94 protein-coding genes and 1 tRNA gene (1 of these 95 cut by a window edge) are annotated in these 104,259 nt (G+C 54.9%); 42 read left to right on the top strand and 53 right to left on the bottom strand.

Features of this window, described 5'->3' with window-relative positions; translation table 11 throughout:
• Positions 1-164 precede the first annotated feature (164 nt).
• The 5 genes from RDV48_18010 to RDV48_17990 all read left to right on the top strand — a co-directional run bounded on the left by RDV48_18010 (position 165) and on the right by RDV48_17990 (position 6,291).
• On the top strand, positions 165-947 hold the full coding sequence (locus tag RDV48_18010) for a hypothetical protein (protein ID MDQ7824702.1): 783 nt from the start codon (positions 165-167) through the stop codon (positions 945-947).
• A 105-nt stretch (positions 948-1,052) separates the two neighbouring features.
• The gene (locus RDV48_18005; protein ID MDQ7824701.1) at positions 1,053-2,744 is read left to right on the top strand and encodes a beta-propeller fold lactonase family protein; all 1,692 of its coding nucleotides are present in this window, start codon (positions 1,053-1,055) and stop codon (positions 2,742-2,744) included.
• A 50-nt stretch (positions 2,745-2,794) separates the two neighbouring features.
• Entirely contained in the window at positions 2,795-4,375 is a 1,581-nt protein-coding gene (locus tag RDV48_18000) for a hypothetical protein (GenBank protein ID MDQ7824700.1), read from the top strand.
• Complete coding sequence (locus RDV48_17995; GenBank protein MDQ7824699.1) at positions 4,362-5,732, top strand: cytosine permease; 1,371 nt, start codon at positions 4,362-4,364, stop codon at positions 5,730-5,732. Before RDV48_18000 ends, RDV48_17995 begins: the two co-directional genes overlap by 14 nt.
• Positions 5,725-6,291: an ATP-dependent Clp protease proteolytic subunit gene (locus tag RDV48_17990; protein ID MDQ7824698.1), complete on the top strand. Its 567-nt coding sequence runs from the start codon at positions 5,725-5,727 to the stop codon at positions 6,289-6,291. The genes RDV48_17995 and RDV48_17990 overlap by 8 nt, the downstream gene beginning before the upstream one ends.
• Here the strand turns inward: RDV48_17990 and RDV48_17985 are convergent.
• Both RDV48_17985 and RDV48_17980 read right to left on the bottom strand, forming a co-directional pair.
• Positions 6,288-6,797: a prepilin-type N-terminal cleavage/methylation domain-containing protein gene (locus RDV48_17985; protein ID MDQ7824697.1), complete on the bottom strand. Its 510-nt coding sequence runs from the start codon at positions 6,795-6,797 to the stop codon at positions 6,288-6,290. The genes RDV48_17990 and RDV48_17985 overlap by 4 nt on opposite strands.
• Before the next feature lie 254 nt (positions 6,798-7,051).
• Complete coding sequence (locus tag RDV48_17980; protein MDQ7824696.1) at positions 7,052-11,797, bottom strand: MG2 domain-containing protein; 4,746 nt, start codon at positions 11,795-11,797, stop codon at positions 7,052-7,054.
• Between the two features lie 281 nt (positions 11,798-12,078).
• On the opposite strand from RDV48_17980, the gene RDV48_17975 reads away from it, so the two are divergent.
• The 3 genes from RDV48_17975 to RDV48_17965 all read left to right on the top strand — a co-directional run bounded on the left by RDV48_17975 (position 12,079) and on the right by RDV48_17965 (position 16,904).
• Positions 12,079-12,399, top strand: coding sequence for a hypothetical protein (locus RDV48_17975; protein MDQ7824695.1), 321 nt, complete (start codon positions 12,079-12,081; stop codon positions 12,397-12,399).
• A gap of 6 nt (positions 12,400-12,405) precedes the next feature.
• The gene (locus RDV48_17970) at positions 12,406-15,003 is read left to right on the top strand and encodes a phospholipase D-like domain-containing protein (GenBank protein MDQ7824694.1); all 2,598 of its coding nucleotides are present in this window, start codon (positions 12,406-12,408) and stop codon (positions 15,001-15,003) included.
• Positions 15,004-15,155: 152 nt separating this feature from the next.
• A complete protein-coding gene (locus RDV48_17965) occupies positions 15,156-16,904 on the top strand; it encodes an NFACT family protein (protein ID MDQ7824693.1) in 1,749 nt (582 codons plus the stop codon).
• Here RDV48_17965 and RDV48_17960 read toward each other — a convergent pair.
• From RDV48_17960 to RDV48_17935, 6 genes are all read right to left on the bottom strand, one after another.
• Positions 16,873-17,658 carry an SDR family NAD(P)-dependent oxidoreductase gene (locus RDV48_17960; protein MDQ7824692.1) on the bottom strand — a complete coding sequence of 262 codons (786 nt, stop codon included), beginning with the start codon at positions 17,656-17,658 and terminating at the stop codon, positions 16,873-16,875. The genes RDV48_17965 and RDV48_17960 overlap by 32 nt on opposite strands.
• Positions 17,659-17,662: 4 nt before the next feature.
• The gene (locus RDV48_17955; protein MDQ7824691.1) at positions 17,663-18,043 is read right to left on the bottom strand and encodes a VOC family protein; all 381 of its coding nucleotides are present in this window, start codon (positions 18,041-18,043) and stop codon (positions 17,663-17,665) included.
• Positions 18,024-19,334 (bottom strand): pitrilysin family protein, encoded by a 1,311-nt coding sequence (locus RDV48_17950; protein ID MDQ7824690.1) that lies wholly within the window; start codon positions 19,332-19,334, stop codon positions 18,024-18,026. Before RDV48_17950 ends, RDV48_17955 begins: the two co-directional genes overlap by 20 nt.
• Positions 19,327-20,370, bottom strand: coding sequence for a radical SAM protein (locus tag RDV48_17945; protein MDQ7824689.1), 1,044 nt, complete (start codon positions 20,368-20,370; stop codon positions 19,327-19,329). The genes RDV48_17950 and RDV48_17945 overlap by 8 nt, the downstream gene beginning before the upstream one ends.
• Positions 20,367-21,584: an MFS transporter gene (locus RDV48_17940; GenBank protein ID MDQ7824688.1), complete on the bottom strand. Its 1,218-nt coding sequence runs from the start codon at positions 21,582-21,584 to the stop codon at positions 20,367-20,369. Before RDV48_17940 ends, RDV48_17945 begins: the two co-directional genes overlap by 4 nt.
• A gap of 744 nt (positions 21,585-22,328) precedes the next feature.
• Complete coding sequence (locus RDV48_17935) at positions 22,329-23,627, bottom strand: VWA domain-containing protein (GenBank protein ID MDQ7824687.1); 1,299 nt, start codon at positions 23,625-23,627, stop codon at positions 22,329-22,331.
• 172 nt (positions 23,628-23,799) lie between these two features.
• On the opposite strand from RDV48_17935, the gene RDV48_17930 reads away from it, so the two are divergent.
• Genes RDV48_17930 through RDV48_17910 form a run of 5 tightly spaced genes read left to right on the top strand, consistent with a single transcriptional unit; the run spans position 23,800 to position 27,900 of the window.
• Positions 23,800-23,994: a hypothetical protein gene (locus RDV48_17930; protein ID MDQ7824686.1), complete on the top strand. Its 195-nt coding sequence runs from the start codon at positions 23,800-23,802 to the stop codon at positions 23,992-23,994.
• Positions 23,995-24,012: 18 nt separating this feature from the next.
• Positions 24,013-24,231 carry a hypothetical protein gene (locus RDV48_17925; protein ID MDQ7824685.1) on the top strand — a complete coding sequence of 73 codons (219 nt, stop codon included), beginning with the start codon at positions 24,013-24,015 and terminating at the stop codon, positions 24,229-24,231.
• 31 nt (positions 24,232-24,262) lie between these two features.
• A complete protein-coding gene (gene hemC, locus RDV48_17920; protein MDQ7824684.1) occupies positions 24,263-25,189 on the top strand; it encodes a hydroxymethylbilane synthase in 927 nt (308 codons plus the stop codon).
• 11 nt (positions 25,190-25,200) lie between these two features.
• Positions 25,201-26,046: a uroporphyrinogen-III synthase gene (locus RDV48_17915; protein MDQ7824683.1), complete on the top strand. Its 846-nt coding sequence runs from the start codon at positions 25,201-25,203 to the stop codon at positions 26,044-26,046.
• Positions 26,047-26,073: 27 nt separating this feature from the next.
• On the top strand, positions 26,074-27,900 hold the full coding sequence (locus RDV48_17910; GenBank protein ID MDQ7824682.1) for an ABC transporter ATP-binding protein: 1,827 nt from the start codon (positions 26,074-26,076) through the stop codon (positions 27,898-27,900).
• On the opposite strand, the gene RDV48_17905 is transcribed toward RDV48_17910, so the two are convergent.
• The 3 genes from RDV48_17905 to RDV48_17895 are packed head-to-tail and all read right to left on the bottom strand — an operon-like array spanning position 27,883 to position 30,555.
• Positions 27,883-28,383 (bottom strand): ferritin family protein, encoded by a 501-nt coding sequence (locus RDV48_17905; protein ID MDQ7824681.1) that lies wholly within the window; start codon positions 28,381-28,383, stop codon positions 27,883-27,885. The two genes, RDV48_17910 and RDV48_17905, sit on opposite strands and share 18 nt — an antisense overlap.
• Before the next feature lie 52 nt (positions 28,384-28,435).
• The gene (locus RDV48_17900; protein MDQ7824680.1) at positions 28,436-29,200 is read right to left on the bottom strand and encodes a hypothetical protein; all 765 of its coding nucleotides are present in this window, start codon (positions 29,198-29,200) and stop codon (positions 28,436-28,438) included.
• A gap of 26 nt (positions 29,201-29,226) precedes the next feature.
• Positions 29,227-30,555, bottom strand: a complete 1,329-nt coding sequence (locus tag RDV48_17895; GenBank protein ID MDQ7824679.1) for a hybrid sensor histidine kinase/response regulator — start codon at positions 30,553-30,555, stop codon at positions 29,227-29,229.
• Positions 30,556-30,820: 265 nt separating this feature from the next.
• On the opposite strand from RDV48_17895, the gene RDV48_17890 reads away from it, so the two are divergent.
• Both RDV48_17890 and RDV48_17885 read left to right on the top strand, forming a co-directional pair.
• Positions 30,821-31,639 (top strand): hypothetical protein, encoded by an 819-nt coding sequence (locus tag RDV48_17890; GenBank protein ID MDQ7824678.1) that lies wholly within the window; start codon positions 30,821-30,823, stop codon positions 31,637-31,639.
• A gap of 93 nt (positions 31,640-31,732) precedes the next feature.
• A complete protein-coding gene (locus RDV48_17885; protein MDQ7824677.1) occupies positions 31,733-31,963 on the top strand; it encodes a hypothetical protein in 231 nt (76 codons plus the stop codon).
• Between the two features lie 12 nt (positions 31,964-31,975).
• Here the strand turns inward: RDV48_17885 and RDV48_17880 are convergent, their stop codons facing one another.
• From RDV48_17880 to RDV48_17860, 5 genes are read right to left on the bottom strand one after another with little or no spacing between them, the layout of a single operon-like run.
• Positions 31,976-32,485 carry a prepilin-type N-terminal cleavage/methylation domain-containing protein gene (locus tag RDV48_17880; GenBank protein MDQ7824676.1) on the bottom strand — a complete coding sequence of 170 codons (510 nt, stop codon included), beginning with the start codon at positions 32,483-32,485 and terminating at the stop codon, positions 31,976-31,978.
• Positions 32,475-33,062 carry a hypothetical protein gene (locus RDV48_17875; protein MDQ7824675.1) on the bottom strand — a complete coding sequence of 196 codons (588 nt, stop codon included), beginning with the start codon at positions 33,060-33,062 and terminating at the stop codon, positions 32,475-32,477. Before RDV48_17875 ends, RDV48_17880 begins: the two co-directional genes overlap by 11 nt.
• A gap of 14 nt (positions 33,063-33,076) precedes the next feature.
• Positions 33,077-34,504: a hypothetical protein gene (locus tag RDV48_17870; protein ID MDQ7824674.1), complete on the bottom strand. Its 1,428-nt coding sequence runs from the start codon at positions 34,502-34,504 to the stop codon at positions 33,077-33,079.
• Between the two features lie 20 nt (positions 34,505-34,524).
• Positions 34,525-35,157: a prepilin-type N-terminal cleavage/methylation domain-containing protein gene (locus RDV48_17865; protein ID MDQ7824673.1), complete on the bottom strand. Its 633-nt coding sequence runs from the start codon at positions 35,155-35,157 to the stop codon at positions 34,525-34,527.
• 8 nt (positions 35,158-35,165) lie between these two features.
• The gene (locus RDV48_17860; GenBank protein ID MDQ7824672.1) at positions 35,166-35,546 is read right to left on the bottom strand and encodes a prepilin-type N-terminal cleavage/methylation domain-containing protein; all 381 of its coding nucleotides are present in this window, start codon (positions 35,544-35,546) and stop codon (positions 35,166-35,168) included.
• Between the two features lie 302 nt (positions 35,547-35,848).
• Between RDV48_17860 and RDV48_17855 the strand changes: the two genes are divergently transcribed.
• Positions 35,849-37,027: an ATP-binding protein gene (locus RDV48_17855; protein MDQ7824671.1), complete on the top strand. Its 1,179-nt coding sequence runs from the start codon at positions 35,849-35,851 to the stop codon at positions 37,025-37,027.
• Here the strand turns inward: RDV48_17855 and RDV48_17850 are convergent.
• From RDV48_17850 to RDV48_17835, 4 genes are read right to left on the bottom strand one after another with little or no spacing between them, the layout of a single operon-like run.
• Complete coding sequence (locus RDV48_17850) at positions 36,999-38,138, bottom strand: hypothetical protein (GenBank protein MDQ7824670.1); 1,140 nt, start codon at positions 38,136-38,138, stop codon at positions 36,999-37,001. The two genes, RDV48_17855 and RDV48_17850, sit on opposite strands and share 29 nt — an antisense overlap.
• A gap of 1 nt (position 38,139) precedes the next feature.
• On the bottom strand, positions 38,140-38,337 hold the full coding sequence (thiS, locus tag RDV48_17845; GenBank protein ID MDQ7824669.1) for a sulfur carrier protein ThiS: 198 nt from the start codon (positions 38,335-38,337) through the stop codon (positions 38,140-38,142).
• A gap of 13 nt (positions 38,338-38,350) precedes the next feature.
• Positions 38,351-40,513, bottom strand: coding sequence for an aldehyde ferredoxin oxidoreductase C-terminal domain-containing protein (locus tag RDV48_17840; protein ID MDQ7824668.1), 2,163 nt, complete (start codon positions 40,511-40,513; stop codon positions 38,351-38,353).
• A 36-nt stretch (positions 40,514-40,549) separates the two neighbouring features.
• Positions 40,550-40,951, bottom strand: a complete 402-nt coding sequence (locus RDV48_17835) for a 4Fe-4S binding protein (GenBank protein ID MDQ7824667.1) — start codon at positions 40,949-40,951, stop codon at positions 40,550-40,552.
• A 192-nt stretch (positions 40,952-41,143) separates the two neighbouring features.
• Between RDV48_17835 and RDV48_17830 the strand changes: the two genes are divergently transcribed.
• Genes RDV48_17830 through RDV48_17815 form a run of 4 tightly spaced genes read left to right on the top strand, consistent with a single transcriptional unit; the run spans position 41,144 to position 51,077 of the window.
• Positions 41,144-42,685: a glycosyltransferase family 39 protein gene (locus tag RDV48_17830; protein ID MDQ7824666.1), complete on the top strand. Its 1,542-nt coding sequence runs from the start codon at positions 41,144-41,146 to the stop codon at positions 42,683-42,685.
• Positions 42,686-42,690: 5 nt separating this feature from the next.
• Positions 42,691-44,943 (top strand): DNA polymerase domain-containing protein, encoded by a 2,253-nt coding sequence (locus tag RDV48_17825; protein MDQ7824665.1) that lies wholly within the window; start codon positions 42,691-42,693, stop codon positions 44,941-44,943.
• Positions 44,940-50,534, top strand: a complete 5,595-nt coding sequence (locus RDV48_17820) for a tetratricopeptide repeat protein (GenBank protein ID MDQ7824664.1) — start codon at positions 44,940-44,942, stop codon at positions 50,532-50,534. The genes RDV48_17825 and RDV48_17820 overlap by 4 nt, the downstream gene beginning before the upstream one ends.
• Before the next feature lie 45 nt (positions 50,535-50,579).
• A complete protein-coding gene (locus RDV48_17815; protein ID MDQ7824663.1) occupies positions 50,580-51,077 on the top strand; it encodes a hypothetical protein in 498 nt (165 codons plus the stop codon).
• Here RDV48_17815 and RDV48_17810 read toward each other — a convergent pair.
• Complete coding sequence (locus RDV48_17810) at positions 51,052-52,695, bottom strand: glycosyltransferase family 39 protein (protein ID MDQ7824662.1); 1,644 nt, start codon at positions 52,693-52,695, stop codon at positions 51,052-51,054. The two genes, RDV48_17815 and RDV48_17810, sit on opposite strands and share 26 nt — an antisense overlap.
• Before the next feature lie 202 nt (positions 52,696-52,897).
• Between RDV48_17810 and RDV48_17805 the strand changes: the two genes are divergently transcribed.
• Together RDV48_17805 and RDV48_17800 are read left to right on the top strand one after the other, a co-directional pair.
• Entirely contained in the window at positions 52,898-53,509 is a 612-nt protein-coding gene (locus tag RDV48_17805; protein ID MDQ7824661.1) for a GerMN domain-containing protein, read from the top strand.
• Positions 53,510-53,528: 19 nt separating this feature from the next.
• The gene (locus RDV48_17800; protein MDQ7824660.1) at positions 53,529-54,440 is read left to right on the top strand and encodes an aldo/keto reductase; all 912 of its coding nucleotides are present in this window, start codon (positions 53,529-53,531) and stop codon (positions 54,438-54,440) included.
• Here RDV48_17800 and RDV48_17795 read toward each other — a convergent pair.
• Together RDV48_17795 and RDV48_17790 are read right to left on the bottom strand one after the other, a co-directional pair.
• Positions 54,415-55,590 (bottom strand): pyridoxal phosphate-dependent aminotransferase, encoded by a 1,176-nt coding sequence (locus tag RDV48_17795; GenBank protein MDQ7824659.1) that lies wholly within the window; start codon positions 55,588-55,590, stop codon positions 54,415-54,417. The two genes, RDV48_17800 and RDV48_17795, sit on opposite strands and share 26 nt — an antisense overlap.
• A 30-nt stretch (positions 55,591-55,620) precedes the next feature.
• Positions 55,621-56,028, bottom strand: a complete 408-nt coding sequence (locus RDV48_17790; GenBank protein MDQ7824658.1) for a hypothetical protein — start codon at positions 56,026-56,028, stop codon at positions 55,621-55,623.
• Between the two features lie 195 nt (positions 56,029-56,223).
• Here RDV48_17790 and RDV48_17785 point away from each other — a divergent pair, with 195 nt between their 5' ends.
• Together RDV48_17785 and RDV48_17780 are read left to right on the top strand one after the other, a co-directional pair.
• Positions 56,224-57,564, top strand: coding sequence for a lactate racemase domain-containing protein (locus RDV48_17785; GenBank protein ID MDQ7824657.1), 1,341 nt, complete (start codon positions 56,224-56,226; stop codon positions 57,562-57,564).
• A 236-nt stretch (positions 57,565-57,800) separates the two neighbouring features.
• On the top strand, positions 57,801-58,409 hold the full coding sequence (locus RDV48_17780; GenBank protein ID MDQ7824656.1) for a hypothetical protein: 609 nt from the start codon (positions 57,801-57,803) through the stop codon (positions 58,407-58,409).
• Positions 58,410-58,425: 16 nt separating this feature from the next.
• Here RDV48_17780 and RDV48_17775 read toward each other — a convergent pair whose 3' ends face one another.
• From RDV48_17775 to RDV48_17685, 19 genes are all read right to left on the bottom strand, one after another.
• On the bottom strand, positions 58,426-58,686 hold the full coding sequence (locus tag RDV48_17775; GenBank protein MDQ7824655.1) for a hypothetical protein: 261 nt from the start codon (positions 58,684-58,686) through the stop codon (positions 58,426-58,428).
• Positions 58,673-59,284, bottom strand: coding sequence for a sigma-70 family RNA polymerase sigma factor (locus RDV48_17770; protein ID MDQ7824654.1), 612 nt, complete (start codon positions 59,282-59,284; stop codon positions 58,673-58,675). The genes RDV48_17775 and RDV48_17770 overlap by 14 nt, the downstream gene beginning before the upstream one ends.
• Positions 59,281-60,294, bottom strand: a complete 1,014-nt coding sequence (locus RDV48_17765; protein MDQ7824653.1) for a tetratricopeptide repeat protein — start codon at positions 60,292-60,294, stop codon at positions 59,281-59,283. Before RDV48_17765 ends, RDV48_17770 begins: the two co-directional genes overlap by 4 nt.
• 16 nt (positions 60,295-60,310) lie before the next feature.
• Positions 60,311-60,673, bottom strand: a complete 363-nt coding sequence (locus RDV48_17760; GenBank protein MDQ7824652.1) for an NADH-quinone oxidoreductase subunit C — start codon at positions 60,671-60,673, stop codon at positions 60,311-60,313.
• Positions 60,674-60,712: 39 nt separating this feature from the next.
• Positions 60,713-61,537 (bottom strand): PHP domain-containing protein, encoded by an 825-nt coding sequence (locus RDV48_17755; GenBank protein ID MDQ7824651.1) that lies wholly within the window; start codon positions 61,535-61,537, stop codon positions 60,713-60,715.
• A gap of 89 nt (positions 61,538-61,626) precedes the next feature.
• The gene (locus RDV48_17750) at positions 61,627-61,887 is read right to left on the bottom strand and encodes a stage V sporulation protein S (protein ID MDQ7824650.1); all 261 of its coding nucleotides are present in this window, start codon (positions 61,885-61,887) and stop codon (positions 61,627-61,629) included.
• A 221-nt stretch (positions 61,888-62,108) separates the two neighbouring features.
• The gene (locus tag RDV48_17745) at positions 62,109-63,815 is read right to left on the bottom strand and encodes an HNH endonuclease signature motif containing protein (GenBank protein MDQ7824649.1); all 1,707 of its coding nucleotides are present in this window, start codon (positions 63,813-63,815) and stop codon (positions 62,109-62,111) included.
• Positions 63,815-64,528, bottom strand: a complete 714-nt coding sequence (locus tag RDV48_17740; protein ID MDQ7824648.1) for a hypothetical protein — start codon at positions 64,526-64,528, stop codon at positions 63,815-63,817. Before RDV48_17740 ends, RDV48_17745 begins: the two co-directional genes overlap by 1 nt.
• A 580-nt stretch (positions 64,529-65,108) precedes the next feature.
• Positions 65,109-65,564, bottom strand: coding sequence for a hypothetical protein (locus tag RDV48_17735; GenBank protein MDQ7824647.1), 456 nt, complete (start codon positions 65,562-65,564; stop codon positions 65,109-65,111).
• A 315-nt stretch (positions 65,565-65,879) separates the two neighbouring features.
• Positions 65,880-67,421: a ribonuclease Y gene (gene rny / locus RDV48_17730; GenBank protein ID MDQ7824646.1), complete on the bottom strand. Its 1,542-nt coding sequence runs from the start codon at positions 67,419-67,421 to the stop codon at positions 65,880-65,882.
• Positions 67,422-67,589: 168 nt separating this feature from the next.
• Positions 67,590-68,582 (bottom strand): recombinase RecA, encoded by a 993-nt coding sequence (gene recA, locus RDV48_17725; protein ID MDQ7824645.1) that lies wholly within the window; start codon positions 68,580-68,582, stop codon positions 67,590-67,592.
• Positions 68,575-69,177, bottom strand: a complete 603-nt coding sequence (gene thpR / locus RDV48_17720; GenBank protein ID MDQ7824644.1) for an RNA 2',3'-cyclic phosphodiesterase — start codon at positions 69,175-69,177, stop codon at positions 68,575-68,577. The genes recA and thpR overlap by 8 nt, the downstream gene beginning before the upstream one ends.
• A 47-nt stretch (positions 69,178-69,224) precedes the next feature.
• On the bottom strand, positions 69,225-69,584 hold the full coding sequence (locus RDV48_17715) for a hypothetical protein (GenBank protein MDQ7824643.1): 360 nt from the start codon (positions 69,582-69,584) through the stop codon (positions 69,225-69,227).
• A gap of 6 nt (positions 69,585-69,590) precedes the next feature.
• Entirely contained in the window at positions 69,591-70,082 is a 492-nt protein-coding gene (locus RDV48_17710; GenBank protein MDQ7824642.1) for a nicotinamide-nucleotide amidohydrolase family protein, read from the bottom strand.
• 94 nt (positions 70,083-70,176) lie between these two features.
• Entirely contained in the window at positions 70,177-70,416 is a 240-nt protein-coding gene (locus RDV48_17705) for an acyl carrier protein (protein ID MDQ7824641.1), read from the bottom strand.
• A gap of 181 nt (positions 70,417-70,597) precedes the next feature.
• Entirely contained in the window at positions 70,598-71,545 is a 948-nt protein-coding gene (fabD, locus tag RDV48_17700) for an ACP S-malonyltransferase (protein MDQ7824640.1), read from the bottom strand.
• A gap of 11 nt (positions 71,546-71,556) precedes the next feature.
• The gene (locus tag RDV48_17695) at positions 71,557-72,552 is read right to left on the bottom strand and encodes a beta-ketoacyl-ACP synthase III (protein MDQ7824639.1); all 996 of its coding nucleotides are present in this window, start codon (positions 72,550-72,552) and stop codon (positions 71,557-71,559) included.
• A gap of 130 nt (positions 72,553-72,682) precedes the next feature.
• Positions 72,683-72,874 carry a 50S ribosomal protein L32 gene (gene rpmF, locus RDV48_17690; protein ID MDQ7824638.1) on the bottom strand — a complete coding sequence of 64 codons (192 nt, stop codon included), beginning with the start codon at positions 72,872-72,874 and terminating at the stop codon, positions 72,683-72,685.
• 63 nt (positions 72,875-72,937) lie between these two features.
• Positions 72,938-73,489, bottom strand: coding sequence for a DUF177 domain-containing protein (locus RDV48_17685; protein MDQ7824637.1), 552 nt, complete (start codon positions 73,487-73,489; stop codon positions 72,938-72,940).
• A 181-nt stretch (positions 73,490-73,670) separates the two neighbouring features.
• Here RDV48_17685 and RDV48_17680 point away from each other — a divergent pair.
• Positions 73,671-73,757, top strand: a tRNA-Ser gene (locus RDV48_17680).
• A gap of 139 nt (positions 73,758-73,896) precedes the next feature.
• Here the strand turns inward: RDV48_17680 and RDV48_17675 are convergent.
• Genes RDV48_17675 through RDV48_17665 form a run of 3 tightly spaced genes read right to left on the bottom strand, consistent with a single transcriptional unit; the run spans position 73,897 to position 76,844 of the window.
• Complete coding sequence (locus RDV48_17675) at positions 73,897-74,172, bottom strand: hypothetical protein (protein ID MDQ7824636.1); 276 nt, start codon at positions 74,170-74,172, stop codon at positions 73,897-73,899.
• Between the two features lie 51 nt (positions 74,173-74,223).
• Positions 74,224-74,727 carry a recombinase family protein gene (locus RDV48_17670; GenBank protein MDQ7824635.1) on the bottom strand — a complete coding sequence of 168 codons (504 nt, stop codon included), beginning with the start codon at positions 74,725-74,727 and terminating at the stop codon, positions 74,224-74,226.
• 50 nt (positions 74,728-74,777) lie between these two features.
• A complete protein-coding gene (locus RDV48_17665) occupies positions 74,778-76,844 on the bottom strand; it encodes a hypothetical protein (protein ID MDQ7824634.1) in 2,067 nt (688 codons plus the stop codon).
• Between the two features lie 223 nt (positions 76,845-77,067).
• Between RDV48_17665 and RDV48_17660 the strand changes: the two genes are divergently transcribed.
• The gene (locus RDV48_17660) at positions 77,068-78,222 is read left to right on the top strand and encodes a hypothetical protein (GenBank protein ID MDQ7824633.1); all 1,155 of its coding nucleotides are present in this window, start codon (positions 77,068-77,070) and stop codon (positions 78,220-78,222) included.
• A gap of 8 nt (positions 78,223-78,230) precedes the next feature.
• On the opposite strand, the gene RDV48_17655 is transcribed toward RDV48_17660, so the two are convergent.
• Together RDV48_17655 and RDV48_17650 are read right to left on the bottom strand one after the other, a co-directional pair.
• Positions 78,231-79,529, bottom strand: a complete 1,299-nt coding sequence (locus RDV48_17655; protein MDQ7824632.1) for a GAF domain-containing protein — start codon at positions 79,527-79,529, stop codon at positions 78,231-78,233.
• Between the two features lie 40 nt (positions 79,530-79,569).
• The gene (locus RDV48_17650; protein MDQ7824631.1) at positions 79,570-81,870 is read right to left on the bottom strand and encodes a tetratricopeptide repeat protein; all 2,301 of its coding nucleotides are present in this window, start codon (positions 81,868-81,870) and stop codon (positions 79,570-79,572) included.
• Between the two features lie 310 nt (positions 81,871-82,180).
• Here RDV48_17650 and RDV48_17645 point away from each other — a divergent pair, with 310 nt between their 5' ends.
• Positions 82,181-82,600 (top strand): hypothetical protein, encoded by a 420-nt coding sequence (locus RDV48_17645; GenBank protein ID MDQ7824630.1) that lies wholly within the window; start codon positions 82,181-82,183, stop codon positions 82,598-82,600.
• A 4-nt stretch (positions 82,601-82,604) separates the two neighbouring features.
• On the opposite strand, the gene RDV48_17640 is transcribed toward RDV48_17645, so the two are convergent.
• Positions 82,605-83,255: a tetratricopeptide repeat protein gene (locus RDV48_17640; GenBank protein MDQ7824629.1), complete on the bottom strand. Its 651-nt coding sequence runs from the start codon at positions 83,253-83,255 to the stop codon at positions 82,605-82,607.
• 44 nt (positions 83,256-83,299) lie between these two features.
• Positions 83,300-84,538, bottom strand: a complete 1,239-nt coding sequence (locus RDV48_17635; GenBank protein MDQ7824628.1) for a serine/threonine-protein kinase — start codon at positions 84,536-84,538, stop codon at positions 83,300-83,302.
• A 317-nt stretch (positions 84,539-84,855) separates the two neighbouring features.
• Here RDV48_17635 and RDV48_17630 point away from each other — a divergent pair, with 317 nt between their 5' ends.
• From RDV48_17630 to RDV48_17615, 4 genes are all read left to right on the top strand, one after another.
• Positions 84,856-86,214 (top strand): hypothetical protein, encoded by a 1,359-nt coding sequence (locus RDV48_17630; GenBank protein ID MDQ7824627.1) that lies wholly within the window; start codon positions 84,856-84,858, stop codon positions 86,212-86,214.
• 4 nt (positions 86,215-86,218) lie between these two features.
• A complete protein-coding gene (locus RDV48_17625) occupies positions 86,219-86,941 on the top strand; it encodes an MTAP family purine nucleoside phosphorylase (GenBank protein ID MDQ7824626.1) in 723 nt (240 codons plus the stop codon).
• A gap of 96 nt (positions 86,942-87,037) precedes the next feature.
• Positions 87,038-87,520, top strand: a complete 483-nt coding sequence (locus RDV48_17620) for a hypothetical protein (protein MDQ7824625.1) — start codon at positions 87,038-87,040, stop codon at positions 87,518-87,520.
• Between the two features lie 121 nt (positions 87,521-87,641).
• The gene (locus RDV48_17615) at positions 87,642-88,805 is read left to right on the top strand and encodes a protein kinase (GenBank protein ID MDQ7824624.1); all 1,164 of its coding nucleotides are present in this window, start codon (positions 87,642-87,644) and stop codon (positions 88,803-88,805) included.
• On the opposite strand, the gene RDV48_17610 is transcribed toward RDV48_17615, so the two are convergent.
• Together RDV48_17610 and RDV48_17605 are read right to left on the bottom strand one after the other, a co-directional pair.
• On the bottom strand, positions 88,800-89,069 hold the full coding sequence (locus RDV48_17610; protein ID MDQ7824623.1) for a hypothetical protein: 270 nt from the start codon (positions 89,067-89,069) through the stop codon (positions 88,800-88,802). The genes RDV48_17615 and RDV48_17610 overlap by 6 nt on opposite strands.
• 65 nt (positions 89,070-89,134) lie before the next feature.
• Positions 89,135-90,709 (bottom strand): tetratricopeptide repeat protein, encoded by a 1,575-nt coding sequence (locus tag RDV48_17605; GenBank protein ID MDQ7824622.1) that lies wholly within the window; start codon positions 90,707-90,709, stop codon positions 89,135-89,137.
• 196 nt (positions 90,710-90,905) lie between these two features.
• On the opposite strand from RDV48_17605, the gene plsX reads away from it, so the two are divergent.
• The 8 genes from plsX to RDV48_17565 all read left to right on the top strand — a co-directional run bounded on the left by plsX (position 90,906) and on the right by RDV48_17565 (position 98,276).
• A complete protein-coding gene (plsX, locus tag RDV48_17600) occupies positions 90,906-91,937 on the top strand; it encodes a phosphate acyltransferase PlsX (GenBank protein MDQ7824621.1) in 1,032 nt (343 codons plus the stop codon).
• Positions 91,938-91,939: 2 nt separating this feature from the next.
• Positions 91,940-94,402: an ATP-dependent DNA helicase RecG gene (recG, locus tag RDV48_17595; GenBank protein MDQ7824620.1), complete on the top strand. Its 2,463-nt coding sequence runs from the start codon at positions 91,940-91,942 to the stop codon at positions 94,400-94,402.
• Positions 94,403-94,417: 15 nt separating this feature from the next.
• Positions 94,418-94,960, top strand: a complete 543-nt coding sequence (gene rsmD, locus RDV48_17590; GenBank protein MDQ7824619.1) for a 16S rRNA (guanine(966)-N(2))-methyltransferase RsmD — start codon at positions 94,418-94,420, stop codon at positions 94,958-94,960.
• A 12-nt stretch (positions 94,961-94,972) separates the two neighbouring features.
• Entirely contained in the window at positions 94,973-95,491 is a 519-nt protein-coding gene (coaD, locus tag RDV48_17585; protein MDQ7824618.1) for a pantetheine-phosphate adenylyltransferase, read from the top strand.
• A 90-nt stretch (positions 95,492-95,581) separates the two neighbouring features.
• Positions 95,582-96,184, top strand: a complete 603-nt coding sequence (locus RDV48_17580; protein ID MDQ7824617.1) for a hypothetical protein — start codon at positions 95,582-95,584, stop codon at positions 96,182-96,184.
• Between the two features lie 114 nt (positions 96,185-96,298).
• Positions 96,299-97,390 (top strand): peptidoglycan DD-metalloendopeptidase family protein, encoded by a 1,092-nt coding sequence (locus RDV48_17575; GenBank protein ID MDQ7824616.1) that lies wholly within the window; start codon positions 96,299-96,301, stop codon positions 97,388-97,390.
• 17 nt (positions 97,391-97,407) lie between these two features.
• Entirely contained in the window at positions 97,408-97,827 is a 420-nt protein-coding gene (locus RDV48_17570) for a hypothetical protein (GenBank protein MDQ7824615.1), read from the top strand.
• A gap of 89 nt (positions 97,828-97,916) precedes the next feature.
• Positions 97,917-98,276: an STAS domain-containing protein gene (locus RDV48_17565; protein ID MDQ7824614.1), complete on the top strand. Its 360-nt coding sequence runs from the start codon at positions 97,917-97,919 to the stop codon at positions 98,274-98,276.
• Here the strand turns inward: RDV48_17565 and RDV48_17560 are convergent.
• Both RDV48_17560 and RDV48_17555 read right to left on the bottom strand, forming a co-directional pair.
• Entirely contained in the window at positions 98,273-98,827 is a 555-nt protein-coding gene (locus tag RDV48_17560) for a tetratricopeptide repeat protein (protein MDQ7824613.1), read from the bottom strand. The genes RDV48_17565 and RDV48_17560 overlap by 4 nt on opposite strands.
• An 18-nt stretch (positions 98,828-98,845) precedes the next feature.
• A complete protein-coding gene (locus RDV48_17555) occupies positions 98,846-99,544 on the bottom strand; it encodes a hypothetical protein (protein ID MDQ7824612.1) in 699 nt (232 codons plus the stop codon).
• 142 nt (positions 99,545-99,686) lie between these two features.
• Here RDV48_17555 and RDV48_17550 point away from each other — a divergent pair, with 142 nt between their 5' ends.
• From RDV48_17550 to RDV48_17540, 3 genes are all read left to right on the top strand, one after another.
• A complete protein-coding gene (locus tag RDV48_17550) occupies positions 99,687-101,309 on the top strand; it encodes a YkgJ family cysteine cluster protein (protein ID MDQ7824611.1) in 1,623 nt (540 codons plus the stop codon).
• 146 nt (positions 101,310-101,455) lie between these two features.
• Positions 101,456-102,550: an HD domain-containing phosphohydrolase gene (locus tag RDV48_17545; GenBank protein MDQ7824610.1), complete on the top strand. Its 1,095-nt coding sequence runs from the start codon at positions 101,456-101,458 to the stop codon at positions 102,548-102,550.
• A gap of 19 nt (positions 102,551-102,569) precedes the next feature.
• Positions 102,570-104,259, top strand: the 5' portion of a protein-coding gene (locus tag RDV48_17540; GenBank protein ID MDQ7824609.1) for a hypothetical protein. Its footprint extends 209 nt past the window's final position; 1,690 of the gene's 1,899 nt are visible here — the first part of the coding sequence; the start codon lies at positions 102,570-102,572; the stop codon falls past the right edge of the window.

Genomic DNA, 104,259 nt, shown 5'->3' with positions numbered 1-104,259 from the left:
AAAGTAGGCGCTTGGAGCAAAGCTGACAGATTGCATTTCATTGTGCAGGGGTCTCGGGCAGGGTGCGCTCATTTAACAATAATGTAACATTAGGGAGGGGTCCGTTAACACCAATCTGTGGTAAAATATCTTCAATCAAACTCTATACGACAGGGGGGTCTCTTATGACAATCGACAGAATTCCAGGAAGCTCAGGACAGCCCGCATATCCTGCGAAAACACAGGCAGAGAAGAAAACCGAGCCTCAGGCACCTCAGGTCTCAGACCAGGTGACCATCGGGGGAAGAGAAGAGCAGTTTCCCAAGATCATGGTAGGGGCGCCGACAGCGCGGCTTGCTCCTTATATCGATGAGCCCAACGTCCATCCCGCACCGATTGCCCTTGAGATTGCCAACGGCGTGGGAATAGGCATTGACGGGGAGTCCATCATCGTGGGCCCCGGCAAGGAGGGCACCATCGAGGTGACAGGGCACCTTGAAGACGGGACCTATCCCCAGAGGGACTACAAGGTGACCCGCGAAGGGAATGTCACCAAGATTGACGGGTACTATGACTGGCAGGACTACACCATCGAGGGCAAGGGAAACACCATGCACATCGCCGGCGAGACGCCCCGCGAGAGCTTCGACGTGAGCGAAAAGGGAAACACCATAGACATCAAGGGCCAGTGGCCTGTCCAGAATTACGCCATCACCAAAAAGGGAAGCGATGTTTCGGTGAAAGGCTACGATGACGTCTACAGCGCAAAGATAAGCACCCAGGGAAACGTGACCACCATCAAGGGAGGCTTCGAGGAGCGCGACTTCACGGTGACCCGCGAGAACAACAGCCTCAAGGTTGACGGTAAGATGGCCTACCAGGATTTCACCATCACCTGGGATGACAAGCAGATTGTGGTCACGGGGTGCTACCCGCACCAGAAGCAGGTAATCAAGTTCAAGGCCTGATCATTGAGGGCACCAGCAGTCCATAAAACCCGGAGGAAGCTTTCCTCCGGGTTTTCTATTGCCCCGGCCCTGCCGGGATAAGATCCCATAAGCCATGGAGCTATTATGCGCGCCACCATTGCAATTCTTTTCTGGGGAGCACTGGCTCTCGCATCCCTCTGTTCATGCGGCGGCATGAAAGAGGCAAGCCTCTGGCCCCCTGCGGCGGAGACAGTGAAACTGAAGGGCGGGGCCTCCCCGGGGCTCCTGGTATCCATCACGCCTTTTGACCAGGGGCGCTTCCTTCTTTCCGACTACGGTGACATCTTTCTCCTTGACACCGGGGCGGGCACGCTGGAAAAACTGAAATTCACTGTCCTCAGGAGCGGGGAGACCTGCAATCCCACCGGGCTTTTCTACTCGGAAAAAACCACGAAGCTTTACGTGGCCAACTACCATGGCAACAATATCCTGATATGCCGCGTCGATGGGGACAGGAAAACCGTCACTGCAGAGAATGAGGCACGGTCGGACCGCACGGTGTCCCCCGAGAATGTCTTCGTGAGCGATGACGGCGCACGACTCGTCTCGGCGAACTATGACGGAAGCTCGGTGTGCTGCTTTGACCTGTCGGTAAAGCCGTCCAGGGAGCTCTGGAGCAGTGAGATCCCCCTTGCGCACGGGGTCTGCATCGCCGGAGAAAAAGTCTACGCCACGAGCCTCGGGAAAAAGCGCCTCTATGAGCTCGATCTCACCAGCGGGAAAATACTGAGATCGTCAGGGAAAAGGGGATGGGATGCCGGCACCGGCGACTTGCTGTGGCCCACCCATGTCCTCCCTCTCTCAGGGAAGGAGCTCCTGGTCTGCGATGCCCATACGGGAGCCCTCTCACGGTGGGAGAAAAACTCTCTCAGGGCCAGGTCAGCCTCAGGGCACAACGGCGCCACGTACCGCTTCTTCAACATGCCTTACAGCGCCACGCTCTCGGGAGAACAGCTGCTCGTCGTCTCCACGTTCCAGAAAAGAGTAGTGGTCCTTGACCGCGCTTCATTCCAGGCCACGAAACAGTTCATCCTCAACGGCGGCGGCTGGGAATCCATGAGGGAGCGCAGACCGGCTCAGCCCCTTGAAAGGGAATGGAATGACTACCTCAGAGTGACGGGCCCTGCCCTTGAGCTGCTGGGAAACCGCTACCTGATGAGCTACGGCCTCCTTCATCCCCATGAGGGGAAGAAAAAAATTTCCACCGTCATGATGCCCCCGGGGGAAACGCTTTTCAACCGCGGAGGCGCCCTGTATTTCATGGATTTCATTGAATACAGAAAGGGCACCGTGCTCTTCTCGCCGCAGGCCCAGGTGGCTTACTATATCAGCAAGGGAGCACACCGCTACCTTTTCCCCTTTACCACAGGCCTTGATTCCTGGCAGCTTGAAGGCGCGCTCTGCACCTCCGGAGGACCCTATGCCATGCAGAGCCTGGAGGAGCGCGTGAGCCGGACCGCGGAGAGCCTGGAGCTCGCAAGGCTCCCCGGCGGCACCCTTCCTCCCGCGGTGCTTTTTGGAAAGCTCTTCCCTTCCGATTCTCCGAAGAAAGCCCTTCCCGCCTTGGAAAAGGTATTCAGAAGCTCCGCCGGGAGGGCTTTCTGGGAGGAGTACAGGAAAGTCCCCCCGGGAGAAGGGAAAGAAAGGGAAGTGAAGGATAAGGGGGTCCGTTTTTTTGACAGGGCCCTGAAGGAGGATTCGGTCTTCCTTGATGAAATATTCCTGGTCCACATGCTCACGGGCCTCTCGCCGGGAGTGAAGCAGCTGGACCTCTGAAAAAATCCGCCGGGCACCGGCCCCCTCAAAAACCAGAAGGAGTAGACGCCATGAGAATGATACCGCCTCGCTTCGCAGCAATGCTCATTATGTTTACCGCCCTTGCAGTATCGGCTCCCGCCAGGGCTTCCGATTTTGACGTGCAGGCCTACGTGGAAAAATACCGCCTTGCCGATTCTTCTCTGAATGGCGGCGCGGGGTACGCCCTGCTGAAGGACTCGGGCAATCTTGCGTGGGGAGAGAGCTATGTGCTCAACGACTATTATATGCTCTGGTCCGTCACGAAAGATCCCTGCTGGATCGACAAAATGATGCAGCACATCGATATGATGCTCTCTACCATGGCGCACAGGGAAGAACTGAAAGCAGCAAGGACTTTCAGTGACAAAGAAATTGAGGATCTTGCAAAAGCAATTGCAGGCCGTGCCTCACTGGTGAGCCTCGAAAACAAGGATGCCAACGGATACCTTGTATGGCCCGCCGAATACCCGGGATGGGCTTCGCCCGATTACTCGACGGCGGCGGCAAGGCTCATTGAGTCAAAGAGCCAGCAGTGTACCGTCACCATCGATCCCCCCCTCATCAAGGACCTGGGCAGGGCGAAGCAGGTGACAGGCCATGATTACCACCTTGTCTTCTATGAAGGCCCTTTTTATGCCATCGGCGATTATACGGCCGACACCATGCTGGTGAAATGGAAGGAGTACCGCCCGGGTGAGGCCATCAACGATATCCCCGGCTTCTCCCTCAAGGTGGAGTGGACCCCCAAGGCACAGGACGAGTTTGTGGTGAGAACCATCGCCCAGAGGCCCCTGCAGTTCGTCGTCCATGACGGCGCAATCATATACCCCATGGCCCGTTTCATAGAAGCCGTGAAAAGCTCGCCGGAGCTCCAGGGGCGCTTCGGCTCCAAGGCCGAAAGCTACCTGAAGGTCATTACCGGGACGGTGCCCAGGAAATGGGAGCCCTCGTGGACCGAGTTCCCCGAGACCTCCTCGGGAAGCTACCGGTTCCTGGAGAGCCCCGCAGAGCTTTACCCGGGGTCTCTGCTGCCCCTCAACCAGAACAACGCAATGGGCAGGGCGCTCCTCGTGCTTTCATCGCCTTCCCTGGGCGCAAGCGCCCTCCTGGCCGACAAGGCGAAAAAAATCGCCCGTTATTTCAAGAACTACCTTCTCACCCAGGGCACAGGGTGGTACTGGAATTACGGGGGCGTCAATTTCGCCGCCCATGAGAACCACCCTGAAGATGCAGGCCATGCCATCACCGACGTGGGCTTTGCGATAGAAGCTTACCACCGTGGCGTAGAATTTACCCGGGAAGATATGGTCCGCTTTGCGAAAACCCTTCTGGACACCATGTGGAACGGATCCCTCGACAGTCCCCAGTTCGGGGGTTACATCAACAACAAGGGCGGCGACGGATGGAACAATCCTTACTTCGGGAGGCACTGGATAGAGCTTTGCGAGTTTGATCCCGCAGTCTGGGACGCCTGCTCGGCCTGGTTCAAAACCCGGGGAGAGCCCGTCTCTTACATCCCCTCTCTTCTCTACGCCCAGGATATCTACAGGAGAACCTGGAAAAAAACCGCCGCTTCCTCTCCGGCAAGAGGCCACAATGGGGGAAAATAGCGGAATTACCAGAGAATACGGTGCCACGGAGGCCGTGCCCCCGGAGGGGAGACCCCTTGGATTTCTTGACATGGTGACCACATGGATAGGCGCCAATGCGAACAACGGCACCTGGTATGTAGGGGGCGTGGTGGCAGGGGCCGCTTTTTCAGGGGCCTTCCTGGTGACGGTCGTGGCGAACCCCATTGCCTATCTGGTGATGGCCCTCATCGGCTTCATGGGATTCCGCTGTGGCATTTCCACCATGGCCCTCACGAGGCTCACCTTCGGTGCCAGGGGAAGCGCCATCCCCTCGATCTTAAACAGCGCCCAGTTCATAGGGTGGACCGCCGTGAATACCTTTATCGCGGCAATCTCAATAAGCTTCCTGCTCAAGGATATTTTCCTGTGGCCCTCATACGGAGAACCCGGCGGGCAGCGCACGATGCTTCTGGGCATCGCCCTCATGAGCATTCTCCATTTCATATCGGTCCTCACAGGCCACCGCTCGGTGAAAATCTGCGAGCGCATCGGCGTTGCCCTGATTCTCGTGCTGGGCCTCTGGGAGACTCTCGCGGTCTTCCGGCACGTCTCCTTTGAGGAAATCATGAGATGGCGGCCACCGGCGGAAAAAGTCATGCCCCTTGGCAAGGCAATGGACGCGATGGCAGCCTTCAGCCTTGGCTGGGTGCCTGCCATCGCCGAGTTTACGCGGTACAGCAGAACGAAGGCCGCCGCCACCATCGCGCCGATGATAGGGGCCAACGTGGCACTCTTCTGGTTCGCCTTTGTGGGGATCATCGGAGCCATCTCAACGGCCATCACCTCCGGCGTCTATGATCCCAACAACTCAGACCCGAGCACTATCGTGAGCCGCCTTGGACTTGGAGTCATTGCATTCCTCGTGATTATAATCACAAGCACCACTGCCAATGCCGTAAACCTCATGGCTGCCGGCATATCCCTCACCAACATTGCAGGCAGGATGATGCCCCTGAGGGCCATCTGGGCTGTGACCATCATATCTGCAGCCGTGACAGTGATTCCTCTTTACCTTACCAGCTTTCTTTCAGCTTTCATCATATTCCTCGATTACATCGGCCTCCTCTTCGGCCCTCTTTTTGCCGTAATGATCGTGGACTATTTCATCATAAGAGAGGGCCACCGCGGCAAGGCTACCGCTCTTGAGGCCACAGCCACCCACGAGGACCTGGCGATTCCCTGCTGGGCTGCCGGCCTGGCCATATACTTTCTGATCCGCACCATCCCGGCGGTGAGCTCTTTCACCGGTGCCATATACCCCACCATGGCCCTTACCGGTATCTTGTATTTCCTCGTGGGGAAGACCAGGAAAAAGAGAGGAACATTTCATGAATAATGAAAAAAGCGGGAAGCTCCTTGCCGAGGAGCTCATGGGGCGCTTGATAAAGGAGCGCATCATTCTCATTGAGGGCACCATTGACGATGACTATGCCGGACGCGTAATCGATCAGCTCGAAGAGCTTGAGGCCGTCGATGAGAAGAAAGGCATTGATATGTATCTCAACTCTCCCGGAGGCTCAGCCCAGGCGGCCCTGGCAATCTGCGACGCAATAAAGCGTATCGCGCCTCCAGTCACCACAATCTGCCTGGAAAAGGCCTGCTGCGGTGCAGCGATTATCCTCGCATGCGGCGCCAGGCGTTTTGCGCTCCCCCACTCTCAGATCCTCCTTTATCAGCCTCTCTTTATACAGGGGGTAAGTGACGGCGCCATGGAATCGGCAGGAAAGCAGATAGTCTCCGCCAAGGAGAAGATAATCAGCATCCTGGCAAAGGCGACAGGAAAGGAGCCATCCCTTCTCAGAAAGGAAATCAACACCGACCGTATATTGACAGCCCGGGAGGCGGTGGAGCTGGGGGTTATAGACAGGGTGCTGCCTGGAGCTCCCTCACTCTAAAGCTCCTTCCAGGGCGAGCAGTTGTTGTCCCTCACCTGGATTTTAACCTGCCCCGCGTTGGTGAGGGTAGCCGAGTACTCGGCAAGCGTCGCTTCGCTCTTTACAATGAACTGCACACCGCTTATGATGGCGCCCGACGAGGAAAGCCTCATGTCGGTAGGGGTAAAATAGGCATTGTTGACCATGTCGTAATTGCTCGTGACCCTCACACCGCTGGGAAACACTATACGGCGGTTATACTTGGTTGCCAGGTTCTTTGCCTCCAGGGTTCCTGCCCCGTTGTCGCTTGCAAGGTTGGTGCCGTAAAGCTCGATGGAGGTGCAGTACTTCTTTGACGTCTCCTTCGCTTCGGCAAGAAAGGCCTCGAACTTGAGGGCTTCGGACTTTGCGATAAGCCTGGACTTGTAGCCGATATACTGGGGAACAGCAATGGCCATGATGATGCCGGCGACGGCAATGGCCACAATCAACTCCACAAGGGTGAAGCCCCTCCTGGCAGTCTTCATAAAACCCACCTCCTCACCATTCTTCCCTCATTATATCAGAAATCGCGGTCCAAGGAAAGGAACAGGGAGAGATTCACCAGCGAGGGCACTCCTTCAGGAATTTCAGACTCTTCACCGGCCTTTGATAAAACCTTCACGGGTTTTCCTGGAACATGGCCTTTGCCAGGCCTTCCCCAACGAATTAGAAGTCTGGAAAAAAAGAGTGCCCCTCGAAGAGACACTCTTTTCAACTCCTCACCCCGAAAAGGGTTTTCCTAGTTCACCCTGATGGTGACAGGGGCGCACCGGGCGTTCACCTCGGGATTGTAATAGAGGTACGTAAGACTTGTCGGCGTTTTCACCTTGAGTGGGTAACGCGCGGTAAGCCTGAAGGAGCCGTCAAATGACTTTCCCTTCTCCACCCCGTTGAGATAGAGCACCACCCTGTCACTGGCCATCTCAAACTTCTGCACCTTTTTCGCTGCCACCATACGCTCTATATCCTCAGTCATCACGTCGAACCCCGGCGGCGTCCCTACTTCCACCATCACCATGGGCGCATAGGAATTCCTGAGGTTCTTCACCTTGACCTTGCAGGCGATGGAGTCCTGGGTCTTCACCTCGGTCCTGTCATAGGCCACCTGGATGTCCAGCTCCTTGTTCCTGGCCTTTTCAGCGGCAGTCCAGGGGAGATAATAGGTTCCCGCCACGCGGTAGGCGCACTCACCCTTCCCCTTCACCTCGATCTTCACATCATTCCTGCCGTTTTTCACATACTTCTTCAGGTCAAACTGCTGGAAAAGCTCCAGGTTCTTGTCATTGATCGTAAAGGAGTCGGCTTTCTCACCGTTTACGATGATGTCCGCCGTAAGCTCCGCCGGTTCCGGGGGAGCTGAAACCTGCGAAAGCAGTAAGGCCCGCATGGCAAAGATGGTGGCCTGCGTCGAGTACCAGAGACCGTTCTGATCCTTTGACTTCACGAGATAGGAGAGGCCCTTGCCTATCGTTTCCGGGTACTTCTTTGTCTTCTGCATGGCGTAGACGACCAGGGCCGTCGTTTCCACCGACGCCGGTAATCCCTGGGAATAAAGGGAGTCTGTCTTCCAGTAGACACCCTCTTTTTCCTCAGTCTTCATCCCGTTCAGGCGGTCAAGAAGTTTTGCCCCGTCGCCATCATTGATGTTGTATGCGATGAAGGCATTCGCCATGAGGGCGAGTATATAAGGATTGGATACTTGGCCTGCTTGCTTCTTGAGGTAGCTGATGGAATCGGCAATCTCCCCCTTGCATCCCGCCTCGGCAAGGGCCCAGGTGAGGTAGGCCGTCGTGGGCATGTTGTTTGACTGGATAGTGCCCCACTGCTCGGCATGGGCAAAGCTCTGGTCAGGCGTCCATGACCCGTCGGGCTGCTTCTGGGAGAGAAGCCACCTCTTGGCCCTGTCTATGGCGCCCTTATCAACCTGGGCGACCTTGGCCATGTCAGAGAACTCCATGATGCCGTATGCGGTGAGGACCTTGGTGGCGGGGGGAGCACCCCACACCTGGAAGCCGCCGCCCTGGATCTCGTATCCCAGGAGGCGCTGATAGCCCTGGTTGATATACTCGAGGGCCTTTTTCTCCACCTGGGGCGTTGACTGCCCCGACTTCTTGAGATAATCAAGCACAAGGACGTTGGGATAGGTGATCGATGAGGTCTGCTCAAAGCAGCCGCCGGGCATCCTGAAGATGGTATCCATGCCCTCGATGATCTGCGACACGGGCCTGGGGTACACCACGAGCTGGATGTCGCTTCCGTTGGCGATGGCGCTTCCCGGAATCTCAATGGAGGTGCTGCTCCCCGGGCTCTTGATGAGGTCGCCCTTGTAAAGCAGGTATTTCTTGCCGTCGGGCTCCACTTCTATCTCGCGGCTTATGGCGTCAGAAAGCTCGCTTCCCCTTGCAGTGATGTTGAGCTTGTGAATGCCCACTTCCTTCACCCTGATGGTGAAGCGCGTGGCAACGACATCCTCCTTCTCTACCGTCCTCTTCTGGGTAAGCTCCTTATCGAGCACCTCGAACCAGTCGCCCTTCTCCAGCGTCACCGCTATCTGCTGGGACTTGGGAAGGTAATTAAAGATACGCACGGGAATGGAGACCTCGTCCCCCTGGGTGAGCTTCACCGGGAGGTCCAGGTCCACGAAGAAATCCTGGAAGACCTTGATCCCTCCCGTGGTGCTCCCAAGCTTTCCTTTCAGGGAGTTTGCCAGGGCCGAGAGGCGCCACGTGGTGATCGAGTCCGCCAGAGGCACCGTGAGAAGGGCTATCCCTTTGTCATCGGTGATGAGCTCCGGCACCGACATGAGGGTTTCGGGGAAGTATTCCCTCACCCTCACCGGCTCCTGGGCGCTCTCAAGCGATGCCTGCTTTGCCTCAGGAGGCGGTGCCGCAGAAGGCATGGCCATGTCGGCCCTGTTCGCCTGCATCTTCATCATGGCTCCCTGAGGCGCTGCTCCCCCCGCCATCATCTCCCTTTCCTCCATCATGGGCTTTCCCGGCATAGCGACCACCTGGGGAAGCTGGGGGCCCCTCGCGAGGAATAATGCCTTGAGGTCCAGATCATCGGGGGTCCCCTCTTTCCCGTCGGCGCCCACGCATACTATGTTGGGAAGGGTACCGCTCCAGCCCGGGGGGCCATATGCCTGTGGAGGAGCCGCCGGCCTTGCGATGAGGCCATCCCTGGGAGGTCCGCCCACTTCCTCCCTGTCAATGAATTTCCCCGGAAAAGGCCTGCCGGGATGGATCATTGCCGGGCCGCCGCCCACATTGATGACCACGGGGCCGCCGCCGGCGGGGGAGGCAGCTTGAGGGCCGCCGGGCTTCTCAGGGGCCTTGATGAGGTAATCGCGCCCCCAGGGGTCCTTGGTGTCTGCGGCGGCGAGCATATTTGCCGCCACGAGCTCGGAAGGCTGCGAGGGGTATTTCTGTTTCGCCCCGTAGAACTTTTCGCAGGCCCCCTCGATCTTCTCGAGATCGGCAAGAATCTTCTGCTGCTTCTGGGCAAAGCTGTCGAGGACCACCTGGTACTGGGGGAGCTGGGGAGCCTGGGCGAGGACCACTTTAGAGCAGGTCTCGCTCTGGGGCTCTGCGGCATTGAGGATGAAGTCCCGCATGGTGAGGCCGCCAAGCACATAGGGGGCCTTCATGATATCGGCCGGCACGAGAAAATAGATTGTCTCCATGCCGGGACGGCGCTCGAACATGGCAAAGACGCTCTCATCAACAAGATCGACGCCCAGCGCAGAGGGCACAGGGTTCCCCTTCTTGTCGGTCACCTTGAATTCCAGCTTTGCCTCGCCGCCCGGCTGGTAGGTCTCCTTGTCAAGCTTCACGGCCACATTGAGGTCAGAAGGGGCAAAGTAAAGGCTCCTCGAGTCCTGGACCACGCCTGTGTAAGGCGAGACGAAATAGGCGTTGAGGGCCACCATTCCTGAGACCTCTGCAGGCACCTCGAGGGTGCCGTCACCCTGCCCGTCCCTGGTAAAGACCGACTGGGTATAGAGGGTGTGGCCGTTCCTCAAAAAGTCAAGGTACACCGCGCCTTCCTTCCTTGAGGAGAGCACCTTCACTTTCACAGGATCGCCGGCATTATAGAGGGTTTTATCGGTGCGCAGAAGGACTGTTTCCTCCTTGTCTCCCGCGCTGAAGCTCACCGTCTTTTCCGATTCGTTTCCCTGCCTGTCGCGGGCCTGGAGCCGAAGCAGCACCGATTCGTTCTTTTTGGGGGTGACGGTGAGGGTCCCGTAGCCCCCCGCGTCAGTGACCACCTCACGGGTGTTTCCTTCGGGGAGCTTCACTTGAACCTTGCATTCCGAAGGGCTCCCGTCGGGATAGCTTGCCACGAGGTACAGGATATTCTCGAGGCCGGGGATCATACGCCCCCCCTCAGGCATCACCTGCACGCTGATGGGATATTTCGCCACCGGGTACTGGTGATAGACTGCCTCCTTGTGCTCCGCCGTGTCTCTCACGTTAGCTTCGAAGGCGAGGAATGCCTTGTTGGCATGGAAAGCGATACCGTTGAAGTCACGGGGCACTTTGAAGGAAAACTTGTAGACGCCGTCCTTGTCGGTCTTTCCTTTCAGCACGGCCACCTTCCTGAGGCGATCGTCACTGGCCAGGATGTTGATGAGGACCTCGGCTTCCGCCACGGGCTTCCCGAAAAAATAGCGGGCGCTCACATGGCCATCGAGGGTCTCCCCGGGGGTATAGAACTTTTTCTTGGCCACAAGCTCGGCCTTGAACTTGGGGAGCACATATTTCTTCACCATGACTTTCTTCTCGACGGGAGCTCCCCCTTCGGCCGAGGCCCTTATCACGTATTCACCGAGATTTATCTCCCGCGCAAGGGAAAAATCAAGGCCTACAATTCCATAAGGCGAGGTCTCCTGGTCCAGTTTCACCACCTTGTTGCCCTTGGGGTCAAGAACCTCGAGGATCATCTTTTTCTTCGCCAGGGGCTCGAGAGTCGGCAGCTCAAGGGCAAGGGCCTTGATGTGGATCACCTGCCCTGGCTGGTAGAGGGGCTTGTCCGTTGAGAGGCTGATTTTCGGCTCCTTGTCGCTGACGGTGACGGGAAGCTTCTCGCTGCGCTCCCCTTCCCCCGCCTTGACTGTCACCGTAAGCTCCATGGCCCCCCGGGCATCGGCAGGCACCGTGTAGGTCATCGCGATAGTGCCGAGATCGTTGGTCTTGTCAGAAAAAAGACGGTGGCGCTGGCCCAGTTCAGAGCCCGCAAGCACTGCCTCCACGCGGGCATCCTTCACCGGTGTCATGCCCCGGGCGTCAAAGACAATGACGCGAAGGGAGGCCGGCGTGCCGCAGAGAAGGGTATTCTGCCCTATGATTCGCGTTTCAAGAAACTGGGAGGGAACGCTCCCCGACGTGGCAATACCGCCGCCTGTCCTGCCGCAGGAGCTTATTATCAAGGCTGCCATCAAGACTATTACCAGAAGTCCCCCGGTGATCCATATCCTGTTCTTCATTATTCATCCCACCTTATCATTTATTTGCTTCACTGCCTTTTACGCTCTCAGAGCACCACCGATCCCGCGTCACCTCCCCCTGATATTTTCAGCATTATCCATGGAATATCATTTTTTACCGTCCTGCTCTTTTGTCGAAAATTAACCGCTCTTATTTCCCTCCCCCATGAAGTTTTCTTTATGGCTCCATGGAGAGATGTTAACATATTGTTAATATAATTCCCTCACACAGGCCGGCGCCGCCATGCTATAATGAAATAAAAGTACGCTAAGGAGCATCCATGCCCTGGGATTATAACACGGACCTCATTGTCGCCATTCTTGAAGAGGCGGGATTTGACGCCATCGTCGCCCAGACGGTGAATGGCATCAGGGACGACGGCGAGACAAACCACCAGGTTTATATCAACTCGAAAGGGAGAATACGCTACCAGTACTCAGAGATACTGAAGCATGAGACAAAAAAAACCACCATCCTTGCGAGAAAATTTGATTATGACCTGGAGAACCGCAACATTATCAACATTATGGGGGAATTAAAGAGCACCGAAGAGCTGGTGGACTTTTTAAAAGCCATACCTTCGATAGTAAAGAAAGGATGAGGGAAAATGACGATTGACGGCATGAATTTCCAGGTCCCGCAGAACATTTCAACGGGGTTCCAGTCTCCCGTGCCGGCCGATCTGGCGGCGACGAAGAAGAAAAAGCCCAAGGAAGAGACGCCGAAGGACAGCGCCGAGATAAGCGGCACCCCTGAAAGCAAGCCCCAGGACATCAAGGATACGGGCCCCACGCCGGAAATCATCGTGATGCGGGAAAAAGGCCTGGAGACCCTCATCGAAACCATCAATGACGCCAAGAAGTCCATTGATGTCCATATCTATATCATCACGGCCAACACGCCGAAGCTCATGGACGCCTTCAAGGACGCCCTCAAGCGCGGAGTGAAGGTGCGTCTCATGGTGGAGGACGACCCCTTCTACTGGGCTGAGTTCAAGTCCAACCCCAGCGAGAAGGCCGTCAAAGAGCTCGTGGAAGCCGGCGCCGAGTACAAGCCCGACAACCCTGTCTTCTCAAAGAACAGGGTCACCCATGAGAAGAGCATGGTCTTTGACGGCAAGAAAGCCCTTATCCTCACCGGCAACCTTGGAAGCACCACCTTTGACAAGAACCTTGACCTTGGCGCCATCGTCATCAATAATCCCAAGGTCGTTGACCAGGTCCAGACAATCTTCAATTCTGACTGGGAGAGGGTCCCCCTCCCCGAGATGGAGGACGTGAACCTCGTGATAAGCCCCGACAACGCGAGAGAGAAGCTCGAAGGCCTCATCGGCGGCGCCAAGAAGTCGATCCACGTGCTCCAGCAGGGCTTCTCGGACAAGGACATCATCGCCCTCCTGGGCAAGAAGCTCAAGGAAGGCGTCGAGACGGAGCTTACCCTTACCGACCCGGGCGTTGCCCAGTACAACATGCAGTCAGGAGCGTACCTGGCGCTCCGCGGCGCCAAGGTGAAATTCCTCACCTCGCCTTACATTCATGCGAAGGCCATCGCCGTTGACTCCGATGAAAAAGGTGAAGGCAACAAGACTTACGTGGGATCACAGAACTTCAGCTTCTCCGCCATCAGCAAGAACAGGGAGCTCGGTTACATTTTCTCCGACAAGGGAGGCCAGCTCGACGCCATCATAGACCGTTACGGCGCCAAGGGATTCGACATCCCCTCGAAGATGATTGTCTCCGACAACGGCGTCATCGGCCAATCTATGAACGCCGCCATAAGGACCGCCGAGGAATCCATCACCGTCGAGACAAACCTCTTCTCCGACAAGCAGGTGCGCACGGGCCTCTGCAAGGCTGCGGAAAACGGCGTGAAAGTGCGGGTCATGATGCCGCAGAATCCCTTCCCGTGGGATCCCAACTGCAAGTTCAACATTGAGAGCGCCGAGGAGCTCAAGAAGGCCGGCGTGGAGGTCCAGTGGAGCGACGATACTTACAAGTCGATGCAGGGCACCTGCATGGTCGTTGACGGGAAAGAAGCCATCATGTTCCCCGACAACATCTCGGGGTCAGCTTTCAGGAACAACGTGAACTACGGCGTGATAGATATCAACGAGAAGGAAGTGGCCGACATCCAGGCTCAGCTTGACGCCGATTGGGGAGGAAAAGGGAAGAAGAAGACCGATACCGCCGAGGCGGGCGCCGCAACACCCACCTCTGAGCTTGTTTCAAGCCCCGGCAACGCCCGCTCGCAGCTTACCAACCTTCTCAAGAGCGCCACATCCGGCATCCTCATCGAGACCAAGGAGGTCTCCGACGCCGAAGTGGCAAAGATACTGAAGGAAAAGGCAGGCCAGGGCATCCCGGTGAAGATCATCCTGCCTGAAAGGAAGAAGCTTTCAGATTACGAGAAAAAGATCATGGCAGAGCTCCAGGCCAAGGGCGTGAAGATCGAGCAGCTCGGCATGGAATCCACGAGCAACAACTACATCGAGGTGGACAAGGAAAAGGCTTACGTGGGAGGGCACAACCTGTCCAAGAACTCCATGGACCAGACAAGGGGCTTCGGCACCATTGCGAGCCACCCGGAGATGCTCACCATCGCCCGCAAGGGCTTCGGCGAGCACTGGCTCATGGCAGCGCTTGATCAGGCCAAGGATACCATCAACGTGGAGAAGAAATTCATGAGTGACGGCGACAGGACCCTCAACAGCCTCCTCAAGAGCATGGCCAAGAAAGGCGTCCACGTGGTGATTACGACAGGGAACTACGAAGGTGGCGTCATGAAGCTCGAGCTCGACTCCCTCAACAAGTCGCTCCGCAGCGTGGCGGCCCTTGACCCCGAGAAGGACAAGGAGGCCATTGCCAAGTTCTTCAACCAGTACTATGACCAGGACAAAGCCATCGCCCAGCAGACCAGGCTGAAGAATGCCCTCGCATCCCTCAAGCCCGGCGAGGAGCTCATCGAGGGAAAACAGAAGGATCCCGATACCATCATCAAGAACACCGTCACTGTCGATGGCAAGGAAGTGGAATTCGGCGATTCAAAGGACAGCGGTGAAAAAGCCGTCATGATGGACGGCCTGGCAGGCTTCGGAATGCTCGCCGGCGGCTTTGATGTCGGAGGCGGCCTCTTCGAGGAAAAGCCCGAGGAGTTCTCCGATGCCGAGGACCAGTTCCTCTATCACCAGGTCGTCGATACCGAGTAACCGCCGCTTTACAAAGCTTCAAAACGCCTGCCGCAGAGTCTGCGGCAGGCGTTTTTTGTTCAGACCGCCCTGTCCCCCGAAAGAGGGGATGGACGCTGCCTCTAAAGGAGTATGGGCACGGGACCTGGAAAAGATCGTTCCCGGAGGATACTATGGACGGGCTTACCCTCTCGATTGTGGCATCAGAGTTAAAGAGATGCCTTATTCCCTCAAGAATGGGAAAAATTCTTGAGCGGGAGGGCGGGGATCTTCTCGTCCCTCTCTGGGCAGGCGAAGAGTATTGGCTCCTCATCTCCCCCCGCTCACCAGGGAGAGTCCATCTCGTTCACGGGAAAGGCGGTCCCGCCGCGGCTCCCTCATCCTTCACGATGCTCCTCAGGAAACACCTGGAAGGACTCGCGGTCATGGACATCACCCAGCCCCACCTGGAGCGCATCCTCATGTTCCATCTCGAGGGGAAAGGAAGAAGCTCCGGCGGGGCCGCAAAACTTGTGGTGGAGCTTCACACCAGAGAAGGGAACGTGCTGCTCCTCTCCGGTGATGACAGGATAAGAGGCTCCCTTCATCGCCTCCCGGAAAAGCGCCGCCTCGATGCCTCAATGTACGGGCCTCCCGAAAAGCCTCCCCATAAAATAATTCCCGGGGACATCACTTCCCTTTCAGAGCTCCAGGCTGCCCTGGCAGGCTCCCATGAAAGAGATTCCCTTGCAAAAGCTTTTGAAAGGGTCTTCATGGGGATAACGCCGGCTCTCGCGCGGGAGATGGCGTCGCCTGAAGGGATTGAAGGAGCCGTGCCTCCTGCCTCACTCGGGGAAAGGGAGTGGAATCTCCTCTACCAGCACTGGCAGTCCCTGTGGCAGCGGATAGCAGAGAGGCAGATTGCGCCGGGAATAGCCTTCGACAGCGGAGGAAAAGCAGCAGGCTGGGGGCTCTGGCAGTACAGGGAATTTCTCGCTTTCACCTTTAAAGGCTTTGCCACCATCAACGACCTTTTCCATGAGTATTACCAGGCATCGCCGCCCGATGCGCCCCAGGTGCCCTTCAAGGCATCGCTTTCACAGGTTATTGAAAGCCGCCTGAAAAAGCTCCGGAAGCGCGGGCTGGTCCTTGCAGAAGACCGCTCCCGCCACGAGGGGGCCGAGTCTTTACGTGAGAAGGGAGAGCTCATACTCCTCAATATACAGGCCGTCAAGAAGGGTGACATGGTTCTTGCGGCGGAAAACCCCGCAGGCGGCGGGCCGGTGATCGTCGATCTTGACTGCCGGCTCTCGCCGTCGGAAAATGCCGGAGCCTACTTTGAAAAGTACAAGAAGGGCAAGCGGGCTCTCCCCCGCATTGACGGGCGCCTGAGGGAGACAGAAGAGGAGCTTGAGTACCTTGAGAACCTGAAAGAGGCCCTGTCCATGGCGGAAAGCACGGAAGACCTTGCGGGAATCGAGAGGGAGCTCAGGGGGGAAGCCCCTCCCCACAGAGCAGAAAGCCCTCCTCAGCCATCGGGAGGGCCGAGACGGTTTGTCTACAGGGACCATGAGATACTCGTGGGGAGAAACCCGCGCCAGAATGACGAGCTCTCCCTGAAGATGGCAAAAGCCACCGATATCTGGCTCCATGCCCGCGGGATGCCAGGCGCCCATGTGGTCATCAGGTGCCGCGGCGGGGAGCGCCTGGACGATGACGTGCTCCTCAGGGGTGCCGCCCTTGCCGCGTGGTTTTCCCGGGGCAAAGGCTCGTCAAAAGTGCCCGTGTCCTACACGCAGGCAAAGAACGTGAGAAAGACAAGGCACATGCATCCCGGCATGGTGACCATCAGCGGGGAGAGGACCCTGATGGCAAATCCCCGCGACGAGGCCTTTCTTGAGTGGATGGAGCCTAGTGGACCTCAAAGCCGCAGTCCACATTGATGGACTGCCCCGTGACTGCCCCCGCCCCGTCTGAAACAAGAAAGGCTATCACCTCGGCAACCTCGCCGGGATCGATGATCCGCCTCTGCGGAATGGAATTCACCACGCTCTTGATAATATTCTCGGGAGCGGTGTTGAAGCGCTTCGCCAGGATGGCCACGGTGCCCTTCTGAAACATGTCGGTATCCATGGCCCCGGGGCAGACGGCATTCACCCTGATGCCATGGGAGGCAAGCTCCTTGGCCAGGGCCTGGGTGAGCACTATGAGCGAGGCCTTTGAGGCCGAATAGACGCTCCCGAGGGATGCCCCCGTCTTTCCGGAGACGCTTGAAATATTCACGATGGAGCCCTTGGTTTTCCGGGCCACCATGGCCCGGGCTGCTGCCTGGGTGACAAAAAAGGCTCCGCGGATGTTCACGGAAAAGACATGGTCAAACTGCTCCGGCGTGGTCTCAAGAAAATCGCTTATAAGGGAGACGGCGGCGCAGTTCACAAGGATATCAAGACTTCCCATCGCCTCGAGGGCACGGTCCATTGCCTGAGAGACTCTCGCTGCTTCGCTTATGTCCACGGACTCTGCAAAGACTTCTCCACCGGCTGCTTTCAGCTCGCCCGAGAGGCTTTCCAGCCTCCCGGGATCAAGGGACCATATCACCAGACGGGCACCGCAGGATGAGAGCTTTGATGCCACCGCCCTTCCAAGGCCTCTTCCTGCACCGGTCACCAGGGCCACTTTCCCTTCCAGGGTCTTCATGGGCTCACTCCTTCCGTTCCATCACCTCGATGAATTCACCGTCAGTAGCCGAGAAAAAGACGAAGCGATCATTGTCGTGCTCCATCGGGGCCGCCGTGAGGAGCCTCAGCTTATTCTTTACGGCATCCTTGACAAACTCGTCGATATCGTCGCAATGAAAGGCGATGTGCTTGAGGCCGAAGGTGGAAGGGGGCGCCTCCTTATTGTCGGGCTCAAGAAGCTCGATGACAAGGTCGCCCTTGCGGAGCTTCACGATCTTCATGTGCTTTTCCCTTATGTCCTCGATCTCCCCTGGAACAAAGCCCATTATATTGCGGTAAAACAGGATACTCTCGTTAATGTTCCTTACCACGATGCCGATATGGTCAAGACCTTTCAAGTGCATTTCTCGAACCTCCCTTTCTGATGGTGATTTTATCAAGAGCCTCCCGGCTTGAGGCTGCGCTTACCAGCATGCGATCGTCAATGAGCAATGATGCGGCGCAGTCGGCAAGGTCAGAGCCCTCAATGGAAAAAATGGCATCCTTCACCTCCCGGAGCCTCATGGGGCCCGCCGCGGCACCGAGGCGCCTGTTGAGAAAGAGGGCGTACTCATAGGTATCCTCAAGGCGGAGCACAAGGCTCCCCCACATGCGGGCCTGCGCCGCTTTAAGCTCCTCGCCGGAAAAGGCTCCCCTTTTCACCTTTTCTATCACCCCTCCAATGACCTCCAGGGCCTCTCCCGCATCTTCAGGCTTCACATCAAGCGAGATCCTGAAGGTGCCGGTCCTTCGGTAAAATCTGAGCTGCGTGCTCACGAGGTACGTGAGGCGGCGCTCTTCCCTTAGGGCCCGGTAGAGGAGCGACGTGAAGCCCGTTCCAAGGAGCGTATTGAGAAGGCCTGCCACGACCCACTGTTCATCGCTTTCCATGGCAAGGAGCCACCCCGCCACAAGGTTCACCTGCGAGATCCCCGGGCATTCGAAGCGGGAGAAGGGGGCTCTCCTCACCATGTGCACCTTTTCATCCCTGCGCTCCCTGGCTTCCCCGCAGGGTAGCGCTTCCACCAGGCCCTCGAGCCCTCTCTTTAATGAGCTCTCCTCATAGGAGCCTGCTCCCGAGATAAAAGCATTTTCGCTGCAATACACCCTTTTCCGGTAAGCGGCGCACTGCCCCGCGGTGAAACGGCCGAGGCTCTCCCTGGAGCCAAGGGGATAACGGCTTATCCTTGAGGGTGCCATGAGGCTCCCTTCGGCCATGAGGCCATGGGAAAGCCTGAATGTTGAGCTCTCGCGGTCAATCTCCGAGAACACTATGGAGCGCTCTGAGGCCACCTTCCCGTCATCAAACTCTGCCGGGGCCAGGACCTTCCCGAGGAGGGTAAAGGCGTCGTCGAGAGCCCACGAGGGCACCTTTGCCCAGTAACTCACCGTGTCCCTCGTGGAGAAGGCCGATATCTTTCCCCCCTGGGCCTCGAGTACGCCTGAGAGCGCGGTGAGCGACGGGTACTCCGGCGTGCCCTGGAGGGTGAGATGCTCCAGAAAGTGCGCCATGCCCCACTCATCATCCTCCTCGAAGGCTACGCCGTCGTGGAAGGACACTATCAGGGAGAAGGTATTGCACTGCGGGAGGCGGGCGAAAAGGGCAGGCACGGGCTCCCTCTGGAAGGTGACGGTCCCTTCTGCCACCTCATACATGCTTCGGGCTCCCCCCGCCGCAGGAGGCCTCCTTTTCGACGCGGTACAGGCAGTAGGGGTTGTCAAAGGCATTTCCCGTCGAGGAAAATGCCGTCACCTTGCACCCGCCGCGGCAGTCAAGCTTCTTGTCGCACTCGCTGCAGTATCCTGCGAGATCATCAGGATTGAAATAGCGGTTGAGCTTGAAGAGGGACCGGTCTTCCCAGAGCTCCCCGAGGGGCCTGGTGCGGATGTTGCCCTCCCTGAACTCTCCCGGCAGCGAGAGACACCCCTTGAGGGTGCCGTCTGATTCAATGCCCAGAACCCAGCGGCCGGCATGGCAGCCTTTCCATGGCTTGTCCACGATGTCGCGGCACGAGTAATAGCCGAGGTTGTCGCCTGCACAGACAAGCATATCCCTCCCGATGCGGGCTTTCTCTACAAAGGCAGCCACGCGGGGAAGCTCAGAGGGCTCGAGGACCGATTCGCCATGCTCCTTCATCCTCCCCGACAGAAAAGTCACCTGGATCTGCCAGAAATCCATGGGCACGCCCCTGAAGACCCGCTCCATCTCGTCAAGGGCATCAAAGTTATACCGGGAGACATGGGTGACGACACCCACGGCAATACCTTTCTCCTTGGCACGCCTTGCGCCCCTGAGGGCCCTCTCGTACGAGCCTGGATGCTGCCTGATGTGATCATGTATCTCGGCGGTGCCGTCGATGGAAAGGCCTATCCTCCTCAGAGGGGTGGCCAGGATCTTCTCTATATTCTCTTCCAGATAGTATCCATTGGTAATCATGTAAGGATCGATGCCTTTTTCTCTGAGGCGGTGGGCAAATTTATCCCAGTGGGGGTGCATGAGAGGCTCGCCTCCCGAGAGGGTAAGGACCTCGCATCCAAGCCCGGCAAGGTCGTCAATAAGCTTAAGGCTCTCTTCCAGTGTGAGCTCATTCTCGCGGGGAGCGCCGGCAGGGGTGCCGCAGTGAAGGCACTGAAAGTTGCAGCGCTTGGTGAGCTCCCATCCGACTATCTTGGGCTTAAAAGGAAAACTCATTGGGGTGTCTTGTGCTCCTTTCTTCTTGTGGCCATCAGAATCCACCACACCACGAGCGTGCCCGCGATGATAAGGAGGCTTCCTGCCGTGGTGATATGAACGTATTTCACATAGTCGAGGCACAATCCTGCCAGGAACATCCCCGTTCCCGCCACAACGTAAAAAAGGGAGCTGATGCTTCCGAATATTTTTCCCCTCAGCTCCTTGGGCGGGAGCTCCATGAGAAGGGTATTGAAAAGGACGCTCGAGATGCCGTCGCCTATCCCCCCGATAGTGATGGAGAGGAGAGATATGGCCTTCTCTCCGGTAAGGAATGTCCCTCCCATGCCGCAGGCCATCAGGATGGTGGCGCCGCAGAAGAGATTATCGGTGCGAATCGCGGTATTCTTTCTCAGGTAAGTGACCAGCAGTGATCCCAGGAAAGTCCCGCCTCCCCAGAAAGCGATAAGATAGCCGTAAAAGCTCCCCTGACCCATGGGAACGCTTGCGGCAAATACTGGCATGATAGTGTTGTAAGACCCGCTTCCTAGGCCGTCAAGGACACGCAGCAGCGTGAAGGTGAGAAGAACCGTGGAACCCGCAAGAAAGCGGAAGGTGTCCCGGAGCTCGTCAGCTACCGAAGTCTTCACCTGCTCCTTTGCTTCCCCGGTCCTTCTCGCTCCATGGCTGATGAGGAGCAGTGTTGCTACGGAGAAAAAAAATGTCGCCGAGTCAATGACAAAGACAGCCTTATAACCCCAGAACCCGATGAGGACTCCTCCAATGGCGGGTCCGAAGACCGTGATGACGGAGTAGGACATCCTGCTGAGGGAATTGCTCGCCAGGATATCATCCTTTTTGACAATATCGGGCACCAAGGCGCCGCTTGCGGCGAGGTAAATCTTGTCGAGGGAGGAGAGGATAAAGCCGATGATGAAAAAGGCCGCCAGGTTGTCTGTCACCACGAAGGCGAGGACCGTCACAGCCCTCACGGCATCACAGAGGATCATGATGATTCTCTTGTCGTAGCGGTCAGCGAGGATGCCGCCGAGGGACCCGAAAAAGAGGGCCGGCAGGATGCGGATCAGGAAGAAGGTTCCCAGAATCTTTCCTGAGCCCGTCAGGTGGTAGATATAGGCATTGAGTCCCACGAAGTTGATCCAGGTGCCAAGGCTTGAGACTGACTGGCCGGACCAGAGGAGGGCGAAGTTTCGGTTTTTCAGCAGGATATTCATGGCGGGAAAGCTTTCAGCGTAGTCAGAAAATTACCCACAGAGCGCGAGAAAAAAGACCAACCGGGGGGTTGGTCTTTTTTGGGCTTTGGAAAAAAATCCTTCTAGCAGCCGCCGCCATCATCGGGAGGAATAATGTACATGGCGTGGATATCCTCTATGGTAATCATCTCGTTTTCATTCCAGAACATTCCGATACCCTCCTTTTTATAATTTTATAGTAATGATAATAATGCACCTACCAGCCGCCGTCGCTGGGAATCACATAGGTGGCGTGGATCTCTTCTCTTGTGAGCTCGTCATCTTCTCTCCAGAACATCCCGTGTATCCTCCTTCTTGGTAAATATTTTGGTAAATATTGCTGAATTTATTGATGCTGCTTATATTCCGCCGTCATCGGGGGGAAGAACATACATCGCGTGAATGTCGCATCTCTCAACTGTCTCGTTTTCGTTCCAGAACATCCTGTGTGCCCTCCTTTTATCGTTTTCTTATCTCTATCATAGCTCCCGGCGGGCACCACTATCAAGCACATTTTGTAACAAAATCGTTAACAGATTACCAGGTTCCCTTCCAGGACGAAAGACATTATATATCACAAAAATTGTTCTGTCAACACTATATTACCATTATTTTCTCCACTCACAGAAAGGAAATGAGCAGGCGTTACGGCACTCCGCCTGCTCATAATTTATCATACCCTCTTATACGCATTTTTTTTTGCGTATACGGGCTTATACTCATACCCTATTTTCCGTACTTTACCCCCTGAGTCGTGAGCTCCTGCTGTACCTTATTGGTAAGAACCGTGTCCAGGTTGTTCTCCATTTTTTCCTCGCGCATGTGTGAATAAGGGAGAGCGCCGCCCCCTGAGGCGCTGCCGGGCCCCAGGGATCCTGCCGGTGCTATGGGCTTTGCCATGCCCTTTGCCACGGCATCCTTCACTCCCTCTCTCCAGCTCGTGTCATCGCCGCTCCCCTTCACCGAGTAGTAGTCCTTGCCGGACTTGAGGCGGTAATAAGTGGCGCCGGTATCATCGACATACTGCTGGCGGTACGTGAGGTAATCGAAAGTGCCGCCCGTGGCCTGGGCAATGATCCTGAACTCGGACTCGCCATCCTCTTCTATGCCGCTGCAGCCGAGGGTATATATCTTGATCCCCCTGTCCTTTGCCGAAGAGGCCTCACTCTGGTAATCAAGGCCGTCGGAGTACTCGGTGTGGGGGCCTGCATCGCCTATCAGGAACAACAGCTTCCTGGTGGACTGGTTCTTGTCCCAGGGCATGTCGTTTATGGCGGTATGAAGAGCTTCTGCCACGCTCTCCTTGGTGTCGCCGCCGCCGTCGGCATTGATGGTGTTCACATAGCTCTGGAACTTCTGGATGTCAGAGGTGAACTCAAACTTCTTCACCACGTAGTCATCGCCCCTGTCCCGGAAAGCCACAAGGCCGAAGCGCACATCGGGAACGGGCTGGCCGCTCTTTATCTTGGCCATCATGTCCTTGATCTTGTCCTGGACCACCTTGATCTCATCGGCCATGCTCCCCGTGCTGTCTACGACAAAGACCACATCAATGGCAGGCCTTGACGCCGTGGGCACCACGACTATGGTATGGGAATGAAGTTTCTCGTAGAAAAGGTAGCCGAACACAAGGAGGGCAAGCATCGCGGGGACGAGAAAGGCCTTGCGGTAACGGTGGGTCACAAGGTGGGCTGACTGGGTGATAATGGCGGAGACGGGCGCCTGCTCTTTCCGGGGGGCCTGGAGGGGCTCACCATGGACAGCGCACACGGTGGCTCCTGCCGGGTGGACCCCCTTGCACTGGGGGCACTCAACCGCTATCCTGGTACCGCAGGACTCGCAGTAGACTGAGCTGCGGGGATTCTCCGTATGGCATTTTCCGCAGCGGTTGACAGCCCGCTGCACGCCAAGGGTCCCCTCGGCGTCGATATACTCGAGCTGGTTGCCACATCCCGCGCAGTGGAGCTTCCCGTCGATTTTGCTTCCGTCATGGCACACCGGGCAATTTTTGGGCTTGAATCCCATGGCCATCCCTCCTTACCTTTCCGTGAGCTTTGGACTTCTGTAGAATATAGTAGCGAAGATAAGAAAAATATTCCTTACCCTTATTATAATTTTTTTTTCATCCCGATACAACACTTAAAAGCCAGAAAAGATCCCTCCCGGGAAGAAAACTTTTTCTCATCAAGAAGGATTTATGGAAAGCCATGATGAAGTATGTGCTGCCCTTGTGACCAATGCCCCTCTTGCAAGGAACAACAGCACCAGGGTAAACGGCTCCCCGGAAGCAGACTACCCGATCGCAGATGATCTCAATTTTGCCCTTGCCGAAAGCCTTTTTAGAGCATGTCACACCATGATACAGCAGGTTATTTTCTCTCTATATCATTAAAAGCGGAGGCGGTAAGAAATGAATTACAACGAGAAAGAGCTGAAATTGAAATACGGGCCCAATTACACGGGGGTGAAAGAGTGCCCCGTGTGCAAAAAGCAGACTCCCCACATTGTGACAAAGTGGAAAAGGGCGAAATCCAAGGACTCCCTCGGAGCCCGCGAGCTCAAGCAGGTGCCCGCCCAGATAGAATGCCTCTTCTGCTGGCAGAAAAACCAGGGGATGAGGGTTTATTGATCGCCGGTGCGAAGAATCCCGGACAACGATAATGACACCGAACCGCATCATCATCGGCTCAAGAGCGAGCACGCTGGCCCTGGTACAGGCGGAGGAAGTGATAAGTGCCCTCAGACTGCACCATCCCTCGCTTGAGATAGACCAGAGAAAAATCACCACGAAGGGCGACACCATCACCCATATCCCCCTCTCCAGAATTGGTGACAGAGGGCTCTTTGTCAAGGAGCTCGAGCGGGAGCTCCTGGAAGGCACCATTGATATAGCCGTGCACAGCATGAAAGACCTCCCTTCGGGGCTTCCCCCGGGCCTCGCAATAGGAGCGGTCCCGCGGCGGGAAGACCCCCTGGACTGCCTGGTCTCATTGAAATACGGGAGCTTTCAGGAACTCCCCCGGGGCGCTACCCTGGGCTCCGGAAGCCTCAGGAGGAAAGCCCAGCTTCTCGCATACCGCCCTGACCTCCAGTTCATCGATATGAGGGGGAATGTTCCCACCCGCATCGAAAAGATGTCCCGGATGGGTCTTGACGGCATCATTCTCGCTGCCGCAGGCCTCAGGCGCCTGGCAGTCACCGGTGCAGGAATAATCCCGCTTCCGTCGTCACTCTGCATCCCGGCCGTGGGCCAGGGAGCGCTGGCCCTCGAAATAAGGGATGATGACAAAACCGTGGAGGCGCTTCTTGCTCCCCTCAATGACCGCGAGTCATGGGGCGCCGTAAAGGCTGAAAGGGCTTTCATGGCCGCAATCGGGGGAGGCTGCCACATCCCTTCAGGCTGCCTGGCCGAACCAAGAGGCGGAGAGCTCTTTGCAGAGGCCTTTGTGGCCGCTTCGGACGGGAGCCGCCTGCTTCGGGAGTCACTGGGGGGCAGCGCCGAAACACCTGAAGAACTGGGGAATGCTCTTGCCCTGAGACTGATTGAAAGGGGGGCTCATGCCCTGATCGGCGGGCTCAACACCTGAGCAGGGCGGCCATGATGAATCTTCAAGAACAAGCACCCCTCAGGGGGAGAAAAATCCTCATCACCAGGGCTGAATCACAGGCTCATTCCCTTATAGAGGCTCTCACCGCAAGGGGAGCTCAGTGCATAGAGTTTCCCGTGCTGCAATTCAGCCCTCCGCGCGACAGGGGTCCTCTTCTTGAGGCGATAGCCCGTCTCTGCGAGTTTCACTGGCTGATCTTTACAAGCGCCAACGGCGTGGCCTTCTTCTTCGACGCCATGGGAGGAGCCGGGAGATTTCCCTCATCGGTCAGGATTGCCGTTATCGGCACAGGCACTGAAGAAGCGCTCCGCCACTATGGTCTTGAGGCCTCCATTGTCCCCCCGGTGTTCACCGCTGAAGGACTGCTGGAAGCCTTCAGCCGCGAGGAAGTAAAGGGCTCAAGGATTCTCATCCCCCGGGCAGCCGAAGCCCGGGAAGTGCTGCCCCTGGGCCTCAGGGAGCGGGGAGCTCATGTTGAGGTCGTGGAAGCCTACAGGACGGTGAAGGCCGCACCAGAGCTGGCTCCCGCACGGGCACTCCTCGAGGGCGGGGGCCTCGACGCCGTCATATTCTCAAGCTCTTCAACGGTGCGTTATTTCCACGATCTTCTGGGAAAGCTTGTGAAGCCTTTCCCTGAGAAGACCGCTATACTCTGCATCGGCCCCGTCACGGCAGAAACGGCAGAAGGGCTGGGGTACCATGTGAGCGGGACCGCCGCTCTACACACCATGAAAGGGCTTGAGGAGCTCTGCTGCTTCTTTTTCTCGAACCTTCAGAAAAAAAGCGGTTCCGGGGAGGGCGGCCCTGATTGTGGCACCGGGGGTTTTGTGCTATAATTACTCACATCGACGAAAGGTGCTCTGATGGAGATCGGTAAATCCATAGAATCGGCCCGCTTTACGGAGAAAGACGCAAGCACCCTCACTTCCCGTGAGATGGGGCTTCTTGCAGCCCGTTTTTTCCGCTATCTGATGCCATATCTTTCCACTTTTCTGCTGGGATGCTTTTTTGCGCTCCTCCACGCGGGCACGGCGGCCTGCCAGCCTTACTTCCTGAAAGTCCTCATCGATGACGTGCTCAGGAAGAATGATCTTGCGAAGCTGAAATGGCTCCTCCTTCTCATCATGGTCACGGCCCTCGTCAAGGGCGTCCTGATGTACGCCCAGGGCTACCTGATTGCCTATGCCGGCCAGAGCGCCGTGCGCTCCATAAGAAACGAGGTATATGGCCATGTCCAGATGCTTCCCCTCACTTTTTTCGAGAAATGGAAGACCGGCCAGATCATGTACCGCATCATCACCGACATCCACCAGATGACGGAAACGCTCACCTCCAGCATTCCCGTTGCCATAGCCGACTTCTTCATCTTCCTCTTCTCGGTGAGCGCCATGATCTACATGGACTGGAGAATGACCATCGTGGCCTTCGTAGCAAGCCCTGCCATTGCCTTCATCATGCACTACTTCGGTGCCCAGATCCAGAAGCACGTCGCCAACCTCCAGAGAGAGGTATCGCACCTCAACGCCATCATGCAGGAAAACATCAACGGCATCAAGGTGGTGAAGGCCTTCGGCGCCGAAGCCCGGGAAAAAGAGAAATTCAGCCACATCAACGAGAAGAGCTTCAACTCCGTGATGAAGTCGATCCAGTTCAGGCTTACGCAGACACCCCTTGTTGAGGTGCTGGGGACTTTCGGGATCATCATCATCCTGGGCCTGGGAGCCTACCTGGTCTCGGTGAGCCATTTCTCCACAGGCAATCTCATCGCCTTCTGCGCCTATATGCTCATCGCCACGAGCCCGGTAAACCGCTTCAGCACCACTTATGCCGATATCAGGAAGGGTATGGTCTCCGCCGTAAGAGTCTTTGAGATCATCGATTTTCCCGTGGAGACCAGAGACCGCGATGATGCCCTTGAAGTCTCACGCGTTGAAGGGAAGGTGGAGTTCCGCAACGTGAGCTTTGCTTACGAGGGCAGCAACTACGTGCTGAGAAACATCTCCCTTGTGGCGCATCCCGGCGAGGTAATTGCCATAGTGGGCCCCAACGGCTCGGGAAAATCAACGCTGGTGAACCTTATCCCCCGCTTTTACGAGCTTCGCGAGGGGCAGATACTGCTTGACGACATCGATATAAGCTCGATAAAGGTCCGGTCACTGCGCCGCCATATCGGCCTGATGCAGCAGGAGGTCATTCTCTTTTCGGGCACTGTGCAGGAAAATATCCTCTTCGGAAGCCCTGAAGCTCACCGTGAGAAGATGGAGGAAGCGGCGGCCCTCGCAAAAGCTGATGAATTCATAGGAGCTCTCAAGGGCGGCTATGATTTTGAAATCGGTGAAAGGGGAAACAACCTCTCTGGGGGCCAGCGGCAGCGGATATCCCTGGCGCGGACCCTCCTCACCAGCCCCACGGTCCTTATCCTTGACGAGGCCACCTCATCGCTGGATCAGAAGTCCGAGGCATCAATCTACGAGTCGGTGATGGAGCTCCGCAAGAGGAGAACCACCTTCGTGATAGCCCACCGCCTTTCGACAATCACCCGTGCCGACAGAATAGTGGTGCTCTCGAACGGTACCATCCTGGAGAGCGGCTCCCATAGCGAGCTTATTGCGAGGGGAGGGCTCTATAGAAAGCTCTTTGAAGCCCAGAAGGTTCTTGAGGAGGAACCGGTTTTACCACCACTCCCTTAAATGCCATGGAATGGTCTCCAAAGGGCTTTCAGCCTCGCGTCCTTCCAGGATGGTGATCTCAAGCATTATCATCTGCTGGTGGATGAGCTCCTCGCCGGCAAGATACTCAAACAGCTTGTGAAGCTCTGCCTCTTTCGTGTCGTGGGAGGCGAGCACATAGAAATGATGGGCTTCCTGCTCCTTCTGTGCGGCAGATCTCAGGATGTCGATCACGGAAGAGACCTCTCCGCCTTCAGCATCTGCTTCCCCTTTCCTCGAAGCGCTCCTGCATTTCTTCCCGCCGGAAAGCTCCCTGTAAAGGCTGTCAAGCTTTTCCCTGTGGAAGGCTTCCTCTTTTGAGAGGAACTGAAGCTTGTTCTTCAGCCCGGCATCCTGCACATGGCGCGCCATATGCCTGTAATTGTCAAAGGCATTCGCTTCGCGCTGAATGGCTATCTCCAGTGCTTTCAGTAACGATTTATCTTCTCGCGCGGTCATTACCATGGTTCACCTCCCTACCAAGATATTCATCTTACAGGAAAAAACTCTTCTTTTCTTATGTCCTCACCGTGTAATGGATCCAGAGGTTGAGCTTGCTCAGCAGAATGGAAGTGAAAAGAAAAAGCCCCCCCACCAGCTCGGGATGGTAGGCGCTGAGGCCCGGAAGGGCTGCAAAGAGGAGAAGAAGCACCACGCCGGTGAAGCCCGAGAGCTTGCTCGCCGTTTGAAAATGCTTCTCATTCTGAAGGGCCCTGTAGAGGCTTTTTACTTCCAGGTCATAGACATCGATGGTGCCGGAAAGAATGACTCCCGTACCGTCTGGGGCAAGGACCTTGTCCATATTGGAAAGCAGCACGATAACCGCATCAAGGGGCTTGTAATAGGAGGGCGAGCATTTCTTGAAGTGGTCGATACATACCATGAGCACCATGATGCGTTTACGCAGGATGTCCCTGTCTCTTTCAACGGGCTCACCGGCACTCCAGCTCTCACGGTACAGGATCAACTCCTTCTGGAGCTTGTGGACCTGCTGAATGACTTCTGCCTTGGAGGGGAATGCCACAAACTGCTCTGAAGAGGAGCCTATGGCTGCCACTCCCCCCTTCAATGAGGTAATGGCGGCCTCTGTCTGCATCCGCTCGAGTTCCCTGACCTTCTCTTCCGAGGAGACCGTGAGGGCTGCAGGCGAATCCCCGGGGGGAGGGCCCCAGAAAGGGTTCCAGACCTCTTTCTCACCGCAGGTTTCCTGTTGTTCCCGAGATCCCGTAATCCGCTTCAGATAGGAGAGGTTCTTGTCATTCCCGGGGGTCTCAGAAGCCATGGTGGCACCTCGATGAGAGCCAAAACCTATATGATACTCCTTATGAACGAGATGAACTGCTTTACCACGAATGGCTTGGCAAAGTAAGGGTTCCCTGCGCTCTTCAGAAAGCTCCTCGTGGTATTGTCAATGATGTCGCCGGTAATGAAGACAATCTTTTCAAGAAGGTGGGGCTTTTTCTTCTCTATGAAGGAGTATATCTGTATCCCGCTCACCACAGGCATTTTCACGTCAGAGATCACGAGGTCAAAGTCCTCGCTGTCAAGGACATCAAGTGCGCGCTCGCTGTCAGAGAGCGCCAGGACCTCGAAGCCTTCCGTAATGAGGGCATCATTGAGCATGGAAAGGATAGAGTCCTCGTCATCAATGAGCAGTATTCTTTTTGAGGAGATATCCTGTTGCGGCGTTTGAGACGAAGCGCTTTCCTTGTCCTGTGGCACTTTCATATCAGCAGTAAAGGTAGAGCGTATATGAGCTGCTCCCTTCTGAAGGCCTGGGATTTCCTTCCTGAGCGGAAGCTCAACGACAAACTGCGCCCCGCCTCCGGGCCCCTCTTCATAGTAAAGACTGCCGCCATGCTCCGAAATGATACCGTAGCAGATGGAAAGGCCGAGCCCCAGGGACTCCTTCTCGCCCCATGTGGAGAAGAAGGGATCAAAGATCTTGTCGCGGTGGGAGGGCGGCACGCCGGGCCCGGTGTCGCTCACCAGCACGCGGATAATACCATGCCGGCACTCTGTTTTCACCGTGATAACCTTCCCGCCCTGGTGATGCTTCAAAGCCTGGTGGGCATTATTGAGCAGATTGGTAAAAAGATGGAGCAGCTCATCGGGATTTCCCATCATTTCAAGGGCTTCCCCTGAAAAATCCGTGGTCACTTCTATCCCGTCGTATTTCAGGTAGGCAAGCTTGAGGCTTATCGCGTAATCAAGCACATCATGGATGTTTATGGACTCCCTCCCTATCTTCTGCAGATGGGAGAATGCGAGAAGCCCTTTCAGGATCCTGTGAGTCCGGTGGGCATGGGAGGAAACCACTTCCAGATCCTTTTTCATGGTCTCGGGGCACTCGCTGTTCTCCAGAAGAAGCTGGGTATAGCCGATGATTCCCGACAGGGCGTTATTCAGCTCATTGGCCATCGATACAAACATCTTGCCGAGCCCCGCCATCTTCTCTACATGGACGACGCGCTCTTTTATGAACTGGAGCTCCCTGGCGGTGTCGATTTTCCCGCCCGAAGCCCTGGTGAGCTGCTCATTGAGATCGGCAATGATGCTGTCCTTATCCTTGGTTACCTCTTCAGGCGCTCCCCCAGGCGAATCCCCGCCGGGGTGGGAAACTGGTGTATCTGGCAAGTGTATTTCCTCCTGATGGTCATTCTGAGTGTCTCACCCAAGAGCATAGCTGACGACATCACGGTGAATAATGCAATTTACCGTGTGCGTCAGCATATGAAGAACCTGGTATAGTATTCACCAATAAGGGCTCCATATCCTTTCACTTTTAAGTATAGCACACCGGGGCCCCCTTGTGAAAGGCCTCCCTCCCAAAAGTTCCCGGAAAGCGGGGGCCTCTTAACAAAAAGGGATATCCCTGCTATAATGGAGAGAGGAGAAAGCAATGAAGTCTGGCAGAGTACTTTTCATCATTGTGCTGCTGGCGGGAGCTCTGGGAGTGCTTCATGGCGCCGCTTACGGAGGCGCCACAATCCCGCTTGAAGCCGATTCCTCAGTGAGCGGCCACACCACGAGGGTAAGCTTTCCCTCCCCTTACGGCTACCTCACGGTGCTTGACATGAGCTCTCTTGTCACGAGGCTCCGCATCACCAGCGACTCCGGGTCCCAGACTTACTATGATGGAAAGCCCGCCCCGGGCCAGACAATCTCTCTCCCCCCCGGCGATTACCGCTTCTCCTGCTGGTCCAACTTCGGAGGCTCCATAACGGGCGCCGTCACGGTCCTTCTCTCTGACGGCAAAGATACCGTCAATTATGTGACCGGAAACGGGGGCTCTCCCTCATATGCATCGCCGGTGTACCCGCCGTACTCCTCAGGCCTCGGTTACGGGACATATCCTCCAGTCTGCGGTGTCTCCGGATACGGCGTGACCAATACTTATATTCCCCCTTATAATTCCTTCATCTGTGGCAATCCGGGAGGCTGGGGACCTTACGGTTATCAATATTACTGCGGGACTCCCCCCGGCTTCACGGGCAGCATCCTGGCACCTTACAACTCTTTTTACTGCGGCACTTCCTATGGCTTCGGGCCTCACGTGTATCCTTACCATAATCCTCCCGGCTTCTCTGGCAGTATCCTTCCCTCTTACGGCTCATACTACTGCGGGTTCCCCGGGGGAGGCTTCTGGAACAACACCTATGGCTCTTATTCCAATTTCAACTGCGGGATCAGGATCAACGCCATTATCAATATACGCTGAACAGCCGCCTGACTCTCCTGTGTTGCAGGTAAAACGTGACAATTTGACGTAATACTATCTTACTACCTATACCTTACCACAGGGGGAAAGAAAATGGCTGAAGTAGCACGAAGCAAGAGAACTTCACGACGGCGCTACTGCCCCGGCCCGGAGAAGTTCGTGGAACTGACGGCGCTTGTGGTGGAAGAAGCGGAGAAGACAAGGGTCATCAAGTGGGAAGGCTGCGAAGCCCAGAACTGGTGCGGGAAAAAATGCAACATGTTCTACGACGCCCAGACAGCTGATTTCATATCCTTCTCTGATACGCAGCTCAAGGAGCTCTGACAGGAACTCATCTCAAGGGGAAAGCCTGTCTGTCTCAGTGAGCCTAATCCTCCCCGTGATCCCCTTTACTGAGATGGTAAAGATCTTCGGCGAGGCGCTGCTATTGAATGAAACCGTGTAATCGCAGGCCGAGGTGCAGTTCGAATAGAAGGTCATATAATCAGTATGCCCATAACCTGCCTGCGTATATGAATATGACGTTACCGAGATTCCCGCTCCATACCCTACCTCCTTGTAGGCCCTGTTGCTGCTGTCCCTGATGGTATAACCTCCCTGATAACGGGCAGGCCACCTTGCGAGATCCACGGTGATATCGCTGGCATTTTTGAGGGCAATGCTTTTTGCATACTCGATGTCGGCAGCGCATTGCCTTGCCGTAAGGCGCAGCTCATAATTGAGCCTGCTTCTGCGATATGATGAAAGGGCCAAGGCGAGAATGATGCCGATTATGCCTATCACTACAAGCAGCTCGGCAAGGCTGAAGCCCCGTTTTCTCTTCATCTTTTCCTCATCATGGCCCATGGCGGATCACTGCTTTTTCCGGCTTTTGATCACCGGGAAAGATGACGTAGGCCTCGGCATTGGGGTCTACGTAGATCTGCATGCCGTCTGTATCTTCCCGGACAAGGTGATAATCTGCCGGGACACGCGACCTGTCCACCTTCCTGGGCTCAGGAGATGGCACAGGTGAGGGCTCCCGAGGTAAAGGCTCACTGTCATATACGACAGTATTCACATGAGGCTGCAGGGGGATTTCCATGCCGGGCATTGAAGGGAGGGCCCTGCCGGCGCTCTCTGCAGGCGGCCCTTCTCCCTCTTTTCCCGTCATGGAGGGAAGGGATCCCCCTCTTTGCCCCTCTTTCAAGCCGAGCGAGGCATTAAACCAGAGGCTGCAGAGATAGAAGAGCACAAGAAATACTGCCGCTCCTGCGAAAACAAGGAGCTGGCGAGGATCGTCGCCTGAAGGCTTATTTGCTCCGCTCTCTGATAATGCCTCCCTCTGCTTGCCGGCTGTGGCAACATATGCCTCTGCCTCACACACCAGGTCACTGAGGGGAGCACCAGCCTTTGCAGGGTGTTTTCCATCATATTCATCCATGGCGGGACCTCTTTCTATTTCAATGAAGCATTATCATCAATGCCAAAGATCTTCATCTTTCCCGTCACGGGAAAATTCCTTGGAGACTGGCTGAGGAACCTCGTATCAAAGATATAATGCTCGATATAGCCATTGGAGGGATTGGCAAAAATGCCTGCCGATTTTGCGATGCACCCTCCATGAAGAGTCATGTTCACCTTTGGATGGGCACTTAAGTCCTTCGCCTTGAAGGCGCCGGAAATTGCAAGAATGCTGCCATAGATCTCTATATCGCCGGAAGGATGATCCACATACACATTTTTTTCAGACACAAGGCCCAGCATGTCACTGCTTCCATTGCTATAGGTGATATCACCCAGAATATACATGTCACCGGCTGACGCAACGGTCATCTTTCCCTTGATGGTGCTCTGCTCGAGATAAAGCTTCCCGTTCACGTGGACCGTCGCATCGGCAGGCAGCTCGGGGTCCGGCTCAGGCGTGAGAAGGGCACCTGATCCTGCGTTTTTTCTTACCTGATACCTGCAGATATCGCCATCCATATAGGTCTTCATATAGTAGGTATTGCTTGCAGGCCCTGCCGGATTTATGCTTATGTCGGCAGCGTTCTTGATCCCCGCGGTACTGAGGGGGAGCTTGATCTCGGGCTGGGCGCACGAAAAGGAGAAATCCGTCGAGCCGGCCATTGCCGCCGGGCCGTCGGTCCAGGTGCTCCAGGTGCTTGACGTGGAGTTCATGGGGCAGTAAAAGTGGGAAAGGCTGGGATCGGAGAGGTCAAAAAAACTGCCGGCATACTGTTTCTTGAACTTATAGCTGCCCAGAGCCCTGCTGAGCGCCCACCCCTCATCGGCATTCCTGCCGCCTGAATAGGTATTGACATTTGCGCAGGTGACTGCATAAGCATACTGGGGATGGCCGCTCATGGTGAAGATGCCGTTTGTGTGCACGGGCCCGTCGAAAGTGTTCCCCGTGGCCCAGTAGCCGTATTCATAATCGGTGAAATAAGCGAACTTGGCAAAGGATTCCGTGGAAACCCATGCGGTGAGCAGGCGCTTTGCCCCGTCAGATCTTCCCACGGAGGTCGCATACCAGTATTTTATGCAGGATGTGGGATTCGTGACCTTGGCGAGGACTGTCACATGGTAGGTCCCCGATATGCCCCGCATTGAAACACTGACAGGCGAGGCCTCACTTCCCACGCCTGCCCAGAACGCATTTCCCCTCAGCTCCGCCAGACTCCTGTCTATGCCGATCCTGGCCATGTAATATGCTTTCGCGGCACTTACCAGGGAAGAGGCAGTGCGGGACTGTGAGGTGATGACGGCGAGAATCCCAAAGGCAATAACGGCAATAAGAGCCATGACCACAAGAGTCAGGGCAAGGGCACTCCCCTTCTCACTGGTCGCTGTCCGCGGCAAAGCAGTAATATCTGTATAATGCATGAGACTCCCCCCCTTTCCTCTCAGCTTGAAGGGATACACACCACGTTTCTTATGGAAAATACCTCTGAGCCCGGGCCGGTGCCCTCGGTACAGGTCAGGGTAAGAGTGACAAGGTCAGAGCCCGTGAGGGTCGCTGAAAAGGTGAATAATCCATCTTCGGTTTCTGCCACCGTCGCATCAACGGTGGATATGAGAGCTCCCGAGGTGGTGTAGAGCTTCACCTCCCGGTGCATCTCCCTGCCGCTCACCGACACGTAATAGCGCACCACCTGGTAATTGGCGGGATCCGCAGGGTTGAATGAAGCCGCGCAGGGGTCATACACTCCCCTCCGTGGCACATTGAAGGTCAGCTGTGCCGACGTGCCCCCCACAGAAGAGGGAGCAAGCACCGCCGTGGAAGGCGGAACGGGTGAAAGAGACCGGTACCCCGTAGAAGATTCGTTCACTACCGCGGTCCTGAGCTCCGTGGAAATCACTTCATTGATGGCCATGACATTTCTCTGGGCATTCACAAGCCTGTCACTTCTTGTCATGGAGCGGAGGGCCATGGTGAGAATCGCCAGCAGTGTTGTTGCAAAGAGCGCAAAGAGCACAACAGCCACCATTATCTCGGAGAGGGTAAAGCCACTGGAATGCCTTCTCGCTCTTATCATGCCATCTCCTATTCAATATAATGCGATCCTGCAAGCTGCACTTCTCTCACGCTCCCTTTCTCGATCCACCGCACCTCAACAAAAATGAGCTGGAGCATGCTGTTGTCAGTGGGGACTCCAATGAAGCGACGGTATCCGCCCGAACCGGGGAGGTCTGAAGGATAATCCACGGTGTATAGGGTCTCTGAGAGGGCGGCCTTCTCAGCTATCACCTGGTTCAGCTTTTCCTGGGCAAGCGTGGAGCCTTTATGAAGGTTCCAGCCTGCCAGGGAAAGCCTCAGCATAAAAGGAAAAATCCCCACGATGGCCAGGATTCCTATCGTGAGGATGGTAAAGGCGATGAGCACTTCGGCGAGGCTGAAGCCTCCTTTATTTTTCAGCGTACGCATGCGCATTTGCGTTACTCCTTCCAGGAAAGATCATCGTCTGATTCTCATCCGCCGCGCCAATAAAGCCTCTCATCTATACTATAACGCTGAAGAGGGATCTCATCTATCGTTCCGGGGAACTATTACTCGAATATCAAAGGAAGTAAAAAAATAGGCCAAAAGAAGTACGGCATATTTTTTTGTGAGTATTTTTTGCCTTTATTTAGTCTTTTGGCAACACTTGAGAACAATTTACCCATTAAAGGAGTTCCCTGCTCTTGCCCTCGAAAAGAGATAACGATTGGACTGTGACAGAGAAAACAATGAATGAAAGCACCGCAGCACCATCTTCACCAGACCTGCTTGATGCCGACGAGAGAGAGGTGCTTGCCTCCCTCGCACAAGAAAAGCACTGCACTGCCGGCAATTACCTCTTCTCAGAGGGTGATGATGCCTCTGCCTTGTACTATATCACCAGCGGTACTTTACAGATAATAAAAAAGGCAAAAGGCTTCCCCGACGAGGTCCTCTCGCTCCATGGCCCCGGCGAGTTCGTAGGTGAAGTGATGGCATCGGGCCAGGCAAAAAGGTTCACATCTGCCCAGGCCCTCGCAGATCTTACCGCCCTGGAGATCCATCACGGGGACCTCGAGGGTCTCATAGCGGAAAAGCCCTCGACAGGCGTGAAGCTTCTCGGGTGCTTCAGCGGCCGCCACAATGACTCCGATTATTTCAGGCTCAGGATGCTGGAAAAGAAAAACGAGCAGATCCTGCGCTCTTACGAGGAGCTGAAGGAGACCCAGGAGGAGCTTATGAGGCAGGAGCGCCTCGCCGCCGTGGGATGCCTCGCCAGTAAGATAATACACGACATTAAGGGCTCCGTTACGCCCCTCAAGGTCTATTCAGAGAACCTGGAGATGCTCTCGCCCGAGGCGCAGCGCTTCGGCATCGAGGCCATCAAGCACTCCATCAACAGGATCGTCAGGATATGCGAAGAGCTTCTCGAGTACGTGAAAGGCACCCCCCTCGCCCTCAGAAAAGCCCGCCACCCTCTCAGGGAGTTCATAGAGAGGGAGCTTGAGCATGTGAGGGATCTCTGCGCAAGGAGCACAGTCGCCATCACCACGGAATATGGCTACGATGGTCCGGCCTTCTTTGACGACGAGCAGATGGGGAGGGTCCTGCAGAACCTCCTCCTCAATGCCTGGGACGCCATGCCCGACGGAGGGACCCTCACGGTAAGCACGGCCCTCAATGACTCCATGATCTCAATAGAAGTAAGCGATACGGGCGTCGGCATCGCAGAAGGACAAAGAGAGAGAATCTTTCTCCCCTTCGTGTCAATAGGCAAGAAAAAAGGCACGGGCCTGGGCCTCACCATATCGAAAAAAATTATAGAGGAGCACGGCGGCACCATAGAGGCGAGAAGCACACCGGGAAAAGGCACGGCTTTCCTTATCGGTTTTCCCGCCGTTACTTCTTCACCTTCGCAGCCGTGGTGACCATGCGCTCTATAAGTTCCAGGGCTCTTGTGGTTTTCGAGGCATCGGCCTTGACTATGAAAGGCATCAGGGCCTTCCCGTCAGGGGCGAGAACTGTCACATACCGCCAGTAAAGGATCTCATCATTGCTTAACCACGAGGGGATAATCTGCCCCCCTCCCATATCGGGAGCCGAAGTGGCCACTTTCCCCGCCACCACCTTTTCATCGCCCCCTTTGGGATCCATCACGACGAGCTCGGCGCCTCCGTCAGCCTTGCGCACCGCGATGAGCCTGGAAGAATCGGGGCTCACCGCCACAAAGCCCGAGGCATTGCTGAAAAGGGAGGTGAAGCCCTTGGAGGTGAAATCATAACGGTAAAGGCTCTGCGAGGAGCTTTCCTTTCCGGGCGGGGCATCCCGGGAGGGGGCTCTTGCCACCAGGTACACGGCCTCGCCTGAAGGTGCCACGTCAAGCCACTCCATGTTGACGGCTTTCGCCAGGGATGTCACGTCGCCGCCGGGAATGGCTATTTTCACAAGCTCACCGCGGTACGCCCCCGTATCCTTCTCTTTTTCCTGGAGGTTGAAAGCGACGAGGGATTTCCCGTCGGGCATGAAATGGTGAATGAGCGCCATGTTATCCTTTTCCAGCTTTTTTTCACCTGTACGGGCATCGATGACGGTGAGGCGCGGGATGGTCTCGCCGCCCTCCTTCTCAGCCTCCTTCTTGGGCTCCTTCTCGTCAATATTGAGGTTCAGGGAGGTAACAAGCTCGGAGACCGAGATGGAGCTCCCGTCGGGGGACCATGTGCAGTACCCCATGGTGTTCGGGGCCTTGTAAAGGCTCTTTATCCCCTTTCCGTCAGGAGCGATGAGAAAGATCTCGTTGCTCACCACGTAGAGAAGCCTGTCTCCCTTTGGAGACCACTGTACCCAGGAGGGAGGGCCTCCTTCCGAGGAGTCATAAATCTGGAGGGCCTTCCCCTTCTCGCAGTCCATGAGAAAGATCCCCTCTCCGCGGGGGAGGGCAATCCTCCCGTCGGGCCCCACGCTCACCGCCGAGGGAAAGCATCCCGAAAGGCATAAAATGACTCCTGTCAGTAAAACAAGCCCCAATGACCATCTCATCATGCTATCCTCCTGCCACCATGTGGATGGCGTCAACGGTATCGCCCTGGCTGACCAGGGTCGTGGCGTAGCGGTCTTCCGGGATCACGATCCCGTTTATCCTTACAATAATCATGGGATAGGTAAAACGGCATTCCGCCAGCAGCTGCTGGACAGAAAGCTCCCCTTCAATGTTCACAGGCCGCCCGTTTACCGTCACCATGCCTTTTTCCTCACTACAGGTGCTTTCTCACCAGTTCCACCACGTCAGGGTAATCAATGTGAAGCCTCTTGAGGGTCTCAATGGTCGGCACCCCGCGGGGCGACCATCCCCGCCTCCTGTAGACGGCGTCAATAAGCTTCTCATACTGCTCCTCGCGGTAGGCGCGGAGGATCTTCATCTTCTCCCCGGTGCTCTTCCCTGCCGGATCGACGCCCGCTTTCTCCTTTATCTGCTCGTCATAGCGGGAAGCCCTTGACTCATACTCCTCGACGGTGACGGGACCCACTGAGCGGTAAGGGATGGTGTCATGCTCCCTCCGCCCGTAGCCGAGCCTCAGGTTGAAGACTCTCTGGAAGTTATAGACTCCCTCGGACATGGTAATGATGTCCTGCTTGGTTATCTCCCTGCCCGTGACGGCCGAGAAGATATCGACATAGTTCTGCACATGCTCGGGCACCTTGTGGGGCTCGTCGGTCGTCTTGTTGTCGGCGGGGCTGATGTCGTTCCACGGGAGCTTGCAGAGGCCGTTGAGGCCGAACCAGGTGCGGAACATGGGAAAATAGTAGAGGGCCTCGGCTTTGTCCTCAAAGGTGGGAAGCTGATTGTTCACCATGTCCATGAAGATAAGCCAGGCCTCGTCATGCTGGGGCCCCTTGTTGGTGAGGCCGTAGCCTCCCTGCTGGGCCAGGGACTCCTTGCTCAGGTATTGCGAGTATTCAAGCCCCTTGCACTCCATGCCTATATCCTGGAGGAACTTCCCGTCGGCGCCGTATTTTTCCACGAACAGCTTTTTGAGATTTCTTATGCCCAGGCCAGCGATTTTCCCGAATCCTTCGCCCCTTCCCATCTGGTGGAGCAGTTCCAGGGCCGCCCCGATGGTGCCGAAGCGAAGCTCCAGGCCGCCGGTGATTTCCTTGGTGAGAATGCCGTTTTCGTAGCAATCCATGAGGAACCCGCAGATGGTGCCGAAGGAGATGGTGTCTATGCCGTAGGTGTCGCAGTAAAAGTTGTTCTCAAGCACATAGTCAACGTCAAAGATGCCGCAGTTGGAGCCCACGCCGGCCACCGTCTCGTACTCAGCGCCGTCAACGGCTACCTTATGGCCCTTGTACGGCCCCGACTTCAGCTCAAAATTGTCAACGGTCTTGCTGCACGCCAGGGTGCAGCCATACCAGCAGCCGTCGTGTTTGCCCAGGGTGTACCGCGCAGTCCAGTTGGGGCCCGCCAGGTGCTTTGCCTCAGGATCTGAGCCATACCTGAAATTTCTCACCGGGAGCAGGTCGTAGTCATTCATGATGGTCACGAGGTAGGGGGTGCCCACGGTGCGCATATTGCACTGGTACTTGTCGTAATCGTGGATCTCCTTGTGGAGCCTGGCCCCCGCGCTGGCTATTCTCTTCCAGTCGGCAGGGTGGTTGGAGTCCCCTTTCACGCCGGGGTACTTCACCACGAGGGCCTTGATCTTCTTGTCCCTGAATACGGTGCCTATGCCGCCGCGGCCTGCCTGCTTGTACCGGACATATTTCCTGTTCACATCGTAAAAACTGAAGTTCAGGCACCCGATGAGGGTCCCCTCGGCGCCTTTCCCCGCCGAGACGACGGAGATGCTCCTCTTGTCTTGTTCATCGTCGGCATACATCTCGGTAAGCTGCTCTCCCAGGATGTGGGAGTTCACCTCCTCGAGGGGGGCTTCCTCGATGGTCACCTTGCCCTCCTTGCCATCTATCACGACGATCACTTCGGAAGAGGCTTTGCCCTGTAATTCAATGGCATCAAATCCCGAGAACTTGAGAAGGGGGCCGAAATAGCCTCCCACATTGCTGTCAATCGGGATGTGGGTGATTGGTGAAATGCTCACCACAAGCGATTTCCCCGAGCCGGGATAGGTGGTGATCCCCCCGATGGGCCCCGACGAGATGATTATTTCGTTTTCAGGGTCATTCCACTTCGTGGTGTCCTTCACGGCGTTCCAGAGGAGCCAGAGCCCGAAGCCCCTGCCGCCGATGAAGGTCTCCTTCATCTTCTCAGAGACGGGGCGGCTCTCAATCTTATTCTCCCCTACATTCACATACAAAGTCCTTCCCGTATATCCCTTGTTAACGAGTCCCTTTTCATAGGGAAACTCTGCAAGCACCTTGTGAGCCTTTTTCATTTCAGCCACGGTGAGGATAGCCATTTCTCTTACCTCCTTGTTTCTCTTGTGGGACCAACCCTATGCCCCGACCAGTTCCTTTTCCTCGACAAAGAGCGCGTCGGCAGGGCAGGCCTTGACGCAGGCGCCGCAGGAGATGCACTTTATCGGCTCATAGAGATCCTTGTGATAAAACATCACTGACGTGGGACAGAAGCCCACGCAGGCAAGGCACCCCACGCAGACCTTCCTGTTCAGGAGCACGTTGCCGTTTTTCGCCCGGTAAAGGGCCTGCACGGGGCACACGTTGATGCACTCACCGCACTGCACACAGGCCTTCAGGGCAATCTTCCCCTCAGCATCGCGCGTGACATGAAGGGCCGCCTTCTCCCGGTCATCATCCTTGAAATACAGCCGGGCACAGGCCTTTTCACATTCTCCGCATTCCGTGCACGCCTCGCTTCTTATCTGAAGCACTTTCATATACTCCGCCTCCTTTTCTCTCCCCGGGGATACCGTAGGTCTCTTGCAGGGGATTCATCGTGCGAATACTGCACAATTATAAAATAAGGGCCGCAAAAAGTCAATAAAAGGAGGAGAGCACTATGAAGGAGTGTCATTGGCCGGAAAGGAAGTTCTTACCTCACTATCCCTGACCGACACGGGGGAAAAGGAATGGAAGAGCAGAAAAAAAGGGGAGCCCCGTGGCTTCTCGTCGCGCTCATTGCACTCATCGTGGCCTTGCTCAGGGCTCCCATGTGGTATGCACCCCTTACAAGAGATGAAGGCATCTTCGGTATCATTGCCCAGGACTGCCTGAAAGGATATCTTCCCTTCACCACCCTCATGGAGAACAAGGCACCCCTTCTTTTTTACCTCTATGCCATCCCCCTCGCCTTCACGAACCCCGATAACTACGTGGCCATAAGAATATTTGCAACCCTGATCTTTATGGGAAGTGCCGTGCTGCTCTTCATCTTCGCCCGCACCTTCATGAGCGACAAGGGCGCCCTCTTCTGCTATACCCTCTATGGCCTTTCATCTCTTGGCACAGGCATCGAGGGATTCATAGCCTCGTCGGAGCTTCTCATCACTCTGCCCCTCATCGGATCGCTCCTCTTCCTCTCAAAGGGGGAGAAAGGCCGCTCCTTGTTCCTGAGCGGCTTCTGCCTCGGCGCCGCCACCATGATCAGGCAGACCTCGGTGCTCTATTTCGCCTCCCTCCTCCTCTGCCTGGTGATTATCCCCATCAGCGAAAAAAGAAAATTCTCTCTGAGGCCTCTTCTCATGGCTTCCGCAGGCTTCCTGGCGCTCCCTCTCTTTTTCCTGATTCTCTACGCGGCAAAGGGGGCGTTGCTGGATCTTTATACCGGGACCGTCATCTGTGCGCTGGCCTCCAGGGAGACTCCAGCGCAGAGCCTGGGAGAGAGGCTTCTGTCATTTTTCCAGATGAGCAAAGGAGCAATAATAGAAAATCCCCTCACTTTCTTGATGGCAGTGCCCGCTTTCATTGTCTTTGTCTTGAAATGCAGGGATCTGCGGACAAAGGTTCCTGTCATTCTCTTCTTCTGCGCCTCGCTGACCGCCATAAACCTGACAAGGACTTTCTGCCCGAAGAACTTTCATCAATTACTTCCTTTCTCGGCTCTTCTCGTGGCATGGCTCTTTGATCTTATCACCTCATCACCACGCCGTGCATTCCGGCTGACGGCCTATGCTGCTTCACTGCTGATGCTCGTTGTTTTTTTCTGCAGGATCGCCCCTTTTCTCCCGGGAGCACCTCCGCCGGGAAGAGCGCTCTACCTCACCATCATGCCGGAATCATTTGTGGACGCCAGGGAAATAGGAATAGCCCTCAGAAACGCGACAAAACCCCATGAGGCAATCCTGCTTTATGGTGTCGAGCCCGAGATGGTCTTCTTCACCCTGAGACCCAATCCCATGAAGCACCAGCTTCACTTCTTGCTTTTCCTCTCCGGCAGTCACCGGAAAGGTGACCGTTCACTCACGGGATGGCTCATGAAGTTCCAGAGGGAAAACCTGGAAAAAATCAGGCAGAATCCCCCGAGATTCATCGTGCTGTCGGCGCCCCTTTTTACCTATGACAAAGAGGTGTATTACCTCCCGGACCGTATAGATAAGATGGTGGCGGTACAGTACCGCCTGAGAGGCACCTTTGGAGTGTACCATATCTACAAGCGTGAAGACAGGAAGTGAAGACAATGAAGAAGCCAGTCCCCTTCGTGGAAAACAGGATCCTTTTCGGCCATGCAACGGCGGAGGCCCTCGTGGCCGCGGAGTTTGACGGGAAGCGCGGAATAGAGCTCTTCTTCAGGGAAGGCGCCTTATTGAGAAGCGAAAAGACCGAATTTGATCCCTTTATTCTCGTGGAAGACGGTGCATTTCTTGAAAAGGACGGAAAATCTCTGAAGAAGATCAGGCTGGAAGGGCCCCATGAGCTTCGCACCCTCCTGCTGTTCCCCTCCTGGAAGGAAAGGGAAAAGGCCTTGAAAGAATTGAAAAACAGCGCTGGCGCCGCGCCAGGCTCGTCGCGGGCACCCTTCTATTCGCCCCCCGATGCGGTGCACCAGTTTCTCCTCACGTCAGGCACTACACTCTTCAAAGGCTTCGGCTTCAATGACATCGTGAGGATGCAGCTCGACATAGAGACCTGGTGTGATCCCAATTATGAGTTTCCCAATGCGAAAAGGGACTCCGACAGGATAACAGCCATTGCCCTCTCGGACAACAGGGGCTATGAAGAAGTGCTGATGGGCACTGCAATGGACGAGGCGGCCATGCTCAGAGAAATGGTGAAAATCATCAAAGAGCGGGACCCCGATGTCATAGAAGGGCACAATATCAACAAATTTGATTTTCCCTATATAGAGGAGCGCGCAAAGAAAGCGGCCATCCCCCTCGCCGTGGGAAGGGACGGGAGCGCGCTGCGCTCCCACCCTTCACGGATGACCATCGCGGAGCGGAACCTGCAGTTCCCGAAATACGAAATTTACGGGAGGCACATCGTGGACACGTGGATCCTGGCACAGCTCTACGATGTCTCATCGAGAAGCCTTGAGAGCTACGGCCTCAAAGACATTGCGCGGCACTTCAATGTGACGGCACCTGAGCGGACCTATATCGCGGGAAAGGATATCGCCTCGTACTTCCTGGAAAATCCGGAGACGCTCCGACAGTATGCCCTCGATGACGTGAGAGAGACGAGAAGCATCGGCGAGATTCTCGGGTACTCCTTTTTCCTCCAGGCCCAGATGGTTCCCTTCTCCTACCAGAACACCATCCTGAGGGGAAATGCCACAAAGATAGACTCACTTTTTCTGAGAGAGTATCTCCGCAGGCGCCATTCAATACCCCTTCCCCCGGAGGCACAGACCTTTCCAGGGGGATATGCCGATATTTTCACCAGGGGCCTCATCGACACCATTATTCACTGTGATGTGCAGTCTCTTTACCCCTCCCTCATGCTTGCCTTCAGGCTTTTCCCGGGGAAAGATCACCTGGGAGTCTTCGAGAGCATACTTTCCGATTTGAAGGCCTTCCGCCTTGAAGCAAAAGCCCTCATGAGGGAGGCTTCCCAGGAGGGAACAAGGAACTACTATGAAGCCCTCCAGGGCACCTTCAAGATCCTCATTAACTCATTCTACGGCTACCTTGGCTTTCCCATGGGCCATTTCAGCGACTATGCCGTGGCGGCTCAGGTCACCGCCAGGGGAAGGGACCTTCTCTCCCGCATGATTGAAAACCTCAAGGGCGCGGGATGCACAATCGCTGAAATCGACACGGACGGCATCTATTTCAGCCCGCCCCCCGGCGGGGAGGCCGGCGAAAAGGAGTTCATGGCCATCCTCTCAAGAGACCTCCCTCCAGGCATCACCGTGGAGATCGACGGCACCTATAAAGCCATGTTCTCCTATAAGGTGAAGAATTACGTCCTCCTTGGCGAAGACGGAACGCTCACCATCAAGGGCTCGGGCCTCAAGTCAAGGGGACTGGAGCGCTTCCAGCGAAAATTCATGGAAGAGCTTTTCCTCCTCCTTCTTCAGGGCGGGAAAGAGAGGATCGAGGAGCTTTATCAGCGCTACAGAGCACAGATAGCCGGCCACCAGCTCCCCATAGAATGGCTCTGCAAGACCGAAACCCTCCAGGATTCCCTCCAGGCGTACCAGGAAAAAGTGCGCGAGAAGAAAAGAAATGCCTCTGCCGCTTACGAACTGGCGCTCCAGAGCGCCGAGACCTACTCACCCGGAGACCAGATCTCCTATTATGTCACCGGGACGGGCAGAAAGGTAAAGGTCTTTGACCACTGCGCCATGGCGAGAAAATGGCGCAGCGACAGCCCCGATGAAAATGTGCCCTATTATCTTGAAAAGCTCGACAGGCTCTATGAGAAGTTCAAGCCTTTCATTGACGGCACCTTTCAGGATGGCGGGGAGGAAGAGCCGGAGGAGTCGTGACGGAGAAAGAGGTTCCCCAGTTCCAGAAATTCACCAGGCTGGTGGGAGGAAGCTTCCTGCCTGCCGGGTTCTATGCCCTGGGCGATTATGGCAGGATACTCATTCCCTGGGAAAGCATAGGGCACCTTCTTGCGGTGATTATTGAAAAGGCCCGCAAAGGAGCCTCTTCCCCCCATCTCATCTTCCTGCCCAGAACCATGGAGGCCATCTACTATTTCGACGGCCATTCCGCAGACTATGAGGAGAGCCTCGCAAGGGAGGCCACCGATAACCACGATTACAACCTCAAGCTTTTTATTCGAAAGACCGTTCCCTATCTCACCGAGTGTGTCCTCGATCCTGCTCTTTTCCATTTCATCAAGGGAGGAAGCCATTTTCTCAGAAGGTTTTCCAACCTGAAAGCCCTCGTGGAATACTGCGGCGAGGTGAGTGCCGGCAAGACCGATGAGAGTTCTTTTATGGACCCTGAGACCGATGAGACTGCCTGGGGCTCCCTCGTAAGGCAGAAACACTCGTTCTTTCTGGAAAGGCGCCAGGCCGCGGCATTGATCTGCGAAAGGGGCCTCATGCTTGCCTCAGGGTCACCGGAGGAGCCTGACGAGCTGCCTGCCCGGGACCTGCCCTTTGCCCACACCCTCAGGAATCCTGGAGACTGCTTCAGCACAGCCCAGATGATTGATCCCTACTGCCACTTTCCCTATGCCTGCATGGCGTTCCAGGCGCTCAAGGACACCGACATTCCCGAGGCGATATCCCGCTTTGAGACAGCTGTCTCATTGGTACCTTATCCCATGGGCATTGAAGAGCGGCAAGCCGCCCTGTATTCAGAGCTTATCAGGGGCTTCCTCCCCCACTGCTCCTCTCATGAGATGCTCTTTCCCCTTATCGAGCATTTCCTGGGCTTCTCTCCCCGCCCTCAATTCAGGGAGAGTCTTGTCCTGGCTTACCGATCCCTCAAGGTGTACAGCGCCTGGTATGACCATTACCTGGCGGCGGTCAGGGACATTTCCCATAAGAAATTCGGTGAGTCCCTTCAGCCTCTTGAGAAGGTGATGGAGCTTTACCCTGCCTACCTGTGGGCCCATCACTGGCAGGGCGTGGCCCTTGCCCGGATGGGTCGCCCCGTAGAGGCAAGGCGCTCTTTTGAAAAAGTGGCGAAATCCCTCTATTCATCGCATACTTACATAGAGCTTTACATGCTGCTGAAGGACAGGAGTGATACGCAGCTCCTTTACTACGCGCGTGAAGCCAACCCCCTCTCCTGCTGGCCCTATTATTTCCTTGGAATGGCAGCCCGGCAGTTCGAGAAAGACTTTCCCAAAGCATGTTTCCTTCTCTGCAAGTCGCTTCTGATTGATCCCAAAGGTCCTTTTGCCGGCAAAATCATGGAAGAGGCTCACCAGGCAGCGCCACCGGCCGGCAAGGTCCCGGCTTCCACGAGAAAAGAGCTCGAGCGCGGCGATCTGCTGGGAGGGAAATATCATATCACCCAGATCTTCAAAGGGGGCATGGGTATCGTGTACCTCGCCTATGATGCCATGAAAGATGCACACTATGCGGTGAAGACTTTTCAGGAGCGGTTTCTCTGGGACAAGTCCATTGTAGAGATGTTCCTGAAGGAGGCGCAGACATGGATTCAGCTCGATATTCACCAGAACGTGGTGAAGGCCCTCTTTGCAGAGACCTTCGACGGGAAGCCCTACCTTTTCCTGGAGTGCATAAGGGGAACGGACCTTCAGAAGGTCCTCGAAAAGGGCCCTCTCACCGTGCCCGATGCTCTTGAGTACGCCATCCAGGCAACAGGCGGCCTTCATTATGCCTATGCAAAGCTGGGCATAGTCCATAGAGACATAAAACCCTCCAACTGCCTTATCTCCGAGGAGAACATACTGAAAATCACCGATTTCGGCCTGGCGAAAATCTTCGACAGCCGCATGGAGGAGGAAAGAAAGGCCTCGGGAGGGCGTCTTGAGGGTGACCTGATGCTGAGCTCAAACAGCACCTTCATGGGCACCATCCCCTACATGCCCCCCGAACGGCTTCTCTACATGGAGCCCGGTGATATCCGGTCCGATGTCTATTCTTTCGGTGTGATGCTCTACCAGATGCTTACAGGGAGTCTTCCCTTTGAAGCCGAGAAGCTCATGGAGAACCTGAGCATCGTGATTACCGAACCCGTTGTCCCTCCTCACGAGATAGATCCCCAGATTCCCCACGAAGTGAGCTTCCTTGTGCTTACCTGCCTTCAGCCTGACCCTGCCAGGCGTTTCACCTCCTTCGAGGAGGTGAAAAAAGCTCTGATTCCCCCTTATGAAAAATATACCTCCCGGCAGTTCAGTGAAAGCACGCCGATGAAAGCCCTTTCTTACCGCGACATGGTCAAGAAAGGCCTTTCACTGCTTGAAATAGGGAGATTCCGCGAGGCCCTCGAGAGCTTTTCCCAGGCAATGCAGCTTGATCCCAGAGCTCCCGAGGCCATCTCGGGCAGAGGCTCGGCCCTCATGAAAATGGGGAATTATCGCAAAGCGCTTCAATGCTTCGAGGAAGTGCTTCAAGCCACTCCCCATGATGTGGAGGTACTGAAAAACAAGGGCACGGCCCTTCTGGAGCTTGGGGAGCTCCGTGAAGCCCTCGAGAACTTCAAGACCATAATCACCCTTGCCCCCCGGGACAGCTATTCACTGTGGAAGATCGGCTCAATATACGGCCGGATAGGCAACCCCGGCGACGCCATAACGTTTATCGACAAGGCGCTCTCCCTTGACGGGAAAATGGCCGACGCCCTCATTGAAAAGGGCAGCTACCTGCTGCAGACAGGGCGCTCTCTCGAGGCCACGGCCTGTTTCGATCAAGTGCTGGCCCTCAACCCTACCTCGCAGAGGTGCCTCTTCTACAAGGCCGAGGCACTGATGAAAAACCAGCAGTATGAGGAGACCCTCACCACTTACCGTCTTATCCTTGCCCTGGAGGGGACCAACACCGAAGCGCTCTGGGGCGCGGCTCTCTGCCTTGAAAAGCTCGGCCGTGCCGAGGAAAGCATGCGGTACCTGGACAAGATTCTCATGCTCAAGCCCGATGAGAGCAAGGCCCTTGCCCACAAAGGAAGGATCCTGAGAGCCCGGGGCCTCCGGGAGGAAGCTCTTGAGTGCTACCGGACCACTCCCTGTGAAGAGCTGAAAGACTGCGCCATTCTCATTGAAAAAGGCATTATCGAGCAGGAGCTTTTCCTTCTCCAGGAGGCCCGCCTCTCCTTTGAAAGAGTCATTGAGCTCGATCCCCGCAACAGAGAGGCCCGGGCGCATCTCAACGAGATAGGGGTGCAGAGCGGAATCGGCGGCCTCTATTGGAACCTCTACGAGAGCACTTTCAGGAACCTCACCCGTGGCGAGCTCCATGCGAGGGCCGTAGAATCTGCAGGAAAAGGCAATCACAGGGAAGCCCTCGTGCAGCTTTCACTCCTTACCGAGAGCGGGAGGGCGACAGATGAAACAATCCTTATGAAAGCAAGGTTCCTTGGAAGCCTTGGCCGATTTTCCGAGGGACTGCTGGCCCTTGAAGAGGATATGCCAGGCTCATTCCCCCCCGAATCGGCGAAAGCCGAGAGGGAAAAGCTTGTAAATTCCTACCAGAACAAGAAAAAAAGCAAGGCGGGTCTCTTGGGGAAGCTCTTTTCGGCAACGGACCATGATCCCCTGGCCTTGTTCAGGAAGGCGAAAGGCCTCATCCAGGAAGGGGCACTGAAGGACGCCCAGAAGTTCCTGGAGGATACAGTCCGTGATGACCCCGAGAACAGCCGCTACTGGTATCACCTGGGACTATTCTACGGCATGTCGGGAGTTCTCCCGATGGCCTGCGAAAGCCTTAAGAAAGCCCTGGCCATAGACGGATCGGTGGCCCTTTACTGGAGCTCGAAAGGTGACTTTGAAAAAGCCATGGGGGAGCTCAATGAAGCCCGGGAAAGCTACGAAAAAAGCATCGAGACCAATCCGCTTCACTACAACGGGTGGGCCGGCATGATTTCCCTTTACGAAGACAGAGGTTTTGTGAAAAAAGCCAGGGCTTTCGCCCTGAAGGCCCTGGCGATACTCTCCGACGCACTGGAAATCAACAAGGACATTATGGATTTTCTTCCAAAAAAGGCTTTTCTCGAGCTCTTTCTCGGGCGGCGACGGGCTTCGCTCGCCACAAGCGAGCGCTTCCTCGCGCTGCAGCCTGACAATCCAGAGGCACTGAAGGCAAAAGGCCTCGCATTCCTGACAGGAGGCGCCTACTCTGAGGCGCTCACCCTGTTGAAAACTATCCCCGTCGGTACTCCGGAGTACTGGCCATCGATGTTTCATATCGGGTATGCCCTGGAGCGCCTTGGCGCCCACGATGAAGCCATTGCCGCCTATGACCTGATCCTCGGAGGTCATCCCCTTCACGAATGGACGCTCTTCAGGAAAAGCATGGCACTTGAGGGGAAAGCGATGACAGAAGAAGCGCTCCTCTGCATTGACGGCATTCTGGAGCATAACCCCGATTCTGCTCTCGCCATGAAGGCAAAAGCCTATCTCCTTTACCGCCAGAAAAAATATGCAGAGGCCCTCTGGTGCTTCCAGAAGCCCCTGGAGCACATTCATGACGATTATATCTGCCTGTTCAACTCTGCGGTGCTTGCCCTCAGCCTGGGTCTCGCCGATGATGCGGCCAGGGCCGCGGGGATGCTCCTCCAGATCGATGCCTATGATCACCTGCTGTGGGTCCTTTACGGCGATGCTCTGCTCCTCGGTGGGAAAAGAGAGGATGCCCTCAAAGCTTATGATCACGCCATTGAGATTGATCCCCTGAAGGCCGATGGGTACCTCCACCAGAGTAATCTTTTTTACCGGGAGGGCGAGTTTCACAAAGCCCTTCTCATCATCGAGGAGGCCCTGGAGGTACACCCCACCATGCCCTCTTTACTGAACAACGCTGCCTGCATATATGCCGGCATCAACCGCCCCGGAGAGGCCCGGGAGGCAATCAAGAAAGCCATCCTTTACAGCCCCGGCAGCGAGACTTTTCTCTTCAACAGCGGCTTGCTCTTTATGAGGGACGGGGAGTTCCTCGAGGCAAAAAAAGCATTTGATTCAGCCCTCTACCTTGCCCCATCCTTTATCGACGCTTATGCTGCAAGAGGCCTCTCAGACGAGTTTACAGGCCACCTCAAAGAGGCTGTCAGCTTCTATGATCAGGCCCTCAAGAGAGATACGCGCTCCGGCCTGCTGTGGTTTCTGAGAGGAAAGGCCTACTTTCTCCTGAATCTTTTTGATGAAGCGATCCGTTCTTACTCCCAGGCCATAAAGCTTCAGCCTGAAATGGAAGAAGCATGGCTTCACAAGGCCATGGCTCTCATGAGACTGCAGCGCAGCGGCGAGGCTCACCAGAGCTTTGAGCACTACAAGACACTGCCTTCCCATGGGGAAAAGCATGCCAGCATGGAAGCTCTTGGCGACCTGCCTCCTTCGCCTGCAGGACTGCCCTTTCAGCTGAAAGTGATGGAAACGGGAATTCCCCTCCTGGGAGAACCTGTAAAACTTCTTCTCAGGGAAGGAGATTTCTATCGGTAAAAGAATAGAAAAAGGGGTTGATTCTAGCAAGGGGGCCTCTGATAAGTGAAAACTTTTTATACTTACGATACCGGTGAAAACAAAAATGTGATAAAAGTGCTCACGGGGCTCATCATCATCTCGGCACTCGGGATAGTCGGCTTTGGCATCGCGACACTCCTTGTGAAAAAGGCCTGGGTTATCAACATGAGCTTCTGCATCGTAAGCTTCTTTATCCTTGTGGCTTCCATCCCTGCCAGGAAAAAGCTCACCGAGAGGGTAAAAAATGAGAATCTCGTGGCTCATGACTGGGGTGTGGAATACCTGAATGGCGAGGAAAAGCGCGAGGTGAAGTGGGAAGTGATCCAGGGTATCGACACCCTCGACCGCTCCGGTATTGCCTGGAAACTGAAAGAGCACATTATCTCCGTGGCGAACGAAGTGCCCATTTCATTTTTCTCGAACCTGGAAAATTCCGACTTCCTCGTCAACTACGTGAAGAAGAACCTCAAGAAGCGCGGTGACGGCGACCTGGATGTCAAGTGGGTGAAAGACAAGAAGTAAAAGAGCCCGGGACGGGCAGGCCAGGTTCCTTCTGCTTCTTCAGCCGGACTACATGAATGGTGTCAATAAGAGGCGCCGTGTCACCCTTCAAGAAGGCTTCCAGAATTATCGGAAGAGGCATCGCCGTTCTCCACTGCTTCCAGGAGTAGATCTTCTCAACCGGCGCAAGCTTGAATCCTCTGACGGCGCCGAATTCATCAAAATCGGTCTCGGAGATTATCACTCTGCCCCCCTCCTGGAGGACCCTGTTGAAGTCAACAGGATTGTCAATCTGCTCCACAGGTCGCCCCAGGAAATAGGTGTGTATATAGATCTGAATCCGTACGGCCGCCACTTTTCCCTCCAGATGGGGAAGAGCGCCCTGGGGAAGCCTCTCGAAGGAGTGGTTCCCGATGAAGGGAAGAATGCACAGAAGGGCCGCCCCGTAAAAAAACGCCCCGGCAGAGAGGCCATCTTTCCCCCCGGAAGTTCTCCATGAGGCCAGGAGAGCCACAAGTGCCCCGCCGGCAAGCAGAATATCTCCCCACGTAGTGCCTGTCCTCGCTGCTGCAGCAAAAACAATGAACAGGAGGACAAGAAGAGCCTGAAGTGCTATAATCCCTCTCTTCATTGCGCGATCTGCACCCCATGAACCCGCCATTGCAGAAATAAACACCATGGTGAGGGGAATGGCCGGGATGGTGTAATGCTTGAGCTTTGTGGCGGGCAGCAGGTGCATCACAAGCACTGCCGCTGCCCAGATGAGAGGAACCATAAGCCTTTCTTCCCTGTAAAGCTTTTCTCTGATGAGAATCCACAGTGACGAGATAAGAAGAGGAGTCCACGGGAAAAGATAGATAAGATAGGAGGCAAGAAATGTGTGGACAGGATACCGGATATCGCTGAATTTTCCCAGGTTTTCCCTGACAATGAAAAAGCCGTACCAATGGCTGAATTCGCCCCTCATTGCAAGCACGGCCGGCCACAGAAGCATGAAAAACAGGGCCGCCGCCGCACCTGCGACAAACCAGCCATTCAATATATGGCGATGTCTTTTGAAGATCAGGCAGCAGGTGAAAGCCGCACTCAGTATAATCACCAGTGAAATGGGGCCCTTGATGAGGGTCGATAGACCCCCTGCGGCAAGAAAAGCTACTGTCCAGAAGGGATGGGCAGTGTCAAGCGCCCGGATAAAGCACCATGCAGAGAGAGTAATGAAGAAACAGAGGGGAAGATCCATCATGGCGATCCTGCCATAAATGATAATTCCCAGGCTTGTCGCGGTAAAAAGGGCGGCAAGCACTCCGTCACGCTTTCCGTAAAGATCCTTCGCGATGAGAAAGGCGAGGAGCACCGTGGCAAGGGTAAGGAGCACAATGGGAATCCTGGCCGCCACAAGCGAAACTCCCCCCATCATGAAGCCTGTCATGAGGATCCAGTACACAAGCGGGGGCTTGAAATACGCCTCGCTGCCGCACCACGAGGGGATCCACAGCTCCCCCTTCCCATACATCTCCTTGGCAATGTGGACATAGAGGGACTCGTCGTCAGGATTGAATTCCCTCACATTTGCAATGCTCACGAAAGCAAGCGCCAGCAGCAACAGAAGAAGGAGCGCCCACCGGGAAGGCTGTTTCATGCTTTCTGCCTGCCTCATTCCTTAGTAGGATCCGTTATGGCTTCTCCGCTTATCCGCGCCATACCTTCCCCACGCCGGGGAGTCGTCTGCCCTCAGCGGTGAAAGAAGGATATCCCGCGGCTGCATGGAATATTATGCCTCGTCCGGCTGTAGAAAAAAAGAGCGGCCGAAGATCCAGCGCCCTTTGACAGGGGAGAAAGCTATGAAAAGAACCGACTTTGGGAAAATGACCCGCCCTCTTGTTTTCCTCATGCTTGTATTCTCCATGGCCCTTTTTGCGGCGCTCCAGGGAACCCAGGGATGCACTTCAAAGACCGGCCTTGATTCCTCAGCCCTTCAGCACTCCTTTCCCCCGTCGGGAGGCCCGTCACAGGCTTCCCCGACACCGCCCAAGGCATCACCGGCTCTGCAGGACCCTCATTCGGCAAAGGTCTTTTACGCAAATTCGGTAAAGGATCCCGAGGTGCTCAATCCCGAGATAACCTATCCCATTGAAATAGGCCTGGCTGCTGATAAGGACGAAGAAGCGGTAAAAAAGCTCATTGACGAGCTTATCAAGGGCCCTGCCGATCAATTCAAAAAACAGGGCTATTATACCACCCTCCCTCCCCACACAAAGCTCAATTCAGTAAAAATAGAGCAGGGCATGATCCAGGTGGACTTCAACGACAGGATTAACGAGGGAGGGGGAAGCTGCGAGATGGACCAGCGCCGCTCCCAGATTGAGAACACCCTCAAGAATCTCCCGGGAAACCCGGTGAAAAAAGTGGTCATATCGGTAAACGGTGACACGCAGAACGTGCTGCAGCCGTAAAATCAGTGAAAGGACTCATATGAGCGAAAACCCCTCATTGATGAGCAGACGGGACTTCCACCGCCTCATGGCAGGGAGTATTTCCGCTGCAGCCTTTTCGGCCGTCTGGGGAAGGCTTTCGCCGCATAAAGCCTTCGCCGACGAAGAGCTCATCCTCGAAAAGAGAAGGATGGGCAATATCGGCCTGAAAGTCACGGCCGTCTCCTTTGATGCGTCGCGCCTGGAAACGACGGGATGGTCGCCCTTGCAGAGCGCTCTTGAGAAAGGCATCAATTTTATCGATACCTCGCCTGCCTATGGGAAAAGCGAAGAGATTATCGGTGAGAATCTGCTGAACTGGCGGGACAAGGTGATGCTTTCAACGCGGTGGCTCACCGACGGGAAAGCCTCTCCCGAGGACCTGATGCTCTCCTTCGAGAGAAGCATGAAGCGGCTCAGGACGAAATATATCGACGCCGTCATCGTCCACGAGGTGAAAAAGCTCGATCAGCTCAAGTGCCGCGGCGTCCAGGCAGCCTTCAACGAGCTCAGGAAGCAGCAGAAGGTGGGCTACCTCGGCCTCTCCCTGCGTGAGTACCAGGAGGAGAGCGGCGAGGAGAGCCCAGAGGAGATCTTCAGGGAGCTCTTCAGGATGAGCGGCTTCGATATCCTGATCCTGGAATACTCGGTAAGTAATTACAAGACCCTGAGAAGCCTTGCAGAGAAAGCGGGCCGGAAGGGGATCGCCGTCTTTGCCTCCCATGTGACGGAGAAGAACCTGAGCCAACCTTCGCTCACCAAGCGCCTCATCGCGGGAAAATTCGGCCAGGACCTCTTTTCGGCCTCGATAAAATGGGTTCTCACCGAAAACGGCATCTGCAGCGTGCTGGTCCCCCTCGAGAGCTCCGAAGAGGTGGACAAGGCCGTCACCGCGGCGAGCGTTGAAGACTGACGAACTCGGCTATCCTGTCCATTCCCTCCCTGATATCTTCCAGTGACGCCGAGTAGGTGAGCCTCACGTGCTCATCGGAGCCGAAGCCCACTCCCGGGATGAGGGCGACTTTCATCTCTTCAAGAAGGCGCTCGGCAAAGGCAAATGAGCCATTGAGCTTTTCATGGTAAAGCGCCGCCACTCTCGGGAAGGTATAAAAGGCCCCGGGGGGAAGAGGACACTCGATGCCCTCTATAGCATTCAGCCTCTCCACCATGTAGTTCCTGCGTTTTTCAAACTCCCTCACCATGACCGTGACAGAATCCTGGGAGCCTTTGAGGGCTTCAAGGGCTGCCTTCTGCGAGATCGAGGAGGTGTTTGAAGTCTGGTGATCCTGCACCATTCCCATAGCCTTGATAATCGCTTCAGGGGCGGCGGCATAGCCCACGCGCCAGCCGGTCATGGAGTAGGTTTTTGAGAAGGCGTTTATGGTGATGGTGAGCTCCTTCATCTCCGGGCCGAGGGAGGCAATGGAGTGATGGATTCCGCTGCCGTAAATGAAGCGCTCATAGACCTCATCGGAGATGACCAGAAACTTCCTCTCGAGGGCGAGGGCAGCAATACCCTCGATGGTTGCCCTCTCCAGGACCGCTCCCGTGGGGTTGTTGGGGGAGTTGATGATGAGCATCCTGGTCCTGGGCGTAAGGGCGCCTTTCAGCTTTTCAAGATCAAAGCCGGTGACACCTGTGTTCAGGATTACTGGCTTGCCGCCCGCGAGCTTCACCTGCTCCACGTAGCTTACCCAGTAAGGTGAAGGGATTATCACCTCGTCACCGCTGTTGATGGTGGCCTGGATCGCGTTGTAAAGCGCCTGTTTGCCGCCGCAGGTCACTATGACATTTTTCTTTGTGTACTCGATGCGGTTTTCATGCCGGAATTTCTCGCAGAGAGCCTCTTTCAGCTCATCAATGCCCGATGTGGCCGTGTACTTGGTGAAACCCTGGGCGATGGCCTGCACCGCTGCATCCTTGATGTTCTGGGGCGTATCAAAATCGGGCTCACCGGAGGCCATGATGATGACTTTCTCACCTTGTGCCTTCATTGCTTTCGCCTTCGCGGTGATGGCAAGCGTCATGCTCTCTTCAAGTTCTTTGATTCTCTCGGCGATCATGGTATCACTCAGTCCTTCCTTGTATTTTCTCTATCCTGCGAGCTTTTTGGCAGCCTCCTGAACGAGAAGAATTGCATTCCTGAACTCATCGCGCATGGAAGCGCCCATGGAGCGCTCAAGCTTTACCATATAAGGAGAATTGCAGTAATCATCGCACATCTTGCAAAGGCCCTCGCTTATCTTTGGGAAATTCAGCGGGCCTCCCCGGCGGTCCTTGCCTGCCTTGAGGCTTCTCGTCACCGTGTCCAGGCTCACCCTCGAATTGTCTATCCACTTCCTGAGCTGGTGCTGCACATCAGTCTCAGAGTGCTCGCCGGAGAATCCCTTGCTCAGCACCCTGGAGATCTGCCCTTCCGCCTTCTGAAGCGAAGCACTGGCCTCTTTCTGCGAAGGGGTGAGGCCCGTGCCCCCCTTTCCCTTACCGAAAAGACTTCCCATAGTTGAACCCCCTCTCATTGCCAGGAACACAGCGGTAAATTCACTGGCAATTCCCAATGAAGTATTCCAGGCCCGGCACCTTCAACCCTTCTCCCTGCCGCGGAGAGCCTCTGCGGCCCCTGAGAGCGCCACCTGCACCAAAAAGGGATTTATGCCGCGGTGATGAATGGAATGAGAATTACATGGGAGAAAAAGATGAAGCAGAGAATCTCGCGGCGCACCTTTCTTCTGGGGATGGCAGCCCTCCCCCTGATAAGCGCCCTTCCTCAGGGCAGGGAGGAGGGAAAGGCTATGACGATTGATGTGCGCGCCCTCGTACGAGAGGCATCTTCAAAAATCCAAGGGAAAAAAGTTGTCGCCATAATTCCCGACAGCACGCGGTCGGGGGGAAAGCATATCGGTGAAGGCCTGAGAGGTCTCTACGATGCAAAAGCGGTAGAGCTGGAAAAGCTTGTGGCACTTGTGGCGCTTGGCACCCACGGGGCCATGGCTTTGCCTGATATTCTGAAATACCTCTGCATCTCAAAAGAAGAGCACCTTGAGAGGATGCCAAAGCTTGCCTTCCTCAACCATGAGTGGGGGAATCCATCAGCATTCGCCGAGGTGGGTACCGTGAGCGCCAGGGAGTGGCTGAGACTCTCCGGGGGGGCTATGGACCTCAGGGAGTTCCGCCGCGGTGAAGGAGTGAAAGTCAGGTTCAATAAGATTGCCGCCGAAGCCGATGACATTGTTATCATGGGGCCTGTCATCCCCCACGAGGTGGTGGGATGCTCAGGCGGACTCAAATACTGCTCTCCCGGAATCGGTGACCCGGAGCTCACGGGCTGCACCCACTGGCTCGGAGCGGCCCTCACCATCCCGGAGGTCATTGGAAGGATCGCCACGCCGGTGAGGGAGGTGATAACTCACTGCGTGAGCCTCATGAGGGGACCAAGAAAGCACGCCCTCACCCTGGTGCCCGATGGCGAAACGCTCCGCGGGGCTTATTTCGGATCCGCCGAGGAAGCCTATCTGCAGGCTGCAAAGCTCACCGTGAAAGTGAATATCGAGTATACCGGGAGGAGGTACAAAAAGGTGCTGGCCCTCCTCGATCCCCGTTACGATGAGCTATGGACCGGCGGCAAGGGGAGCTACAAGCTCATCCAGCTTGTGGAGCCCGGGGGGAAGCTTGTCATCTATGCCCCCCACCTCTCCACAATCTCCAGGACCTGGGGGCGTGGCATTGAGAGCGTGGGCTACCACTGCCTCGATTTCATCAAGGCCCGCCTCGGGGATTACCTTGAGAAGGGAATAAATCCCTGTGTCCTCGCCCATGTAACCCATGTGTACGGCCCCGGAACCTGTGAAAATGGCATCGAGACGCCTTCAGCAGTCCACCTTGCCACGGGCCTCAGCGCTGAAACCTGCAAAAAGATAAATCTCCGGTACATTGACCCTGCCGTGATAGACATCGAGGCCTGGCGGAAAGACCCTGACACCTACGTGGCGGACCATGCCGGGGAGCGCCTTGTCCTCCCCGGTAAAGGACCCGTATGACGACTTGATTATCGCTTTAATAAGCTTTGTAGAGAGAGTCCAGGGGCAATTCTCCCGGCCAACAGATTCTGTCTGTGTTCCGGTGCACCCATAGGGACAGAATCAAACGTTGGCTGAAGAGGAGAATGGCCCCTGGCCTCCCTGCACACCACAACCGGAGCCTCTTGCATATTTCATGGCGATACCCTATAATAAGAGAACAGGATAGATGACAAGAGGGAAGAAGGTACTATCCCATGGGATCACTTGAGCAGGTTGGCTACGGGTTTCCGAAGGGGAATGCCGCCGATCTTAAGATGCCCCCCGCCCCTTCACCGCAGCAGCCTCAAGAGCAGCGGGTGGAGATGCGGGGTGACGAGTCCCATATCGGCGGGATCGCGCCCCGCCGTGATCAGCCCGGTACCTCCCGCGTGGAAAGCCGCCCTGATGAGCCGCAGACGCCCAATGAAGACCGTGGCGTCCCCATAGGCGTTCATAACGGCTCGCCGGTTCATATGAGGACAAGTTCCAGGGGGGAAGCCGAGTACAGCTGCGGAGGCACCTGGAGCAAGAGCCCCCCGCCGACCCTTTCAAAAAGCAAGATCCGCATGGCCCTTGAAACACTTCACACCATGGGGATAGACACGCAGTCGTATGAAAAAAGCCTCACCACTTATGAGAATTACGCCGCCCCGGTGAGCCTCATTGCGGAAGACGACTTCCAGCATTCCCTTGACCTCCTCGTGAGCCTCAGGGATGAAAAAAATAACGGCGCCCCGAAAAGGCGCCACCATATCCAGGAAGCCCAGGGAGCCCCCCTCTTCATCTCCAACCCCTCACTGGAGAACACTTACCAGGGGCTCTGATCCGTCACGGCACCACTCATTCATCCCCGATAAGGTTCTGCTGCAGGAGATATTCCTTCACTACCTGGCGAATGCGGACTCTCACCGCGTCGGGGAGATCCTCGCAGGCATTGTCCCTGCATATCTGTACCGTGGTTCTGGTGGTGCGGATGACAATCCTGCAACGCTCACAGCTCCCCATATGAGCCTCAATCTGGCTGCAGCAATGGGACTGCGCCTCCCCGTCCAGGAATTCCCCAAGCATACAGAGGATATTATGGCATCTATGCTCTTCCACTTTTCCCATCCTTGAAATATTCGCTCAGATATTCCCGCATCAGGAGCCGGGCGCGAAGGATTCTGGACTTGACTGCGGGAAGGGAGAGGCCCAGGATAGTGGCGACCTCCTGGTTGGAGAGGCCGTCGATGTCCCTCAGCCAGAAGACTGTCTGGTAGGTGTCGGGCAGGGAGTCAACGGCATCCTTCAGGATGCGCCTGAGTTCCTGCTTTTCATAAAGGTCCTCGGGATTCTTGCTCCAGTCGGCGATATCCCTCGGGATCTCCTCACCGTCAAGCTGCAGGGGCTCATCAATGAAAACCCTCGATATCTGCTTCTTTTTCCTGAGCTTCATGAGGGCAAAGTTGGTGGCCACTTTGTAGATCCAGGTCTTGAAGCTTGACTCTTCCCTGAAGCCGTCAATGTTCTTGAAGACGCTCAGGAAGGTGTCCTGGAGGATCTCCTCGGCCTCCTGGGGACTCTTGGTGATCCTGAGGGCAAGGTTATATATCCCCTTCTCATAGCGCTTCATGAGCTCCTCAAAGGCCCTGTAGTTCTGGGCCTTGGCCTGGGAGACCAGTTCCTCGTCGGAGGAGGTGCTTGGAATAACCTCGTTCATTTGATAATCCTGTTCATCTCATGGTAGGGATACCGGGAGCGTTGGATTCTTTCTTCTTCAAGGCTCTTGATTTTCTCCTGCAATGCCCCTATTTTTTCTTTGAAAGCCTTTTCGTTGGGATCAAGCTTCATCAATGCCTCATAGTTCCTGGCGGCCTCGTCCCACTCCTCAAGGGCTTCGCAGCTCATCGCCGCAAGCTCGAAGGCCTTTTCGCACTTGCGGTCCTGGGCCTGCGCCTTGAGAGCCCACTCCAGGGCCGTCTCATAGCTCTCCTTTCCGTACTGGATCATCCCCTCGCTGAGGAGGCCAAGGGGGGTGCCGCTTCCCATGTCCTTGAGCTTCCCGAAGGAGCGGAGGGCCTCTTCCTTCTTTCCCTCGCCGTATTGTATCCAGGCGAGGCTGAACTGGTAGAGGGGGTTCTGGGGCTTGAGGGAGATGGCCTTTTCAAGAGCCTTTGTCCCTTCATCCTTTTTGTCTATTAGATAAAGGGCAAGTCCCATGTTGTAATAAGCGGGGGCATAGGTCTTTTCCAGGGTCAGGGCCTTCTTCCACTGGTCAATGGCTTTCGGCAGGTCACCCTCCTTGTAGAGGATGACGCCCATCCCATAATAGGCCTGGTAGAAGTTATGATCGCTGTTTATCACATATTGAAGCTGCTCCTTTGCCTTTGAAAACTGCTCCTTCTCCATCAGTATCGTGGCAAGGTAGAGCCTGGCCGTGTCAAAGCGGGGCTCCTGCCTGATAACCTGCTCAATGCACTTCTGGGCGTCATCATAGTTATTCTGGAATAAATAGGTGAGGCCCAGAAGGTACATTGCATCGCTGTAACGCCCTTCTATCTTGAGGGCCTCCTTGAATTCCTTCTCTGCCTCGCCATAGCGCCCGCTTTCAAGATGGTTTTTCCCCACCTTGTAATGGTTGCGCGCCGCCACCGACTGGGGAAATACTGGTGAAGCAAGCAGCACGACAATGAAAAGGGCAAGAAAAAATGCGATTGCACTGCGGGCCATATGGGCTCTCCTGATGCTATTCTTCGGTGCTCCCGTAGCGAGGGAGGTTGGGGTGCCCCAGGAACTTTATCCTGAAGAGGTTGTTGATTTCCCTCTCGATGAAATCCGCGTTCAGAAAAAGGGTGTAAAGGGAGCTGATGCTTGATTTCTCCGTCCTGGTCGTCACGATCAGCACAAAGCCCTCAAGGTCAAAATAGTACTTCAGCCCCACCTCCCTCTCACCCTGGGGCGTGGCATAGACCGTGATAAGGCGGGCCTGGGCCTCCTTGAGGCGCGATGCCACGGCGGTAAACTGCGATGAGGTGCATTCCCAGTGGACCCTCTTCTTCCCGTCGGGCTCACTCTCAAGGGTGGTTATCATGCCTTTATCTTCCCGCATGGAGCTCTCGCCTCCCTCTTCCTGAGCTGATTGAACGGCTCATTTCCCCCTGGCAGCCTTCAGCAGCTCGAAATGTTTCATGGACAGGCCTTCGACGCCGAGGCTCGAGAAGTGACTGTTCCCGAAGCCATGAAAATCGGAGCCGCCCGTAATCAGAAGGCCCTTCTTCCCGGCAAGTTTGCTGAAGTGCTCTCTCTGAAGGGGAAGATGGTCGGGATAGAAGACTTCTATCCCCTTGAGCCCTCTTTCCACAAGAGAGTCTATAATCCTCTCGTCGGCATTATAGCCGGGATGGGCAAGCACAGGAATGCCCCCCGATGCCGCAATGATCTCCACGGCCTCTTCAGGGGGAAAATGGGGACGCGGGACATAGGCCTTGCCCCCATGCTTGAGAAAGTGGTCAAAGGCGTACTGCATATCGGGGATGTACCCCTTGTCAATGAGAAGCCTTGCCACGTGGGGTCTCCCTACCGACTCGCCCCGGGCGTATTTGATGATCTCATCGAAGGTGACCTTCATCCCCAGAGCGGCAAGGCGCTTCACGATCTCGTGGACCCTTGTGATCCTCTCCTCACGGAGCTTGCCGAGCCTCTTGAGGAGCACGGGATTTTCCACGTCGATATAATAGCCCAGCACGTGGATTTCCTCGCTTCCCCTTTCAGCATTCAGCTCTATTCCCGGAACTATCTCAAGAGTTTTTCCCCCGCATCCCCGGGCTTCCATGAATCCTGCAACAGTATCATGGTCTGTGATGGAAAGCACTCGGAAACCCTTGCTCATGGCAAGGGTTACGAGCTCACGGGGAGTGAGCGTGCCGTCGGAGGCCGTGGTGTGCGTATGAAGATCAATTGCCACTGGCACCATCCCGTAAGTCCTTCGCGTCCCCTTCCGCTCTCAAAAAAGAAAAACCTCCCGAACTCCGGAATGGTTTTCCTGGCGCCTTCCGAAAGGTGTCACCGGGGCTCAACAATGAGACGTATGGCCGTCCTTTCCTCACCGTTTATCTGGATCTCCGTAAAAGCAGGGATGCAGATAAGATCCATGCCGCTTGGCGCCACAAATCCCCTCGCTATTGCGACTGCTTTTACCGCCTGATTCAGAGCGCCGGCGCCTATCGCCTGCATCTCGGCGCTCCCCTTCTCCCTCAGAACCCCTGCAAGGGCGCCGGCAACGGAATTTGGATTGGATTTCGCAGATACTTTCAATACCTCCATGGGAACTCTCCTTCTTGCTTCATTTGTGAGTAGGCTTTCTGTAACATCTTTTACCGATGGAGGGTTGCGGAGGAACCCCCACCCCAACTACCCCATGAGCGTTATTAGACACGAAGCACCCAAATCCTCCTGGACATTAAAAATCCTGCCGCCCTCTCCAGGTGAGCTTTCAGGCTGCACCGCGATGCGGTGAGAGAGGGCCAGGCGGTGGGGGAACCGGGCTAAAGTATGCGATCCACGACATTTCTCACGAGCCTGCATCCCCTCTGATAGACAAGGAAGGGGATTTCGCCTTCTGAGAGGGAGCCGAAGATGACTGTGATCCCGAAGGGGGCTCTCCCCATGATGGTGAGAGTCCTGAGGCCATGGAGCAGGTGGAGGTGGCAGGCTTCGCAGAGGGTGATAAGGTTCCAGGGGTCATCAGTCCCGCCCTGGGAGCGCCTGATGATATGGTGGATGTGCAGATTGCGCCGGCAGCGGCAGCCGGGGGACTGGCAGCGGAATCGGTCGCGCTTCAGGATCCTGTGGTGATGGGCAGCCTTCTGGAATTCGCCCTCGGTGGAGAGGTAGTCCGCCATGAGGGCGGCAAGGAATTGTTCTTCCGGGGGAATCAGGGCATAGGAGGGATGCAAGGTAACCGGCTCTTTACCCTCTGCTCCGACGGCCTCTGCCTGCATGGTGAGGCATAGAAAAGCCCTGGCGGCAGTGTTCCAGAGTTGATAAAGCTCTTCAGGGAGATAAAACCTGATTGCCATGGTGAGTGATGGCCTCCCGGAGGCGCCTTCTCCCTGGAGGATGTCCACAAGGAAGGTCTCTTCGGGATTTTCACCCTCGGGAAGGGTGCAGATCTGCCGGGCCTCCTCCAGGCTCGCACACAGCACGGAATTTTTTTCAACTTTCATGGCGGCCTCAGCGGTGAGCATTTCGTCAACATCGCTGAAATGGTTCCAGGGCTCGTCGAAGCGCCTGTCGCGGCTCTCCAGGGAAGCTTCGTCATCCTCGGAAAGAGGCCACGCTGAGACCGCCGAGGGGCCGCCGTACCAGGACCCGGTCCTGATGCTGTCCCGCACCTCGAAGGGAAGCTCATGATACCGCTCATCACTGAGATAGCGGAAGCCGGGGAGGAGGGTATAGCTCACCGCGGCGAAGCTGTCGTACTCGATGATCCGGGCGATGCGCACCGCCTCTTCCCTGAGGTCTGCCGTGGGGACAGATGCGGCATAGGCTATCCAGGCTTCTTCGTTTTTAGAATTCACCAGGGGAAGAATGAGCTTTGCCTGCTCCCTCGTGATGGTGCCGCTTTTGAAGGCCTTCTCGGTGAGGGAGTGGCGGCGGAAGCCGTTGGCGACCATGATGAATTGGCGGGCCTGAGCTTTTGAGAGGCCGCACCGCACCTCTCCATACTCCTCGATTGATTCAAAGCCGAAACGGGTAAAGAGCTGCCTTGCGTGCATCGCCCGCAGCAGCATCCCGATTGCGGCTTCGAGCCTCTGGCGCATCACGGCGGCCCTGATGAGCCTCCCTGCGACGGCCCTGACGGAACCGCTGCCGGGCTCTCCGCCCCGACAGGTCTCCTCCAGCCACGAAGGGAAAAAGATGTTCCATGGCTCATCCCACGGCGAGCTCTCTGCCTCCAAAGCATCATTCCCTGTGCCTTCCGAAAAGGACTCTCCCTGCGCATCGCCTTTGATGGCAATTGTGCCGGCTGAGCCTTTCCATGCCTCCCTGCCCCTGTAAAAAACCGGGAGGCTTCCCTCCTTATCAGAGGGTGCAGGACCATGAGCGCACTTTCCCGAGGCCATCCAGTTGGCAAGGAGGGCCTCGATGAAGCCTGCAACAGGTCCTTCATAGTGCTCCCTGTCGCGGAAGAGGGAGAGGGCGAAGTCCCAGGTGAGGGCAAGAGCCGGTGACACGCCAAACTGCATCATCACTCCCTCATTACCCTGCTCATCAGCGGGAGAGCAATCGCCGCCGCGGCCGGGCGCCCGGGCGTCTTTGACGGGAAAGCCTGAGCCGCAAGGGCCTTCCTTACCTCCCTCTCAAAGGCGCCCACTGAGAGCTTCTGAGCCTTCTCGAGCCACCCGGCCTCGTTCTCAACAGTGACGACCCTCGAGAGATGCCTGAGGGCGCTCTTGGCGATTTTCCCCTGCAGGTACGCCTCCCGCGAGAGGGGAAGGCCTTCGAGAAGCCGGAAATTGTACATCAGCTCCGATGCCGTGCGCCCCGACATCGAGAGATGCTCCATGGCAAAGGTCGCCATGGAGCGATAGCCTAATCGCTCAACTCCTTTCGTTTTGAGATTCACGAGAAGCCCGCCCAGGACCAGGTCAAGGGCAAGGCGGCCTCTGACTGCCGTGCAGAGGGTGAAATCCAGCCGGGAGGCCCGGTCATCCCTGTCGATGAGCGGAGGCCCCCAGATAAGGTCTGAGGTGAGCTTTTCCGCCTCGGGAATGAGGCCCTCCCTGGTGATTTTCACCATGCGCTCCGCCCTGTCACGGGCCTCGGCGGGAAGCTCATAGGCCTCAGGGAGGAGGATAAGGTCCTCGTAATCCTGCGAAGACAAAGAATCATTGAGGTGGAGGAGCTCCTCATCATCGGGAAGGAAAAAAGAATTATCGAGGCAGAGAACACTTGTATCCATAAACCAATTATAACAGATATTACTTTAAAAATCAAAGAGAGCGATCCTTAAAACTTAGATAAGCAATGGGTTTAAGAGGCATCGCTGAGTGCGTCGCCAATGCCTGTGGAGAGAAAAAACATCAAAAATGACCCAAAAGCGCTTTAGATCGGCAGAGATGCCCTGTTTCAGGCCCTGGCGGCCATTTTATGGGGACCTGAAAGTCAAAATGCTTGTTGAAAATTATTTTAGGAAACTTTATGCAGGGCTCTTCAGGGTTGAAATTGACTAATCGGCGAATCCCTGGGCAGTGTTGACGTCAAGGCTTCTGACAGTGATGGCGCAACCAGGACCGATACAAAAAAAGCGAAGGTGCCAGGCTAAGAGCCCCAGAGAGCCTCCCCTGCCTCTCCTCATCATTAGGGTCGAAGAGAGAAGAATTCCGGGAAGCGGTGAGTCAGAGCGGGGAAAAAGACAGGATGGCGGGCTGAAAGCCCTGATGCTGTCCGTGCAGAACCAGAGCCATTCGAAATGGGAGTCAACTTCTCGGAGATTGGTTCCTTTGACGTCTCTTTTCAAGGAGCCTCTCTCCCGGCGCAGCTTACGGCCTTGATTCTGAAAGCTCTTCATAGATCAGCCAGGTGCCCTTCCCTGACCTGCCGACGAGAAGCGACAGCGGGCTTTTGTACTGCTTGAGCTTTGATAAGCGCATTGCTGAGATGCGGATGTAATTTCCTTCTTTTACATACTTTACCTCGGAGTATTCGTTCAGATCGCCTTTCTGCCGCGCGAGAGGCATTGACTTGCGGATTAAATCCTTATAAGTGGCTGCAGGCAGGGACAGCTCCTTGACCTGGCCGCTGGGATATATGCGTTTGTTTTTTATGACCGCGGAATCGGCATAGAGATCGGCGACACCCGGGTTGAAAGCCTGCTCCAGGGCCACGTAGCTCTTGAAAAGAGCCTTCGCCGCCTCAATACCGGCATCATCTGCCCGCACGGAATGGGCGATTGAAAATACCACCATCAGGAAAGCTACTGCGTAGATTTTTTTCATGAACCCTCCATACTGCGATTTTTTCCACAACTGGGAAGCGGAGACGCTCCTGCTTCCCCGGATATTATACAAAAATCTTTCCCAGAAGTCCACCTTGCATTTACCTTTCATCGGTGGTGTGCCGTTAGTTTTCACCCCTTTCCTCATGGCGGACTAAAAGCAAGAGTCAGAAGCGGGCAGATTCCGCCTCTGACTCTCCTTAACTCTCCGTAAATGCCCCGTGCCTTCATTCCCCTCGATTCCCCGCACCACACACTCTATATTCAAAATCCCCTGCAGGTGAATCTGGGTCCTGCCGGCATGCGGCATTTTTTTTCATTTTGCAAAGTCCACTACTCGTGTTTCCCTTATAACGGTCACCTTGATCTGGCCTGGATAGTCCAGTTCCTGCTCTATCTGCTTCACAATGTCCCGGGCCAGCTTGGTTGATTTCACATCGTCAACCATTTCGGGTTTCACCATTATCCTGATTTCTCTTCCAGCCTGAATCGCGTAGGATTTGTCAACACCTTCAAATGCATTGGCAAGTTTTTCGAGCTTTTCCAGCCGCTTGATGTACGCCTCGAGGGTCTCGCGCCTCGCACCGGGCCGCGCCGCCGAGATGGCGTCACATGCCTGTATCAGCGAGGCCTCGACTGACCGCTGCTCCTCATCTTCATGATGAGCATTTATCGCGTGAACCACATCCTGCGACTCGTTGTATTTCTCGGCGAACTTGCCTCCTATCAGCGCATGAGGACCTTCAACCTCCGTATTGACCGCTTTGCCTATATCGTGGAGCAGGCCTGCCCTTTTGGCAAGCTGCACATCGGTACCCAGTTCAGCGGCCACGGCGCCTGCGAGAAAAGCAACTTCCAAGGAGTGCGAGAGCACGTTCTGCCCGTAACTTGTCCTGAATCTCAGCTTCCCAAGCATCCTGATCAACTCCGGGTGGAGACCGGTGACGCCTGCCTCAAAAGTGGCCTGCTCACCTTCCTGCCAGACCCTCTGATCCATCTCCTTGCGGGCCTTTTCGACCATTTCCTCAATTCTCGCAGGGTGGATCCGTGCATCGAGGATCAGTTTCTCAAGAGCCATTCTGGCTATTTCTCGTCTTATGGGATCAAAGCTTGAGAGGATTACCGCTTCAGGAGTGTCATCGATGATCAGATCGACGCCGGTGAGTGACTCAAGCATCCTGATGTTTCTTCCTTCCCTGCCGATGATTCGTCCTTTCATCTCGTCACTGGGAAGGGAGACCACCGAAACCGTCGATTCCACCACCTGGTCGGCCGCCCATTTCTGAATTGCCGTGGAGATTATCCTTCGCGCCTTCAGATCGGCCATTTCCCTGATGTGCTCCTCCATGGTTTTTATCCTGGAGGCTATCTCAAACTGGATTTCATCTTCCACCTTCTTCAGAAGGAGATCCTTCGCCTCATCGGTGGACATCTTTGCGACCTTTTCAAGCTCCTGACGCTGCTTTGATTCCAGTTGGACAAGCTGTTCCTTTTTCCGGGCCAGTTCCTGTTCCTTGGAGGTTAAACCTTTTTCCCGCTTTTCCAGCGCTTCCAGCTTCTTGTCCAGATTTTCATCTTTCTGCAGGAGTCTGCGTTCCAGGCGCTGCTGTTCATTGCGGCGCTCATCGCGCTCCTTCTCCATCTTCGCCCGTTCCCTGAAAATCTCGTCCTTTGCCTCGACGAGCTTCTCCTTTTTCAGGGCCTCGGCTTCTCTCCGGCTCTCTTCAACAATCCTCTGGGATTCCTTCTGAGCCTTGGAAAAGGACTTCTCTCCCACATTCCTCATGGCAAGAAAGCCTATTATGACACCGACTCCAAACATTACGACGATGAGTATTATCGCTAATATTATATTGATAGCCGGTTCACCTCCTTATTCAGTTTTTATTTTCCTTAACCATCACCCTTTCTCATTAAATTTCAATCTTCAGTACGAGTCTCACTATCCTACGTCAACACATCGTGAGAGAAATCTCCAATCCTTCCTATTGTAGCTTTTTTATTTTCCCTTTGTCAAGAGCCCTCCTCACGACGCAGTCAGGCCTGATGCTTTCTTCGCCTTCACGGTGATTTCGCCGAGAAGGGCGGGGTTTTCCTCGAGATGCTTCTTGACATTCTCCTGCCCCTGCCCCAGTTTGGTATCACCGTAAGTGTACCATGACCCCCCTCTCGTGATAATGCCCTTCTCCAGGGCTATGTCGATAACGCTCCCCGCTTTTGATATGCCCTTTCCATAAATTATATCAAACTCTACCTGCCTGAAAGGAGGAGCAAGCTTGTTCTTGACTACTTTGGCCTTGACCCTGTTCCCGACGGCATCATTCCCGATCTTGATGGTTTCCAGTTTTCTCACCTCCAGCCTGAGGGAGCTGTAAAATTTCAGAGCCCTCCCGCCAGGCGTCGTTTCGGGATTGCCAAACATGACCCCTATTTTTTCCCTTATCTGATTGATAAAGATGGCGCAGGTCCCCGTCTTGCTGATGCTCCCGGTGAGCTTTCTGAGGGCCTGGGACATGAGGCGGGCCTGAAGGCCCACATGGGGCTCACCCATATCGCCCTCTATTTCCGCCTTGGGAACGAGAGCCGCCACCGAGTCTACGACAACAACGTCAATGGCATTGCTCCTCACAAGGGAATCGACTATCTCAAGGGCCTGCTCGCCCGTATCTGGCTGCGACACGTAGAGATTGTCCACGTCAACGCCAAGGTTCCTAGCATACTCCGGATCAAGGGCGTGCTCCACGTCCACATACGCCGCGATACCTCCCTTGGCCTGCGCCTCAGAAACCACCTGGAGGGCAAGCGTGGTCTTTCCCGATGATTCGGGGCCGTAGATCTCTACTATCCTTCCCCTGGGCACGCCGCCGATGCCCGTGGCGATATCAAGGGCAAGAGAGCCTGTGGAGATGGCTGAAGTCTCATCCCTTGAGCTCATGTCACCGAGGCGCATGATGGCGCCTTTCCCATACTGTTTCTCAAGCTGTCCCACTACCATTTCGAGCGTTTTAACTTTATCCATGGCTCTCCTCTTCTTCTCTTTTCTCCCCTGCTCCGAGCATGAATTCCTCAAGGTGCTCATAGAGCGGACCCTTGGGAGTGAGGGTGCTTTTTATCAGGAAAAAGGAGGGCACTGCCATCTCCCCGATCCTGCTCTCTCTGATTTTTTCAATATGCCGCGAAAGCCCGGCTATCCCCCCCCCGCCTTTCACCCTTCCGATGGTAAGATGGGGGCTGAAGGCTCTCTTCTCCTCCGGGAGACCTAGAGCAGTGACACCCCTTTCAAGCTCCCTGTTGAGGGCTGCGAGGCCCTCTTTTCCCCGTGAGATTCCCACCCACAGCACCCGGGGGCTCCGAAGCGTCGGAAAGGCACCGAATCCTTCCCAGAACAGCTTGAAGGAGGCATGCTCACCGGCAATGGCCCTCCCCGCGTTCAAAAACTCAGGAAGGCGGCTTTGCTCCACGCTGCCGAGAAACCTCAGCGTGAGGTGAAGATTCTCCACCTCGACCCACTTCACTTCTGCGCTGAAGGCCCTGCACTGTTCCAGGTGCCGGGACAGAGTAGCTTTCAGGCGGGGCGCCAGGGGAATTGCATAGAACAGTCTCAGGCTCTGCATAGCTCACCAGTATGCCGGAAGAAGTAAGAAGGAAAGAGGAAGCGGCCTTAGTCGTCTTCGCTCTCTCTTAAACGGAACTTTATCCTCTTTATCTGATCGACGACGGAATTCAGCTCATTGGGAAGCAGGCTGGGAACAAGGGGCACTTCACCACCCTCAACGCGCATTACCATGACCTGCTTTTCCTTCAGATCCTCATAGGAGGCCTCGCAGTCGAGGTAGGTATTCAGGAGCTTGTAAATAAGGCTGATATCGTTGTAAGGATTGGCAGGGAATCCGCGCCCCCATGCCTCAAGGGCATGCACCGTTATCTCCTCGCAGGAGATCGGCTCTTTCACTGATTCCATAATCTTCTTGAGCACGCCGCAGAAGCTTGAGTTTCTCCCGAATTCCTTGATGCTTACCATGATATGTCACTGACCTCCTCTATATCCGTCAAGAACCTTTACAAGCAGCCGGAGTGCCTTCATTGACGTGATCGCCCTTATCTGCCGGCGGCTTCCCTTGAGCATAAACCTGAAAGCCTGCGTATGCCGCGGATCCGACACCCCTATAAAAACCAGCCCCACCGGCTTTTCTGCCGTTGCACCCGAGGGACCGGCTATTCCGGTGACCGAGAGGCCGAAAGTGGTGCCGAAAAGCTCACGAACTCCCCTGGCCATCTCCAGGGCCACCTCCCGGCTCACTGCACCATAGCGGTTGAGAGAGTCTTCCGGCACCCCGATGAGAGATGTTTTCGCTCTGTTGCTGTAAGTCACCACGCCGCCTATGAAATAAGCCGAGCTTCCGGGAAGAGAGGTAAGGGAGCCGGCGATGATCCCTCCTGTACAGGATTCCGCGACAGAAACTGTGCAGTGTGTAAGATGACAGAGCCTTTTTATCGTAAGAACAAGGTGGTTTTGCACTTACCTGCAGCACCGACGAACCTGTTTCATCTGATTTCCTTTTTATCGTGGACGAAACTATTCCGGTGCCACGAAAAACCAGGAGGTCTCTTCTCTATGACTCCATCTTCTCCTGAATATATTTCACGGCCTCTTCAATGTTGGTGATTTTTTCCGCATCTTCATCAGGGATCTCCAGGTTGAATTCCTGCTCAAGGGCCATGACAAGCTCAACGGTATCAAGGGAGTCCGCACCGAGATCATCGGTAAATGATGCGCTTGGCGTCACCTGATCTTCATCAACTCCGAGTTGCTCTATAACGATTTTCTTAACTCTTTCAATAACGGTTGACATCGCTTCACCTCCGAGGTTATCTTTCATTTCAATCGTTTTTCATTCAACTTAAACGTAAAATTTCCTTCTTGTGCTCCTTTGCTGTTCACTTCCATCCTATCCCGATGAATCTCCAGGCGCCGGGTGAAAACCCGTCGAACCGGTTCCCCTGCTTCATCATGGCTTTCACCGCGGCCTGAGACTATGCGTATACCTCGCTTCTGATTGCTTCTACGGTCTTTTTGAGACTCTCACTATCTTCAACATTATAGATATGAACATATTTATCAATTTTTCTGATCATCCCGCAGAGAGCTTTGCCTGGGCCTACCTCCACGAAGGTATCCACTCCAAGCGAGATCATCTTCTTTACCGAGTCCACCCAGAGCACGTTGCCGAGGATCTGGTGCTTGAGAGCCTCTTTTATCTGCAGGGCGTCTCTCAGCGCCGAAGCCGTCGTATTCACCACGACAGGAACGCTCGGCCTGCTGAAATGCACGTGTTCAAGCTCAACGGCAAGCTTTTCGGCTGCGGTCTTCATGAGCCTTGTGTGAAAGGCACCGCTCACATTGAGAGGAGCCACCTTTCTGGCGCCTTTTTCCTTGATAATCTCCATTGCCCGCTGCACTGCCCGCACCTCGCCCGATATTACAATCTGTTCAGGCGTGTTGAAGTTCGCGATCTCCACTATGCCTGTGGGGTGGGCCTCCGTGCAGGCCTCCTTGATCGCATCATAATCCATTCCGATAATTGCAGCCATTGTTCCTGGCGCTTCATCACCCGCTTCCTGCATCAGCTCTCCTCTCCTGCGGACAAGGCGGAGGGCGTCGTCAAAGGAGAGGACACCGGCTGCCACAAGGCCTGCGTATTCGCCGACACTGTGCCCGGCTATTGCAACGGGGGTGATTCCTGCCTGCACCAGCGCCTGGTTGCATGCGATTGACGTGGTAAGGATTGCAGGCTGGGTGTTGCTTGTTTTTCTGAGTTCATCTTCCGGTCCTTCCCAGCAGAGCCTGCTCAAAGGATATTCCAGTATGGCATCTGCCCTTTTGAAAGCCTCAGAGGCTTTCTTAAAAGTCTGGGCAAGATCGCAGCCCATACCGACCTTCTGAGCTCCCTGGCCCGGGAAGACAAATGCGACATTCTTCATCCACTACCTCCTCAATAATTCCATTTTATGACCATCCCACCCCAAGTGAGCCCTGCGCCTACAGAGGTCAGAAGGACAATGTCACCACGCCTGATCTTTCCTTTCTGGAGTGCCTCGTAAAGCGCGAGGGGAATAGAAGCACAGGAAGTGTTCCCGTAAGACGAGAGATTGGTGTAAAGCTTGTGTTCCGGAACGTTAAGGCGCTTGGTGACGCCTTCAATAATCCTGATGTTGGCCTGATGGGGAATATAGTGCGAAATGTCATCGATGGTGAGGCCGCTCTTTTCCAGCACGATCCTGGCTGATTCCTCCATTTTTACAATGGCGTGGCGGAACACCTCGTTCCCCTTCATTTTTACATAGTGGAGCTTTTCTTCCACGGTCTTCCGCGAGGGAGGCATCTGCGAGCCCCCTGCAGGCATGCAGAGAAGTTCGCCTGTAGAGCCGTCAGAGCCCAGGTGAAACGAGAGGATGCCGGTGCCCTCGGGAACTGGACCTACCACAGCGGCCCCTGCGCCATCTCCGAAAAGAATGCAGGTAGAGCGGTCCTCCCAGTCAAGAAACTTGGAGAGCACCTCGGCGCCCACGACCAGCACCCTTTCGTAATTGCCGCAGGCAACAAATTGGGAGGCAACGGAAACGGCATAGAGGAACCCGGTGCAGCCGGCCTCCAGGTCAAAGGCTCCTGCATTGGAGATATGGAGGCGGTTCTGGACGATTGACGCCGTGGGGGGAAAGAGCATGTCGGGAGATGCCGTTGCCGCTATGACAAGCTGTATCTCGGAAGGCTTGACGCCGGAGTTTTTTATGGCAATTTCGGCGGCCTGCACGGCAAGATCAGAGGTTGCGGTACCGCTCTCGGCAATCCGCCTCTCCTTGATGCCCGTTCTTGTAGTAATCCATTCATCAGAGGTATCGACAACCTTTTCAAGATCGGCATTGCTGAGAACCTTGGGGGGAGCATAGGCACCGAGTCCTAATATTCCTACAGATCTTACCGTTGTCATGGTTCACCTTCTTACTTGTATGACGGATTCTCACTTATAATGCAGAAAATTCTATGATTGGTATACCATAGAATTTTTTCCTGTCCGCCAGGTATTTCCGGGAGTTCCCGTTTCGTGCACACGGCGATTCTTACGCCTTCTTTATATCTTCAAGCTTGAAGACTTCCCGGCCCTTGTAATATCCGCATGATTTGCAGATATGGTGGGCCAGTTTGGGATCGTGGCACTGGGGGCACTCCGATATATTGGGAATAACAAGCCTGATATTGGCGCGCCTCCTCCTGGTCTTTGAATGAGATGTCTTGTACTTTGGATTAGCCATACTCCTACCCTCTTTCACACATTAAATAAGTAAGATTCTCCCTCTTTCCTCCAAATCCTCCCGTCACCCTCTCCCATCTTTTCCTTCTCCAAGAGGTGGCTTCCCCAGAAGCCTTTCAAGGGACTCAAGCCTTGGGTCCCTCCTTTCGGTGGGGCATCCACAGGCTCTGCTGTTGAGATTTTCCCCACACACGGGGCAGAGGCCCTTGCATTCACTGCTGCAGACAGGGCACATGGGGAAAGCCGCCAGAATGTTCTGCCTCATTATCTCCCCTGCATCAAGCTTCTCGCCCTTGTAGACAAAGACATTGAGATCGGAGAGGTTGAGATCACTCTTGCGCTTCAGCTCAGGGCTGTCCTCGGGAAGAAATTCCTCCTGTATCATGACATGGAACTTCTCCGGAAAGCTCTCGAGGCACCGGCTGCACTGAAGCCTGACGACCGTATCGAGAGTGCCCTTCACAATAAGCCTCGATCCCGCATTGTTTACCTCGAGATCATAAGCGACATCGACGGTCTCCTTAATGCCCTCCCCATTGAGAGCGAGAGGCTCTTTTCCCGTGACCTTCTTCTTTGAGCCAATCAGTTTCAGAATTTCCTTGACTTCGATGTCCATGCAAGCTCCCTCTGGAGCGGCTTCAGGATTCGCCCCTGACCTGCCGGAAGAATTACCCATCATTATAAATGCTCACTTCCAAAAAGTCAAGAAAAAATAGGGACTGTCGCTTATATTTACAAATTGGCAACAATTGCACGCCCCCTTGACATGGGGGAACTCACCTGCTACACTGTGTGGTGGAGAGTTGGCAGAGCGGTCGATTGCGGCGGTCTTGAAAACCGTTGATGGGGCAACTCATCCGGGGGTTCGAATCCCTCACTCTCCGTTGAAAAGCCCGGCACCGAAAGGTATGCGGGCTTTCGTGTTTCCGGCATTGAAGTGTGCGCCTGAATTGTGCCAAGTGACAGAAAGAAGAGGCCCTGACGCTGGCCAGGGCCTCCCTTGCGTGTGTGCTCGATGATGGACTATTTTCCCTCACTTGAGGCAAGCCATGCCTTGACTTTTGCCTTTATTTTCCTGGAACCCTTCGGTGAGCCGCCTTTGCATATCAGTATAACCGCACTGAGCGGTATTCCTATCTTTTCTGCTGCCTGCTCGGGAGAGAGTTCATTGGCCTTCATTGCGGCCATTAAAGCCTCTGCCACATCTGGAGGGAACAGTAATTTATTTGACGCTTCATAATGACGGTCACCCTTCTTATCCATATCCGCTATTTCTCTTTGAGTTCCGCTGCTGCCCATATTATTCACCTCCTTTTCTCTGTCCTTGGCTGTATATAGATTCTGCTATCTTTATATTCTCTTGATGCATTGAGTGTATTCCTGAAACCAAGATCCCTGCTTGCTTTTACGCGCGATAGCCTGCTTCTTTGCTCTCTTATTTGACTCAGGCTTGCTGTCAGGATTGAACCTTGATTTTTCCAGGAATGCCTGAAACTCCTCTTTCTCTGCTCTCCAGACACCACTGAACTTTAATGCCTTCAACTTCCCGGCAATAATCCACTTCACAACAGCCCGTGGTATGACATTCGACTCATCAAGAGCATCTTCTGCATCACGGAAAAGTCGGTCAAGTTTCAGGGCTGCCCCGTGGGAGGCTTGTTTTCTCTTGATGAGGTTCAGAAGCTCAATCCCGCCGGGACGCTTGGAAAGCATCTTGCCTGCAGACACGCCCTCCTCCCGGATGACGGCGACTATCTCCAGCCCTGCCATAACGCAGTATGCCCTGACACGCTCCTCCTGGCGGTCCCGGGAAAAGGGCAGCCTTATTTTATCATAGTGGGTCTCCTTGACCACCTTATGGCTCCAAGTAAAATGAGAGGGCCAGTATTCTCTTGCACTGTGTCTCAATGGCGGGGGATCATCACCCTCTTCACTTCCTTCGGCGCTCCCTGGTTGTTACTGCCGTCAAGAGCGGTGACAAAGACCGTGTATTCCTCGCCTGCCAGAAGCTTCTCAAACTGAATGCTGCTTTTTCCCTTCTCTACTATGACAGGGAGGCGGAGGCCCTTCTTCGAGCGGAAGCAATATACCCCGCAGGACACCACGTCGGGTGATGACGACTCTCTCCAGCTTACCGTGAGCGTGGTGCCCTTAGGCTCCAGGACGAGGCCTGTCGGCGAGGGAGGGGGGGTGCACTTTACCGGCATGGCCCAGGCCAGAGGCGCCATGCCCCCCTCAAGTCCCCGCCCCGAGACAGCGGTGACGGTGAAACAATAAGCCTTCCCATTCTCCAGGCTCTTCACGAGGTAACCCGGCTTTGCAGCTGTGTCTGCATGCTCAAGGCTCCCCTGGTCCCGGCCGCAATAAATACGGTAGGAATTTCCAGGAGGAGCGGCGCTCCATGTCAGATACACCGATGCTTCACGCCCTTCAGCGCTCACCTCGGAGAGCACATCGGGATACTCATCGTCGGGCATCAGAAGGGAGCATGTCTGAAGGGGCGACTGGAAGGGGTTTCCCGGTGCAAGGAGCCTTGCATAGAAATAGCGGGTCTTTCCCCCCTCAAGGCCACACAGGTCAAGGGAAAAATGGTAAGTATCGCCTTCACTCCGCAGCGCCATGGCATCATAACGGATCTCCACAGGCTTGAGAAGGGGGATCTTCTCAGGAGGGACTTCCTGTTCAGAGGAACGGACGTCGAGGAACACCTCGCGCCCCATCTGATATTCAAGCCTCCCCTTTGATGACACAGTGAACAGAAGTGTGCATTCCCCCTTCTCCTTCCCCTTGACGGCAAACCGGTCAAAGGAAGGCGGGGAACTCCCTGCCGGGGGAGCATCCATGTACCAGCGGGGAGGGCCGTATACCTTCTGAAGATCCGGAGTGGACACCGCGTCGAGGTGGGGAATCCCGGCGAGAAGGGCCTCCTGGTCATAGACAAAGGCAAAGCGATCCCTCTGTCCCGGCGCAAGGTAGTTCAGGAACAAGAGAGAGAAGCCATCGGGGCCCTGGGCCCACGGAAGGACCGTCTTCCGGAGTATGTCAACATTTGACTCAAGATAGGGGCTCTGTATACCCCTGCCGCGAACCCAGTCCCACTCGGTCACGAAACTTTCAAAGAGAAGGCCGTCAATACTCGATTTCATGAGGGCGCCGTACTTTTCAAAGAGAAACAGCCCCCTGTTGGCGATGATAACCATTGAAGGGAATGCATTCCTTATGGATTTCACAAGAGAGGCCATATCCTTCTGCATCCACCCGTAATTTCCCCACGGTGACGCGGTGTCGAGGGTATCAAGGAAGAAGCCGTCAACATGGAACTCGCCGGAGAGCCTTGCCATGGTGGCCAGGATCTGCGCTTTCCACTGGCTGTCGCCTGCATATACATAATAGCTGTTCCACTTGCCGTTTTCGTCGGGAATTCCGTCATGACCCTTCACGAGCTCAGGGAGGCCGCTGGGAAGCCATTTCATGAACCCCCTGCCGGTGAGCACATAGCGCAGTTCGTCAACATAGCGGGCAGGGTAATCATTGTCACCATAAATAATGCCCTTTTTCTCATCCCAGTGTACCGGGCCCCTCTCCCCCGGCGTTCCAGGCCCCCCGGGGGATTCCTCATCCTCACCGATGGAGATATAGGCGATACAGAGCACGTCATCCTCATCGCCCGCTATGCCGTTTCTCCCGTTCCTGAGCCTCGTGACAAGCTCTGGGCTTATGTTGGCAAGGCCGGCCCCGGGGTGAAGGATCACGAGATCATAATCCCAGGCCTTGGAAAGAGTCTCATCGTCCCAGCTGCCGTAATACACAAGGTACGACCGCGGAGGCCATTTTACATTTTCAGGTCTTGCCACAGGTCCGCCTCCATTTCCCGCAAGAAAAAAAAAGAAAAGCACCAAAGCCACCTGAGAGAGAATCTTCTTCCTGCTGCTCATAAAACGCTCACTGGTCATGACCTTCGCCTTTCTCATTTTCTCATGCTTCCTCACCGCCGTGACGCACCCTTTTCCTGGAAGAGTTTCAGCACAGAGGCCCGATTCCCTCTCTCCCTCCTCTGCAGGAGTGAGGGGAGCGACTCAATAATACTCCCCATGTTAACATTTTGTAAACAGGGAAGAGGGAGCAGGGACCGGCGACTATCCTTCCAGAGACACAGACCGGCAGCCTGGAAGTTCCTGTAAGGGAGGGGATCACATGGCCTCGGAGGAGAAGCTTACCAGATTCGTAATAAGAACGGCGCTGAAAGACCTGCAGTCCAGAAAGCACTTCAAGACGCTCGATGAACTCAAGGAAGCCCTTGAGGGAGAGCTCAGGGATGACGGCTTTGAGGTCACCGTTGAGGACAGGGGGAAAATTGCCGCCATCGTCGAGGAAGAGGGTTACACGGGGCGATTTGCCGTGGACGACCTCATCCGCAGGAAGCTTCGGAACAGGAAGTACTGGCCTGCCATCAGCATTGCCGCGGGGGTCCTCCTCTTCATTATCACCTCGGCCATTGGGGGCCTCATCGAATACTTCGTGCAAAAGCCCCTCACAAGGGAAAAGCCCCAGGCACCAGCTCCCACGGTCATTGCGGCAATCTTCCAGGTGCCGGAGAGAATCTACGGCGAGAAGCTCGAGTTTACCGTCAGCATCCAGAACCTCCAGAAGAGCGAGGCCCTGAATGACCTTATCCTCTTCGCGTCGGCCGACGAGAGCGTCACCAAAATCCCCGTGGGCCAGCTCGAGCCGACATCCCACAGGAAGATCAGGGGGCTTCTCAAACTGAAGAGCACCGCCAGGAGCAGGGTCACCTTCAACGCCTACATCATAAGCTCCAGGGTGAGCTTTGTTGCGGACCCCGTGGAAATCGAGAAATCAGGCGTCGTGGCAATGACTATGGAAAAAGAGGCTCCCTCAAGCACCTCGGACAAGCTGATAGCCATGAAAGACAGCAAGGAGGCGGGGGCACCGAAGCGGGATAACTCAATGGCGGGCGGCGCCGCCCAGGGGGAGTCGAGACTGATGAAAACATCCTCGGCTCTTCCCCAAAAGGCCCAACCGATACCAGGCCCCGCGGGCGGCGGCATGGGCGGCGGGATGATAGGTCCGGGCGGCGCGGCAGGCGGGGGCGCGAGCGCCGGGGATTCTGCCGCAGAGTCTGAGAGTTCCCGCAGCATGCCCGTTCCCCTCAAGGACTTAACCGCGAGGGAGATGAGCTCCGACAGGCTCGCAGATGCCTCCATAGAGGCCCTCAAAAGCCTCCCGCCCGGTGATCCCTCTTTCCAGGGAAGGCGCGAGATGCTTGGCGTGCTTGCCGAGTCAGGGAACAAAAAGGCTGCCCAGTTTCTCAAGACCCTTGGCAGGTAAGGGGAGCTTTACCTTTCTGAAGGCAGAAAGACAAGAATCCTCGAGCCCCTGGGTCTTTTTTTCTCCCAGGAAATCTCCCCCCCATGGGCATCAACTATCTTCTTGCTGATGAAGAGGGCGAGGCCTATTGCCTCCAGAGAGGGGGAACCTGTCCCCTCGCCATCTTCGAAGGTTTTGAAGACAAGCTGCCAGAGGTTGTCCGGCAGGGAAAGTCCCCCGTTGTCAATCTCCAGCTCCACACCCCTTGGTTTCCCCCGCGTGGCAGCCACTGCATTGAGCGTCACTTTGAGAGGCTCACCTGGAGAGGCATTTTTCACCGACACATCCAGAAGATGCTGGATGCAGTGCTCAATTTTTTCATAGTCCATAGGCACCACATAGTGCTCCAGGGGGGTGTTCTGGGAAAAATGGAGCGATATGGCCACCCCATGGTCAAGCTTCATTCTTTTTTCTACATGGAACTTCAGTATCTCAGCCATATTAAGGGGCTCGCATGAAAGCTTCTTCACCAGGTCGTCGTACTCATTTATCACGTAGAGATCGTTTATCATCTTGTGAATGGTGGTCGCCTCACGGCGGGCCATCCCGGCAAAATCCTGCACTCTCTCGGCAGTGACGGCCTCCATGTTCTCGAGGACATACTCGGCGTATTCCTTGATGGAGAGCACCGGCGACCTGAGGGCGTTAAAGAGAAGGGTGACGAGCTGGTATTTCGAGGCCTCCATTTTTGCCAGGCGTCTCAGGCTCTTTTCCGTCTCAAAATAGAGGCGGGCATTCTCTATGGCGACGGTGGCAATGTTGCCGAGAGCGAGGGCAATGGGAAGATCGTCCTCGCTGAAATCTCCCTCAATCCTGTTTATTACCTCCATCACGCCTATGATACGGTCCTTGGCGCGGAGGGGAATGGCTATCATGTTCCTTGTGACGACGCCGGTCATCTTGTCGGCCTTGGAGGAGAACCGTGGATTGGTCTGCACATCGTTGATGATGAGAGGCTCACCGGTCTGCGCCACGTAACCGGCGATTCCTTCGCCCATCTTGAGGACCACTTTCTTGAGAGCATTTTCATCCTGGAGCGTCTTCTCGTCACGGCGGTCGTAGACTATCTCGAAATAGAGCTCGCCGCGGTCTTCATCGACAAGCAGTATGGAGGCGCTGTACGACTCCAGTATCTGTTTGGACACGGAGATAATCTTGCTGAGAAGAGTCTCCAGGGTGGGCGTGGAATTGAGATAGAGGTTCACCTCCATGAGCCTTTCGAGCTGCTTGAGGCGTTTTTCAGTATTCTTCTGTCGCTTTATTGCCATGATGACCAGCACCTCTCGTGTCAGGAATCCTGCGCCTCCCCTATGACGGGAAGGAAACGCTTTCTATCTTGTAGACATTGACGGACTCGCTCTTCCCCTTCAGGTGAATGGAATCGAGCCTCTGGGCCGTCACGTGCTCCTTGACCCTCTCGTATGCCTTCTCGTTGAGCATCACTGCCGAGTTGTGCTCTTTGCTCACGTCCTGGAGGCGGGCGGCCACGTTGACGGTATCTCCGATTGCGGTGTACTGCAGGCGCGTGCCGTCGTTGATAAAACCCATCACCACGTCTCCCGTGGTGATGCCCACGGCAATCTCAAACTTTCTGGCCTGATCCTTGAACCACTTGTCAGAGAGGTAGCTCACCTGGGTCTTCATCTCCATGGCGGCGCGGAGGGCATTGAGAGGGTGATCCCTGTCCTCCAGAGGGGCGCCGAAAATGACCATCTGGGCATCGCCCTGGAAATAGAGAAGGGTGCCTCCAAACTTTGTGGAGATCTTGGACATGCTGGAATAATAGTCATTGAGGATTTTCATCGCATCGCGGGCCCCGATTATCTCGGTGAGCGTCGTGTAGCCCCTTATGTCAGAGAATACGACGGTCACCTCGCGCTGCACATCGCCCAGGTCCTCCTCCTGGGTGATAAGCCCTTCTGCCACCGTCTCGGGGAGAAATTTCTTGAAGAGCTCGGTAATCCTGTTTTTCACCTTTTCCTCGCCCTGATACCTGATCTTCGCATCCTCATAGAGCTGGAAATAGGTCTTGAGCTCTGAAATGGCCTTGGCAAGCGTCTGCAGGATGGTGTGATAACTTGCCATGGTGGCGAAGAGGATCATCTCGTCTTCCGATTCCGGAGGGTTGTGCTCAAGAGCCTTTGAAAACTCATTCTCCGCGAGATCATACTGGCCTGCCCGCGCATAGCTTGAAGCGAGGTTGAAGCGCGCATAGGGGTGATCGGGATAGCTGTCAATGGCTTTTTTGTATTCCTGGATGGCAAAATCAAGATCGCCGAAGCGCAGGTGGATGTTCCCCAGGGCAAAATGGGCATAGGTGTCGTTGGGCTTGATTTTCAGGAACTTCTCAATATACTCCCTCGCGAAGGTGAGATGGCCCATCCTGAGGTACGTGAGGGCCATGTTGTAATAGGGATCTACAAGCTCGGGATTGATCTCCAGGGCTTTCCTGAAAGCGTCAAGCGACTCATCATATTCACCAATCCGCGAAAGGGCAATCCCCAGGTTGATATAGCTGTATACGTCCTTGGGATTGTGGGAAATGGCCTGCTTGAACTCCTCCGTGGCCTCCCTGTATTTCTTGATGGAAATATATGCCTCGCCGAGCTGGTAATGCTGGTATGAGTCACTGGGGAAAAACTTCACGCTCTTCTTGAAGTTTTCAATGGCATCGTGAACTCTGCCCAGCCTTTTGCTGATGTTTCCCAGGTGGGAATAAGCCTCGCCTTTCTTTTCATCTATCCAGATCGCTTTCTGATAATAGTCGGCAGCGGTGGAAAAGTCAAATTTCTCCTCGTAGAGGAGGCCCAGCTCAAAATAGGCATCGGCGCACTTGGGGTTGAGGTCAAGGGCTTTCTGATAGCTCGCCCTGGCGTAATCCTCCTTGCCTTGAAGCTTATAAGCCTTTCCCAGCTCTATGATGACACTGTCATTGTTGGGCTTGAGCTGGTGGGCCTTCTGGAGCACGGGAACTGCCGTCGAAACCTCATTCTGCTGCATCAGCAGCTGGGCGAGCTTGTAGTGCGCACCGAAAGAGCTGGGCTCTTGCTTTATCAGCTTTTTGAGGACATCGATGGCCTTGGCCGGCTCCTTCAGCTTGAGATAGAGCTCCACCATCAGATGGTAGGCTTTTATGAAGGCCGGCTCCAGGACAAGAAGGTCCTCAAGCTCCTTTCTCGCAAGGGGGAGCTGGCCCGTCACAAGGTAGGCAAGGGCCAGAAAATAATAAGGCTGCGATTCACCGGGAAGGATCTTTTTCCTCTGGAGACACTCCGTAATGGCCTTCTTGGCGTGGCCCGCCTCATTGTAGTCAAAAGGGAGCGCCTCAGGTTCCCGCTCATCAAAGGGGCGGGGATTGTGTTTGAGAGAGAGCTCCCACTCCATGGCGCCAAGATCAGGCTTGCCAAGGCATGCGTAAGCCAGGCCCGAGTGGTAATGAGCGGGGAAAAAGGAGGGATCGACAGAGTTGGCCCGGGAAAAATAAGAGGTGGCCATCTGGTAATCGCGCTGCTCGTTGTAGAGGAGGCCGAGGTAATAATAGCTCTGGGGATCATTCGGATTTTTCTGGGCCTCGTTCTGGTATTTCTTTATAAGAAAGGAATGGTCCATAAGCACTCCCTTAACGTTTTTTCGCTGCCTCCAGGCTCACCATGCCCGGAGGTGCGCCCTCTGTCCCGAAACAGAGGGATTTTCTCCAGGGAAGAGAAACTTTACCATTATTTCAATTTTACCTGGATAAATCCTGCCGGCAATGCACAGGCATCACCCCCCGCTTCCTGCTCAGCCTGAAAGGACGGGAACAACCTTCCCGGAAATTCTTGTCTTGTTTCTTTTCATCTTAATTACGACCTGCACCGTGCATTGCGAGGCACCTTTCGAGGCTTCCCTTGCCCCGTATGTGAACGAAGCGGCACACTGCATGCTTAAGATACCGCAGAGCGCAGTCCTGGAAAGCAGTTCCCCCGGCAGGATGCTCTGGCAGTACGAAACTGATATCAATGGGAAAATCTCTTTCAGGCTCAACTGCATCTTTCTCGGTGTCGATGTGAAACATGAAGAGTACATCACCATACTTATGGAGAGCAAGAAGAACGAGGGACTTGAACCAAGAGAAGCCGCCATAGCAGGTGGAAGAGGCTTCACCTATGAGACCCGCCAGAAAAAAAGCGACGAGGAGATTACCAATACTTACCTTGTAGCCCTCTCGCCCGGGGGATGGATCTGTACCGTGACCGCATCGGGAAAATCGGCGGTGCTCAAACGCGAGCTTCCCCTGGTGACCACGGTGCTCCAGAGCTTTGAGTTCCTCAGGACGGAGAAAAAGCCGAAAAAGCGGTAACCCCTCATTTTGCCTTCAGCTTTTCAATGCGCTCCCTCACGAGCTTTTTCCCCTTTTCATCCTTTGATTTCTCAAGGTAGATGGAGTAATCCCTGAGGGCGTCTTCTTTCCTCTGGAGGTTTGAATGAATCTCCGCCATGAGAAGATAGGCATCGGTAAGATCGGGGTTCAGCTGCACGGCGCTCTCAAGATTCTTGAGAGCCCTGTCGGGCTCGTCATCCCTGAGAAGGCATACGGCCATAAGATAGAGGGCCGCAGGTGAGTCAGCCTTCAACTCCAGGGCTTTCTTGGCATTCTCCCGGGCCTTTTTATTGTCACCAAGGGAGCGGTAGCAGTTTCCCAGCCCCAGGTAGGCACCTATATGAGGGCCGGCCATCTCAAGGGCTTTCTCATAATCGCGCATGGCCCCCTTGATCTCAGCCTTTGCCATGAGGCCATCAGCCTTTTCCACGAGTTTCTCACCCTGGCGCTTGAGCTGGTCCTTTCTATCTTTGACATTCAGGGCGAAAAAGATGATGCACCCTATGCCGAAGGCTACCATGGTCCAGACAGAGAGGAGCTTCAGCGCCCAGAACACTATGAGCAGCACAAAAAAAATGAAGAGGACCGAAAGAAACGCGGCGGTCTTAAAACCCAGATGCTTTATAAACTTCATTTCCTCCACCTTTCATGTCAATCGATACGCACCATGCTCCACCATCATTTCCATACCGAGAGAAGAAGCATGAGCATAGAGATATAAACGGCACTGATTATAAAAAAGTTTACTGCCACCAGCAGGGTGATGGGACGGAGGCCTCCGAACCACGCGATTTTCGAGTGAAAGAGGCGGTAAATTCTTGAAAGGCCCGGGTGGGAAGAAAAGAGCCTCGTCCATATCATATACATAAGGAGAGCGAAGGCGCTGAAGCAATAGAGGAAAAAGGCAGGGATCACGTTAACGAGAAGAGTGCTGTTAAAAAATCTATGGAGTATATGGGGAATAAAGAACATACCGAATATGAGAAGCAGGAATATGAGAGAGCCCATGGGCCTCAGGTACTTTACGTGCGATTCATGGAAAAAACGGGAGAACGATGCGGCAAAGCCTTCTTTCTGAAGAATCCTGTTGTATTTCTTCAGCGACCTGAGCGCTTCCTCGCTCTCCATTTTCGCTTCCCAGGCTTTCCCGAGGCGGAAGGCCTTTCCATAAAGGGCAAGCCTGTTCACCAGGTTCTCTGTCTCAAAGGAGAGTCCATCACGGATATTCTTAAGGGGCGGGAGCTTCACGCCAGCCTTGTGGATCGGGTGGCGGGTGAGCATCTCGTAGAGAGTGACGCCGATGGCATAGATATCGGTGGCCTCGCAGGCATTCTGGTAATCGCGGGGGAAATATCCCGCCGTCTTCACTATAACCGCTTCGGCCTGCTTTCCTATGCCGGGGAGGAGCGCCCCTGAGAGGTCAACGATATAAAGCTTCCCGTTCTTCCCGATCATGACATTTCCCGGCTTCATATCCCTGAAAATGATGGGCGGGACATTTGAATGGAGATAGTCAAGAAAGGCGGCAAGCTGCATTGTATAGTCCAAGGCCTGCTCCTCGGAGAAAATACCCTTGGCAAGAGCCCGGTCCATGTCCTCGCCATCGATATACTCCTGAATGAGGTAAAAGGTTCCCTGGTCCACAAAAAAGTCATATATCTTGGGGAAAGTAGGGTGTGAGAGCTTCATGAGTATGATGCTCTCCTGCTCGAAGAGCTGCATGCTCACAAGGTTCATCTCCTGAGTGCTGGCCTTCTTCATCTCCTTGATGACTACAGGGACCGTAATGGTACCGTTGAGATCTTTCACTTCATAGACGCGCTTCTGTCCTCCCTCGCCTACGTAGCGGAGAATCTCGTACCTGCTGTTGATGACGGTGCCCTTGGGCAGCCGCTCTGAAATATCCTTTCCGCCCATCAGGGGGATCCTTTCTCCTCAAGAGCATATCAGACGCCATCACTATACAATCTGAATTGTTTTTCTAATCTGAATTTCCGACTGCCGGGAGCATAGCGCTTATAGTGGGCGCGAATATAAATTTCGAGGAGCTTGATCAAATTCCTTTCATGGAAGGGACAGAAGGCGGCGTAAAAGGAGATTTTTCCTCTTCCTCGAATTGAAAAATTTGTGTAACCATTCAGTCTCCTGAAGAAACCTGGCTTTGGGGGTCAAGAGGCCGGGGGTTGAGGGGGCTGAATGCTTGCAGATCATACCAGGTAAAGTGAGGAAACACCGTGAACATAAAAAAAGCAAGCGCCCCATTTTTTCTCTTCATTACTCTGCTTTTATTATCCTCGCTTGCGCTCCCTCTGCCGGCACAGGAATACGAGGTCAGGATCACTTTCATCGAGCCCATTGAGGGCGCCATCTGCTACCCGGGAAACAAGCTGTTCATCAACCTCCAGGTGAGGGATCTCAATGAGCGGGTGAAAGGCGTGGCTTTCTATGTTGCCCCTCCCAACACAAAGCGCCCGGCCGAGCCCTTCTTTTTTGACAGGAACGGCGCTGACGGATGGTACACTACCTACGTGGTCCCCGCTGATGCTGCCGAAGGCTGGTATCGCATCAGCGCCCAGGCCTTCGACAAGAACGGCATCAAGAAGGGAAGAGAGGTCTTTGTCCCTGTCCAGGTGAAAAAGCCCCAGGTGGCCATCACCATCACGGCGCCGCGAAACGATCAGAAGATTTACTGCGATCAGCCGATTTTTATAACAGGAGCCCTCCAGGACAGGGCAGCCATTGTGAAGCGCGTTGATTTCTTCGTCTACCGTGCCTCATCCCAGGCACAGGAGCAGCCTTCATTTTCTGACACCAGGCTTGAGGGAGGATGCAGGGCAAAAATCCTCCTCCCCAAGGCCCCCCCTGATGAGTATGAAGTGCTCCTCCGGGCCTTTGACAGCAAGGAGGGCGGCAGCGCCGTCGCCGAAGCCAAGACCCGGTTCCTTCTCGTGCAGCCCGAGGTGCAGCTCCGCATCATTGAGCCGCGGCGGGGAGGAGCCTTCTATCCCGGCCAGAAAATCCATATGTACGGTGAGCTGCGCGATCCCGCAAAAAAAGTGAAAAAAGTGCTCTTCTATCTATTCCCCTCCACCAAGGAAAAAAAGGAAAAGCCCGCTCCCTTCGCGCAGGATACCAAGCTCCTCGGGGGCTTTTCAGCTGAATACGTGGTCCCTTACGAGACTGCCTTCGGCGCCCATACCATTGCCATAGAGGCCGTGGGCGACGATGAGAAGGCTCCTCCCCTGGCAGCCGATGAGGAGAGCATTATGGTAAACAAGCCTGTGATTGCCCTCACCATCAGGGTCCCTGCCGCCAATTCAGTCCATTACGGTGACGAAGACCTTTACATCAACGCCGATCTCGGTGACCGCGCGGGGATTGTGGAGAGAGTGGCCTTCATCGTCTATCCCCAGGGTGAGCCCATGAAAACGCTCTTTACTTTCCACGACAAAATCTTTACCGACGGATGCGGCACCATCTTCAAGCTTCCTGCAAAAATAAAGCCCGGCAAGTATGTCCTCGAGGCAACGGCCAAGGATCAGAAAGGCACGGCTCTTCTCACAAAGCATGTGACATTCGAGATAAAGGAGTAACTTCATGAAATCGCCACTAGCTCTCATAGGTGGAACAGTATTCCTTGAGCACATATTGTTTTCAGGGGTATCGCCTGTCATGCATGAGAGCAGCCAAGGGAAGACTGAGCTCATTGTGACGGAAAATGCCGTATTCAACCCGAGACACGGCACAAGGATGAATATCCCTCCCCACAGGATTAACCACCAGGCAACCATGGTGGCCCTCAAAGAGAGAGGGGTCACCTCAATTCTTGGCGTCTGCTCCGTGGGAAGCCTGAAAAAAACGCTGCCGCCGGGGAGCATCGTCATTCCTGACGATTATATCAATCTCTGGGACACCCAGACCTTTTTCAATGATTCGCTCACCCATATCACCCCGCACCTGTGCGAGAAAATGCGAAGGCACATTATGGACGCCGCTCAGGATGCCGGCATCCCCTTTATCCCCTGGGGGGTCTATGTGCAGGCGAAAGGGCCTCGCCTTGAGACCAGGGCGGAAGTGCGCTACCTCTCCCAATTTGCCGACGTGGTGGGCATGACCATGGCAGGTGAGGCAACCGCCGCCCAGGAACTGGGTCTCAGTTACGGGTGCATCTGCTCTGTCGATAATTACGCTCATGGCCTCGCTGATGAGCCTCTCTCAAACGATGAGATCAGAAAGCGGGCCGGCCAGAGCGCTGAGATCATGAAGGATATCTTCTTCAGGCTCGTGAAACGGCTCTCCCAGGAAGGTCCCGGCTCATAAGGAGGGGTTCCGGAAAAAGTGGAGAACTAAATCAAGAACCTTTATGTAGCTTGAAAATATCGAAATATTGATAATAATCAGCAAGGAGGTCATACCATGGGAGAAAAGAGGCTTATTCTGATACTCGTTCTCACGTGTGTCATCACACTCGCCGGCCCATCCCGCCTGTTCGCACAGGGTACAGCCCCCTCCACCTATCTCGAAGCAGCAGCACAGGTCATCAATGAGAACGACAGGATAGACGCCGAACTCAGTGACATCGCCAAGAACGGCAATGTGACAATCCGCCCCATCCATGTCGTTGAGAGGCTTAAGAAGGCCAACATGGACGCCTATGCCAACTGGCCCAACCTTTTCAACAAGGAAGTGCCTGACAAGTATGCCGACCTTTATTTCCACCTGAAAAAACTGGTCAAGCTCCAGATGAAGAAGACCTGCAACCTTTACGACGCCGCATACTACAGCTGGATGGATAACAGGGACAAGGCGATGCCTTTCAGGGAAGCCCTCCAGAGGATTAAAGAGGACTACGGCAAAGAGAAAAAGCTCGTGGAAAAGATATACCAGGACATGAAATAGGCGTTCCTGCCCCCGGAGGGTCAGGAATGGCCATCGGAAAGCATGCGAAAAGAATGTGCCTTGGGCCATGGAACCATCCAGGCGACAAGGCATTATTTCTCGAAAGAGCAGGCCTCGCGAGATGGTTCCCGGCACAATACTCCGCTCACGCTATGAAATCGTCTCACTCATCGGCAAAGGGGGCATGAGCGTTGTCTACCTTGCTCTGATGAGGCCCCATGGAAAGGACATCGTGATCAAGGAGACAGCACAGGGCGGCAAAGACGGCTCCAAAGCACTCGAGAAAGAGTTTTCCATACTCTCGCAGCTCTTCCATCCCCATCTTCCCTGCGTCATCGACCTTTTTGAAGAGCACTCCCGCGTATATCTCGTTGAAGACTACATCAAAGGGAAGCCCCTTGATGCCACCTTAAAGGAGATTCCCCCCCCCGACCTGGTCCCGCTTTACAGGATCATCTTTCAGGTCTGTGCCACTCTCTCCTATCTTCACGGCAAAAAGATACTACACCGCGACCTGAAGCCCTCCAATATCATACTGTCAGAGAAGGGGATTGCAAAGCTGATCGATTTCGGCTCGGCAAGAATCGTGAAAAAGGGGAAGAAGGCCGATACCGTGGCCTTCGGCACCGTGGGATTCGCCTCACCGGAGCATTATGGATGCCGGCAGACCGATGAGCGATCGGAGGTATTCTCTCTCGGAGCTCTCTGCCATTACCTCTTTACCAGACAGAACCCCTCGGAAAAGCCCTTTATCTTTGAAGATCCAGCAAAGATCAACACCGCTCTTCCCGAGGCAGTGGCAGCACTTATCCGCAAAGCCACCCAGCTTAAGCGCGAGAGCCGCATCGGCACCATCAGCGAGTTCCGCCATCACCTCGCAGGGGCCGCCGCCCTCTCCGCCGGCAGGGAAAAATTGCTGTTCTGCCCTCTCTGCTGGGTGGTCATGGACTCTCTGAAGGCCGGATCGACATCCTTTGAGGGGTGCCCTCTTTGCCGGGGGATATGGTGCAGCACCCGCGAACTCTCAAGGAGAGGGCCCTTCATATACGGTGAGAATAACCCGCTCATCGAGGAGTATTGGGAAGAGACACCTGTGCCGAAGGAGAATCATGACTTCACCATGAGGCGCCTCTGCTGCCCCCGGTGCGGCACGCTGATGCACACCTTTCACCACCGGAAAGCAGCGCATACAGAGCTGGACAGGTGCCCTGAAGGGTGCGGCCTTTGGCTTGACAGGGGTGAGCTTAAGGCGCTATTCCTTCCCCGTGGCGGCAAAGGGTTATAACTCGAGCTTTTCAGTGCCGCTTTCTTCCATTCGGGGAGGGAGCCAGCCCGAGTCTGATTTAGTAAAGCCCCCATCCTCGACAATTGAGAGAAACTGCCTGTCCTTGAGGGCTTCCCTCAGAAACTCGGCCACTTCCTTCGCAAGCTCCTTTTTAGCTGTCTGGGAGCTCTCCGCATCAACAGAAATCATGAACTCCGGGCAATGGGCAGTATATCCCCTCTGGCCTTTTACGACAATCCAGTTGTAAGTAAGCTGTTCTCCCACTGGCACTCCTCCTTTGCACCAGGGCAGGTTCACCAGTCCTGTCCCGGCGAGAATCAGTCATCTCCCTACTGGGCCTGACTTTCAATATGCTCTATTCTTTTCCTCACTTTTGCCGCATCTTCCAGGGAGGGCTTGAGCTTAAGGAACTGGTAATAGTATTTCACCGCCTCCACCGGCTGCTTCATCTGCTCATAGACGGTGCCGAGATTATAGTAGATGTCGGCATAGCTCCCGTCGATGCTGAGGCCCTTCATCCAGGAGTTGATGGCGTTTCTCCATTCCTTCATTTCCGCATAGGCAAGACCAAGGTTGTTGTAGGCTTCCACAAACTGCGGCTCTATGGCGATGGCTTTATCATAATACCCGATGGCCTGACTCTGGTTCCCCATTCTCTGAGAAATAATTCCCATATTGTTGTAGGCCTCGGAATAAGTCGAATTCCTTTTTACGGCCTTCTCATAATTCTCCAGTGCCTGGGGGAGTTTGTTCTCGCGGAAATAGAGGTTCCCCAGGTGGTAATAAGGCGTGGCAAGGTATTGATTCTGGGCGGCCACCATCTCATATTCTCTGGCGGCCTTTTCATATTCGCCTTTCTCCTCGTATGCCTGCCCCAGGGAAAGGCGGAGCGGATCCATTCCGGGATGAAGGGCAAGTCCTTTCTGAAGCTCCTCGATGGCCTGATCATACTGTTTCTGATCAATATAGGCTTGTCCCAGGTTGCTCCATATCTCGGCAACGCTTGAATCCTTATCAATAGCGCTCTTGTACTCGGTAATCGCCTCGGGGTACCGCTCCATCGAGGCATAGACGAAGCCGAGATTGCCCATGATGAGGGGGGAGGGCTTGAGATCTTTTGCCAGCTTTGCTTCCTGGAGGGCCCGATCAAGGCTTCCCGAGTGGACAAGTGCCACTGCAAGATAGCTGTGGGCCTCGGGGAAATCGCTCCGTATCTTGAGCACCTTCTCAAGCACCTCGGCGGCTTTTTTATAACTTGCCCTGTTCAGGTAAAAAAGGGCGAAATTGTAATTGGCCACCGGGTCATAGGAGTGATCCTTGACGATCTTGTCATAGATCTCCTCGGCCTGCTTGTAGTCCGATTTCTTCATGTAGGCAAAGGCCTTGTTTGATGCTGCTTCAATATAGGAGGGCTTGAGCGTGATCGCAGCGTCAAAGCACTGGATAGCCTTGTCAAGGTCTTTCTGCGACATATAGAGGATACCCACATTGTTGTATACTTCCGGTTGGTTGGGATCAAGGCGGAGGCCCCTCTGCCAGTACTCAAGAGCTTTGTCCGGCTTGTTTCTCTGGAAGTAGATAAGGCCAAGGTTATTATAGACGGGGACAAAGGCGGGATCGAGCTTCAGTATTGTCTGATATTCCTCCTCGGCGAGCGTCCAGTCCTTCTTCACCTCATAGAGGAGGCCTAGGTTGAAATGGGCCTCTTTGAGGGTGGGCTCCATCTTGATTGCCGCCTTGAATTCCTCTATCGCCTTGTCAAAAGCCCCGTACCCCTGAAACTCACATCCGTTGGAATAATGGTCAATGGCCTTGAGCTTCTTCTGCTTTGCAGAAGCAGGGGAGACCAGAATGACCGAGAACGCGAGAAAAAATACCAGTATGAAAGAGAGCGGTCTTGCCATGGTACACCTCACCATCACGACACTGAAAGGATTTATTAAGTCTTTAAGAGAATATTCTTATATAGAATATTCTCAAAAACAAAACTATAACCCTTTTTTATCCCGGAGAGAGGGATGATCAGGTAGTGCCCGGGTCGCCTTAAACAGGAACGCAGCATCGGGGGAGCTGATTCCTGTCCCCGGCAGGAGGAGTAATATGAAGATTGCCATTGATGCAATGGGAGGGGATAACGCCCCCGATGAGATTGTGAAAGGTGCATTTGCAGCCCTCAAGGGCTGCCGGTGTGATATTGTCCTCGTCGGTGACAGGGAGCGGATAAAAAAATGCATGCCGGGGAAGAGCATCCCCAAGAGAATCACGATTCACCACACCGAGCAGTTCGTGGAGATGCACGAAAATCCCACTCTTGCCCTCAGAAAAAAGAAGAACTCATCGATTCTCCTTGCCGCTGAGCTTTTGAAAAAGGGCGAGGTATCGGCCCTCATATCGGCGGGCAACACAGGGGCCCTGATGGAATCCGTGCTCCTTACCGTGGGAAGGGTAAAGGGAGTGAAGATCAAGAGACCTGCCCTCTCGGTATTTCTCCCCTCGTACCGCCAGCATACGGTCTTTCTCGATGCAGGGGCCAACTCAGACTGCAAGCCCGAGTATCTTCTGCAGTTTGCCAAGATGGGCAGAATATATGCGAGAAATATCCTGAACCGGGAAAATCCCAAGGTGGGCCTTATCAACATCGGCTCTGAAAGCGGCAAGGGCAACATGCTCACCCTGGCGGCCTATGAGCTCCTCTCGCGTTCTGACCTCAATTTCGTGGGAAACGTGGAACCCCGCGATCTCTTTTACGGTGAGGTCGATGTGGCCGTCGCCGACGGCTTTGTGGGGAACATGGTCCTCAAGACCACGGAGGGAACTGCCGAGCTCCTTATCAGGCTCCTTAAGGATTATATAAAACAGGGCAACATCTCCAAGATGGCCGCACTCTTCCTTAAGCCGGCTTTTGACAAGCTCAAGAAAAAGCTTGATCACTCAGAATACGGCGGCGCCCTCCTCTTCGGGGTCAACGGTGTCTGCATAAAGTCCCACGGCAGGGCCGACAGCAAGACAATGCAGAATGCAGTGAAGCTCGCCGAAAAAATTGTGAACCAGGACATCATCCGGCGCTTTGCGGAAGACCTCAGCGAGGAGCCCCAGGAAGAAGCGCCGGCCGTTAAGAGCTCTGCCGAGTAGTCATGCCTAAGGCCGCTGAAGAATGCCTCGCGATCCTCATCAAGCCTTTCTCTCTCGAGAAGAAGATGGAGTTCAAAAACATGTCCGTCATGGGAGGCTTTGATACCTTTGTGCTCCGCTGGCTTGGCGAGGCAAAGCTCCCTGCCGCGGCGGGAGGGATGAGGGAAAAGCTCACATGGTGCGAGGAGCAGTTCAGGGAATATCGTTTTTCTCCCCACCCACGGAGAAAGCAGATTCACCACGACTGCTCCCTTGCCATCAATGAGATGCTCAACAGTAAAGCTCCAACGGCTCCCGCCGGCATCGCCCCCACCCCCGCCAGGACCGCCCCCACCCCCGCCGGCACCGCCCCCACCCGCCCGCCGAATAAGGTAGTTAAGGAGAAGATGGTGGCCAGGTTCGCGGAAAAGGCGCCGCCTCTCTCTTCGCCCATCCAGTATGCAAAAGGGGTGGGTCCCCAGCTCGCGAAACGCCTTGCCTGCCTCGGGCTCACCACCATTGAAGACCTCCTGTTCCACTTTCCCCGGCGCTATGAGGACAGGAGCCGCATGTCGCTGATAGCTGATGCCGAAGACGGCGCATTTCAGACAGTCTATGGGACCGTGGTGGGGAAATCTGAGACACGGATAAAGCGGAGGCTTACCATCACCAAGGTCATCATCAACGACGGGAGTGCTCCCCTTGTGCTGGTGTGGTTCAACCAACCCTTCCGCGCCTCTTCTCTCGCCAAGGGGACCAGGCTTTACGCCACGGGAAAGGTGGAGCGGCGTTTCAGAGAGCTGCAGATGAACAATCCCGAATACGAGATCGAGAGCGACGAGGACACTCTCCATACAGCCAGGATCGTCCCAGTGTACCCCCTGACAGAGCATCTGAGCCAGAAAGTGCTCAGAAAGATCATCTGGGCATGCATTGAGATTTACCGGGGCACTCTCAGGGACCTGCTCCCCCCCGCGCTGATCAGCCGCTACGGATTTCCGGGACTGCCCGAGGCGATCCTCGCGGTCCATTTCCCCGATGACTTCAAAGCCCTGGAGCATGCCAGGGACCGACTCATCTACGAGGAGCTGTTCTTTCTGCAGATGGGCCTTCTCAGGCTCAAGAGCACGAGAACAGCCCTGAGAAAAGAGAAAAAATACGACCTGTCCCGTGATTTCGTTGACAGGTTTGAATCCATACTGCCCTTTGCCTTCACAGGGGCGCAGAGAAAAGTCATCTCGGAGATCCTGGAAGATCTTCACGGTGAAAAGCCTATGAGCCGCCTCATCCAGGGAGACGTTGGCTCAGGGAAGACTGTCGTTGCGGCATGCGCCATCAAGGCTGCCATTGAAAACGGCTATCAGGGAGGCATCATGGCCCCCACGGAGATCCTGGCCGAGCAGCATTATCTGAAATTCAGGGAAGTCCTGGAGCCTGAAGGCGTCACCGTAGGCCTCCTCAAGGGAAGCCTCACGAAGAAGGAAAAGGAGAAAGTCCACGAGAGGCTGCGAGACGGCTCAATCCAGGTGGCCGTGGGGACCCATGCCCTCATCCAGGATGAAGTGCTTTTTCACCGGCTTGGGCTCATAGTCGTTGATGAGCAGCACCGTTTCGGCGTCATGCAGAGGGCGGAGCTTCAAAAAAAGGGGCTCCATCCTGATATGCTGGTTATGACGGCCACGCCAATCCCCCGCACCCTGGCCCTTACTCTCTATGGTGATCTTGACCTGTCAGTGATCGACGAGCTTCCCCCTGGCAGGCAGAGGATAAGCTCCCGTTGGAGCCGCTTCAGGGAAGCGCCAAAGGTGTACGAGTTTGTAAGGAAGCAGGTCTCCGAAGGGAGGCAGGCCTATATAGTATGCCCCCTTGTTGACGAGTCAGACAAAATCGAGGCAAAGGCCGCCACCAGGGAGGCTGAGGACCTCAAGTCCTCCTTCTTCCCCGACCTGAGAGTTGCTTTGCTCCACGGCCGCATGAAAGGCGCCGATAAAGAGGAGATCATGCGGGATTTCAGGGAGGGCAGGAGTGATATTCTCATCTCCACTACAGTCATCGAAGTTGGCGTTGACGTGCCCAATGCAACAGTGATGGTGATTCTCAACGCCGACCGCTTTGGCCTTGCCCAGCTCCACCAGCTGAGAGGACGGGTGGGAAGGGGCTCGAAACAGTCCTACTGCTTTTTTATTGCCGACCCCACGACGGAAGAGGGCCAGGAAAGGATGAAAATCATGGAGGCAAGCGAGGACGGCTTCCTTATTGCCGAGAAAGATCTTCACCTCAGGGGGCCGGGTGAATTCTACGGGACCCGCCAGCATGGCCTCCCCGACCTTAAAATTGCAGACCTGGTCCGGGACCACAGGATGCTTGAAAAAGCCCGTACCGATGCGCAGGAGCTCATTGAAAAAGACAGGGCTTACTGCGCAAGAGAGGATATCCGCCAGAGAATTGACCACCGCTTTCAGCATCCCGCCTCGCTAATCCACTGAAGATGGGAGGGCACCATGTATGTTATCGCAGGCTCATTGAAGGGAATCCGCCTCAGGACACAGGCAGAGCCCGACATCAGGCCCACCTCTCAGAAAGTGAAAGAAGCCCTCTTCAATATTCTCATGGAAGAGATCCAGGAAAGCCTCTTTCTCGACCTCTTCGCGGGATTCGGCACTATCGGCATTGAAGCCCTCAGCCGTGGTGCCCGCCACGCCATATTCATGGAAAAGAGCAGGAAGGCTCTCGCGCTGCTCAGGGAGAACCTGAAGAATGCCGGGCTCTCCGGGAGATCACAGATTCTGGAAGGCGATGCGACAAGAAGCATAGCGCGCTATGAAGGCCCCCCCTTCGGCATAATCTACATGGACCCTCCCTACCACTTCCTCTCCCATGAAAAGGTGTTGCAGGCTCTCGTGGAGAAAAATATGGTGGCGCCTGGCGGGGTAATTATCGTGGAGCACTATCACAAGCAGGCGGTTTCCTCTCCCGAGCCGAGTCTTATCTGCACCCGGCGGGAAAAATATGGACAGACCCTGCTATCCTTTTTCAGGGCATAAGAGGAGGCTTTCATGGGCTACGCCGTCTATCCGGGAAGCTTTGATCCCATCACCATGGGGCATCTTAACATCATTGAGCGCTCCTCAGCGGTCTTCGAAAAAGTGATCGTGGCAGTCCTTATCAATCCTCAGAAAACCCCCCTCTTCACCCTTGAAGAAAGAGTCGCCATGATAAGCAAATCGGTAGAAGGAATTCCCCGCGTGGAAGTTGAAACCTTTTCCGGGCTTCTCGTGAAGTTTCTTGAGAAGAAAAACGCCTCAATAATAGTAAAAGGTTTAAGGGCAATTTCGGATTTTGAATTTGAATTCTCCATGGCCCTTATGAACAGGAGGCTCAACCCCGGCATCGAGACCATGTTTCTGATGACCGAGGACAGGTACGCCTTCCTGAGTTCAAGCAAGATTAAGGAGATTTATGCACTGGGGGGGACTGCAAAGGGCTTTGTACCGGAATGCGTTGAACCGTACCTCATGACAAAGTACGCGATGCCAGGCCTAATGCCTGGAGGCCAGGAGATTGAGAAGGATTGAGTTCATGATCACCCCCCTTCCGCCCCATGGGACCGCCTGGCCCGGTAATCCGCCATCCCTGGCGGATGCCATAATTTGGAGAGGTGAACAATGAGCATATTCAGAGTACTGGACAAGATCGAGAATGCAATCTATAAAAGCCAGAGACTGCCCTGGCCTTTCAGTGAGAGCTCCATCATCCACCGGGAAAAATTCCTGAACCTCATAGAGAAGTCCAGGGCGGCCCTCCCCGAGGAGATGAAGCAGGCACGCTGGATTTCCAAGGAAAACCAGCGCATACTCCAGGATGCCAAGGAGAAGGCCGACAAGTGCATCAAGGATGCGGAAGCAAGAGCGAACGAGATGCTCAGGGAGGCGCAGGAGGAGGGGAAAAAACTCATCTCCCGCGATGAGATTACCATAAGGGCAAAAGAGCAGGCCCAGGAGATCATAAGCTCCGCCGAAACCCAGGCCGAGGAGATCCGGAAGACCACCGATCTGAAGATAAAGGAGATGCTCGAAAAAGCCGAAAGCTATGCCCACCGCCTCAAGACGGAATCGGAGAGCGACGCCAAGATGACCCAGCAGGCCGCCGATGAATACGCCGAAAAAATACTCTCATCTCTTGACGGCGAGATCAGCAGGGTCCTCACCATCATAAAAAAGGGGAGAAAACCCGGAGAAGCTCCCGGCAACGAAGCGAAAGAAGCCTGATTCCCCTTTGACATTGTGCCGTTTTTACGATATAATTTACCCTATATGTGACCATGGAATATCACGCCGGTTTTGCGGTATAATTGACACTATAGGTGATCTTGGAATAGTTCAATGGATAAGTTTTTCCGCCTAGTGCTTCTTGCAGCACTCATCACGTGCTTCGCAGGTGCCCGCCACTGTGTCATGGCCCGCAATAAGGCTTTCACAGGAGCCACCCTCGCTTATTCAGTGAAACCGGCTCCCACGGACCTTGAGGATTACCTCCGCCTCATGCAGAAGGTTGATCCCTATGCCGTCATAAGCGGATGGTTCTGGGACTGGAGAAGCATCTCCCTCTACCGCCAGAACCCCGGTTACCATCTCGGGTATGACATAGCGCTCCCTGCGGGAACCCCCGTTCCGGCAGGATGGGGCGGAAAGGTTACCGGTATCGCCTCCTGGACTTCAAGTGAATGGGGAATCTCCGTGGTCACCTCCCAGGGTTACACCGTCACCTATGGCCACCTCTCGCCGAGGGTTTCCGCCGGTGACCTTGTCGGTCCGGGGACCATCGTGGGAACTGTGGTGATTGATCACGTCGATATCAAAATCAAGGATCTCGCGGGGAATTTCATCGACTTCGGCAAGACAAGCGGCCTTCTCCCCGTTGATGATGCCGTGGCTTACATGGCGCTCAAGAACTATTACAGCCTCCCCCATGCCTCCACGGTAATCTCCCTGAAAGCAAAAAAGGAGGAGATTGCGCGGCTCAGGCAGACCATCAGCATCCTGGAAGACTACCTGGAGATAGAGCTCGAGGCTTACGAGGAAGGCAAGCGCCACCTCGAGGAGATGAAGAGGCTCCTTGAAGAGGAGCTTATCAGCAGGAACAGCCTCACGGAAGAAACCGACAAGGTCCGTGAGAGCTCACTGAAGACGTCAAGCCTCAGAAACCGCCTTGCCCTCCAGAAAAAACGCATTGCCCTCCTCCAGCGGGAGACCGGCATCACAAGCCCTCAAAAATCCAAAGCCGAAGGCCATGAAAAGCTCCAGCCCAGCGGGAAATGCAGCGCTCTCACTCTCACCCGCATCGAGGAGGCCAGAAAGAAGAGCGAGCTCTTCGAGAAGCTTTACAGCGAGGGAGCTGTCTCAAGAAAAGAGCTGGAAGACGCGAAGAAGGAATATAAAAGAGTGCAGCTTGAAGCACTCCTCGAAGAAAAATAACATTGAAGGAGGCTCCGATGAAAAAATATCTCACTGCTGTCTTTCTTGTCGTGATCCTGGCAACGGCTCTTGCCGCAGAAACGGCTTCTGCCCAAGGCCCGTCACTAAAGGAGATATTTAATCTCAAGCAGAAAGCCCTTCATTCCCAGAACCTCGATGAGCTCGGGAAGTATATCTCAAAAGACCAGCTCTCCGAGCTGAGAGGGGCAAAGGATCCGAAGGCGATGCTTTTTCTGATGGATTACCTGTGCCCCCAGGAATATGAGCTCGGCAAGGAGGAGGTCATCGGCTCACGTGCCAAGGTTTCCATCAAGGGGAAGGCGCGCAATACCAAGAGTGAGGGGAAAATTGAGCCCTTCACCGGAGAGGTGATCTTCATAAAAGATGGATCGTCCTGGAAAATTCAGCAGGAGACAAAAAACTTCCAGGAAAAATGAAGAAGGGCTCTCACCCGATTGCATGAAACATGGTTAAATGGTAATATAGAATGAGAGAGATAAAAATCTGAATTTCGGGAGGGTGGGGCATGACCAATCTTATCAGCGAGAAAGAGGTACTCTCCGAGAATTCCCAGCTCATCAGGCTCTCAGGAGAACTTGACATTCACAGCGCTCCTCTGTTCAAGGACGAGGTGCTCTCCAGCATTACCGGAGGCTGCCTGCATATAATAATAGACCTTGATGACCTTCTTTTCCTCGACAGCAGGGGCCTGGGCACCTTCATTGCCATATCGCGTCTTCTCAAGGACCGCCAGGGCACCCTGAAGCTCATATGCTCCAATGATGCCATCCTGAGGATTTTCACCAGGACGGGGCTGAACGAGATTTTCCAGATGTTTGACTCCAGGGAGGCCGCTCTCAGCGTGCCATCGCTGAAAACTGTTTAAAGACCGCCTTTCCCCTCCCTCTTCCTTAATTTCTCCCGGACCGAAGGGTCGCCGGGATGGTCTTCTGCGAATTTCTTCCATATTTCAATGGCCTCACGATCCCGCCCTGCCTTTTCAAGGGCATTGGCGTAAACTCTCTGGACAGTGGACACCTCGGGAAAATCAGCATAGGCGTGGCGGCATACCTCCAGTGCCTTGTCATTGTCGCCCATCTTCCAGAGAAACACGATATAATGGAGAAATATCATCTCATCGCCAGAATGGCGGGCAATTCCCTTTTCATAGACTGCGGCGGCCCTTTTGTCATCGTGCCTTAATTCATATATCCAGGCCAGCATGCTGTATGCCTGATCAAAACGGGGAGCAAGGAGGAGTGCCCTGTTATAATGCTCAGCGGCCTGATCCATGAGCCCCAGAGCCATTAATCCATCAGCTCTCAGAAAATTCTGCTCCGCCAGAGGAAAGGCCATGATGAGGGAAAATATCAGGAACATGCTCAGAAAGGCGCTCCACCGGAAGAGAAGAGGAATATATTTCTTTCTCAGGTGCATGGTGACAGGTTCCTCCTTTCAGGCAGTCCAGAAAAAGAGCACCGAACAGAAAAAGAGCAGAAAGCCCGCTCCCATCATAAAGAACTCCCTTTCCCGGGTATCATTCTCTATCAAGGTATCATAGCCTATGGCCGCGATGAGGGTAGTAAGCAGGAGAGGCAGAGCCTCTCCGGAAGCGTATGCCAGGAAAAAAATACTCCCCCATCCGTGATTTCCCTTGCCCACGGTGATATCGGCGAGAAGGCTCAGGTTTGAGCCGCATCCCGGGCAGATCGGCGTCTCAATGAGGGAAAAGAGCACCCCCAGCACAAAGGCTCCAGCTGCCATGAGGATTCTCCTCCCCGAGAGGATCCTTCTCAAGTCCCCGCCGTCTATGAAAAAAAGGCCGGAGAAAAGCACTCCCAGCACAAGAGAGAGCGAGCCCAGAATCAGGTAGATGCCCCTGGTCCAGAGCGCCATTTTGACAAGGAGCCCCGGGAAATGGCCCAGAACGGTGCCAAGGACCACAAATGCCGACAGCATCCCTGCTGCAAAGGTGCAGAATAGCACGGGCACATCACGTTTTTCACGGGAGGCAATTCCGAAACACACGAGCAGGAGGGGAATTCTGGTAAGCTGATAAATGCCCATGCCACCCTGTATCCCCAGAAAAAAAACGGGAAAAAGTGCCGTTTTATAAGAGACGGCGGCACAGTTCATCACTTCTCTTATCGTCATCACTGTATCATCACCGAGAGCTTGATTCTCCTTTTCCCATTACAATTCCTACAGAGCTCTCCCGCCGGCAGGACCTTTGGCAGGAATGGGTGTAAAAGGGAATCGTCATCAAAAGGAGAATGTGGGTGAGGGGAAATATACCATGCATCTTCATGATACCGCCACACTTGAATTCCATTCCACGGAGCTCTATGTGAAATCGGAGGGGGACGGAGGCGAAATCTCCAGGATCCGGTTCCGGTACAATGAACATAAGCACCTGAGGAACATGGCACAGGCTCTGGCACAGGAGGCGGTCACCCTCTTTGACGGCGAGCTGTTCTTTGATGTCTGCGGCCGATGCGGAAAGTGCTGCAGGGAGAGAGAGATTCTTCTCAGCTCCCACGATATCCAACGCATCTCGCTCTTTTTTGATGCAATGCCTGAAACTGAATTCCGGGAGACTTTCACTCTTCCTGCCGTCACATGGAATGCCTGTGACGGACTGGTGAAAAAAAAGGGGGGGGCCTGCGCCTTTCTGGAAACCACCGCCGGCTCAAGGCACCGGTGCGCCATCTACCCTGTGCGCCCCTTTTCATGCGAGTCCATTCCCTCCACCATGGCACTCTGTGACAAGAGACCTGAATTCCTTATCCCCCTCATCGAGATGATAGCCTGCAGCGGTGATGAGACCACAGTAACCCTCATCGACGGGAGAGCGATAGCCAAGGATACAAGAGAGGGACCCATAGCCCCCCTCCTCGGGAAAGCAAGGGAATATATTGGAAGCATCAATGAATCTGAAGTGAATCGCTATGACCGCATCATCTGCTCCATTCAGCTCCTTATAGAGGAGCTCGGGCGGGATTTTGCTCAACAGTATGGGAAGGAAAAGCTCATGAAACGCTATGATGAGCTCGAGGGACTCATCAATGATCTGGACTGTATTGAAACAGATAACCCGAAGCGCCAGGATACGCTTGCGGCACTCCTCAAGAAAGCGGAATCAATGAAGAAGAGTCGCCTGGATCCCCGCCCCTTGGAAGACACCTCGCTGACGGCAGAATGCAGAGACTGTCCCGGAGCATCCCGCGATGACCACCTGATAAGGCTCTTCCCGGAAAACCTCATCATCACGGAGAAAGCACACGGCTCCCACCCGGTGATATCGATAAGCTATAAGAGCCGCCTCTCTCTTCTTCTCGCCGTGCGCGAATTCATCTCATCTCTCCTTGCCGCAGTGAGCCGGACGAACCTCGAGTCGCTTTGCCACCTCGAGCCCGACTGCAACCTATGCGGCGAATGCTGCCGCATATTTCACGTCGAAATCACCCCTCCCGATATCGAGAGGATTGCCGACCACAAGGGCCTTACCATGGGGGAGGTCCGTGAGCGTTTCATGGAGCCGGGGAAATTCTCCTGGAACAGGGAAAACGCTCTGCTGAAAGCAACAGTCCGTGAGGGAAAAGTGCGGGACTGCATTTTCCTCGGGCAAAAATCTGAAGGCGTCTTTCTTTGTGAAATCTATGAGGCACGACCTCAGATATGCAGGAGCTATTCATCATCAAACAGGCTCTGCGCGAGAAAAAGCCTTGCCGAAAAGGCCCATATTCATCTGAGCACCGTGATCTCGCTTGATATCTGCGACGAAACAGCCTTTCTTACCACGTATCAGACCTACAGCAAGAAACAAAAGCCCTTTGCATTCAAGCTTGGCAGTGACGGCAGATGCGCCGGGGCCTATACCATGCTCAAGAGCGAAATCACGGCTCTCCTCGGTGAATGAAGACGTACGGGCAGCCCATGGATTTATCAATCCCTTCTTGGCGGGTGAGATAGGATTTTATCCATCTCTGCCGAATCTATATAAAAAAAGTAAAGCCACACGATGAGGCCTTTCCGATATGATTCACTGAGGTAGGAGGAAATTGCATGGATTCTATATCACCCCAGGGTGAAGGCGATCAGCTTGACAGCATACATCTTGCCACGCTTCTTGAAGTAGAGAGAACCTTTAATTCATCGCTGGAAATAGACGAGGTTCTCAACGCCGTAATGGATAAGGTAATTGAACTCATGAAAGCCGAGAGAGGCTTCATCATGCTTCTGGAAAAGGAAAACCAGCTTGTGGTGAAGGTGGCGCGCAATATTGAAAAGCATACGATAAAGAGCGAAGACTTCAAGGTGTCGAGCAACATCATCCAGAAAGTAGTCAAGGAGAAAAAGCCCATCCTGAGCTCAAACGCCATGGACGACCCGAGGTTCGACTCCTTCGGGAGCGTGTCTCTTCACTCAATCCGCTCAATACTCTGCATTCCCATGATTAACAAGGAGAGAGTAATCGGAGTTATCTATGTGGACAACAGGGTGAAGACGGGTGTATTCAAGAAGGGCGATCTCCAGCTTCTCTCTGCCATATCATACCATGCCGCCACTGCTGTTGAGAACGCGCGCCTTTATGGAAACCTCAAGAACGCCGTAAAAGCGCTGGCAAATGCCATTGAGGCCCGTGACACCTATACAAGGGGCCACGTGGAGAGGGTCTGCCGCTATTCCCTGGAGATTGCCAACGAACTCCACCTCTCCAAACATGATCTCAATGAAATCGAGATATCGAGCATCCTCCATGACGTAGGCAAGATTGGGGTGCCCGACACGATCCTCAAGAAGCCGGGACCCTTCACCCCTGAAGAGAGAGAGATCATGGAAAAGCACACCATACAGGGGAAGGCAATCGTCGAGCCAATCGATCTCTCACAGAAGGTCAAGGACGGGATCCTTTACCACCAGGAGCGTTACGATGGAAACGGCTATCCCAACAAGCTCAAGGGAGAGGATATCCCCCTCTTCGCGAGGATACTTGGCGTTGCAGACGCTTACGATGCGATGCGCAGCGACAGGCCTTACAGGAAAAAGCTGCCCAGGGAGGTTGCCATCGCTGAGCTGAAAAAATACAACGGCATCCAGTTTGATCCGGTCATAGTTGAAGCTTTTATGAGGGTTCTGCAGAGAAACTCCACAGACTGAAGAGAAGAGGAAGATTCCTATGAAGCGCACCAAGGCTCCCTCGGGGGGGAAAAGACCCTCAAGTTCCTCGGAGATCGTGGCCCAGTATTACCCTTTAAGGAAATTCTCTCCCAAGCTTTTCTCCCGAAAATACCGCATGTCATTTTTTATAAAGCCCCACTTTTTTGAAAAGGAAGGGCTCAGGGCGGAAATTGAGAGAATTGTGCAGCGGCCCCATGGAGGCTATCCAAATACACCGTTCCTGGATGTATTGGCCCTCATCACCTTTGATGAAAAGGAGATAGAGGACCTGAAAGAACAGCTCAGCGACGAGCTCTGGAAAAACAGCGAGATTCTCATTGGCCTTCCCCACAAGCCGGCGGAGTTTGAGGACCTCATCAAGGAGCTCAATGCCATGGAGGAGCTCGGCGCCGATGAGTCAATGAAGGTGGGCATGCTTGCCTCCTTTGAGAAGGAGATCAGGCGCTATCTCACCCTTGAGGAAATGAGCTGGTACTGGAAAGGCGCCGAGATATTCCCCCGGGGCGAAAAGGGGAAGAACAAGTTCTACAGTTCTGTCCTCTCAAGGCTTTTCCCCAAGATGATCGCTTTCCCCCAGCGCCTCTCGCCTTCGGAAAAAAACAAGATCGTTCCGAAGGCCCTCTCAATGCTTCTTGATTTCAGAAGGCCTCTCGTTTTTCAGAAAAGCGGCGGCAACAAGGCGAACAGGCTCCTCAGGGAGTTCCTCCACAAGAACAGGGTGTCCGAACAGGTCGTCGATTACGGGGCCTACCAGCGGTATGAGATAGAAAAGACGCTCCCCCCCGATTCTCCTCTCACGGAGTACTGGGCACTCCTCACTGACACCTTCGTGGGGAAGGGCACAAGGAAGCAGTCACACCTCGTGAGCCTCTATACTACGCTCCTCTCTTCGCCTTTCGGCCTCTCTTTCCACAATTTCCTGCTCCTCATCGGGTGCTTCATAAGGGCTCACCAGGAGAACCTCACGCTCTGCGAGGTCTCAGGAGGGAGCAGGAAAGAGGTCGAGATTACACCCTCCCGCATCATCGATCTGCTGAAAAACCCGGAGAACAAAGAGATCACCTATGAGCATGCCTCTTCGGCTGAAATGGCGCTCCTGAAGGATCTCGTCGCCCTGGTGAGGGAGTCCGCCCCCGGGGAGGAGGTGAGCTCCTCGGCAGAGGCAGCCTTCTCTTCACTTGCCGAATGGGCTTCAGCCCTGCCGCCCCTGGTGAGGGATATCCTGGAAAACGACGGCGGGAAGCCTGCCGCATTCATTGACCTCCTCAGCCGGAAGAAGACGAGAAAGAACGCAAGGGAGATTCTGTGGGTCCGGCTGCCGCAGTTGCTGGACCTGACGGAATTTGATTACCGTGACGAGATCTCTGTCCAGGAGTTCAGGGAAAAACTGGCAGACCTCATGGCCCTCATTAAAAATGCCCTTCCCGGGAGAAAGCTCTTTGTCCTTGAAGAGCTCTCGGCCCTGTTCAATGCCGGCGGGGCTCTGCAGCAAGAGGTGCAGAAGGCTATAGGCGACTGGTATGAGCGCCAGGGAGGGAAACTCGCCTCAGAAGCGCTCTCCCCCGATCTGGCGGCCCTTCTTAAGGCAGCGAAAGATGCCGGAGCCTCCGATGACCTTGTTTTTTCGAAACTTCCTGCAGCACTCGCGTTGAAAGAGTGCGCCTCCTGGGAGAAGGACAGGTTTCTCG

This window comes from Candidatus Eremiobacterota bacterium, from assembly GCA_031082125.1.
Classification (GTDB): Bacteria; Vulcanimicrobiota; CADAWZ01; order CADAWZ01; family Ess09-12; genus Ess09-12.
This window is presented reverse-complemented; position numbering and strand designations above follow the sequence as displayed.

Bases quoted from the DNA above. Each gene is read 5' to 3' on its own strand.
- RDV48_18010 (MDQ7824702.1), top strand. From the start codon at position 165: ATGACAATCGACAGAATTCCAGGAAGCTCAGGACAGCCCGCATATCCT.
- RDV48_18005 (MDQ7824701.1), top strand. From the start codon at position 1,053: ATGCGCGCCACCATTGCAATTCTTTTCTGGGGAGCACTGGCTCTCGCA.
- RDV48_18000 (MDQ7824700.1), top strand. From the start codon at position 2,795: ATGAGAATGATACCGCCTCGCTTCGCAGCAATGCTCATTATGTTTACC.
- RDV48_17995 (MDQ7824699.1), top strand. From the start codon at position 4,362: ATGGGGGAAAATAGCGGAATTACCAGAGAATACGGTGCCACGGAGGCC.
- RDV48_17990 (MDQ7824698.1), top strand. From the start codon at position 5,725: ATGAATAATGAAAAAAGCGGGAAGCTCCTTGCCGAGGAGCTCATGGGG.
- RDV48_17985 (MDQ7824697.1), bottom strand. From the start codon at position 6,797: ATGAAGACTGCCAGGAGGGGCTTCACCCTTGTGGAGTTGATTGTGGCC.
- RDV48_17980 (MDQ7824696.1), bottom strand. From the start codon at position 11,797: ATGAAGAACAGGATATGGATCACCGGGGGACTTCTGGTAATAGTCTTG.
- RDV48_17975 (MDQ7824695.1), top strand. From the start codon at position 12,079: ATGCCCTGGGATTATAACACGGACCTCATTGTCGCCATTCTTGAAGAG.
- RDV48_17970 (MDQ7824694.1), top strand. From the start codon at position 12,406: ATGACGATTGACGGCATGAATTTCCAGGTCCCGCAGAACATTTCAACG.
- RDV48_17965 (MDQ7824693.1), top strand. From the start codon at position 15,156: ATGGACGGGCTTACCCTCTCGATTGTGGCATCAGAGTTAAAGAGATGC.
- RDV48_17960 (MDQ7824692.1), bottom strand. From the start codon at position 17,658: ATGAAGACCCTGGAAGGGAAAGTGGCCCTGGTGACCGGTGCAGGAAGA.
- RDV48_17955 (MDQ7824691.1), bottom strand. From the start codon at position 18,043: ATGCACTTGAAAGGTCTTGACCATATCGGCATCGTGGTAAGGAACATT.
- RDV48_17950 (MDQ7824690.1), bottom strand. From the start codon at position 19,334: ATGTATGAGGTGGCAGAAGGGACCGTCACCTTCCAGAGGGAGCCCGTG.
- RDV48_17945 (MDQ7824689.1), bottom strand. From the start codon at position 20,370: ATGAGTTTTCCTTTTAAGCCCAAGATAGTCGGATGGGAGCTCACCAAG.
- RDV48_17940 (MDQ7824688.1), bottom strand. From the start codon at position 21,584: ATGAATATCCTGCTGAAAAACCGAAACTTCGCCCTCCTCTGGTCCGGC.
- RDV48_17935 (MDQ7824687.1), bottom strand. From the start codon at position 23,627: ATGGGATTCAAGCCCAAAAATTGCCCGGTGTGCCATGACGGAAGCAAA.
- RDV48_17930 (MDQ7824686.1), top strand. From the start codon at position 23,800: ATGGAAAGCCATGATGAAGTATGTGCTGCCCTTGTGACCAATGCCCCT.
- RDV48_17925 (MDQ7824685.1), top strand. From the start codon at position 24,013: ATGAATTACAACGAGAAAGAGCTGAAATTGAAATACGGGCCCAATTAC.
- hemC (MDQ7824684.1), top strand. From the start codon at position 24,263: ATGACACCGAACCGCATCATCATCGGCTCAAGAGCGAGCACGCTGGCC.
- RDV48_17915 (MDQ7824683.1), top strand. From the start codon at position 25,201: ATGATGAATCTTCAAGAACAAGCACCCCTCAGGGGGAGAAAAATCCTC.
- RDV48_17910 (MDQ7824682.1), top strand. From the start codon at position 26,074: ATGGAGATCGGTAAATCCATAGAATCGGCCCGCTTTACGGAGAAAGAC.
- RDV48_17905 (MDQ7824681.1), bottom strand. From the start codon at position 28,383: ATGGTAATGACCGCGCGAGAAGATAAATCGTTACTGAAAGCACTGGAG.
- RDV48_17900 (MDQ7824680.1), bottom strand. From the start codon at position 29,200: ATGGCTTCTGAGACCCCCGGGAATGACAAGAACCTCTCCTATCTGAAG.
- RDV48_17890 (MDQ7824678.1), top strand. From the start codon at position 30,821: ATGAAGTCTGGCAGAGTACTTTTCATCATTGTGCTGCTGGCGGGAGCT.
- RDV48_17885 (MDQ7824677.1), top strand. From the start codon at position 31,733: ATGGCTGAAGTAGCACGAAGCAAGAGAACTTCACGACGGCGCTACTGC.
- RDV48_17880 (MDQ7824676.1), bottom strand. From the start codon at position 32,485: ATGGGCCATGATGAGGAAAAGATGAAGAGAAAACGGGGCTTCAGCCTT.
- RDV48_17875 (MDQ7824675.1), bottom strand. From the start codon at position 33,062: ATGGATGAATATGATGGAAAACACCCTGCAAAGGCTGGTGCTCCCCTC.
- RDV48_17870 (MDQ7824674.1), bottom strand. From the start codon at position 34,504: ATGCATTATACAGATATTACTGCTTTGCCGCGGACAGCGACCAGTGAG.
- RDV48_17865 (MDQ7824673.1), bottom strand. From the start codon at position 35,157: ATGATAAGAGCGAGAAGGCATTCCAGTGGCTTTACCCTCTCCGAGATA.
- RDV48_17860 (MDQ7824672.1), bottom strand. From the start codon at position 35,546: ATGCGTACGCTGAAAAATAAAGGAGGCTTCAGCCTCGCCGAAGTGCTC.
- RDV48_17855 (MDQ7824671.1), top strand. From the start codon at position 35,849: ATGAATGAAAGCACCGCAGCACCATCTTCACCAGACCTGCTTGATGCC.
- RDV48_17850 (MDQ7824670.1), bottom strand. From the start codon at position 38,138: ATGATGAGATGGTCATTGGGGCTTGTTTTACTGACAGGAGTCATTTTA.
- thiS (MDQ7824669.1), bottom strand. From the start codon at position 38,337: ATGGTGACGGTAAACGGGCGGCCTGTGAACATTGAAGGGGAGCTTTCT.
- RDV48_17840 (MDQ7824668.1), bottom strand. From the start codon at position 40,513: ATGGCTATCCTCACCGTGGCTGAAATGAAAAAGGCTCACAAGGTGCTT.
- RDV48_17835 (MDQ7824667.1), bottom strand. From the start codon at position 40,951: ATGAAAGTGCTTCAGATAAGAAGCGAGGCGTGCACGGAATGCGGAGAA.
- RDV48_17830 (MDQ7824666.1), top strand. From the start codon at position 41,144: ATGGAAGAGCAGAAAAAAAGGGGAGCCCCGTGGCTTCTCGTCGCGCTC.
- RDV48_17825 (MDQ7824665.1), top strand. From the start codon at position 42,691: ATGAAGAAGCCAGTCCCCTTCGTGGAAAACAGGATCCTTTTCGGCCAT.
- RDV48_17810 (MDQ7824662.1), bottom strand. From the start codon at position 52,695: ATGAAACAGCCTTCCCGGTGGGCGCTCCTTCTTCTGTTGCTGCTGGCG.
- RDV48_17805 (MDQ7824661.1), top strand. From the start codon at position 52,898: ATGAAAAGAACCGACTTTGGGAAAATGACCCGCCCTCTTGTTTTCCTC.
- RDV48_17800 (MDQ7824660.1), top strand. From the start codon at position 53,529: ATGAGCGAAAACCCCTCATTGATGAGCAGACGGGACTTCCACCGCCTC.
- RDV48_17795 (MDQ7824659.1), bottom strand. From the start codon at position 55,590: ATGATCGCCGAGAGAATCAAAGAACTTGAAGAGAGCATGACGCTTGCC.
- RDV48_17790 (MDQ7824658.1), bottom strand. From the start codon at position 56,028: ATGGGAAGTCTTTTCGGTAAGGGAAAGGGGGGCACGGGCCTCACCCCT.
- RDV48_17785 (MDQ7824657.1), top strand. From the start codon at position 56,224: ATGAAGCAGAGAATCTCGCGGCGCACCTTTCTTCTGGGGATGGCAGCC.
- RDV48_17780 (MDQ7824656.1), top strand. From the start codon at position 57,801: ATGGGATCACTTGAGCAGGTTGGCTACGGGTTTCCGAAGGGGAATGCC.
- RDV48_17770 (MDQ7824654.1), bottom strand. From the start codon at position 59,284: ATGAACGAGGTTATTCCAAGCACCTCCTCCGACGAGGAACTGGTCTCC.
- RDV48_17765 (MDQ7824653.1), bottom strand. From the start codon at position 60,294: ATGGCCCGCAGTGCAATCGCATTTTTTCTTGCCCTTTTCATTGTCGTG.
- RDV48_17760 (MDQ7824652.1), bottom strand. From the start codon at position 60,673: ATGCGGGAAGATAAAGGCATGATAACCACCCTTGAGAGTGAGCCCGAC.
- RDV48_17755 (MDQ7824651.1), bottom strand. From the start codon at position 61,537: ATGGTGCCAGTGGCAATTGATCTTCATACGCACACCACGGCCTCCGAC.
- RDV48_17750 (MDQ7824650.1), bottom strand. From the start codon at position 61,887: ATGGAGGTATTGAAAGTATCTGCGAAATCCAATCCAAATTCCGTTGCC.
- RDV48_17745 (MDQ7824649.1), bottom strand. From the start codon at position 63,815: ATGATGCAGTTTGGCGTGTCACCGGCTCTTGCCCTCACCTGGGACTTC.
- RDV48_17740 (MDQ7824648.1), bottom strand. From the start codon at position 64,528: ATGGATACAAGTGTTCTCTGCCTCGATAATTCTTTTTTCCTTCCCGAT.
- RDV48_17735 (MDQ7824647.1), bottom strand. From the start codon at position 65,564: ATGAAAAAAATCTACGCAGTAGCTTTCCTGATGGTGGTATTTTCAATC.
- recA (MDQ7824645.1), bottom strand. From the start codon at position 68,582: ATGGATAAAGTTAAAACGCTCGAAATGGTAGTGGGACAGCTTGAGAAA.
- thpR (MDQ7824644.1), bottom strand. From the start codon at position 69,177: ATGCAGAGCCTGAGACTGTTCTATGCAATTCCCCTGGCGCCCCGCCTG.
- RDV48_17715 (MDQ7824643.1), bottom strand. From the start codon at position 69,584: ATGGTAAGCATCAAGGAATTCGGGAGAAACTCAAGCTTCTGCGGCGTG.
- RDV48_17705 (MDQ7824641.1), bottom strand. From the start codon at position 70,416: ATGTCAACCGTTATTGAAAGAGTTAAGAAAATCGTTATAGAGCAACTC.
- fabD (MDQ7824640.1), bottom strand. From the start codon at position 71,545: ATGAAGAATGTCGCATTTGTCTTCCCGGGCCAGGGAGCTCAGAAGGTC.
- RDV48_17695 (MDQ7824639.1), bottom strand. From the start codon at position 72,552: ATGACAACGGTAAGATCTGTAGGAATATTAGGACTCGGTGCCTATGCT.
- rpmF (MDQ7824638.1), bottom strand. From the start codon at position 72,874: ATGGCTAATCCAAAGTACAAGACATCTCATTCAAAGACCAGGAGGAGG.
- RDV48_17685 (MDQ7824637.1), bottom strand. From the start codon at position 73,489: ATGGACATCGAAGTCAAGGAAATTCTGAAACTGATTGGCTCAAAGAAG.
- RDV48_17675 (MDQ7824636.1), bottom strand. From the start codon at position 74,172: ATGGGCAGCAGCGGAACTCAAAGAGAAATAGCGGATATGGATAAGAAG.
- RDV48_17665 (MDQ7824634.1), bottom strand. From the start codon at position 76,844: ATGAGAAAGGCGAAGGTCATGACCAGTGAGCGTTTTATGAGCAGCAGG.
- RDV48_17660 (MDQ7824633.1), top strand. From the start codon at position 77,068: ATGGCCTCGGAGGAGAAGCTTACCAGATTCGTAATAAGAACGGCGCTG.
- RDV48_17655 (MDQ7824632.1), bottom strand. From the start codon at position 79,529: ATGGCAATAAAGCGACAGAAGAATACTGAAAAACGCCTCAAGCAGCTC.
- RDV48_17650 (MDQ7824631.1), bottom strand. From the start codon at position 81,870: ATGGACCATTCCTTTCTTATAAAGAAATACCAGAACGAGGCCCAGAAA.
- RDV48_17645 (MDQ7824630.1), top strand. From the start codon at position 82,181: ATGCTTAAGATACCGCAGAGCGCAGTCCTGGAAAGCAGTTCCCCCGGC.
- RDV48_17640 (MDQ7824629.1), bottom strand. From the start codon at position 83,255: ATGAAGTTTATAAAGCATCTGGGTTTTAAGACCGCCGCGTTTCTTTCG.
- RDV48_17635 (MDQ7824628.1), bottom strand. From the start codon at position 84,538: ATGGGCGGAAAGGATATTTCAGAGCGGCTGCCCAAGGGCACCGTCATC.
- RDV48_17625 (MDQ7824626.1), top strand. From the start codon at position 86,219: ATGAAATCGCCACTAGCTCTCATAGGTGGAACAGTATTCCTTGAGCAC.
- RDV48_17620 (MDQ7824625.1), top strand. From the start codon at position 87,038: ATGGGAGAAAAGAGGCTTATTCTGATACTCGTTCTCACGTGTGTCATC.
- RDV48_17615 (MDQ7824624.1), top strand. From the start codon at position 87,642: ATGGTTCCCGGCACAATACTCCGCTCACGCTATGAAATCGTCTCACTC.
- RDV48_17605 (MDQ7824622.1), bottom strand. From the start codon at position 90,709: ATGGCAAGACCGCTCTCTTTCATACTGGTATTTTTTCTCGCGTTCTCG.
- plsX (MDQ7824621.1), top strand. From the start codon at position 90,906: ATGAAGATTGCCATTGATGCAATGGGAGGGGATAACGCCCCCGATGAG.
- recG (MDQ7824620.1), top strand. From the start codon at position 91,940: ATGCCTAAGGCCGCTGAAGAATGCCTCGCGATCCTCATCAAGCCTTTC.
- rsmD (MDQ7824619.1), top strand. From the start codon at position 94,418: ATGTATGTTATCGCAGGCTCATTGAAGGGAATCCGCCTCAGGACACAG.
- coaD (MDQ7824618.1), top strand. From the start codon at position 94,973: ATGGGCTACGCCGTCTATCCGGGAAGCTTTGATCCCATCACCATGGGG.
- RDV48_17580 (MDQ7824617.1), top strand. From the start codon at position 95,582: ATGAGCATATTCAGAGTACTGGACAAGATCGAGAATGCAATCTATAAA.
- RDV48_17575 (MDQ7824616.1), top strand. From the start codon at position 96,299: ATGGATAAGTTTTTCCGCCTAGTGCTTCTTGCAGCACTCATCACGTGC.
- RDV48_17570 (MDQ7824615.1), top strand. From the start codon at position 97,408: ATGAAAAAATATCTCACTGCTGTCTTTCTTGTCGTGATCCTGGCAACG.
- RDV48_17565 (MDQ7824614.1), top strand. From the start codon at position 97,917: ATGACCAATCTTATCAGCGAGAAAGAGGTACTCTCCGAGAATTCCCAG.
- RDV48_17560 (MDQ7824613.1), bottom strand. From the start codon at position 98,827: ATGCACCTGAGAAAGAAATATATTCCTCTTCTCTTCCGGTGGAGCGCC.
- RDV48_17555 (MDQ7824612.1), bottom strand. From the start codon at position 99,544: ATGACGATAAGAGAAGTGATGAACTGTGCCGCCGTCTCTTATAAAACG.
- RDV48_17550 (MDQ7824611.1), top strand. From the start codon at position 99,687: ATGCATCTTCATGATACCGCCACACTTGAATTCCATTCCACGGAGCTC.
- RDV48_17545 (MDQ7824610.1), top strand. From the start codon at position 101,456: ATGGATTCTATATCACCCCAGGGTGAAGGCGATCAGCTTGACAGCATA.